Here is a 115343-nt window from a genome sequence, read left to right on the forward strand (position 1 = left end):
GCTCCCGGCGGCGGGGGCGCGTTGTGGTTTATATGTTCAGCCTTGCCCGGCCACCATGTAGTGCCGCGGGGGCCCCCCGGGGGCTGGGCCGGGGGGCGCGTTCCTTGATGCTTTCGCTCAGGCCGCGAGCCGGGCGATGCGCTGCAATCGCCGCAGCGTGGTGTCGTCCTGCAGCGCCTGCTGGAAAAGCGAAATCTCCTGATCGATGCGGTCGCAGAGGGCCTCGGTGTTCCCCTTCAGCAAGCCGCGCGTCTGCAGCAAGGCGGCGACCGGCTTCTTGACGAGTTGTCTTGCCCGGCCAAGGGCTGCCTCCTCGACGGTGCCCCCCGGCACGATCTCCGCGACCAGGCCGAGCGCCCTGGCATCTTCGGCGCGAAGCGTGTCGCCGAGGCAGAAGAAGCGGAAGGCACCGGCATAGCCGAGCTTCTGCGGTGCCAGGATGCTGGTCGCCGCGTCCGGCACCAGGCCGAAATCGACGAACGGCACCCTGAACGTGCTCTCATCGGACGCGATCACCATATCGCAATGGAACAGGATGGTGCAGCCGACACCGACGGCATCGCCATCGACGCAGGCAAGGATGGGCTTGGGAAACGTCGCCAGCGTGCGGAACAGGTCGGTGACGGCGGCAATCAGTTTCTGGTGCTTGGTGGCGTCGAGGAATTCGGAGAAGTCGCCGCCCAGGCAGAAACAGCCTGCCAGGCCGCGCAGCACGACGACGCGAACCTCCTCATTATCGGCGGCTTCATGGAAGGTCCTTGCCAGGCTTTCATAGGCCCTCCTGTCCAGCACCGGCCGGCCGTCACTCGACGACACGGTGACGACCAGCGTGTGGTTGCGAAGTTCAGGTTGCGGATGTGTGCTCATGGCTGTCTCCGATCTCATGACGCACGCCTTTGCCCGAGCATGTCAGGATATCCCCTGGCCAGCACGGGAGCAAAATGATTGCGGCGCGACCGCACCACATCGAGGGTGTGTTCGTTGAAGGTCAGCAAAGTGGCGACGACCTGCTGGTTGCCATAGGTGCGCTGATAGCCCAGCGGGGTCGCCAGGAAATGCAGTTGCAAGGCGCGCAGCACCCACATCGGCTCGAACTCGATGATCACCTTGTCAACGCCGCGCTTCAGCCCCCACTCGACGAAACCGGCAATCAGTTCGGTGCCAACGGTCGAAACGCCGCGACGGCCGTCACGAAAACCGGGAGCCACCGCGTAGCGGGTCAATTCCCAGATGTTTGGACCCGATGGCGGCGTTCCTTCGGAAAGATCGGTCAAGACCTCGGTCAGCAGATGTGGCCGCGTCGTCGGCAACATCCTCTGATAACCTGCCACTTCACCGCCCCTGATGACGATCTGATGGACCGCCTCGTCGTGATCGAACTGGTCGAGTTCGAGCCCGTCGGGGCGCCTGAGGTCATCCCACCCCATCTCTTCGACGAATATCTTGTAGCGCAACCGATGGACGGCCTCCCAAAGGTCGGGACGTTCCATCAATTCATGGGTTGTAAGGGAAAAAAGCATTCCGCCGTCTCCTGCGTTCAGAGGAAGATACGGCCGTGCTTTGATGAGAAAATTGCGTGATCGCGTAGGCAAAAATTCCAGGTCGGCACGGCCGACCTAACTAATGTAGCCGCGCCGTATCGCTTCCGCGACGGCCTGCACCCTGTTGACGGCACCTAGTTTGCTTTTGGCGTTAAGAAGATGTTTCTCCGAGGTGTGTTCGGAAATGCCGAGGATTTGCGAAATCTCCCATTCGGACTTGCCGACGGCGGCCCATTGCAGGCATTCGCGCTCGCGCGGCGTCAGCACGATATGATCGATGGTGTTGTTCGCCATGGTGTGGAGTTGCATGGCGCGGCCAACCGCGTAGGTCGAGACCAGCGACACCTGGCCGAATTCAGCGACGGACAATTCCACGGCCTCGCCGCCGAGCGACACCATGACGATCTGGCCGTCGAGCGTGATCAACGGAAAGGCCAATCCATCACGCAGTTTGAAGGCGCCGGCATCGCCCATCACTTCGCCGCTGCTCTTGTCGATGCGAATGCCTTGCGACGCCTCGTGCCATTGGAAGGGCGCCTGCAACTGTTTCATATGGCTGACGACGGGGTCATGATCGACATAGTTGCGCGCGACATAGCGTTCCAGCCACTCTCCCGGCCAATCGCAGAGAAGCACATGCTGCTTTTGCTGGCCAGCCGGCGTGCCTGGCTGCGGTACGGTTCCCGCCATCAACGCGGTGAGCCCGAAATCCGATGTTATGCCCAGCAGCCTTTCACAGACCGCCGCCGCCGTTGCGGCGTGCTGCAGTTGGTCTATGTATTCCAGCGTGCGATCGAACTGACCCATCGCAACATCAACCCCATGTTGCCTCGTGCATTGCGGCCAATGATGCGTGCCTGATTTACACTTCGCCACCGACCACGGATTGCAAATCGCATACTTATTTTGTGGCTTCCCTCACCGAGGCGGCCGGAGCTGATTTGCAAACCGGCTGAATCATATCCTGAAATCGGCGGGTTGAAATCAAAAACCATTGTGCCTGTACCATTTTCGTACCAAAACCGGTGCGAGCATGACTGTGGCGGAGTTTTATCTTGGCGTTCCGGTGGAGATCCTTCGCCTTTGCGATGCTGATCGGTTTGCTGTCGTTCCCCGACGGCGCGCGCGCCGCGGCGCCTCAGGTTCCGATGCTGTGGGATGCCAAGGAGCGGCTGCCCAAACCAGACCTTTCGACGCTGCCCCGGCTGAGGTTCCTGACCACCACGGACTTCCCGCCCTTCAACTTCCTCGACGGTGCGGGAAAGCTGTCCGGCTTCCATATCGATCTGGCACGTGCCATCTGCGCCGAGCTTGGCATCGTCGAAAAATGCCAGATCCAGGCCCTGCCCTGGGCCGAGTTGGAAGGCGCACTGCGGAAAGACGAAGGCGAGGCGATCATCGCCGGCATCGCCGCAACACCGCAATCGCGCACGACCTACGCCTTCTCGCGCTCCTATCTGCAGTTTCCGGCGCGCTTCATCATGCCGAAGAGCAAGGCACTGACCGAGCCCGTCTTTGACAAATTGCACGGCAAGCGTGTCGGCGTGATATCAGGCTCGGCGCATGAGCGCATGCTGCGCGACTATTTCAGCACGGTTCAGGTCATCCCTTTCGACAGGCCGGAAGACCTCTATGCCGATCTCAAGGCCGGCAAGGTCGACGCCACCTTCGGCGACGGCATGCGCCTGGCTTTCTGGCTGGGCGGCTCGGACGCGGCGGGCTGCTGCCGCTTTGCCGGCGGGCCCTATCTGGCGCCCGAATATTTGGGCACCGGCATGGCCATCGCCACCAAAGCGGACAATCCGGCGCTGGCCGCCGCGATCGATTACGCGCTGCAGGAAATTTCGATGAAAGGCACGTTCGCCGAATTTTATCTGCGCTATTTTCCGGTGAGCTTTTTCTGAACCGGTTCCGGTCAGCTTTGCCGGCCTGAGCCGAATCTCAACAACGCCCGGCCAAGGACTTTCAGGTCAGCGTGCGCAGCCGCGCCTTGGCCGCGCGGCCGATGGCAGCAACCGTCAGCGTGTCGAGGTCGAGCTGCCGCCGGATCAGCTGCAGCACCCGCACCTCTTCCATGCGCATTTCGAGGTCGACGGCGGCAACCTCGAAGGCGGCGGCATAGGCGGTGTCGCGCAGCCGCTCAGGCAAGACCTCGGCGACTTCAGCCAGCACGCCCTCCAGCCCATGCTTTTCGTGCAGGCGCTTCTGGCAGTCCTGGGCGACGCCGACAAGCCTGTCGTGGTTGAAGTCCTCGAACACCGGCCAGGAGCGGACGACCTCGCCGATCCGCGCCAGTTCGACATCGGTCATGTCGCGGTCGGAGGCCGAGGTGATGACCATCAGATAGATCAGGGCTTCATGAGGTGTCGGCAATTTTTTCTCCTTGAACCGGGCCTCGAAGTTAGGAACGCCCGTTCTGCACCGCAAGGAAAAAGCGCCGCACGCGTTGACGCTCCGGCGCTGCACGCCTAGAGACCGGATGAAAAACCCTTGCTGCGGCCCGCCTTCGGGCCGGCAAATGATTTGGAAAATTGTGACATGGCGGGATCAAACATCATCGATCTCAACCCCGAGCTGCTGGCGGCCGCGACCGAAAGCAAGGCATGGCCGTTCGAAGAAGCCAAAAAGATCATCGAGCGCTACAAAGGCGCCGACTTCCCGCAAACAGTCCTGTTCGAGACCGGCTACGGGCCGTCCGGCCTGCCGCATATCGGCACGTTCGGCGAGGTGGCGCGCACCTCGATGGTGCGCCATGCCTTCCGCGTCCTGACGCAGGACAAGGTCGCGACCAAGCTGCTGTGCTTTTCCGACGATATGGACGGCATGCGCAAGATACCCGACAGCGTGCCGGATCGCGCCGCACTCGAGCCGCATCTGCACAAGCCGCTGTCGTCGGTCCCCAACCCCTTCGGCGGCGACTATGCGAGCTTCGCCGACCACAACAACGCGATGCTTTGCCGCTTCCTCGACACGTTCGGCTTCGACTACGAGTTCGCCAGCGCGACGCAATACTACAAGGCCGGCCGTTTCGACGCGATGCTGCTGCGCGCCGCCGAACGCTATGAGCAGATCATGGCGGTGATGCTGCCGACGCTCGGGCCCGAGCGGCAGGCGACCTACAGCCCGTTCCTGCCGATCTCGCCTAAGAGCGGCCGCGTGCTTTACGTGCCGATGAAGCATGTCGACGCCGAGGCCGGCACCATCACCTTCGACGACGAGGGCACCGAGACCACGCTTTCGATCACCGGCGGCCGCGTGAAGCTGCAGTGGAAGCCGGATTTCGGCATGCGCTGGGCAGCGCTTGGCGTCGATTTCGAAATGTTCGGCAAGGACCACCAGACCAATGCGGTGGTCTACGACCGCATCTGCAACATTCTGGGCGGACGGGCGCCGGAGCATTTCGTCTACGAACTGTTCCTCGACGAGAACGGCCAGAAGATCTCGAAGTCGAAAGGCAACGGGCTGACCATCGACGAGTGGCTGACCTATGCGCCGACCGAAAGCCTCGGGCTCTACATGTACCAGCGGCCGCGGCAGGCCAAGAAGCTGTATTTCGACGTCATCCCGCGGGCCGTGGACGAATACTATACGTTCCTCGCCGCCTATCCCCGGCAGGACTGGAAGGAACGGCTGGGCAATCCGGTCTGGCATATGCATGACGGCAACCCGCCCGCGATCGACATGCCGGTGCCGTTCTCGCTGCTGCTCAATCTGGTCAGCGCCTCCAACGCGCAGAACAAGGATGTGCTGTGGGGGTTCATCTTGCGCCATACGGTGGGGGTGACACCGAAGACGCATCCCGAGCTCGACCGGCTGGTCGGCCATGCGATCCGCTATTTCGACGATTTCGTGAAGCCTACGAAAACCTTCCGGCCCGCCGACGAGGTCGAGCGCGAGGCGCTGGCAGCCCTCGACGAAGCGCTTGGGGCGCTGCCGGCCGACGCCGGCGGCGAAGCGATCCAGAACGCCTCGCTCAATGTCGCACGCAGGATCGAGCGCTATCAGGATCATTCCAAGCAGAGCCCGGAAGGCGGCCCCGGCGTATCGGGCGCCTTCTTCCAGATGATCTACCAGGTGCTGATCGGCCAGGAGCGCGGCCCGCGCTTCGGCTCGTTCGCAGCACTCTATGGCGTTGCCGAGACACGTGCGCTCATTGAGCGGGCGCTGGCTGGTCAGCTGGCTTGAGCACGCCATCGACCTCTTCGAGGATCGAACCCGGCGCCTGAGGCGCCGGGCCGGGCGCGGCCGGCATCGCCGGCATGCCGGACAGATCGGGCGCCGATCCGAAAATGCCCTTCTTCGCCGTGCGCGCCTTGTCGCCGGCCTCGATATAGGGGCCGCCCTTGGCGGCGCGCGCCCAGCCATTTTCGACCAGCCACTGACCGACATCCTGCTTGCCGATCCGGCACTCGGCTGCGATCAGGTCGCGGCCACCTTGTGGCGGCACCGTGCAGACCACCGCGCGGCCGCGCAAGAAGGCGCGGAACGCCGTCCGCGCCCGGACGCCGCACGGCCAGGACTTGCCGTCCTCGCTGCAGGTCTCGTCCTGCCTCACGATGTCGATACCGGAAACCGCGACCGAATAGCCCTTCGCTTCGATCAGGCCGGCGGCCGGCGCAACCGGCTGGAACAGCTTTGTGCCGTTCCAATCGTCGGGCATTTTCGGCTTGGGCGGCACAGCCAGCGCGAGCTTGCTCAACGGCTCGCGCGGCTCGACCCGTTCAAGCCCGTCGGCGGGCAGTTCCGGCGGCGCGACGATTTCGGGATCGATTGCCCTTGAATGCGGCCCCGGCTTCGGCGGCTGTGGAGCTGCCATGGCTGAGGTGGCCGGCTCCCGCGGCACCGTCCCGGCAGCCTGCTGCGCCATCGTATCGGCGCCCGGATCAAGCTGGTCCACCGTGACGACGCTGTCGCTTCCTTTCAGCGTGCGACCGCCAGCGACGACCATGGCCGCCATCACAGGGAGCAACAGAACCGCCAGCGCATGATGGAGAAGCCGCACCAGCCTGACCTATTGGCTTGCCCAGACAATCCGTGCCACCCACTCGACATCGCGCATGGGAATGTCGCGGTCGGGATGATCGGGATTGAGCGAGACCAGCGCAATCGACTTGACGCTCTGGCGCTCGAGCACCTTGGCCATCACCTCACCTGATGTGGTCTTGACAACGACGCGATCGCCCTTGCGGGTGACGGCGCCCGGTTCGACGATGAGGACGTCGCCATTGCGGTAGAGCGGCAGCATGGAATCGCCCTGCACCTGCAGCGCGTAGGAGCTCTCGGTCGATTGCGCCGGCAGTTCGACCAGATCCCAACCCTGCCCGACTGGAAAGCCGGCATCGTCGAAGAAGCCGCCTGCGCCGGCTTGGGCAAAGCCGAGCAACGGCACGGAGCTTCTGCGGGCGACCGAAGCGGCATTGCTGGTCGAAGCACCATTGCTGATCCCGGGCCGGCCTTCGATCAGACTGGTGAATTCGTCGAGTGAGGCGCCCGTCGCCTCGATGATCTTGGCCAGTGATTCGGTCGAGGGCCAGCGCGGCCGGCCATCCGACGACAAACGCTTCGACTTGTTGAAGGCAGTGGAATCGAGCCCCGCACGCTTGGCCAAACCCGAGGCCGAAAGCGAATAGCGCTTGGCAAGAGCATCGATGGCAGCCCAGACTCGGTCGTGCGAGAGCATGCTCGCTCTCCTTCGGTGCAGGAAAAAATACCTTTCCCTTCTAGTCTTGGAATGTCGTTTTGTCCACCGGTCGTGGAGTGGTTGCAAACGTTCCCGTCGATCGCGGAAAGTCCGATTACCGGGATCGATCGACGCCCTTGGCCAAGCTGCGCAGACCCTGGTGCGATGTCATGAAAATCCGCTCCGTTTGCGTCGGTGGCCGCGGGTTCACGGCACGACCAAGTGCCGAAACCACCTCGTCAATCTCAAGAAAGTTGCGAGCCTTGCGATCGTAGACGCCGGCTGTCGTCAGGATCAACGCGGCCGTCTCGCTATTGTCGAGGACGAAGCGGTGCTTGCCGACAACCTGGGTGCCTTCCCAGGTCTCGATCGAGGACACCACTTCGAAGCGGCGCCAAAGCCTGATCTCGCGTGCATAGACCGCCTGCAGTCCGCCCATCATCGGCGCCCAGCCATTCTTCCTTGCCAGCGTGATGAGGCCTGCACGAACAAACAGGTCGATGCGGCCGAGATCGGCCAGCATCATGTATCGCGCATTGTTGAGATGGATGTTGAAATCGATGTCGGTCGGCAGGCAGCGGAAAGCCAGCCGGCCTTCGCCGCCCATCACGTAGGGGCCACGGCTGCGTGCCGTGGCCATCATGCGCACCATGCGCGCCCAGACATACATTACAGCGCCCCGTGTCCTCTTGGACGCGCAAAGGTCGCTGCAAGACGCTTGATTTTGCTCATGCGTCAGGCTGCCTGCTTCACGTCGCCTTTCGCATAGGGATCGAAACGCTGGTAGAAGCTCTCGCCCTTCTCGGCCATGTCGAGCAGCAGCTTGGGCGCCTTGAACTCGGCGCCGTATTTCTTCTGCAAGCCCTTGGCGATCTTGACGAATGCCTTGGCGCCGATGCCGTCGATGTAGGACAGCGCACCGCCGGTGTAGGGAGCGAAGCCGAAAGCGAGGATCGAGCCGACATCGGCCTCGCGCGGGTCGGTGACGATGCCTTCTTCCATCACCCGCGCCGCTTCCAGCGCGATGGTGACCAGCAGCCGCTGCTGCAGTTCCCCATAATCGACCTTCTCGGGTGCAAGCTGCGGATAGAGATCCCTAAGGCCCGGCCACAGCTTCTTCTTGGCGGGCTTCGCCGGGTAATCGTAAAAACCCTTGCCGTTCTTGCGGCCGAAGCGGCCGTGATCGTCGACCATGGTGTTGATCAGCGCCATCTGCTTGGGATCGACCGCCTTGTCGCCCAAATCCCTGATGGTCTGCTTCATGATCTTCTGGGCAAGGTCGATGGCCGTCTCGTCGGTCAGCGCCAGGGGGCCGACCGGCATGCCGGCTGCCTTCGCCGCGTTCTCGATCATCGGCGCGGGAACGCCCTCGATCAGCATCTTGTAGGCTTCCGACATGTAGCGCAGCACGCAGCGATTGACGTAGAAGCCGCGCGTGTCGTTGACGACGATCGGCGTCTTCTTGATGGCGCGAACGAAGTCGATCGCGGTGGCCAGCGCCTTGTCGCCGGTCTTCTTGCCCAAAATAATCTCGACCAGCATCATCTTGTCGACCGGCGAGAAGAAATGGATGCCGATGAAATTCTTCGGCCGCGCAGAATTCTTCGCCAGGCCGGTGATCGGAATGGTCGAGGTGTTCGACGCGAAGATCGCCGATGGCTTCAGCACGGCTTCCGCCTGTTCGGTGGCGCTCTTCTTCACGCTCGAATCCTCGAAAACGGCCTCGACCACCAGATCGCAGCCGGCAAGGTCGGCATAGTCCGCCGTCGGCGTGATCAGCGACAGCAGTTTGTCCTTGTCCTCCGGCTTGGCGCGGCCCTTCTTAACCTGATCCGAGATCAGGCCGTCGGAATGCGCCTTGCCCTTGGTCGCCGACTCCAGATCACGGTCGAGCAGCACCACCGGGATGCCGGCCTTGGCGGTGACATAGGCGATGCCCGCGCCCATGAAGCCGGCCCCGAGAATGCCGATCTTCTTGAATTTGGTTTCCGGCACGCCGGCCGGGCGGCGGGCGCCCTTGTTCAGTTCCTGCAGCGACACGAACAGCGAGCGGATCATCGCCGCCGCTTCCCTGGTCTGCATGATCTCGGTGAAATAGCGCTGCTCGATGCGCAAGGCGGTGTCGAACGGCACCAGCAGGCCTTCATAGACGCATTTGAGGATCGCGGCGGCGGCCGGATAATTGCCGTAGGTCTCGCGACGCAGGATGGCGATGGCCGGTGGCCACAGATTGGCGCCCGCCACCGAGTAGATCGGGCCGCCGGGCAGCTTGAAACCTTTCTCGTCCCATGGCGCCACCGGCTTCAGGCCATTCCTGATCATCGCCTTGGCGGTCTCGACCAGTCTGACCGGCTCGGCGATCTCATGGATCAGGCCCATAGACTTGGCTTTCTGCGGCGACAGGGTCTGGCCGGAGGTCAGCATCTGCAGCGCCTGCTGCTGATCGGTCAGCCGCGGTACGCGCTGGGTGCCGCCGGCGCCGGGGAAGATGCCGATCTTCACCTCGGGAAGCGCCATTTTTACCTTGTCGCTGTCGGCGGCGACACGGCCGTGGCAGGCGAGCGACAATTCGAAGGCGCCGCCCATGCAGGTGCCGTTGATCGCCGACACCCACGGCTTTCCGCAAGTTTCCAGCTTGCGGAACAGGCCGGTCATCATGCCGGCATTGTCGAACAGCGCCTTGGTCGCCTTTTCGGCGTCCTTGCCCTTTTCCGCAGCGAAGGTCGTCAGCATCTTCTGCAGCAGGGTGATGTCTGCACCGCCGGAGAAGGTATCCTTGCCGGAAGTGATCACGGCGCCCTTGATGGCGGCATCACCAGCCACCTTGTCGACAATGGCGTTCAATTCCCGCATCGCCTCTTCGGTGAAAACGTTCATCGAGCGGCCAGGCATGTCCCAGGTGACCAGCGCAATGCCGTCGGCGTCGATGTCGAGGGTGAAATTGGTGTAGCTCATCGTTTCTCTCCCCGTCAGACGCGTTCGATGATGGTTGCGGTTCCCATGCCAGCGCCGATGCACAGCGTCACCAGAGCGGTGTTGAGATCGCGGCGCTCGAGTTCGTCCAGCACCGTGCCGAAGATCATCGCGCCGGTGGCGCCGAGCGGATGACCCATAGCGATAGCACCGCCATTGACGTTGATCTTGTCGTGATCGATGTCGAACGCCTGCATGTAGCGCAGCACCACCGAAGCGAAGGCTTCGTTGAGCTCGAACAGGTCGATGTCCGAGAGCTTCATCTTGGCGCGCTTCAACAGCTTCTCGGTGACGTCGACCGGGCCGGTCAGCATCAGCACCGGCTCGGAGCCGATGTTGGCGAAGGTGCGGATGCGGGCGCGCGGCTTCAGCCCCATCGCCTTGCCCGCCTTCTTCGAACCGAGCAGCACGGCGGCGGCGCCATCGACGATGCCGGAGGAATTGCCGGCATGATGGACGTGATTGACCTCTTCCACCTCGGGATGCTTCTGCACGGCGACGGCATCGAAGCCGCCCATTTCGCCTGGCATGACGAAGGACGGGTTGAGCGAGGCCAGCGACTGCATGTCGGTGGACGGGCGCATATGTTCGTCATGGTCGAGGATGGTCAGGCCGTTCTGGTCCTTGATCGGGACGACGGAATTCTTGAAGCGGCCATCGGCCCAGGATTTGGCGGCGCGCTTCTGGCTCTCGACCGCATAGGCGTCGACGTCGTCTCTGCTGAAGCCGTATTTGGTGGCGATCAGGTCGGCCGAGATGCCTTGCGGCACGAACCAGCCGGGCAGGCCGACCGAAGGATCCATGAACCAGGCGCCGCCCGAGGCGCCCATGCCGACACGCGACATCGATTCGACGCCGCCGGCAATGACGATCTCATCGGCGCCCTGCGCGATCTTGGCGGCGCCGAAATTGATGGCGTCGAGCCCGGAAGCGCAGAAGCGTGAGATCTGCATGCCGGGCGCCTTGGTGTCGTAGCCGGCCTCGAAGGCGGCGGCGCGCGGAATGACCGAGCCGGCTTCGCCGACCGGATCGACGCAGCCGAAGATGATGTCATCGACATTGCCGGTGTCGAGCCCATTGCGGTCGCGCAGCGCCTCGAGCGTCTTGGCGGCAAGCCGCACCGCCGGCACCTCGTGCAGCGATCCGTCCTTCTTGCCCTTGCCGCGCGGTGTGCGCACAGCGTCATAGACATAAGCTTCAGCCATTTGCTTGCTCCTTGGGTTTGCCGGTCGTCGCCCTCAGAGAGAGCGGCCGATCAGCAATTTCATGATCTCATTGGTGCCGCCGTAGATGCGCTGGACGCGAGCGTCGCGGAACATGCGGGCGATCGGATATTCATTCATGTAGCCATAGCCGCCATGCAGTTGAAGGCATTCGTCGACGACTTTTCCCTGCAGGTCGCTGAGCCAGTACTTGGCCATCGACGCGGTCACAGGATCGAGGCCGCCGGCGATGTGGCGGGTGACGCAATCATTGTAGAAGACGCGGCCGATGGTGGCCTCGGTCTTGAGTTCGGCCAGCTTGAACTGGGTGTTCTGGAAATCGATGATCGCCTTGCCGAACGCCTTGCGCTCCTTGACGTAACGAATAGTCAGCGCCAGCGCCCGCTCGATCATCGCAATGGCGCCGGTGCCGATCTGCAGTCGCTCCTGCGGCAGTTGCTGCATCAACTGGACGAAGCCCTGCCCTTCCTCGTGGCCGAGCAGGTTGGAGGTCGGCACGCGCAAGTCGTTGAAGAACAGCTCCGACGTGTCGTTGGCCTTGAGCCCGATCTTGTCGAGGTTACGGCCGCGCTGAAAACCTTCGACCTCGTCGGTCTCGACGACGATCAGCGAGGTGCCCTTGGCGCCCTTCTCCGGATCGGTCTTGGTGACGACGATGATGAAGTTCGCAAGCTGCCCATTGGTGATGAAGGTCTTGGAACCGTTGATCTTGTATTGATTGCCATCCTTCTGCGCCCGCGTCTTGACGCCCTGCAGGTCGGAGCCGGCGCCGGGCTCGGTCATGGCGATGGCGCCGATCAGCTCGCCGGTCGCCAGTTTCGGCAGCCATTTCTTTTTCTGCTCCTCGGAGCCGTAGTGGAGGATATAAGGGGCGACGATCGAATTGTGCAGGCCGATGCCGAACCCGTCGACACCGACATGGCCGATGGCCTCGATGATAGCGCTCTCATGCGCGAATGTGCCGCCGGAACCGCCATATTCCTCCGGCATCGAGGCGCAGAGCAGGCCGGCGGAACCTGCCTTCAGCCAGCTTTCGCGATCGACCATCTCGTTCTTCTCGAACTCGTCGTAGCGCGGCGCGATCTCCTCCGACATGAAGCGATGCGCCATGTCGTAGAGCATGCCGACCTCGTCCGCCGCCCAGGAGGGCTTCGGAAGGCCAAGGATTTCAGCTGGGTTGGTCATGCTGGTATGATACTCCTCCCGAGATGCATCATCGAAACTGAAGCCGGCGCACTGCCGCAACGACCCCTCCCGGCCCTTCGGGCCACCCTCCCCTCGAGAGGGAGGGGGACGCAGGTCATCTTTAGAACGCTTCCGCCGGCAGTGCCATCAATGTGTCGGCGCCGCTCGAAATGCGGGCGAGATGCGCCGACGTCTCCGGCATGATCCGCTCCATGAAGAAGCGCCCCGTCACGACCTTGTTGTCGTAGAAAGCCACGTTGTTTTCATAAGAGGATTGCGCGCCATTGGCGTCAGTCTTGCCAAGTGCCACCTTGGCCATCTGCGCCCACATATAGCCCAGAGCAACCAGGCCGAAGAGATGCATGTAGTCGGTCGAGGCCGCACCGGCATTGTCGGGCTTGGCCATGCCGTTCTGCACCAGCCACATGGTCGCCGCCTGCAAATCGTTGAGACCTTTCTTCAGCGCCTTGGTGAATGGCGCCATCTTCTCGTCGGAGCGGTTCTCCTCGCAGAACTCACCGACCTCCTTGAAGAAGGCCTGCACGGCGCGGCCGCCATTCAGGCCGAGCTTGCGGCCGACGAGGTCGAGCGCCTGGATGCCGTTGGCGCCTTCATAGATCATGGCGATGCGGGCATCGCGCACGAACTGGCTCATGCCATGCTCTTCTATATAGCCGTGACCGCCGAACACCTGCTGCGCCATGACGGCGTGGTCGAACCCTTTGTCCGTGAGCACGCCCTTGACCACCGGTGTCATCAGGCCGGTGTAGTCGTCGGCGGCCTGGCGGTCCTTGTCGTCACCCGAGCGGTGAGCGACATCGGACTTGATCGCCGTCCACAGCGCCAGCGCGCGGCCGGCCTCGTTGAAGGCTTTCATGGTCATCAGGCTGCGGCGGATGTCGGGATGGACGATGATCGGGTCGGCCTTCTTGTCCGGCGCCTTCGGCCCCGACAATGAGCGGCCCTGCAAACGGTCCTTGGCGTAGGACACGGCGTTCTGGTAGGCGATCTCCGACAGCGAAAGCCCCTGCAGGCCGACGCCGAGGCGCGCCTCGTTCATCATCGTGAACATCGCCTTCAGGCCGCCATTGGCCTCGCCGAGCAGCGCGCCCTCAGCCTCGTCATAGTTCATGACGCAGGTCGAATTGCCATGGATGCCCATCTTCTCCTCGATCGAGCCGCAGGAGACGGTGTTCCTGGTGCCCGGATTGCCCGACGGGTCGAGCTTGAGCTTCGGCACGATGAACAGCGAGATGCCCTTGACGCCTTCCGGCGCGCCCTCGATGCGGGCCAGAACCAGATGGACGATGTTGTCCGACATGTCGTGTTCGCCGGCCGAGATGAAGATCTTCTGGCCTGAAATTTTATAGGTGCCATCGCCGTTCGGCACCGCCTTTGTCCGCAACAGGCCGAGATCCGTGCCACAATGCGGCTCTGTCAGGTTCATGGTGCCGGTCCAGGCACCCTCGATCATCCTCGGCAACCATGTCGCCTTCTGCTCGTCGGTGCCGTGGGTGATGATCGCGGCGATCGCACCCTGCGTCAGGCCCGGATACATCATCAAGGACATATTGGCCGAGACCATATATTCGGCGACAGCGGTGTGCACGGCATAGGGCAGGCCCTGGCCGCCGAACTCGACGGGTGCGGCCAATCCCATCCAGCCGCCCTCACGATACTGGTCGAAGGCCTCCTTGAAGCCTTTCGGCGTGGTCACCGAGCCATCGTCGTGACGCACACAGCCTTCCATGTCGCCGACACGGTTCAGCGGATGCATGACGTTTTCGGCGAGCTTGGCGCCTTCGGCGAGGATCGCCTCGAGCACATCGGGCGTGGCATCGGCAAATCCGGGAAGGTTCGAATAACGCTGATAACCCAGAACCTCGTTGAGCACGAACAGCGTATCCTGGACCGGAGCCCTGTATGTCGGCATGCTTTTCTCCACCCTGCAAACCCGGTCCGAATACCCCCAAGACAAGCCAGGGCGGCATGCGGACCCATATTGGGAGCGGATAGCAAAAATTGACGTGTGCGTAAACGTCAATTTTTTCGATGCGACAAGATTCCCCGCCCACTGGAGCAATGAGCGTAGCGGCGCGACGTTGCGCAAGCCAGCGCCGAAAGGCCATAAGAGTGGGCCAGGACAACGGAAAGCCGCGTGGCAGGCCACGCGGCTTTGATCGTCAGACAATTGGCGGAGGACTTAGCTGGCGGCGCTCGCCTGCGGTGCCGAACGCTCGCTCAGCATCTGTCGCACCGCCGACATCGAGCCGCTCAGCTCGTTGATGGCGTCGTCGATCAGCGCCTTTTGCTTCTGCAGGCGGGCAAGCTGCTTTTCCGACTTGTCCAGCGCGAGCTTGAGCTGCTTGGTGTTTGAACCGGTCGGATCGTAGAGATCCATCATCTGCTTGACATCGCGCAGCGAGAATCCAACCTTGCGGCCAAGCAGGATCAGCTTGAGACGGGCCTTGTCGCGGCGCGTGTAGAGACGGGTCGATCCGTCACGCTGCGGGTTGAGCAGGCCTTTGTCTTCGTAGAAACGCAGCGTGCGCAGCGTCACTCCATATTTCTTCGCCATCTCGCCGATGCGGACGAGATCCTCGCCGGCTTCGGCAGACATATTGGTATTGGCCGCGGTCTCGCCGGCCGAGATAAGCTTCATGGTCACTGGCTTCCCCGTCTGGTGGCGTCGCGGTCTCGGACCGTGCGTCGCCTGACTGGAAGCGGGGGCCTGCTTCCAGTCGTGGTTTCAACAAACAAATCGCAAACATGCGCTCAATGCGCCTTTTACGTTTACGTCAATTCTATACCGATTGCCGCATGATGACGCAAGGGCGTTCTGCGCGGCGCCCTTTATGCCGCACCGTCAGGCCGGCAGCCGACATCCTTTCAATTTCTTAAGTTTGGTTAACGCGTTGTTTACCACGTTGGGGGAAATGTGGGCGGGTCGGCTACCCGTGTTTATCCTGTATCGAATTTTTCACGGTTTTTCGGAGCGCGGGCGAGAGCCCGGGAAGCTCGTCTTCCGCCGCGGCATCGCCGCCGGTCGCCTTCGTTCCGATAGGGACCTGGGGGAACTGGCCGCGAGCCAGCCATTCTGAAAGACGGACGCACCGATGAACAGCAAGCGGTCCTATCTCGATACACTCAATGCCGGCAGGCAGCGCAGGCCGCAGACCACGCTCGAGCAGTTGAACCAGTCGCTGGAGACGCTGGAGCAGCGGCTGGAGCGGACGCGCGAGGATCCGATGGCACGTCCCGATCCCCGCCAACCAGATCTGCGCCAAACCGATCCCCGCCAATATGCTGCCGACGCGCGCTATCCCGCCGCCCGGCCCTCTGGCCAGCAGCGCTGGTATGAGGACCCGCAGCCCGCGCCGCGTCCGAAGAGCCCGATGCAGGGAGCCGCCGCTTTCGAGCAGAATTACCAGGCCATTGCCCGCGATATCGATCGCGTGCGCGGCCAGGAGGATGGCGTTGCCATGGTCGGCAAGATCGCCGGCGAATTGCGCGGCATGCGCGAGGAACTGCGCCACCAGATGACCGCAGGTCTGCAGCGGGAATTCGAAGCGCTGCGCAAGGACATCGAGCGGGCTTTCCAGTCAGGCGCAAGGCCCGGTGCTTTGGCCAAGGGCAGTGCTGAACTCGGCCTTGAGTTCGAGCGGCTTTCGGGCGCCATCCAGACCCTGGCCGAGAAGAGCGACGACAGAAGCGTCAACATGCTGCGGCTCGAACTCGAACAGGTCAAAGCCGCACTCGACACGCTGGCACGCGAAGAGAGCGTGCAGAAGGTCGACCGCCGCTGGGACGATTTCGATCGCCGCTGGACGGCGTTCGAAGACCGCGTCGACGCCGACCAGCGCAAGCGCTCGGACGACCCGGGCCTGTCTGCTCTGACGGCCCGGCTGGAGCAAATCAGCAATGCCGTCAACAATTTGCCGGAATCGTTGTCGCTGCGCTCGCTGGAGGAGAAGGTGCGCACGCTTGCCGGCGCTGTCGACCATTTCGCCAGCCAGCAGGACAATCGCGGCAGCGACACACTTGGCATGATCGACGAGCGGCTGGACGAGATCTCCCGCGCCATCGTCGCATCCACGGTCGCGGCGCAAGCCAATTCATTCGACCACGAGGCTTTCGAGCGCATCGAGAGGCGGATCGACTCGCTTGCCAGCCAGATCGAGGAAGTGGCGCAGGATCGTCCAGGCAACGCGGTCATGGACCGGCTGAGCACGCTGTCCGGTCGGGTCGACGAGCTCGGCGGTCGCGCCAATCTGCCCGAGCAGGCGATGGAGCGCCTGGCCAAGCAGATCGCACTCATCGCCGACAAGATCGACCAGGCGCCCGCCATGCCTGACGCCGACTACATCTTCCATGGGCTGGAGCAGCGCTTCGACGTGCTGTCGAGCATGATGGAACGCCGCCAGGGTGACGCCATCGAACAGGGCAACATGCTGTTCCGCGATCTCGAGCGCAGACTGGACGAGGTTGCCGACAGGCTCGACCAGCGCATGCCGCAGGTCGACAGCGCCGGCATCATGGAAGCCATCGATGCCCGCTTTACGGCGCTCGCCAAGCGTATGGAAACGCGTGTGCCCGATCCCGCGGGCGAAGCCGCGATCCGCGGCCTGGAGAGCCGGCTCGAAGACATTTCAAGCCGGCTGGACGCGTCGGCCGCACAGGTCGCCGGCATCGATCCGGCGCTGATCCGCAGCCTGGAAGCACAGGTTGCCGGCCTGTCCGCTCATCTTTCCAAGCCCAGCACCCCGCTGCCGGAATTCGAGGACATCAGCCCGCGTCTCAACGAAATTGAAAAGTCGCTCGCAGGAACCCGCGATTCCATCCTTGGCGCGGCGCGCGAAGCGGCCGAGAACGCAGTGCAATCGCTGGCCGGTTCGAGCGCTAATACGACCGCGGTTTCCGGCCTCGCCCAGGATTTGAAGACACTTGAAACGCTGACGCGGCGCTCCGACGAGCGCAATTCGAGAACGTTCGAGGCCATCCACGACACGTTGCTCAAGATCGTCGACCGGCTAGGTTCGCTCGAACCCGGCGAGCCGGTCGAGGCGATGAGCGAATTGCTGGATGCGGCACCGGCCGAGCCGAGCAACTGGCGCGGCGCCCGGCGGCCCAAGATGGCTGTCGACGCGCCGTCGATGGATATCGATCAGCCCCTGCCATTGACCGGGGACATGGCCGATCTCGATGGCCGTGCCGCCGCCATCCTGCGCAACGAGCCGAGTGCGCGTGGCGACCTGGGTACGCGTGGCGACCTGGGTACGCGTGGCGACCTGGGTATTGGTATCGGCACGCGCACGCCGGCCGAGGCTGCGGCGGCGGCTGCCATGGCCGCGCTCGGTTCGGACACGATCGCCGAGAAAGGCGAACAGGCAGGCGGCCGCAAGTCGTTGTTCGGCGGGCTGGCCCGCGCCTTCAAGGGCAAGAAGGAGGCGGACATCCCGCCACTGGCCGGCTCGGCGCCGAGTGCCCCGATCCCGAGCGTCGATCTCGACGAGCCGCTCGATCCGAAAATGGCCAACCGGCCGCTGGAGCCCGGCTCCGGCGCACCTGACCTCAATGCCATCATGAAGCGCGTGCGTGACGAGCGCGGCCAGCCGGCCAAGCCCAGCGACACCGATGCCGCCAAATCGGACTTTATCGCCGCGGCCCGGCGCGCGGCGCAGGCCGCGGCCGCCGAGGCCGATGCGCTGAAGCGCCAGTCGACGGTGACCGGACCGGTGAAGGCGCTGCGGATCGGCGACCTGCTCAAGGCACGGCGCAAGCCGATCCTGATGGGGACAACCGCGATCCTGCTGGCGCTGGGCGCTCTGCAACTGGGCAAGGCCTTCTTCGCCGATCCGGCCCAGGTGGCGAGCAACGATGTCGCGCCGATCGTCGCCTCGCAGCCGGTGCAGACCGCCTCGCTCGATGCCGCGAGCCAGCCAAAGACGGACGCGCAGCCCGCGGCAGTGGAAAGCGCGCCGGACCATGCCGTCAGACAGGCCGAGCCGTCCGCACCGGCAACCAAGGACGACATGGCCGCGCAAAGCATGATTGCCACGCCGTCAGGCGCCGAGCCGTCGATGGGTGCCGCGCCGACCGCCGAGCCGGTTCCGGCGCCCGTCGCCTTGGCCACATCGGCCGATGCGAACCCAGCGGTGTCCGAGACAACAGCCCCGGCTGCGCCGCCCTCGACCGTTCCGGTCGCCCCGGAAGCTGCCGATACCGACACCGGCATCCAGCCTATGGCGGCAGAGCCGACCATCGCCAAGGACACCACGGGCGCGGTTCCGCCGGTGGACGCTTCGCCGGCGACGACGGCAAAGTTCGACATTCCCGCTGACGCCGGCCCGCCCGCCTTGCGTGATGCCGCCGCCGGCGGCGACGCCAAGGCGCTGTTCGAAATCGGCTCGCGCTATGCCGAGTCGCGCGGCGTCAAGGAAGACATGGCGGCAGCGGCCAAATGGTACGAGAAATCGGCGGAACTCGGCTTCGCGCCGGCCGAATACCGCATCGGAAATTTCTACGAAAAGGGCATCGGCGTCGCGCGCGACATCAAGAAGGCGAAGACCTGGTACCAGCTTGCCGCAGCACAGGGCAACGCCAGCGGCATGCACAATCTAGCCGTCCTGTTCGCCATGGCGGCAGACGGCGTGACCGACAATGAATCGGCCGCGCACTGGTTCCAGGCGGCGGCCGATGTCGGCGTCAAGGACAGCCAGTTCAACCTCGGCATCCTCGCCGCTAAGGGCGTCGGCATGAAACAGAACCTCGAGGAATCCTACAAATGGTTCGCGCTTGTCGCCAAGACCGGCGACAAGGATGCGGCGGCCAAGCGTGACGAGATCGCCAATGCGCTGCGGCCCGAGCAGCTCGAACGCGCCCGCGCCGCGACTGAGCTGTGGAAGGCCAAGCCGTTGGATGCGGCGGCCAATTCGGCCGACATTCCTGAATCCTGGCAGGACGGCACACCGCAGACGACAGCCAGCATCGACATGAAGAAGGCCGTCCAGAACATCCAGCGCATTCTCAACAAGAACGGCTACGACGCCGGCGGCGCCGACGGCAAGATGGGCCAGAAGACGAAGACCGCGATCATGGCTTTCCAGACCGACAACAAGATGCCGGCGACCGGCGAAGTCGATGAAAAACTGGTCAAGGCGCTGCTGGCGCGCAAATAACGGCGGAGGCGTCGTTTCCACGACGCCTCTGCCACACATTCGCCTGTTAACTGATTGAGATGTTTTTTGTTTCGGCGGCGTAGCGCGGTTTGACTTCGCAGCACCTCCGGCGCAAGAACGAATTGGCTTGTCGGTCCAAGATGCCCGCAACGGTTGCATTCGCCGACAGGCAGAACTGATCGAGACTGACGGGTGGGCATCTATCTCCCGATCGCGGAAATTTCCGTCAATATCTTCGTCCTGCTGGCCATGGGCGCGGCGGTGGGTTTCCTGTCGGGCATGTTCGGTGTCGGCGGCGGCTTCCTCATCACGCCGCTGTTGATCTTCTACAACATACCCCCGGCGATCGCTGTCGCCACCGGCGCCAACCAGGTCATCGCCTCCTCCGTCTCCGGCGTCCTTTCGCACATGAAGCGGGGTACGCTCGATTTCAAGCTCGGCGGGGTGTTGCTGGCCGGCGGCATTGTCGGCTCCACCGGCGGCATCTACGTCTTCGCCTTCCTGCGCCGCCTCGGCCAGCTCGACCTGTTCATCTCGCTGCTCTACGTCGTGCTGCTCGGCACCGTCGGCGGGCTGATGTTGGTCGAAAGCGTCAATGCGCTGCGCGCCACGCGCAGCGGTGCGGCGCCGGTGCTGAAGAAATCCGGCCAGCACAACTGGATCCACCGCTTGCCGCTGAAGATGCGGTTCAGGGCGTCAAAACTGTTCGTCAGCGTCATCCCCGTACTTGGCCTTGGCGCCGGTATCGGCTTCCTGTCGTCGATCATGGGCGTCGGCGGCGGCTTCATCATGGTGCCGGCACTGATCTATCTGCTGAAAGTGCCGACCAACGTCGTCATCGGCACCTCGCTGTTCCAGATCATCTTCACCTCCGCCTATACGACGCTGGTCCACGCCACCACCAACCAGACGGTCGATGTCGTGCTGGCCTTCCTGCTGATGGCGGGCGGCGTCGCCGGTGCGCAGTACGGCGCCAAGGCCGGCCAGAGGCTGCGCGGCGAGCAGCTCAGGGCGTTGCTGGCGCTGCTCGTGCTGGCGGTGGCGATACGATTGGCGATCGATCTGTTCGTCACCCCGCCCAACCTCTATTCGCTGTCTGCCGCGGGCCTCAACTGATGAGGGCTCGCAACACATTCGCAACCGCCATTGTCCTGTCGCTGCTTGCGGCCGCCGTGCCGGCGAAGGCACAGGTCCCGCTGACCGAAGGCATCCAGATCGGGCTCTCCACCGACAACGTCTCGATCACCGCCGGCTTTTCCGGGGCCGACCTGACCATCTTCGGTTCGCTGGAAAACCCGGATCCACTCGTCGCGCGCCAAGGCCGTTACGACGTCATCGTCGTGCTCGAAGGTCCGCCCAAGCCGGTGGTGGTGCGCCGCAAGGACAGGGTGCTCGGCGTCTGGGTCAATCTGGACTCCGAGACCTTCGAAAACGTGCCCGTCTCCTATTCGGTGGCGACGACGCGGCCGCTGCAGGACATCACCGAACCCAACAGCTACAAGCAGCTGTCGCTCGGCGCCTCCAACCTCTATATGCAGCCCGCCGATGCCGGCGACAGCCCGGCGACGATCGAGGAGTTCACGGCGGCACTGCGGGAGCGCAAGTCGGCGACCGGCCTCTACAGCGAGAATGTCGGCGGCGTGCAATTTTTGTCGCAGAACCTTTTCCGCGCCACCGTCAGGCTGGCACCGAATGTGCCAGTTGGAACCCATAAAGCCCGCGCGTTCCTGTTCAAGAGCGGCCTGTTCATCAAGGAAAGCTCGGCCCAGCTCGAAATCCGCAAATCCGGTTTCGAGCAGTCGATCTTCCGTGTCGCGCACAATTATTCGTTCCTCTATGGCGTCTTCGCGATATCGCTGGCCATGCTGACTGGCTGGCTTGGAAGGCTGATCTTCCGGCGGGACTAATGCATGTCGCCCAAAAGTGGCCCCGGTTTTGGGAGAACGACATGCATCGAATCAAGACCTGAAGTGCGTCGCGTGAATCCGCTCAAACGCGACGCACTTCAGAACTTTCCCGAAAAGTGGTTTCCCTTTGCCGAGGCATGCGGTAGACCGCGCTCCCCGGCCAAATGGCACACACAAACAATTCGGTTCGGCAGAGCAGCCCGTCCCCGGACAGCGCGCGATTTCTCATGGCGCCTCTTGGCTCGCCGACGACAAATACAGGAACTTGTCATGCGACCAGCCTTCGGCGGCATCGACTTCGGGACTTCGAACTCCACCGTTGGCGTGGTCCGCAACGGGCAGCCGCGGCTCGTCGTGCTTGAGGACGGCCAGGTGACGCTACCCAGTGCCGTATTCTTCAACTTCGAGGACAACCGCACCTGCTTTGGCCGCCACGCCATCGCCAACTACACCGACAGCGTCGAAGGCCGGCTGATGCGTTCTCTGAAGAGCGTGCTCGGCAGTTCGCTGGCCCATGAAAAGACCCGCATCAAATCGCGGTCGATCGGCTTCATGGAGATCGTCGGCATGTTCCTCGGCCATCTCAAGAAGAGGCTGGAAGCAGATGCCGGCGATACGGTCGAGACCGTCGTGCTTGGCCGGCCGGTGCAATTCGTCGATGACGATGCCGAGGCCGACGCGAAGGCGCAAAGCGAACTCGAGAACGCCGCGTGTGCCCAGGGCTTCAAGCACATCGCTTTCCAGTTCGAGCCGATCGCGGCGGCGCTCGACTACGAGCAGAAGGTGACGCGCGAGGAACTGGCGCTGATCATCGATATGGGCGGCGGCACGTCGGACTTCTCGATCGTGCGCGTTTCACCGCAGCGCTCCCGGTCGCTCGACCGCAAGGACGACATCCTGGCCAGCCGGGGCGTCCACATCGGCGGCACGGATTTCGATCGGCAGCTGAGCATCGCCCATGTGATGCCGCAGCTCGGCTATTTGACGCCAACCAAGGACGGCAAGCGCAATCTGCCGGCAAGCTACTTCATCGATCTGGCGACATGGCAGCGCATCAATCTGGTCTACACCGCCAGGGCGATGACGCATCTGCGCCAGATCCGCTACGAGGCCGAGCGCGCCGACCTGGTCGGCCGTTTCATCCACATCGTCGAACACCGCTATGGACACGCGCTGGCGGCACTCGTCGAGAAGGCCAAGATACAGCTGACCGACAGATCGTCCGCAGATGTCGTGGTGAAGCTGCCGGGTGCGGAGTTCGCCGCCGAAATCACGCGCAACGGGCTGGATGCCACGATCGCCAGGGATATCGAGCGTGTCACAGCAACGGTGGCGCAGACCATCCGTGACGCTGAGGTGAAGCCATCCGACATCACCGCGGTGTTCCTGACTGGCGGATCGACCGCGATCCCGCTGGCCAGACGAGAAATCCTGTCGCTGGTGCCGCAGGCGTCCGTCATCGAAGGCGACATGTTCGGCTCGGTCGGACTTGGGCTGGCGCTAGATGCCCAACGGAAGTTCGGCTGATCAGGGTCCATTGATATTCAGGTGATGCCGGCCTGCAAATGGCTGGTACCTGCGCTTCCGGTGCTCACGTACTTTAAGTACGCTCCGCTCCGGTTCTCGGCGTCAGCCATTTTCGACTCGGCCTGACCTGAATCTCAACGGACCCTATCTTGGCGCGGACCCGTTCATCTCCGTACCCAGATGTGCCTTGAGCGCCATCTGGGCCAGGCTTGCCTGGCGATCGCGATGAGTGATCATGGCGAAGTCGCGTTTCGGCAGTTCGAGCGGCACCGATCTCAGACCGCCTTCGGCCACGGCGCGGGCCACGACAAGCTCCGAAATGATGGTGGCGCCGGCTCCTGCCTCGACCGCCTGGCGGATAGCCTCATTACTCGGCAGCACCAGGAATATCTGGAGGTCGGCGAGCGAAATCCCTTCGTGGCGCGCCAGATCCTCCAGCACCTCGCGCGTACCCGAACCACCCTCGCGGATGATCCAGCGCAGGCCCTTGATGTCAGGGCGGCCGGGCGCGACTTCGGGGATCTCCGGATGCGCGCTGGCAACCACCAGCATCAGCCTGTCGACGTCGACCTTGGCGCGGCGCAATATGTCGGACTCGGTGCGGCCTTCGACCAGGCCGAGATCCGCGGCGCCATCGAGGACATTGGCCTCGACCTGCCTGGTGTTGCCGATGGAGACGCTTAGCCTGACGGCCGGATAGGCTTCGTGGAAGGAAGCCAGCCGGCGCGGCAGCCAATAGCTGGCGATGGTCTGGCTGGCGGCGATCGAGAGGCTGCCGGTGACGGTCTGTGAGACATGCTCCAGCACATTGCGCGCGGCGGCGGCCCGCTCGAGCACGGCCTTGGCCTCCGGCAGGAACCGGTGGCCGGTCTGGGCAAGCTCGATGTTGCGGCCGACGCGGTTGAACAGATGGACGCCGTGCTGTTCTTCAAGCGCCCGGATGGCGGCCGATGCGGCCGACTGCGAAATGCCCAGCAGTTCCGCCGCCTTGGTCATATGGCCGCGCTCTGCGACGGCGACGAAAATCCGCAACTGGTCCAGGGTCATGTCTGCATTAAGAACCAATATCGATCGAATTTACAAGAACAACTGATTAGACGGATCGATAGCTTTATTCTAAGTTTTTGGGTGAAGTTAGAAAAAATTCGCCGAGAGATCGCAGAGAGCAGAATGGTCGGGCGGTTCAGATCCCTGCTTGCGCATTGGACCCGCGGCATAAGACGGCGGCTGGCCGGCGATCGCTACCACCCGGAAGAGCATTACATGCGCGGCCCCGGACCGAAGACGCGGGCCAAATCCATGGGCCGTACAGGCGCCACCGGATCATGATGCAGGGACCGCCGCGCGGCGCGAATTCGGCACCATCGCAACGCCCGCTTGCCGACACGCGAGCGCCTGACGAAGGCGACGGCGTCGACACCTCGCCTGATGTTTCCGACAGCATCGCCAAGACGACCTGCTACATGTGCGCCTGCCGCTGCGGCATCGATGTGCACATCAAGGATGGCAAGGTCCGCTACATCAACGGCAACAAGGACCACCCGGTCAATCGCGGCGTGATCTGCGGCAAGGGCAGCTCCGGCATCATGCAGCACTACAGTCCGGCAAGGCTGAAGAAGCCGCTGCTGCGCACCGGCCTGCGCGGCTCTGGCGAGTTCCGCGAGATCGAATGGGAAGAGGCGTTTTCGATCGCCACCGAACGGCTCTCGGCGATCCGCCGGACCGACCCCAAGAAACTGGCCTTCTTCACCGGCCGCGATCAGTCGCAGTCGCTGACCGGCTGGTGGGCGAGCCAGTTCGGCACGCCGAACTTTGCCGCCCATGGCGGCTTCTGCTCGGTCAACATGGCGGCCGGCGGTCTCTACACGATCGGCGGTTCGTTCTGGGAATTCGGTGAGCCCGACTGGGACAACACCCGGTATTTCATGCTGTTCGGCGTCGCCGAGGATCACGATTCCAACCCGATCAAGATCGGCCTCGGCAAACTCAAGGCGCGCGGCGCCAAGGTCGTCTCGATCAACCCGTGCCGCACCGGCTACAATGCCATCGCAGACGACTGGATCGGCATTCGGCCCGGCACCGATGGGCTGTTCGTATTCGCCCTCATCCACGAATTGCTCAAGGCGGGCCGCGTCGATCTCGATTATCTGCTGCGCTACACCAATGCCCATGTTCTCGTCGTGCAGGAGTCGGGTGCCGCCGATGACGGGCTGTTCGTGCGCGACGCCGACGGAAATCCCCTGGCGTGGGACAGGGTTGCGAAGACGCCTGTCGGCGCCACTGATGCCAGTGCGAAGCCGGCACTGACGGGCAGCTTCACGATCGGCGGGCGCCACTGCGTCCCGGTGTTTCAGCTCATCGCCGACCGCTACCTCGATGAGAGCTATGCGCCGGACGCGGTCGCCGAGCGTTGCGGCATTGCCGCCGATACGATCCGCAGGATCGCCGCCGAACTTGCGCATGTCGCCTTCGAACAGACGATCGAACTGCCGATCGCCTGGACCGACTGGGCCGGGCGCCGGCACGAGACCATCAAAGGGCGGCCTGTCTCGATGCACGCCATGCGCGGCATCTCGGCCCATTCGAACGGCTTTCACACCTGCCGCGCCATCCATCTCCTCCAAGTGTTGCTGGGCACGGTGGATGTTCCCGGCGGTTTCCGTTTCAAGCCGCCCTACCCCCGCTCCGCTCCGCCAGGACCGAAGCCGGCCGGCAAAACCGTCAAGCCGATGACGCCGCTTGACGGCATGCCACTCGGTTTCGTCTGCGGGCCGGACGATTTGCTTGTCGATGAGGCCGGCACACCGCTTCGTATCGACAAGGCTTATTCCTGGGACGCGCCGCTGGCCGCGCACGGCCTGATGCACACCGTCATCCGCAATGCCTGGGCCGGCGACCCGTACCCGATCGATACGCTGATGATGTATATGTCGAACATGGCGTGGAATTCCTCGATGAACACCGTTGAGACCATTGCCATGCTGACCGACAGCGACGAAGCGGGCAACTACAAGATTCCCTTCATCATCTATTCCGATGCCTATTATTCCGAGACCGTGCCGTTCGCCGACCTGGTGCTGCCGGATACCACCTATCTCGAGCGGCATGATTGCATCAGCCTGCTCGACCGGCCCATCAGCCATGCCGACGGACCGGGCGACGCCATCCGCTATCCCGTCGTCGAGCCGGACCGCGACGTCAGGCCGTTCCAGTCGGTGCTGATCGAACTCGGCGCCCGGCTCGGCATGCCCGGTTTCGTCGATGAGGACGGCACGGCCAAATACCGCGACTACGCCGACTACATCGTCAATCATGAGCGCACGCCCGGCATCGGCCCGCTCGCCGGCTGGCGCGGCAAGGATGGGACCTCGACCGGCAGGGGCGAGGCCAACCCGGATCAGTTGCAGCGCTACATCGACAATGGCGGCTTCTGGCATCACGATTTCGCCGACGACCAGCGCTACTATAAGATGGCCAACCGCTCCTATCTCGACTTCGCGGTGCAGATGGGCTTCATCCCCAAGGCGGAGCCAATCGTCTTCCAGCTCTATTGCGAGCCGATGCAGCGCTTCCGCCTCGCCGCGCGTGGGTATGGCCCCGTATTGCCGCCAAAGGGCGATCGCCAGCGCATCGAGACCTACATGGACCCGCTGCCCTTCTGGTACATGCCCTTCGAGGAAGCGGTCGTCGACCTCGAAAAATATCCGCTGCATGCGCTGACGCAGAGGCCCATGCACATGTACCATTCCTGGGGATCGCAGAATGCGTGGCTGCGGCAGATCACCAGCCAGAACCGGCTGTTCGTGCATCACCGGACGGCAGCCGGCCTTGGCCTTGTCGATGACGACTGGGTGTGGATCGAAAGCATCAACGGCAGGGTGAAGGGGCAGATCAAGCTGATCGACGGGGTCAACGAAAGCACGGTCTGGACCTGGAACGCCATCGGCAAGCGGCGCGGCAGCTGGGGGCTGAAGGACGACGCGGCCGAGAGCAACCGTGGCTTCCTGCTCAACCATATCATCGGCGACCAGACCTCGGCCGATGCACAGGGCAAACGCTATTCGAATTCCGATCCGGTCACAGGCCAGGCCGCATGGTTCGACCTGCGCGTGCGCATCGTCAAATGCGCTGTCGAGGAAGCCGGCTTCACCGAGCCGCAATTCGAGCGTTTCCGGCAGCCGCCGCATTTCGAACCCTCACCCGACATCCTTCGCTTCGGTGCCGAATTCCGCAGGGCAAGAGAGGCGACCGAATGACCTGTCTGCCAAGCCAAAGCGGCAAGAAGCTCGGCCTCGTCATCGATCTCGACACCTGCGTCGGCTGCCAGGCCTGCGTCACCGCCTGCAAGGAATGGAACACCGGCGGCCACATGGCACCGCTGACCGACATCGACCCCTATGGCGGCCATGTCGACGGCGTCTGGTTCAACCGCGTGCACGCTTACGAGCACACGACCGAGATGGGCGGGCGCACCGTCAATTTTCCGCGTTCCTGCCTGCATTGCGAGACACCGGCCTGCGTCACCGTCTGCCCGACCGGCGCCTCCTACAAGCGGGCCTCGGACGGCATCGTGCTGATCGACGAGGACAAGTGCATCGGCTGCAAATTGTGCAGCTGGGCCTGTCCCTATGGCGCGCGAGAATTCGATACGGACGTCGGGGTGATGAAGAAGTGCACGCTGTGCGTCGACCGCATCTACAATGACAATCTGGCCGAAGAGGACCGCGTACCGGCCTGCGTCGCCGCCTGCCCGACCAGCGCCCGGCATTTCGGCGATCTCGGCGATCCCCTATCGGCGGTTTCGCAACTGGTGGCGGAGCGTGGCGGCGTCGACCTGATGCCTGAGCTCGGCTATCGCCCGACCAACAAATACCTGCCGCCGCGCGCCCACACCACGCGCGCCGCATCGGTGGCAGCACCCGCACTCGAACCGGTGGGGGCCGAAGGCGGTTTCCTCGGCTGGGTCGACCGCATGCTTTCGAACTGACCCATGCATCCAGCCTTCTCCGTCGTCTTCTTCACCACCGCCACCGGGGCGGGCTACGGCCTGCTCGCGCTGCTGGGCGTGCTCGGAGGATTCCAGATCATCCCACCCGATTTCTGGCTGGGCTTCATCGGCATGGGGCTGGCGCTCGGCCTGATCGTAGCCGGACTGTTGTCCTCGACTGGCCACCTCGGCAGACCCGAACGCGCCTGGCGGGCGTTCTCGCAATGGCGCAGTTCATGGCTGTCGCGCGAAGGCGTCGCCTCGGTCATCACCTTCATTCCGGCGGGACTGTTTGGCATCGGTTGGGTATTTTTTGGCCGCACCAGTGGCTGGGTGGCCATTGCCGGATTGCTGGCGGCCTGCGGCGCGATCGTCACCGTCTGCACCACAGGCATGATCTATGCGTCGCTGAAGCCGATCGCCCAGTGGCACAGCCGCTACACTCTACCGGCCTACCTCATCTTCTCGGCGATGACCGGCAGCGTGCTGCTGAACGCGCTGCTGCAGGGATTTGCTCTCGGCTCGAAGATGCTTCTGGCGGCTTGCTTGCTGCTCACCTTGCTCGGCTGGGGCTGGAAGCTCGCGACCTGGCGCTACAACGACCGATTGGAGATCGCGACCACCGCCAACACCGCGACCGGGTTGGCCGGAGGCACGGTGCGGTCGCTGGAATGGCCGCATACCGAGGAAAACTACCTGCTCAAGGAAATGGGTTTCCGCATCGCGCGCAAGCACAGCGCGCGGCTGCGCCACATCACGCAGCTTCTGGCCTTCGTGTTGCCCTTGGGGCTGCTCGCCATTGTGTTCGCCCTGCCATGGCCGCTGGCAGCGTTGCTGACGGTACTTGCTGCTGCAATCCAGTTCGCCGGCATGCTGGTCGAACGTTGGCTGTTCTTCGCCGAGGCGAAGCACACGGTTACGCTCTACTATGGCAGGTAAGGTTGTTTAGCCCGGCCGCAGCATCGAGCCGGAAATGGCAAAGATGCGTTGGGCGCCCAGCATATAAGCCATCAGCGTGTCCAGCCGGAACAGCCCGGCATAGGCGCGGTCGAGCACGTTGAGCGAGCCGGTATAGGCGCCGAAGGCCGGCATGATCATGCGGCCGCCGTCGCCGGCAAAGCAGCGGCGCCGCACCGAGCGGCCCTGCTGGACTATACGGGCGCAGGGGTGCAGATGGCCCGCTATTTCGCCTTCGACACGCTGCTTCGACGGCTCATGCCGGAACAGCAGCGAGCCTGTAGCAAGTTCACGCACCGTTTCGCCGGGCAGATCGGCTGGCGCTTCCGGGTCGTGATTGCCGGTGACCCAGAACCATTGCCGGCCGGCCATCAGTGCTTCCAGCCGCTCGCGGAAACTTGCGTGCATACGTTGGGCGCCGCCGCCATCGTGAAAGCTGTCGCCCAGGCTGATGACGATCGACGGCTGGTAGTCCGATATCACGGCCTGAAGCCGCAGCAAGGTCGCACCGGTGTCGTAGGGCGGAATCAGCGTGCCGCGGCGTGCCAGCGACGAACCCTTTTCCAGATGCAGATCGGACACGGCCAGAAGCCGCAGATCCGGAAAATAGAGCACGCCGCGCGGGTCGCAGACAGCGCGCTCGCCGGCGATGCCGACGAGATCGGCCTCGGCGATCAGCGATGTGCGCGCCAGCGAAAAATTCATTCCTCAGCCATTCCCGGCCCCATGGCCTCCTCGACCAATGTCGCCGCATCCATCAAAAGCGTTTCATCGGCTTCGCCATGGACCGGCATCTTGCCGATCTCGAGCATGATCGGCACAGCGAGCGGCGATATCTGTTCGAGTGCCTTATGCACGATTCGACCCTGGATGCGCGAGAGCATGTCGGCAAGTCTGCTGACATCGAGCAGGCCGGTCGCTGCGTCGGCGCGTGTTGCCTGCAGCAGAATGTGGTCCGGTTCATGGCTGCGCAGCACATCGTAGATCAGGTCGGTCGAGACCGTGACCTGGCGGCCGCTCTTTTCCTGGCCGGGGTGGCGTTTCTCGATCAATCCCGAAATCAGCGCGCAATTGCGGAAAGTGCGCTTGAGAAGCCAGCTGTCGGCCAGCCAGGCTTCGAGGTCGTCTCCAAGCATGTCCTGGTCGAAAAGCGCGCCAAGCGAAGGCTTCCTGGCTTTGAACATCGCGCCCATGTCGCCCAGTGACCATATCGCCAAGGCATAATCGGTGGCGACGAAGCCGAGCGGCCTGGCTCCTGCCCTGTCGAGACGGCGGGTGAGCAGCATGCCGAGCGTCTGGTGCGCCAGCCTGCCCTCGAACGGGTAAGCCACCAGATAGTGGCGGTTGCCTCGTGGAAAGGTCTCGATCAGCAGGTCGTCGCGTTTGGGAAGCACCGATTTGTCGGCCTGGTATCGCAGCCAGTCGGCGACCTGCTCGGGCAGCTTCTTCCATCGCTGCGGGTCGTCCAGCATGATGCGGACCTGTTCGGCGAGATAGGTCGAAAGCGGGAACTTGCCGCCGCCATAGTAAGGCACCTTGGCATCGCTGCCGGGCGCGTTCGACACGAAGCATTCATTCTCGCGGATGCCTTCGAAGCGCAGAACCTTGCCGGCGAACATGAAGGTGTCGCCATGCGTCAACGTTTCGAGGAAGGCCTCCTCGATCTTGCCGAGAACCCGGCCGCCGCGCGAAGCCGCACCTTTGCCGCCGGCCTTGATATAGCGCACATTCAGCGCCGGAACCTCGATGATGGTGCCGACATTCAGCCTGTATTGCTGGGCGACGCGCGGATTGGACACCCGCCAGAATCCATCCTTGTTCAGGCGTATGCGGGCGTAGCGCTCGTAATTCTTGAGCGCATAGCCGCCGGTGGCGACGAAATCGATGACGCGGTCGAAAGTCGGCCGGTCGAGGCCGGCATAGGGTGCTGCCGTTCGCACTTCCTCGAACAGATCATCGGCACGGAATGGCGCGCCGCAGGCGCAGCCGAGCACATGCTGGGCCAGCACGTCGAGCCCGCCATCGATCAAGGGAGGCGTGTCCTGCGCGCCGAGATAGTTGGCGTCGAGGGCGGCCCGGCATTCCAGCACCTCAAAGCGGTTGGCCGGGATGAGGATCGCCTTGGACGGCTCGTCCATGCGGTGGTTGGCGCGGCCGATGCGTTGCGCCAGCCGGCTCGCCCCCTTCGGCGCACCGACATGCACAACCAGATCGACATCGCCCCAGTCGATGCCGAGGTCGAGCGTCGAGGTGGCGACGATGGCGCGCAGTGCGTTTTCCCCCATCGCCTTTTCGACGCGCCGGCGCTGGGCGACGTCGAGCGAACCGTGATGCAGCGCGATCGGCAACGTATCCTCGTTGACCCGCCACATTTCCTGGAACAGAAGCTCCGCCTGGCTGCGCGTGTTGACGAACAACAGGGTCGTCTTGTGGCGCTTGATCTCGCGATAGATTTCCGGCGTGGCGTAGCGCGCCGAATGTCCCGCCCATGGCACCCGCTCTTCGGAATCGAGGATGGAAATCTCCGGTTTCGCGCCCCCGGTGACGACGATCAGTTCGGCCATGTCATGGCCTGTCGAACCCTTGGGCGGATTCTGGCTGACCAGCCAGCGCCGCAACTCGTCCGGCTCGGCCACCGTCGCCGACAGCCCGATGGTTTGCAGACCAGGGACAAAGCTGCGCAACCGCGCCAGACCGAGCGCCAGCAGATGTCCGCGTTTCGACGTCACCAGCGAGTGCAGTTCGTCGAGCACGACGTAGCGCAGATCTTCGAAGAAACGTTTTGCATCGCCTGCCGCTATCAGCAGCGCCAGTTGCTCGGGCGTGGTCAGCAGGATGTCGGGCGGCACCAGCTTCTGGCGCTGGCGCTTGTGCGCCGGCGTGTCGCCGGTGCGCGTCTCGATGGTGACGGGCAGGCCGATCTCTTCCACCGGCTTGCCGAGATTGCGCTCAATATCGACGGCAAGCGCCTTCAGCGGTGAGATGTAGAGCGTGTGGATACCGCGACGCGCCTGGCCCGGCTTTCTCTTGGGCCGGTTGGCCAGTTCGGTCAGCGAAGGCAGGAACCCGGCCAGCGTCTTGCCGGCACCGGTCGGCGCAATCAGCAGGACTGATTGCCCGGCCTGGGCTTTCGCCAGAAGTTCGATCTGATGGGCGCGCGGCGACCAGCCTTTCTCACCAAACCATCTGATGAATGGTTCGGGCAGGGCCACGGCGGCATTCTGTTCGGCAAGGCGCGGCTGCTCTGTCACCCGCCAGAGGTAGCGCGACGGCGGCTAATCGCCAAGAAGAATCGGAACAAAAGGGGATCGTTCTTCCCTAAGGCCGCCGAAACCCTGTCGGGCTGCCATAGAGATAGCCGATGCGCGCGACGGCGTCTTTCAATCCCTCGTGCGACACCAGCATGGTGTGGCCATTGGCGTGGATCATCGTGTCGGCATCGGTCATGACGGCGACATGGCCCTTCCAGAACACCAGATCGCCGCGTCGCAAGCCTGAGAAATCAGGTCCCGGTTCGAGCGGCTCGCCAAGTGTCGCCGCCTGCATGTCCGAGTCGCGCAGCACGTCGCTGCCGGCCATACGCATCGCCAGTTGCACTAGGCCCGAACAGTCGATGCCGAACCCGGAAGTGCCACCCCAGAGATAGGGCGTGCCGAGAAACGCCTCGGCAACCGCGACATAGTCGGAGCCAGCTTCACTGAGCGGCCGCAGGTGACCTGCGATCAGCGCCTCGCCGGAAGGCAGGACCGCATAATGCGTACCGCGCGTCTCGGCGGCCTCCGTCACTGTCACCGTCGATCCCATCGACAATTGTCCGGCGATCGGAAAGCGCAGATCCGGCCCGGGGTAAAGGAAGGTGCGCGGCACGCAGACGATGTGCGTCGGCGCATGGTCCCGTTTGCCCAGCATCGTGTCGGCGACATAGCCGACATAGCCGTCGCGTTCGGCCTGGACCCAGGCCCAGCCTTCAGCGACATCGAAGACCAGGACATCGTCGCCGAACAGCGCTTGCGTGTTGACGCCGGCATCAGGCCGCGGCGCCTTGCGCATATCGGCCACTGAGGCGGTGACCCGCGCCGGCCGGCCGGCGACGAAGCGCTCGGCGGCGACCTCGCCCTTCAGCCGTGCATCGGCAAGGTCGGAGCGAAAAGCGTGAAGGCGGGCATCCCTGGCAGTCAAATCGAGCACTCTGTTGAAAAGGTAATTCGCTCACATCGGCAGTTGGAGCGCCTTGGCGATGATACCATCGCCGAAGCGCTCGACAAAGAGCGCGCCCTCGACCGTGCGCCTGATCAGAACATTGCGCTTGTCGAGTTCGTCGCGATGGCGCGAGACGAGTTTCAAAGCGCCCATCGTGTCGAGCGCGCGGGTGATCACGGGCTTGGTGACATTGAGGCGCGCGGCGAGCCCGCGCACGGTGTGCGGCGGCGGATCGAGATAGATGGTGAACAGGATTGCCGTCTGGCGCATGGTCAGATCGGGCGCGTCGTCGCGCACCTGCGACAGCATCACCTGCTGCCACAGTCGCAAGGCCTGGCTCGGGCGCATCGCAATCGACATCGCGCCAGCATGACGGCAAATTGTTTCGGTTCCGTTTCAGTCAAAGCGATTGCCGTCTCTCGCCTGCAACCGTCAGCCGTAGCGTTTCGCGATGATCCGCTCCAGCGCGCGGATGCCTTGTGCCTCACCGCCGGCGGGGCCATGCGGACGGTCAGCCGGGTTCCAGGCGAAGATGTCGAAATGCGCCCAGCCCGCGGTTTTTTCGACGAAGCGCTTGAGGAACAGCGCCGCGGTGATCGAGCCGGCGAAACCATCCGGGGTGACATTGTTGATGTCGGCGATCTTCGACGACAGTTTTGCATCGTAGGGCTGCCACAGCGGCATGCGCCACAGCGGATCCTCGACCGCGACGGAAGCCGCCGCAAGATCGGATGCCAGCGCTTCCTCACTTGTGTAGAACGGCGGCAGATCGGGGCCGAGCGCGACACGGGCAGCCCCGGTCAGCGTCGCCATGTCGATCAGAAGCTGCGGCTCCTCCTCGTCGGCCAGCGCCAGCGCGTCGGCCAGCACCAGCCGCCCCTCGGCATCCGTGTTGCCGATCTCGACAGTGATGCCCTTGCGGCTCGCAAGCACGTCCCCGGGCCGGAAGGCGTTGCCGGCAATCGAATTCTCAACTGCGGGAATGAGCACGCGCAGTCGCACATTCAGCCCGGCAGCCATGATCATCGAGGCGAGGCCAAGCACATTGGCGGCACCGCCCATGTCCTTTTTCATCAGCAGCATGCCGGACGATGGCTTGATGTCGAGACCGCCCGTATCGAAGCAGACGCCCTTGCCGACCAGCGTCACCTTCGGCGCCCCTTGCTGCCCCCACTGCATATCGATCAGGCGCGGCGCGCCGGCCGACGCACGGCCGACAGCATGGATCATCGGGAAATTCCGGTCGAGGAGATCGTCACCCTTGACCACCGAGACTTCGGCCTTGTGCCTGGCGGCCAGGGTCCGCACCGCCTGCTCCAAATCTTCCGGGCCCATATCGCTGGTCGGCGTGTTGACCAGATCGCGTGTCAGGAAGACGCCATCGGCAATGCGGCGAACGCGCCCGGCATCGACGCCTGCCGGCAGGCCGAAGCGCAGCGCCCTGCCTGACTTCTTGCCGTAACGGGTGAAGACATAGCCGCCGAGCAGCAGCGCGGTGGCCGCGAGTTCGGGCTCGACCGGCGTCGAGGCGAAATGCCAGTCGCCTTCCGGCAAGGCTTTCGACAGTGCGCCGAGGGCGAGCGCGCCTTCGCCATCGCCGACGCCGAACAAGGCGCCGCCGAGCGCCCCGTTTTCGCCGGGCACGACCAGCGTCCTGCCTGCCTCGCCGGAAAAGCCGTTGGCCCTGGCCCAGGCGACAGCGGCCGGCGCAAGGCCGGCCGCGTCTAGACCGTCCCTGGCGATCAGATGGACCGGCAGCGCGCCCGGCAATATCTTCCCGACGAGTTCGACAGGCATGCGATGTTCTCCGTGTGAGTCGCCGTTCTTAACCGTCCGTTAGGGTTAACAGAATATTTCTGCGGGAGGGAAGACGGCCACGCAATGGCCGCGCATGAATGGAGGCTTAGGTGGCCATGCCGACCAACCGCAGGATCAACGCCAGGGGAAAACGGCTCATCATCACGGCCCTTGTGTTGGCGCTGGCGGCGGGCGTCGCCGGTTGCGGAACCGACAAGCTCTCCACCGGCTCTATCGCACGCACCAGCGGCAAACCGCTGGAAAGCATGTCGGCCGGGGAACTGCACAATGCCACCGGCGCACTTGGCCAATCCTACGCGAAGAATCCCAACGACAAGCGGATCGCGACGAACTATGCGGCGGCATTGCAGATGGATGGCGACGCCGATCAGTCGCTGGCCGTGATGCGCAAGCTCGCCATCGCTTTGCCCAAGGATCGTGACGTGCTTGCCTCCTATGGCAAGGCGCTGGCCGCCAATGGCCAGTTCGAGGCGGCGCTCGACGCCGTGCGCCGCGCTCAGACACCGGAATATCCCGACTGGAAGCTGGTGTCGGCCGAAGCGGCCATTCTCGACCAGACCGGTCAGAAGGACGATGCGCGCAGGCTTTACCGCAAGGCGCTCGACCTCAAGCCGAACGAGCCTTCCGTGCTCTCCAATCTTGGCATGTCGTATGTGCTGGAAGGTGACCTGCGCACCGCCGAAACCTATATGCGCTCGGCCGCGCAACAGCCGAACGCGGACAGCCGCGTCCGCCAGAATCTGGCACTGGTCGTCGGCCTGCAAGGCCGGTTCGACGAGGCCGAGAAGATCGCCTCGCAGGAGCTCTCGCCCGAACAGGCGCAGGCAAACGTCGCCTATCTCAGGCAGATGTTGGCCCAGCAGAATGCCTGGAGCCAGCTCAAGGACCAGGACAAGCCGAAATCCGCGACCAACTGAGACCACAATCCCGATGCCCAACGAAGAAGCCGCGCTGCATGCGCGGCTTCTTCGTTTGAGGGAATGCAGGAATTTACCTCGCCGCTACTGGGCGTTTGTTGCCGGCGCCGCATGATCGCCGAAGATACCGCGCTGGCTGACCTGAATGCCGGCGGGACCCAAAATGATGGCGAAGAGCACCGGCAGAAAAAACAGGATCATCGGCACGGTAAGTTTTGGCGGCAGGGCGGCCGCCTTCTTCTCGGCCGCATTCATGCGCATGTCGCGGCTTTCGGCGGCAAGCACGCGCAGTGCATGCGCCACCGGCGTGCCGTAACGCTCGGCCTGGACGAGCGCCTGCGACACCGACTTGACCGAATCCAGGCCGGTGCGGCTTGCCAGGTTCTCGTAGGCCTGCTTACGCTCCGGCAGATAGGAAAGCTCGGCGTTGGTGAGGATGAATTCTTCCGCCAGCGCCACCGATTGCGCACCGATCTCGTCGGCGACCTTGCGCAGTGCCGCTTCCACCGACATGCCCGATTCGACGCAGATCAGCATCAGATCGAGCCCATCCGGCCATGCCATCTGGATCGACTGCTTGCGCTTGGTGGCGCGGTTGTTGACGTAGATGACCGGTGCGTAGAAGCCGCCGTAAGCAACGAGGACGCAGACGAACAGCCTGATGACCAGTGGCTTGTCGGGCAGCCCTCCGAGCACGAAGATGTAGATTGCGGCCAGCGCGAAACCGACAAAAGGAAGCACGAGACGGAAGAAAAGGAACCGCGTCAGCGGATTCTGTCCACGAAAACCGGCCACCTTGAGTTTCTGCAATGTGCTCTCATCGGCGAGCGCGCGTCTCAGATCCAGCCGGTCGACAATGTTGCGCATGCCGATCGACTGTTCCTCGCGCAAGCCCTTGCGACGGCGGTCGGCCTCGACCGCAAGCCGGGCGCGCTGTTGCGCACGCAGTTCGTCGCGTTCCAGCGCAACGGATTTCATGCGTGACTTGAGCTGGTTTCCGCCAAACGCCGGCAGCAAGGTGAGGACGGTCGCAAACACCGCTATCGCGACCAGCATCGCGATCAGGAAGCTCGGATCCGTCAGGGTCTTGATGACTTGCTCGGTCATGCCAGCATCCTAGACTTCGAAGTTCATCATCTTGCGCATCACCAGGATGCCGATCGACATCCAGACCGCAGAGCAACCAAGGATCAGGTTTCCGACGCTGGTGTTGAAGAGCGGCATCAGGTAGGCCGGGCTCGACAGGTAGACGAGAAAGGCGACGATGAAGGGCAGCGCACCGATGATCGCGGCGGACGCCTTCGCTTCCATCGACAGCGCCGCGACCTTGGCTTTCATCTTCTTGCGATCGCGAAGCACGCGCGAAAGATTGCCCAGCGCCTCGGAGAGATTGCCGCCGGCCTGCGATTGAATCTGGATAACGATGCCGAAGAAGCTTGCCTCGGTGCAAGGCATGGTTTCGGGCATGCGCAAGGTCGCGTCGGGGATAGAGAGGCCCATCTGCTGTGAATCGACGATGCGGCGAAACTCGGTCTTCACGGGTTCGGGCGATTCGTTGGCGATCAGGCGCACGGCGTCGTTCAGCGGCAGGCCGGATTTGACCGCACGCACGATGATGTCGAGCGCATTTGGAAATTCGTTGAGGAATGCCTTGACCCGGCGGGCGCGACGAAACGTGACGAACCAGCGCGGCAGGCCCAGCCCCCCGGCCAGCAGCACGCCCGGCAAGGCGATCAGCGGGGCTCCGGCCACAAAGGCGACCATCGTCAAAACGATGCCGCATATTGCGGAATATATATAGAAACGCTCGATGGTGGTCTTGAGGTCGGCCTGACGAAGCTGGGCTTTCAGCGGCGGTTTCTTGACGCGGCTGTCCTTGGTTTTCTGCTTGGCGTCGAGTTCGTTGAGAGAATCCTGAACCGATTTGCGCCGCTTGGTGGCTTCCGCCACGCGGTCGCGCGAGGCCTTGACCACGGAGCGATCCGTCTCGGCGGTCCTGATCGTTTCGAGCCGCTTGCCGACCTGTTTCTCGTTGCTGATCCGGGTGAACAGAAATGCATAAGCGACGGCGCCGGCGCTGAAGCCGGCGAGCACGACAAACGCCAGTACTGTGCCGTCAATTCCAAACATTGGCCCGAACCCTTACACCCCAGCACACGTCAGTCAGCGCGTTTCTCCATCGCCTCGAGCGCAATGGCGAGACGCTGCTCCTCGCCGTAATAGCGTGCACGCTCCCAGAAATGCGGACGGCCGATGCCGGTCGATACGTGCTCACCCAACAGCCGGCCGTTGGCGTCCTCACCCTTGATGTTGTAGAGGACGATATCCTGCGTGATGATGACGTCGCCTTCCATCCCGATCACCTCGGTGATGTGGGTGATGCGGCGCGAGCCGTCGCGCAAGCGCGCCGCCTGGATGATCACGTCGATGGAGCCGACGACGATTTCGCGCACTGTCTTTTGCGGCAGCGAATAACCGCCCATGGCAATCATGGATTCGATACGGTTCAGGCATTCGCGCGGGCTGTTCGAGTGGATCGTGCCCATCGAGCCGTCGTGGCCGGTGTTCATCGCCTGCAGAAGATCGAACACCTCGGGTCCGCGCACTTCGCCGACGATGATGCGCTCGGGCCGCATGCGCAGGCAGTTCTTGACCAGGTCGCGCATCGTCACCTCACCCTCGCCCTCCAAATTGGGCGGGCGGGTTTCGAGGCGTACCACATGCGGCTGCTGCAATTGCAGCTCGGCCGAGTCTTCGCAGGTGATGACGCGCTCCTCGCGGTCGATATAGTTGGTCAGGCAATTGAGCAGCGTGGTCTTGCCCGAACCGGTGCCGCCCGAGATCACGATGTTGCAGCGAACACGACTGATGATCTTGAGAACTTCGGCGCCCTGCGGCGAGATGGCGCCGAACTTGACCAGTTGATCGAGCGTCAGCTTGTCCTTCTTGAATTTACGGATGGTGAGCGTGGCACCGTCGATGGAGAGCGGCGGCGCGATGACGTTGACGCGGGAGCCGTCGGGAAGGCGCGCGTCGCAGATCGGGCTGGATTCGTCGACGCGGCGGCCAACCTGGCTGACGATGCGCTGGCAGATGTTGAGGAGCTGCTGGTTGTCACGAAAGCGGATGCCGGTCTGTTCGACCTTGCCGTTGACTTCGATGTAGACGTTCCTGGAGCCGTTGACCATGATGTCTGCGATGTCGTCGCGGGCGAGCAGCGGCTCGAGCGGCCCATAACCGAGCACGTCGTTGCAGATGTCCTCGAGCAGCTCTTCCTGCTCGGCGATCGTCATTGCGAAGTTCTTGATCGCGATGATGTCGTTGACGATATCGCGGATTTCCTCGCGCGCGCTTTCAGGATCAAGCTTGGAAAGCTGCGACAGATCGATGGTGTCGATGAGCGCGGAGAAGACCTGGCTCTTGGTATCGTAATAAGTTTCGCTCTTTTCGCGCTGTGCCCGCTTCGGCTCAGGCGCCAATGGCGGTGCCTCGACCGCACGGCGCGCCGGCGGCGCGACAGGCGCGCTTGGCGCCGCCGCGGGCCGGGTCAGAACCGCCGTGTCCATGGAACCTGCAGCCGGCGGCGCAACAGGCGCCGGTGCTGGCTGGCGAAATTCCGGCGTGAACCGGTTGCCGTCGTCGCTGCCTCTTTTACCAAACATGATCGACTACCGATTCCACTGCTGAAGCGTCACTTCTTGTTGCGCGAGAGCTTGCCGAGCAGGCTGCCGAGCCCGGCCTTCTTCTTGATCTTGATTTCGCTGCGCCCGGTCAGCACATGCGCCATTTCGTTGATCATCGCGACAACCGGGTTCTTGGCATCCATTTCGCCAAGCATGCGTCCGTTGTTGGCGGCATTGCCGAACAGCAACGGATCAAAAGCAATGACCGACATCGGCGACAGGCCGAGCGGCTCGGCGAAATCGGACGGCGAAATCTCCGGGCGCTTCGGCACGCCTGCCTGGTTGATGATCAGCTTGGGCGGCGGATCATTGGGACGAAGCCGCTTGAGCATATCGACGAGGTTCTTGGTGTTGCGCAGATTGGCAAGTTCCGGTGTCGCAGTGATGACGATCTCGTCGGCCTTGACCAGGGTGTTCTTGGTCCAGCCCGTCCAGGCATGGGGGACGTCTAGCACCAGAAGCGGCACACTGCGCTGGGCGGTGTCGATGAGCTGAACGAAGGCCTCGGGATCGAAATCATAGACCCGTTCGAGCGTCGAAGGTGCTGCCAGCAGCGACAGATGCTCGGCGCACTGGGTCAGCAGCCGGTCGAGATAGACTTCATCGATGCGTTCCGGTGAAAACACTGCCTCGGCGATGCCTTGCGCCGGATCTTGGTCGAAATTCATGTTGGCGGTGCCGAAAGCCAGATCGAGATCGGCGACGACCACTTCGGATTTGAACAGGGAGGACATCGCCCAAGCCACATTGTGTGCGATCGTCGAGGAGCCGACACCGCCCTTGGCGCCGACAAAGGCGATCGAGCGGCCGAGCGGCTCGGCTTCCGGATCGATAAAAATCGACGACACCACGCTGACGATGTCGGCCATCGAGACCGGTGCGATCACATATTCGGAAATGCCGTTGCGGATGAGCTCGCGGTAGAGGCCGACATCATTGTAGTGGCCGATCACCACCACCTTCGACGTCGGATCGCAATATTCCGAAAGCTGGGCGAGTTGTTCCAGCAATTGCTTGGGCTCGCTGCGCGATTCCAGCAGGATCAGGTTGGGCGTCGGCGCCGATTGGTAGAATTCGATGGCGGTGGGGACGCCGCCCATATGCACCTTGAGATGCGCCTTTGTCATACGGCGGTCCTCGCCGGCGCGCTCGACCGGGTTGGCGACACCCTCGGTCTCGCAGAATGCCTGGATCGAGATGCGCGGGATCGGCCGCAACGCCTGCATCGCGGCGATGTCCTGCTGCGAGGTATCGCTGCCGTCCACCGGGGCGTCATAGGCAAGGTTGCTCATCGTCATGCTCTTTCCCGTGGCCTGTTCTATCCGAGACTGGCGGCTTAGTAGTCTACTTCCGAATTGCCCAGGAACTCATCCGAAATGCCTCTTGCACGGTAGACATCGATCACCGCGCCGCGATTTTCAGCATCGATTGTGGACGGCTTGCGCGGGCCGAGCAGATCGGCCGGGTTGGCCATCTGGGCGGCAAGATTGTTCTGATAGGAGCAGCCGAAGTCGGCATAGTGCTTGTTTTCCGACGTATCGACGAGGTCGGCTGGCCAGCGTCCGCATTTGTCGGTCTGCGCCCTCACCGCAACATAAGCGACGCGGACCGGCGAGGATATCTCGCTCGAGGCGGCTTGATAGGAGGTGACGACGATCCGGTTGCGCTTAACACCGGCGGCGATTGCGAGCCGACCGAAATCGCGGGCGGCCGCAGTCGCGGCGACCTCGTTGGCGGATCCGCTCGGGACCTGGATCGTCAGCGTCGGGGCGGCGCTCCTGTCATAGCCGTCCAGGAAGCCAAGAAGCGTATCGCGCTGTGAGCCGGTCATGCCGCGGTCACCGGCGCCGACCGGCAGGTCGATCTTCTGGTTCTTCTCCGCGATCACGATCGGATGGTTGGTGCGATAGTCATCCGGAATGGCGCCAACGGTGATGCTGTCGCGGTGGGCGCAGCCAGCGAGCAGCGCCACCACCGCAACCGCCAGGACCGGAACGGCTCGCCGGCAGACCTGCGAACGGCCAAAGCGCATCGTTGTGGCGATGGTGCTTGCCTTCAATGCTGACTGAGACATGTCCGCTTCCCCGCTCACTTGTAGATGAAGCCGACAACGCCGTGGTAGCGGCCGTTGGGCTTGTCTGTCTGCATGGTGCCGTAGACGCGATTGACGCGGCCAAGGAACATGCCGGCGCCATCGCTGGCGGCGTTGAAATTGTCATCCGGCTTGGCAAGGTCGTTGCGGGCCACCGGCTTCACCAGATAGGGCGTTATGATGATGACGAGCTCGGTCTCGTTGCGCACGAAGTCCCTGCTGCGGAAGAGCGCGCCGAGCACCGGTATCTTTGTCAGTCCGGGCAACCCATTGACGGCTTGCCTGACATCGTCGCGAACCAGGCCGGCGATCATCATGGAGCCGCCTGAGGGCAGTTCCACCGTCGTATCGGCAAGACGCTTGCGCAGCGACAGGGCATTCATTCCGGGACTGGTCACGCCCGAGGAGAGCGATACGGATCCCTCGGTTGTCGGCTCGGAAACCGACGTCCTGACCTTCAGGCTTATGCGGCCGGGAGACAACACCACCGGCTGGAATTCCAGGCCGATGCCGTACTCGATCTTGTCGAGGGTGTAGGTTTTCAGGCCAGTCTGGTTGTCGGAGGATACGTTCTGGGAGACGCTGCTCACCATATTGTATTCACCGCCGACCTTGAAGGTCGCCTTCTCGCCTGATACGGCGGTCAGGGTCGGCTCGGCCAAGGTCTTCATGACCCCGGACTGCTCCATGGCGTTGATATAGGCCTGCAGCCCCGACGCGCCGATCTGGAAGCCCGAATTCGACAGCTGCTTGCCAAGGCCGGTGAAGTTGTCGCTGATCGAGCCGTAGCTGATGCCGTTGCTGCCACCGCTGCCGACCATGTTGACGCCAAGCTGCTTCATCACCGAACGGCTGACTTCGGCGACTGTCACCTTCAGCGTGACCTGGTCGTCGCCGATGATCTGAAGCAGGTTGACGATCTTGCTGGTGCGGCGCTCCTGGTCCGGGTTGTTGATGTCGACACCGCTCTGGGCCGAACCGCCGGCCGCCGTCTGCGAATATTGTCCCGTCGTCGCTTCACCACCCGAAACGAAGATCGTCGCCAGGTCGACCGCGCGTTTTGCGTCCAGCGGCGTGTCGACCGTTCCGGTCAGGACGACGTTGTCGTTGAGCAGTTCCACCTTGATGGTCGACGTCGGCAGGAAGCGCCTGATATAATCCTCAAGGCCGGCAACATCGCGTTCGACAGCCAGGTCCAGGCTGACGATCTGCTCGCCATTCGGGCCGAAGACAAAAATGTTCGTCTCGCCGACCGCCTTGCCGAACAGGTAGATGCGCCTGGCGGTGCGGGTCACCGCATCGGCAACCGCCGGGTTGGCGACGAGAATGTCGTAGGCATCGCTCGGCAGGTCGATGACCACAGACTTGTTGAGGCCGAGCTTGACGCGCTGGGTGGCCGTCGATGCCGTGACCTGCGCGTTCTTTGCCTCGACGACGCTGCCTTGCAAATTCGATCCGACGAGCAGCAGGCCGAACGCCGCGGCTACGATTGCCGGCAGTTTACCGCTTAGCCTCATTTCCTTGCTCCCACTTCGGAAACTTCGCCCGACTTGATCAGCCTCACCGTTCCCCTGCGGCCATTGCCGGAAACGAGATAGTCGGCCTCACCCAGATTCTTTTCCTGCGCGTCCGCGACTGCCCGTAGCGCCAGGGTCAGGCGATCCGCCATCTGTTGGGCGACGGTGATGATCTCCGCCTGCTTGGGCGTCAGTTCCAGCGTGGCGGTCTGACCCACCCTAGTCTTCTTGCCTTCCTCGTCCTCCTGAATGGTCTGATCGATGGCCAGGACGCGGATGTTCTTGAGGATGGTCTCGGTGTTGAAGCCGGCGGCGCCGCTGGCGGCATCGGCCCTGCGGGTCATGATGACGTCGACGAAATCGTTGGGAAGAATGAAGCCGCCGGCCGACGTATCGGCCGAGATGGCCGTGGCGACCGCCCGCATGCCGGAAGGCAGGATCGACGACATGAAGCTCTGCCCCTCGCCGATCAGCTTGGAGCGCCGCAGGGGTTCTCCGGCATACATTGCCACACGGGCAACGGAACTCTTCAGCTTGTCCAGCGCCTCGGGCTCGGCGGTGCGGGTGATGAAATTCGCGTTGACGCCGTCGGCGGGCCAGGATTGCCAGGCGATGTTGTTTTGGATCGGGCTGCCCATCGGAACGTCGCCTGAAAGCACAAGCACATCCTGGAGTGCCACTGCCGGGGCTTGGGGGCCGGAATCGACGACGACCTGGGGCGGCGGTGCCACCATGTTCTTCGCGACATAGCCAGCGCCACCCGCCGCGGCCACCGCCACGCTCAGAATTATCAATCGCGATGCTGGCATCTGTCCGAACCCTTGCCCTGGCAAACCACGTAGCCAAGCCGGACTTTGCAGCGGCAATCGTCAAAACAAGGTTAATGTAATGCTTACGATCGTGATTAATTTAAGGTTTACATAAATTAGCCGGAATGTGGTCTGAACGGCCAAAATGGCCGGGCCGGCCCTGTTGAGAACGGGGTTTCGGCAATGCTGACAGACAATAAAAATAAGATCGTGCTCAAGTCGCCAGCCTGGCAAGCGCCCATACCATCAAAGGCGAATCCGGATAGGTCAGCAACCCGCCAAGGCCGAGGGCGACGCCGTAGGGAACACCTTTTGCCTCGTCGGCGAAATGGCGCAGAAACGGATTTTGGCCGGTAACGGCCGCAAGCAGCGACTTCCGGTAGAGGATGATCGCCAGCGTCAGCAGGCCGCCGATGATTGTCGAGGCGACAAGATACTCCACGAGATTGATATTGAGGCCCATCCACATCGCGGTGGCGGCCAGAAGCTTGGCGTCGCCGCCGCCCATGCCGCCCATTGCAAACAGGCCGAACGTCACGGCCAGGACCAGGGCGCCGGCGGCGAAATGTCCGCCATAGACCGCCCAGTCCATACCCGTCAGCGGCGCGACCAGCGCGAAGACAACGACGAGCAGCACCGGCACGCGATTGGCGATCGTCATCGACAGCATGTCGGAAATCGCGGCAAACAGCATGCAGAACGGAAAGACGACGAAGATCAGGGCTTCAAGCATCGGCGCTGTGCCTATTGTTCAATTCCAATGCGGCCAGTCTAGACATGTTCGATTAACGATTGATGAGGCCCGCTGCTAAAACGTCTTGGTACCCTAAGGTCTCACAAACAAAGCAAGGGCCGCCAGTGAGGCGGCCCTTGCTGCAAGTTGATTGCTTCAGCGATAGCGAATCAGTTGCCAGCGCCGTTCAACGTGGATCCGATGTTGGTGAACTTGGCGTTGAGCGCAGTACCGAGCTGGCCCGCGCCAGTGATGATGGCGAGCGCAATGAGAGCGGCGATCAGACCATATTCGATAGCGGTCGCGCCGGATTCGTCCTTCACAAAACGTGCGATGAGATTAGACATTCGAGAGCTCCTACTCCACGTGTTACAGCACTTCCGTCAACTTCTGTGATGGTTGATCGGATGCTGCCAATCTAGGGAGAAGCTCTTTCGATCGGCTTAAGAAACAGCCTTACCGATTCCTTTCCCGGTTCGAACACATTGCGTGGTTAACCTGGGGCTAATATACCACTGAGCCTTCTCGCCCCGGGTTTGTGGACTTCCGGACAGTGCCCGGCGAGCGTCCTTGTCTGCCATCGCATCATTGGCGACACCGCATGCTTAACCGTTGGTTCACCAATCTCGTTCATGTTCCGTTGATCAGTCCGCCTGCGTGGAGCGCCTCAATGGCCCAGCCGAGATCGTCAATCCTGATTGCCGCGCTTCTTGCCGTCTCGAGCTTCGTCGCGCCCGCCATGGCCGGCGCCGGTATCGAGGTCACGATGAACCAGGCCAAGATCGTCAAACTGTCGCGTCCCGCCGACACCATCGTGGTCGGCAACCCGGCAATCGCCGACGCTTCGGTGCAGGACGCTTCAACGATCGTGCTCACCGGCAAAGGCTTCGGGGTCACCAATCTGGTCGTGCTCGATACGGACGGCAGCCCCATCGTCGACGAGCAGGTTACCGTGGTGCGGCAAGCCGCCTCGTCCGTGCGCATCTATCGGCGCGCCGAAATCCAGACGATGTCGTGCACACCCTATTGCGAAAGCTCGTACAAGAGCGAAGCGGAGAAGTCTTCGGAAGCGGAGATGAGCGTCAGCCGATAGGTGGCGTTGCCGACTGCCGTTCCGGTTATTGTCTGGTTAAGAGGCCTGCGCCGACTTTAACGATCATCCAAACCGGACCTCAATCGGTTTGCGCTAATGCTCCTTCCGAGACCGCATAGAGATCGGCAGGATCGGACATGAGCAAGGAATTCGGTCGCGCAGGCGACCACAAAGTGAGACGCCCAAGGTTTTTCGCCCGCTTCCTTCGTGACCGGCGCGGCGCCACGGCAATCGAATTCGCGATCCTTTCAGTCCCCTTCGCGCTGCTTGTCTTTGCCATTCTGGAAAGCTGCATCTCGTTTGCCGGCCAGGAGGTGATGGCCAACGTCACCGACGATGTCGCGCGCAAGCTGCGCACCGGCCAGTTGAGAGCGGCTGACGTTGCCGGAACCAATTTGCGGGACATGATCTGCACGAAACTGCAGATCATCGTCTCCCAGGATTGTCCCAATCAACTGCTGGTGGATCTTCGCCAATATACGTCGTTCGCCGATGCGGCCACGGCAGGCTTCAAGATCCAGAACGGCGACGTCGTACTGACGAAAGGCACCGCAACCCAATCGTTCTCAGTGACAGCGGGTGCGGCGGAGTCGAGGAACATGCTTCGGGTCTTCTACAAGTGGCCTGTTATGACCGATCTGCTGGCGCAGTCGATGGGCGGCAACAAGACCCTGCATTTCGCATCGGTGACCTGGCAGAACGAGCCGTTCGACAACTGAGCGGAATGCACGAGCAGTATAAGAAAAGGGCAAGGGCATGATGCGTGCGGGGGCACATCTTATGATTACGGGAGTTTGGCGGAAAGCAAGCCGATTCTGGTCCGATCGCCGCGGCATCGCGGCGGTTGAATTCGCGTTGATCATGCCAATTCTGCTGATCATGTATTTCCTGACAATGGAAGCGTCGCAAGCCATCGAGACCAGCAAGAAGGTCAGTCGTATCGGCAGCATGGTGGCCGATCTCGTCACCCAGCAGACAAGCGTCCTCAAAGCGGATGTCGACGCCATCATGCAGATCGGCAGCGTCACCCTTCAGCCCTACAACCGCTCGCCCCCTAGCATCACCATCACGGCGATACAGGTTACGCCCGATGCGACGAGGGCGCTGGTGGTGTGGTCACGCAAATTGGTCGCCGGCGTCGCCAGCCGTGGCGCCGGCGCCACAACCGAGACAACGATCCCGACGTCGCTCAGAGTCGCCAACACGTTTCTCATTCGCGTCGAAAGCAACCTCGGCTATACGCCGGTCATCGCGTGGAGCGCGAGCAGTCAACAGAAGCTTGGACTGACCTCGGCTTTCAGCAACATAACCATGGGCGAAACCTATTATCTGCGCCCCCGCAGAAGCGTGACGATCCCTTGCAGCGACTGTTGAACAGAACCAGCTAGGCCCTGCGCAGGGCCGCTACTGCTGCGGCTCACGGTCCGAAACGAAGCGCACGATAGCAGCGGCCATCTCGTAGTCTTTTGGCGCCACGCGAGCGAAGCCGCCGGAATGTCCCGATTCCAGGAGGGCGTAGATATCGGGCGTCGTCGACTTGAGGTTGGTGAGGAACACGGCAAGTCGACGCTTGGCTTCCGGGTCGAGATCGCTGCGGACCGCGTGCGGGCCGTATCTCAGCAGACCCGACGTCCACACGACACGAAGCGCCGTCACCGAGAGCCCTGCCGCCTCCAACCTGGCCTGCGTGCCCGACGGTTCTCGCGGGCCGTCGGCAGCGGCCGTCACCCAGCCAAACAGGCCATCAGCCTTGCCGTCGACCAGCATCGTCTCGGCCGCCGCGGCCGAATCGGCACGGGCCAGAAACGGTGCATCTTCCGCGATCTTGCGGCCTTCCGCGGCCAACGCCGCCAATGGCAGGAGAGAACCGCCGACGCTGTCCGAAGGCGCCATGGCGATACGATGGCGGTCCATCGCCGCAAGGTCGGGCAGCTTGCCGTCCCGCGTCAGCAGAACGGAGCGGATGCCGATCGCGCCGTCTGAATCGACCGGAGCGACAAGCGGTTCGATACATAAGCAGCGCTGCGAGGCCGTTGCATAGGCGGTGGCCGAATAGATCGCATATTCGATGCGGGAATCGGCCTGCGCCTCGATCAGCGCGGCATAATTGCGGGCAACGACAAACTCGACCTTCATGCCCAATGCTTTGGTGTAGGCGTCGGTCAACACAGCCAGCCCCGGAACGGCGTTGCCGGCACCTGGCTCGGCAACGATGCCTATGCGAAACGTGCCGATATCATCGCGCCAGTCGGCATGCGCCGGGTTGGACCAGAGCCCGACGAGCCCGCCCGGCCCCAGCAACAGAGCGGCATATGTCTTTAACGCAACCCTCATGACAGAACCGCCGTCTGTTTTCCCGGATCGATGCTCAGATCGTCATTCCCAAACCGCTGCGCACTTTTGGGCGATATGCACTGATTGTCACGCCTGCCCGTTGCCGTTTGGTTTCCGAATTGCCAATGAAGTCGCGGAACCCTATGTCTGGTCGGTCAAACTGGCAACAACTTGATGGCGCGCGCTTTCCTCTTCGTCCTGGATTCCTTCGGCATCGGCGGCGCGGCCGACGCCGACCGCTACGGTGACGCCGGCGCCAACACATTCGCGCACATCGCAGAGGCCTGTGCGGAGGGCCGTGCGGATCGCGAAGGGTCTCGTAGTGGACCGCTGTTTGTCCCTCATATGGCCTCACTCGGGCTTGGCAAGGCTGCCGAAACCGCGACGGGACTGGGATTTGCCAACAGCGGGGCGGATATGCTCCCAACTGCCTTTCACGGCGCCGCACAGGAGGTTTCGAGCGGCAAGGATACGCCATCCGGCCATTGGGAAATCGCCGGCCTGCCGGTGCGCCTCGACTGGGGCTATTTCCCGGATACGGTTCCGGCCTTTCCGGCCGAACTGACCGAGGCGATCATCCGTGAAGGCAAGGTGCCGGGCATTCTCGGCAATTGCCATGCGCCGGGCACCGAGATCATCGAGCGCTTCGGTGAGGAGCACATCCGGACCGGCAAGCCGATCTGCTACACGTCGGTCGACTCGGTCCTGCAAATCGCCGCGCATGAAGTCCATTTCGGCCTCGACCGGCTTTATGAATTCTGCCAGGTGGTGCGCAGGCTGGTTGACCCGCTGAGGATTGGACGGGTGATCGCGCGGCCGTTCGTCGGCGAAACCACCGCCACTTTCGAGCGGACATACAACCGTCATGACTACGCCGTGCCTCCGCCGGAACCGACCCTGCTCGACCGGCTGACGGCGCGTGGCAGCCGTGTCATCGCCGTCGGCAAGATCGGCGACATCTTCGCCCATCGCGGAATTTCGCAAGTGCGCAAGGCGGCAGGCAACATGGCGATGTTCGACGAGGCGCTGGGTGCGATCGATGATGCCGGCGACGGTGACCTCGTCTTCGCCAATTTCGTCGACTTCGACACCGAATTCGGTCACCGCCGCGATGTCGCAGGCTATGCTGCCGCGCTCGAGGCCTTCGACCTGCGGCTGCCGGAAGCATTTGCGAGGCTGCGGCAGGGCGATCTTCTCATCCTGACGGCCGACCACGGCAACGACCCGACCTGGGGCGGGACCGATCACACGCGCGAGCGCATTCCGGTGATCGGCACTGGACCGGGTCTCAAGGGCGGCGACATCGGACTGAGAACGACATTCGCCGACATTGGCGAGACCCTGGCCGAGCATTTCGGGCTGGCGCCCGGACGCTACGGCACTTCTTTCTATACGGCGATCGGCGGTCATGCCTGAATTGCCGGAAGTCGAAACCGTCCGGCGCGGACTTCAGCCGGTTCTGGAAGGCGCCACCATCGCCCGCGTCGAGGCGCGCCGACCGGATCTGCGCTTTCCATTTCCCGAGAAATTCGCGCAGCGGCTGACCGGCAAGACGATCACGGCACTCGGCCGCCGGGCCAAGTATCTGACGATGGACCTGGAAGGCGGGCCCGTGCTGATCTGCCATCTCGGCATGTCGGGCTCATTCCGCGTCGAGACGGCCGATGGCAGCGACATGCCCGGCATCTTCCGGCACGACCGCTCGAAAAGCTCCAATCACGACCACGTCGTCTTCCATGTCGAGTCTCCAACCGGTGCCCGGTCCCGCGTGATCTTCAATGATCCGCGCCGCTTCGGCTTCATGTTGTTTGCGGAGGGACTGCCGGACGTTCACCCGATGCTGGCTGGACTTGGCGTCGAGCCTACGGGCAACACATTGGACGGTGCGCTGCTCGCCTCATTGATGAAGGGGCGGCGATCACCACTGAAGGCAGCGCTTCTCGACCAGAGGCTGATCGCCGGGCTCGGCAACATCTATGTGTCGGAGGCGTTGTGGCGTGCCGGCCTGTCGCCGCTGCGCGAGGCGGGCACGATCGCCAGGCCCGGAAAGAAAGCCCAAGCCCAAAGCGAACACCTCGCGCAAGCCATTCGTTCGGTGATATCGGATGCGATCGCAGCCGGCGGCTCCTCACTGCGGGACTATATGCAGACCGATGGGTCGCTGGGCTATTTCCAGCACGCCTTCGCCGTCTACGACCGCGAAGGCGAGGCCTGCTCCAAGCCCGGCTGCGGCGGCCACATCGAACGGATCGTGCAGAGCGGCCGATCGACCTTTTATTGCCGGACATGTCAGCGGTGAGTTTGAGCAATTCCAGGAAAAGTGTGAAACGGTTTTCCGTCGAGAATTGCGTCGAGACAAGGAGATGGGAGCGGTTCTGCGTTTCCGTGAAACGATGAACCGCTCTAGACGAGCGTGAGCAAGGAGAAGCAGCCATGGCCTATGAGACGATCATCACCGAGACGCACGGCAAGGTTGGGCTGATCACGCTGAACAGGCCGCAGGCGCTCAACGCGCTGAATTCGCAGATTCTGACCGAAGTGGTGGCAGCCGTGAACGGGTTCAGCGCCGATCCAGATATCGGCGCCATGGTCATCACGGGTTCCGAAAAGGCTTTCGCCGCCGGCGCCGATATCAAGGAGATGCAGTCCATCTCCTACGCGGACGCCTACGCTCAAGACTTCTTCGTCGGCTGGGAGGAACTGACGCGGGCGCGAAAGCCTATTATCGCGGCGGTGGCGGGCTATGCACTCGGCGGCGGCTGCGAGCTGGCGATGATGTGCGATTTCATTATCGCCGCCGACACGGCCAAATTCGGCCAGCCCGAGATCACCCTCGGCGTCATTCCAGGCATGGGCGGGTCACAAAGGCTGACCCGCTTCGTCGGCAAGTCGAAAGCGATGGACATGTGCCTGACCGGGCGGATGATGGATGCCGCCGAGGCCGAGCGTTCTGGTCTGGTGTCGCGGGTCGTGCCTGCCGGCGAGCTTGTCGAGGAGGCGCTGAAGGCCGCAGCCAAGATCGCCGCTTTCTCACTACCATCGGTGATGATGGCGAAGGAGGCTGTCAACCGCGCCTTCGAGACGACGCTTGCCGAGGGATTGCGGTTCGAGCGCCGGCTGTTTCACTCGCTGTTTGCACTGGACGATCAGAAGGAAGGCATGGCGGCCTTTGCCGAGAAGCGGAAGCCGAATTTCACCAACCGCTGACGCCAATCCCTTGGCCGCGAAGAAGATGGCTGTTGGCCGCCAAAAAGAAGACCGGGCAGCGTTGACGCGCCGGAAAAGCTGAACTATAAGCCGCACCAACCGAGGCGGCCCCGTGGCTGCCCGTTTGTTTTTTGCGCCCTGCGGCATTCCGCATGCGCCGACCAGATCAGAAGAGAGGCATCATGGCCAATACATCCTCGGCCAAAAAGGCAACGCGCAAGATCGTCCGCCGCGCAGCGATCAACAAGAACCGCCGCTCGCGCGTCCGCACCTATATCCGCCAGGTCGAAGAGGCGCTTGCCTCCGGCGACAAGGCTGCCGCACAGGCTGCCTTCAAGATCGCGGAGCCGGAATTGATGCGCGCCGCGACCAAGGGCGTGATTCACAAGAACACGGCGTCCCGCAAGGTGTCGCGACTGGCTCAGCGGGTCAAGGTACTGTCGGCCTGACATTACTTGCCTAGACTGACGTTCTTCGAACCCGGCCGTTTGTGCCGGGTTTTTTCGTTTGCCGGCAAGCACTTAAAAAGAATGTCCGGAAACGGCGTCTTAGGCGGATTTCACAATTGGGAATAGTTTGCCGGCATATGCATGCCTGCTGTTGATCGGCATGCTTGAAAAGGGCCAGCTTAATGATTCTTAACTGTCAGAAATAGCTTATAATTTTCAGACACTTACTGATGGTGATCCACAGCTTGTCCACACCGGGCCGACCCGATCGGGGACAAGTCGCTGTCAAGCGAATTATTTCAGAATATTTCTCTCAGCGTCCGGTTTTTCATATTCGCCGGAAAAGGGTTTGAATCACAATGGCTTTGTTAAAATGTGCCGTCACGGCACGCCACTCGAACCCGCCTCCAGTAACCAGATTCCTTAAAAATCCGTTAGACGTGGCCTTGCCCTATCCACAGCGATTTCGGTAGTGTCGATCTATCGAAAGGGACGGGCTCTGGCTCTTAACCCAAGCCTGAATCGGCCAGCTTAAATTGGCGGGATTTGCAACGCGGATCAAGTCCGCGGACGGGTTTGGTTTGTCTTTTTCGATACGGTAGGGGACTGGCGTAACTAGACATGGCAGGTAGACGGCGCGCCGGCGCTCCTTTCGCCGGACGGTGTTGTATTGCCCTGACATACCCAACGCGGACTGGCTTCCATGGGCCGGCACCGGTTCCCGCAGATAATGGGCGACGTTCATCTGCCGGCGGCGGCAGCGGACATCGTAGCAAAGACTTAGGTCGCCGGAACCGGATGCAGGAGGCGCATCCCCGGTGGAAACAGGTACGGAAGAACAAGGAAAAGATCATGCAGAGCGGCATCGAAAGGGAGCTTACGGGCGACCTCCCATTTCCTGGAACTTTGATCGGAGCAAACGACATGGCGGTGTCCAGCGACGCGGAACAGAAATTCGACCGGGTCAAAGCCCAGTTGAAGGCGCGCCTGGGAACCGAAGTTTATTCGAGCTGGTTTGGCCGCATGAAGGTCGCCGAGGCTTCCAAGGGCATCGTCCGCATCTCGGTGCCTACTGCCTTCCTGCGCTCATGGATCAACGGCCACTATCTCGACCTCATCTCCGAGTTGTGGAAGCAGGAGGATCCCGATCTCCTCAAGATCGACATCGTCGTGCGCACGGCAACCCGTCAGGGACGCAGCCAGGCCGAGCCAGAGGTAACGCCAGCACGCAGCAAGGTGACACGGCAGACGCAGACGGCGCTTGCCGCCGGCACAGTCAGCCCCAGCCGGGTGGAGCGCGCACCGGCTCCGCGTCCGGGCACACCGATCGAGAGCGAATTCCGCCACAACGTTTTGGGATCACCGCTCGATCCGCGCTACACGTTCGGCTCCTTCATCGAGGGACCGTCGAACCGGGTGGCCTTCGCCGCCGCCAAGGCAGTGGCGGAATCGCAATCGAGCGCGGTGCGCTTCAATCCGCTTTTCCTTCACGCAACCGTCGGGCTCGGCAAGACACATTTGCTGCAGGCCATCGCCGCGGAATCGCTGAAGCAGAACCCCAAGTCGCGCGTCGTCTATCTCACGGCCGAGTATTTCATGTGGCGCTTTGCCACCGCGATCCGCGACAACAACGCGCTGACGCTCAAGGAACAGCTGCGCGACATCGACCTGCTCATCATCGACGACATGCAGTTTCTGCAGGGCAAGTCGATCCAGCACGAATTCTGCCACCTCATCAACATGCTGCTCGACAGCGCCAAGCAGGTCGTCGTCGCCGCCGACCGGCCGCCATCGGAACTGGAATCGCTCGAACCGCGGGTCCGTTCGCGCCTCAATGGCGGTGTCGCGCTTGAAATGTCGGCGCCCGATTTCGCCATGCGCCTCGGCATGCTCAAATTGCGCCTTGCCACGGCCAGGAGCGACGACGCGTCGCTCGACATTTCGGAGGAGATCCTCAATCACGTCGCCCGCACCGTGACCGGCAGCGGACGCGAGCTGGAAGGCGCCTTCAATCAGCTTTTGTTCCGTCAATCCTTCGAGCCGCAGATCACCATCGACCGGATCGACGAAATCCTCGGCCACATCTATCGCACCGGCGAGCCGAAGCGTGTCCGTATTGAGGACATCCAGCGCATCGTGGCGCGTCACTACAATGTGTCGAAGACCGAATTGCTGTCCAACCGGCGCACGCGCACCATCGTCAAGCCGCGGCAGGTCGCCATGTACCTGTCGAAGGTGATGACGCCGCGCTCGCTGCCTGAGATCGGACGGCGTTTCGGCGGCCGCGATCACACCACGGTGCTGCATGCCGTGCGCAAGATCGAGGACCTTTCCGGCAACGACAACACGCTGGCGCAGGAACTTGAGCTTCTGAGGCGGTTGATCAACGACCAGGCCTGATCCTCCGGGGATGGCAGAGCCGGAACAATACCGGAATTCAATGGCTTGCCAGTGCGGCGCTGGGCCTGGATCGGGCTCGTGGCGCCGCCTGGGAGCGATCTGGATTTCGGTTTTACGACACTGGCTAGCGGACTTCGGGCGCGTTATCCCCAGAAAGCCCGCCTAGCCGGCCTGAACCGGTGGCGCGGGCTTGCGTTTGCTGGTTTTTTCCTGTCAGTTTACGCAGATTCTGAGCCTGTTCAGACCTTTCGCGGGACGCCGCCCACTGGTGACCCGTCATTCATTCAAGCGAGCCTGTTTCGTCATGCGTGTTATCCTGGAACGGTCAAATCTCCTGAAGTCGCTCAACCACGTCCATCGTGTGGTCGAGCGGCGAAACACCATACCGATCCTGTCCAACGTGCTGCTCAGCGCCGAAGGCGCCAGCCTTGAAATGAAGGCGACCGATCTCGACCTCGAGGTGACCGAAGCGACGCCCGCTAAGGTGGAGCGCGGCGGGGCGACGACAGTCCCGGCACATCTGCTCTACGACATCGTGCGCAAGCTTGCCGATGGCGCCGAGGTGATGCTGAAGACGGACGAGGACGGCAACGCCATGACGGTGACGTCTGGCCGCTCGAGCTTCCGCCTTCAGTGTCTGCCGCAATCCGACTTCCCGGAGCTCTCGGCCGGATCCTTCTCGCATATCTTCCGTCTCGACTCGGTTGCCCTGAAAGGCCTGATCGAGAAGACCCAATTCGCCATCTCCACCGAGGAGACGCGCTATTACCTGAACGGCATCTACCTGCACACGCATGAGGTCGGCGGCAAGCTGAAGCTGCGCTCGGTGGCGACCGACGGCCACCGCCTGGCGCGCGCCGAGATCGATGCGCCAGCGGGTTCCGAAGGCATGCCGGGCATCATCATTCCGCGCAAGACGGTGAGCGAGCTGCAGAAGCTCGTCGACGATCCGGATGTCGCGGTCACCACCGAACTGTCGGACACCAAAATCCGCTTCACCATCGGCAGCGTGGTTTTGACCTCGAAGCTGATCGACGGCACCTTCCCCGACTATCAGCGGGTCATTCCGACCGGCAACGACAAGAAGCTCATCATCGACCGCCAGAGTTTTGCCGCCGCCGTCGATCGCGTCTCGACCATCTCTTCCGAACGCGGCCGCGCGGTGAAGCTGTCGATCAGCGAGGGTCAGGTGACGCTTGCGGTCAACAATCCCGATTCAGGCAGCGCCACCGAAGAGCTGTCCGCCGACTATTCATCCGATCCGATCGAGATCGGCTTCAACGCCAAGTACCTGCTCGACGTTGCCGCGCAACTGACCGGCACGGAAGCCAAGTTCATGCTGGCCGACGCCGGTTCGCCGACGCTGATCCACGACATGGCCGACGAGACCGCACTCTATGTGCTGATGCCGATGCGGGTGTAGCGGCACGGTGTCAGCACTTCGGTCCTGTTGTGGACCGGCGGCAAGCGCGATATTTACGGCAACTCCTAGAGCAATTCCAGGAAAAGTGTGAAGCGGTTTTCCGTACGGAGTTGCGTCAAAACAAAGAGATAGAGCGGTCCTGCGTTTCCGTGAAACGATGGAGCGCTCTATAGGCGGATAGCGGTTGCCGGGACAGAACCATATAAGTAAGCTAACACTTACTAATTTCCGCAACTATGCGGCGCTGACGATCGATCTGGCGCCAGGTGCCGTGGTTTTTTCCGGCGACAACGGCGCCGGCAAGACCAATCTCCTCGAAGCGATCTCCTTTTTGACACCGGGGCGTGGCTTGCGCCGCGCCCCTTACGCGGATGTCGCACGCGAGGGCGGCGACGGCGGCTTTGCATTGCATGCCCGGCTCGACGGACCTGACGGCCAAGTCGAGATCGGAACAGGCATTTCCGGCGGCGACACCGCCGGCGAAGGCGGCAGGCGGGTGCGCATCAACGGAGCTCCGGCGCGTTCGGCCGAGGACATGCTGGAATGGCTGCGCGTGGTGTGGCTGACGCCGGCCATGGACGCGTTGTTCACCGGGCCGGCCGCGGATCGCCGGCGCTTTCTCGACCGGCTGGTGCTGGCGATCGATCCCGGCCACGGGCAACGTGCGATCGATTACGAGAAGGCGATGCGTGGCCGTAACCGCTTGCTTACTGAAGGCTCTCGAGACGACCGCTGGTTCGACGCAATCGAGACGCAGATGGCCGAAACCGGTGTGGCGATCGCCGCCGCGCGAGCCGAGATGGTGCGCCTTCTGACCGCCATGATCGACAGGCTGCCCGACACGGGGCCATTTCCGCAGGCCGATATTGGCCTTTCGGGAGACCTGGAAGCCGAAATTGCGACCGCGCCGGCAGTCGATGTCGAGGAGCGCTTCCGCCGAACCCTTGTCGAGGGTCGTGACCGCGATCGCGCTGCCGGGCGCACGCTCGAGGGCCCGCATCGTTCGGACCTGATGGTTCGGCACCGCCCCAAGGCGATGCCGGCCGAGCTTTGCTCGACAGGCGAGCAAAAGGCGCTGCTGGTCGGCATCGTGCTGTCGCATGCAAGGCTGACCGGCGAAATGTCGGGCATGACGCCGATCCTGCTGCTCGACGAGATCGCCGCGCATCTCGACAGCCGGCGCCGCACGGCGCTGTTTTCCATCCTGGAGGAACTGAACTGCCAGGCGTTCATGACAGGAACCGATGCTGCGCTGTTTTCCAGTCTCCAGGGACGCGCGCAATTCCTGACTGTCGACCATGGGACGGTTGGGCCAACCGAAGACCACTGACAAGGTTTTTCAGTCCCTGTATGATCAGGCAATGACCACTGCCGCCCTGACCGCAGACGAGATCGAACGCTATGCCCGCCACATCGTGCTGCCGGAGATCGGCGGAGCCGGCCAGCAAAGGCTGAAACAGGCCCGGGTGCTGGTCATCGGCGCTGGCGGGCTGGGCGCGCCGGTGCTTGAATATCTCGCCGCCGCCGGCGTCGGCACACTAGGCGTGGTCGATGACGACACCGTTTCGCTGTCCAATCTGCAGCGCCAGGTCATTCACGGTACCGACACTGTCGGCCTGCTGAAAACCGATAGCGCCAAGGCGGCAATCGTTCGCATCAATCCCAACACAATTGTTGAAGCGCACGCAATCCGGCTGACCACGGACAATGCGCCCGCCCTCGTCGCCCGCTATGACATCGTCGTCGACGGTTCCGACAATTTCGAAACGCGCTATGCCGTGGCCGATGCCTGCGCGAGCGAAGGCAAGCCGCTGGTGCATGCCGCCGTCGGACGCTTCGATGGTTCGGTAACGGTGCTGAAGCCATTCGAAGACGGCAAGGACGGCAAACCCAATCCAGGCTATCGCGATCTGTTTCCCGAGGCGCCGCCGCCGGGCCTGGTGCCGTCCTGCGCCGAAGCCGGCGTGCTTGGCGCGCTGACCGGCGTCGTCGGCACGCTGCAGGCCATGGAGGCGATCAAGCTGATCACCGGCGTCGGCGAACCGCTGGTCGGCCGGCTGCTGCTCTATGACGGGCTGGCGGCGCGCTTCGACACCATCCGCTACAAGAGAAGCTGAATTCTTGGACCGGATCGAAGCTGCCTCCATCACGCGGATCCCGACCGATTTCGACCGCTGGGACGATGTGCTCGCATTGATCATGCGCGCTTTCGCCTCGATGGACGGCGTCATCGACCCGCCCTCCTCGGCCCACCTTTTGACCACCGACACTCTGCGGGACAAGGCGCGGTGGGAGACCGGCTTCGTGGCGCTCAAGGGCGATCGGATCGTCGGCTGCGTCTTTGCCCTTGAAAAGGTGACAGAGTTCTATGTCGGCAAGCTCGCGGTCGCGCCGGACTGCCAGGGACAAGGCATTGGCCGGCGGCTGATGCAGGCGGTCGAAGACCTTGCCCGCAGCCGCGGCAAGGCGGCAATCGAGCTTCAGACGCGGATCGAGCTGACCGGGAATCATGCGGCCTTTGCTCGCCTCGGCTTTCGCGAAACTGAACGGACGGCGCACGAGGGCTATGCCAGGCCGACCTCGATCACCATGCGCAAAGCTATCCCGTAAGGTTTATCTTACGGTTTGTGGGCCGCGACAGCGTCAGGTCCTGAGCGGCAGCACGCGGTCTGGTGGGCGGTGGCCGTCAACGAAGGCGCGGATATTGATGATGACCTTTTCACCCATGTCGATGCGGCCCTCGAGCGTCGCCGAGCCCATATGCGGCAAAAGCACGACCTTGTTCTTGGCGGCGAGCTTCAGCAGCTTGCTGTTCAAGGCCGGCTCATGCTCGTAGACATCGAGCCCGGCGCCGGCGATCTTGCCGTCCTGGATCAGCTTGACCAGCGCTTCCTCGTCGATGATGTCGCCACGTGCGGTGTTGACGACATAGGCAGTCGGCTGCAGCAGCGCCAGCCGCCGCGCCGAAAGCAGATGGAAGGTTGCCGGCGTCGAGGGACAGTTGACCGAGATGATATCCATGCGGGCCAGCATCTGGTCGAGGCTTTCCCAATAGGTCGCCTCCAACCCGTCTTCCACGGCCGGCAGCACGCGGTGGCGATTGTGATAATGGATCGACAGTCCGAAGGCCTTGGCCCGCCTGGCGACGGCGGTGCCGATGCGGCCCATGCCGACAATGCCGAGCCGCTTGCCCCAGATGCGCCGGCCCAGCATCCAGGTCGGCGACCAGCCGGCCCATTTCTTGTCACCGGTGAGCACATTGGCGCCTTCCGCCAGCCGCCGCGGCACCGCCAGCATCAGCGCCATGGTCATGTCGGCGGTGTCCTCGGTCAGGACATTCGGCGTGTTGGTGACGGTGATGCCCCTCTTGGCCGCGGCCGCGACATCGATCTTGTCGACGCCATTGCCAAAATTCGCGATCAGTTTGAGGTTGTCGCCGGCCTGGGCGATCAGTGCGGCGTCGATCTGGTCGGTTACCGTCGGCACCAGCACGTCGGCCTCCTTGACCGCCGCGACCAGTTCCGGCTGCGTCATCGGCCGGTCCTCGACATTCAGCCTTGCGTCGAACAACTCGCGCATGCGGGTCTCGACGGGGTCGGGCAGCTTTCGCGTGATGACGACGAGAGGCTTCTTTTTGCCTGCCATTGTTTCCCTCTCGAGTACTTGCCGCAATTCCGAACGCAAAACCGCTTCACACTTTTGCTGGAATTGCTTCTAACCCGATCTCGTTGAGACCTCTTTAACCAAGACCGGCGAAACTGAAAGCCGGTCGCGGTGCCGATTACTCCCTGTAACAAGCGGTGCCGCCGAAGACAAAGAAAAAGGGGCGCCGAGGCCGATGGGCAAGCGCCGAAAGGAATGAAAGTGTCTGGTTTCGCGTCGCTTCGCCTGACCCTCAGCGCAGCATTTCTCGGCGCTCTGCTTTATTCTCCGCTTGCGGGCGCGCAGAGTGCCGCAGCACCTGCCCAGGGCGTCGTCACGCTTGGTCCGAGCGGCCTGCCGCTGCCGCGCTTCGTCAGCCTGAAATCCGGCCGCGTCAACTCGCGCGTCGGTCCCGGGGCCAACTACTCGGTCGACTGGATGTATATGAAGGCCGGCCTGCCGATGGAGATCATCCAGGAATTCGACACATGGCGCCGCGTGCGCGATGCCGATGGTTCGGAAGGCTGGATCAACCAGTCGCTGCTTTCCGGCCGACGCACGGCAATCGTCGCACCATGGCAGCGCGGCAAGGGCGCCCAGATCGACCTTCTCAACAGTCCCGACAAGGACGCAAGAGTGGTCGCGATGATTGAACCTGGCGTCATGGGTACGATCAAATCCTGCGACGGCCAGTGGTGCGAAATGACGTTCGACGGCCACACCGGCTGGCTTGCCCAGTCGGTTGTCTGGGGCGCCTATCCCGGCGAACGGGTCAAGGACTGACAACTTCATCGCGAGGCTCGGAAGAACTCGGGATCAGAAATAGGCCGGCAATCACGGATACGGCAACAAGGTGCTTGCGCCTCCGCTTCATCAAACTCAATTGCAGCATTGTCATTCACGCCGCCGATCGCTCGCGTCCGTTGCGAATGCGGCAGCGATTGCGCCTCTCAGCGGGTTGCTCAACCGTGTCAGGAGCGTAATCCGGCTGGCTGGCAAATCCGGCAATCCATGCGACCGGTTCAGTATCACGCAATCGGCCGGTACCTGGCTCTGCCCGATCGCCGCCACTCCCAAGCCCGCGCTGGCGGCCGATTGCAACGCAGTCACCGAACCGCCGGTGAAGGCGAGGCGCCAGGCGGTATTGCTGCCATCGAGCGCGCGTTCCGCTGCCAGTCGGACGGTGCAGGATCCGGGCAATGCCAACAGCGGCAACGCGGCAGACGACCGCCAGACGTCAGGCGACCTTGCACACCAGACAAGCTGGTCTCGGTAGAGCGGGATGCCCTGGCGCCGGCTGATATCCATGCGCACGACGGCAAAATCGGCCTTGCCTGCGTCGTAGCGGGCCTGCATCTCGGCTGAGAGACCCACCGACACTTCCAGCAGCAATTCCGGAAAGACTTGGCTCAGACGCCCAAACGCCGACTCCAGAAGCGCACCGGCGGCGTGATCGCCGATGGCCGCCCGGAGCGTGGTGGTTTGCGTGCCAGCATCGAATGTAGCCACGGCCCGGTCATGAGCCTCGAGGACCTGCCGCGCCGAAGCAAGGAACCGCGCGCCTTCGGGCGTCAGCGAAACCGCGCGCGGCGTCCGCGCCAGGAGACGCCGCTCCATCGCTTGCTCGAGCTTGCGGACCCGCAGGCTGATCGCCGACTGGGTGGTCCCGAGAAGATCGGCCGCGGTGGTGAAGCTCTCGCAGTCGGCAACAAGCACGAAGCTGCGAAGCTGTTCGATGGCAAGATGCTTCATTTCGTACTCATATCATAGAGACAGCTACTATGACATTTCCAAATGCTCCTCGTCGAGTCATATGGATTCCGACGAAGCACGGCGGTTGCCGGCTGACCCGGAAGGAGAATGATTAGATGTCTCGCCTATCGCCAATAAACGAAGATTCCGACACGGAAGCCGGCAAGCTTCTGGCGGAAACGCGACGCCAGCTCGGACGCGTCCCGAACCTCTATCGCGTCCTGGCCAACTCTCCGGTCGCTCTCAAAGGTTATCTGCAATTTCGCGAGTCGCTGCAGAGCGGCCGTCTCAGTTCGAAATTGCGCGAGCAGATCGCCCTGATAACTGCTGAGGTGAACCGCTGCGAATACTGCGTTTCGGCCCACGCATTTCGCGGATCCAAGATCGGCATCTCCGATACGGAATTGGAGCTAAATCGCAGGGGCGATTCAAGCGATGCCAGAGTGGCGGCCACGCTGGCGTTGGCTGCGGATGTGGCGCGTAGCCGCGGAGCCGTCACCGACCAGGCATTCGGCGCCGCCAGGGCCGCGGGGCTCGACGACGAGGAACTGGCAGAGGTGATCGCGCATGTCGCACTCAACTTCTATTCCAACATCCTCAATCACTTCGCCCAGCCAGAACTCGACTTTCCACGGACAGTGCTTCTCAATGACTGACCTCGTGACCCTCGATCCGAGTTCGATGGCGACCATTCCGCGTCACCAGATCGTCGTTTCCTCCAGCTATGGTTTCGATGAGACACTGCAACGGCTTCGCGACGCCATCGCTGCTGCCGAGCTATGGATCATCCATGAGATCGATCCGCAGGCCCTGCTCAGGAAAGGCGGGATCTCCACCATTCGGCTCCGTCAACTGCTTTGGTTCCACCCGCGATACATGGCGCGCCTGTTGCTGACCGATCCTGGCGCCGTGCCCGAAGCGCCGTTCAAGTTCGTGGTCAGCGAACAAGCAGCCGGCGTGACGGTCTGCGCCTTGAACCCGATTTTGGTGTTCTCGCCATATCCCCGGCTTTTTGGTCTCGCCCATGAACTGTTCGACGCGACGGAGCGAATGCTCGAGACGGTTTCCACGATGCCGGTGTCGGGAGGCGATATCTAGCGGAGCCATGAGCGGTCCGGCCGCCTGCATCAGGCGTGGTCATCTAGTCCCGATGCGGCCGAGATGGTGTCCGGAAAGCCGGTCGACAGCTTCAGGCCATAGCCCAGCGCACGGTCGATGGCGATGTGGGCGATCCAGATCAGCAACCGCCATCGCATTGCCCCACATGTGCCCGGCGAGCAGCAACAGCGCGGGCACGGTCAGGGGGCCTCGCCGGTCATTCGCGGCGTTTGGGGCGCAGCCTCACCACGATGTCGACATTGGCGATCTCCATCCCTTCCGGAGGCTCCGGCAGGTTGGCAACCGTCACCGGACCGCTGTCGATGTCGAATATGCGGTTTTCGCCTTCGATGTAGAAATGGTGGTGGTCGGAGGTATTGGTGTCGAAATAGGTTTTCGCGCCCTCGACGGCGAGGATGCGCAAAAGTCCCGCCTGGGTAAACTGGTGAAGGGCATTGTAGACGGTGGCCAGCGACACCGGCACGCCGGCGGCAACCGCCTCCTCGTGCAGTTCCTCGGCCGACAGATGCCGGTCGCCCTTGGCGAAAAGCAGATCGGCCAGCGCAATGCGCTGACGCGTCGGCCTCAGGCCGGCTTCACGGACCCGCTTGTCCACAGCGACATTTTCCTTCCGGCCGTCCAGGTCCATCTTCTCGTCGAACCCCACAGTTCCGCCCCAAGACACGCCCAGAATGGCAAAAAAATGAACGTCTGCCGAAACCGGACCTCTCAGGACATATATTCTGTCGTCCGAATGCGATCAATAGCGCGCATTGACCCAGGCAGACGAGCAGGCTAAGCGCAAACGCCGGTTTCCGGCCTGAAACAGATTGTGTTAGGAAACCAACTACAAGGGCACCCGATAGCCCGGAACGATATGGGATGAGATTGATGGCGGGTAAATCCAGCTACGAGTACGACGAATTGCTGGCCTGCGCCCGCGGCGAACTGTTCGGACCGGGCAACGCCCAGCTTCCTTATCCGCCGATGCTGATGTTCGACCGCATCACCGAGATCAGCGAGACGGGCGGCGCCTTCGAGAAGGGTTTCATCCGCGCGGAGTTCGACATCAAGCCGGACCTGTGGTTCTTTGCCTGCCATTTCATCGGCAATCCGATCATGCCGGGGTGCCTCGGCCTCGACGCCATGTGGCAATTGACGGGCTTCTATCTTGGCTGGCTGGGCGAACCCGGCAAGGGGATGGCGCTGTCGACCGGTGAAGTGAAATTCAAGGGCATGGTCACGCCCTCGGTGAAGAAGGTCGAATATGGCATCGACTTCAAGCGCGTGATGCGGGGCCGGCTGGTGCTCGGCATCGCCGATGGCTGGCTGAAGGCGGATGGCGAACCCATATACGCGGCAACGGATTTGAAAGTCGGTCTGTCCAAGCAGTCGGCGGTTGGCTGACCGGCATCCCTGGCCAGCTCTCTGGCCAGCATCCTTGGAAGGAGTTGCGAATGAGACGTGTCGTAGTCACAGGCATCGGCGTTGTGTCGTCGATCGGCAACAATGCCAACGAGGTGCAGACCTCTCTGCATGACGCCAAATCCGGCATCAGCTTCTCCGATTCCTTCGCCGAACACGGCTTCCGTTGCCAGGTCTGGGGAGCGCCGACGCTCGATCCATCGGCCATGATCGACCGCCGTGCGATGCGCTTCCTGAGCCAGGGGGCTGCCTGGAACCATGTCGCCATGGATCAGGCGATCGCGGATGCGGGCCTCGGCGAGAGCGACATCACCAATGAGCGCACCGGCATCGTCATGGGATCGGGCGGACCATCCACCCGCACCATCGTCGAAGCTGCCGAAACGACGCTGAAGAATGGCAGTCCCAAGCGCATCGGTCCGTTCGCGGTGCCGAAGGCAATGTCATCAACCGCATCGGCAACGCTTGCCACCTGGTTCAAGATCCACGGCGTCAACTACTCGATCTCGTCGGCCTGTTCGACCTCGGCGCACTGCATCGGCAATGGCTACGAATTGATCCAGTGGGGCAAGCAGGACATCATCTTTGCCGGCGGCCACGAGGATCTCGACTGGACGATGTCGGACCTGTTCGACGCCATGGGCGCGATGTCGTCGAAATTCAACGACAAGGCATCGACCGCTTCCCGCGCCTATGACGCCAATCGCGACGGCTTCGTCATCGCTGGCGGCGCCGGGGTGCTGGTGCTGGAAGAGCTTGAGCATGCCAAGGCGCGCGGCGCCAAGATCTATGCCGAGATCGTCGGCTATGGCGCGACGTCGGATGGCTACGACATGGTTGCTCCTTCAGGCGAGGGCGCGGTCCGCTGCATGCGCCAGGCGCTGGCCACGGTTTCCACACCGGTCGACTACATCAACACCCATGGCACCTCGACGCCGGTGGGAGATTCCAAGGAAATGGGAGCGATCCGCGAGGTGTTCGGCCCAGAGATGCCGTATATCACCTCGACGAAGTCGCTGACCGGCCATTCGCTGGGCGCGGCCGGCGTGCAGGAATCCATCTATTCGATCCTGATGATGCAGGGCGGCTTCATCGGCGAAAGCGCCCATATCGAGACCCTCGACCCCGAATTCGAGGGCATGCCGATCGTGCGAAAGCGCATCGACGACGCCAGGATCGATACTGTCTTGTCCAATTCGTTCGGCTTCGGCGGCACCAACGCCACGCTCGTTTTCCAGCGCTATTCCGCATAAGGATTTGCCGGCCATGGACGGATTGATGAAGGGCAAGCGCGGGCTTGTCATGGGTGTCGCCAACGATCATTCGATCGCTTGGGGAATTGCCCGGAAATTGTCCGAACATGGGGCGGAACTCGCCTTCACCTATCAGGGCGATGCCTTCGGACGCAGGGTCAAGCCGCTGGCCGACAAGCTCGGCGCCTCGCTGGTGGTGCCGTGCGACGTCGAGGACAGCGCTTCGGTCGCCGCCACATTCGAGACCCTGGGCAAGGAATGGGGCGGGCTGGATTTCATCGTCCACGCCATCGGCTTTTCCGACAAGAACGAGTTGAAAGGCCTCTACGCCGACACCAGCCGGGACAATTTCGTCCGTACCATGGTGATCTCTTGCTACTCCTTCACCGAGGTCGCCCGCCATGCAGCCACCTTGATGCAGGACGGCGGATCGATGATCACGCTGACCTATGCGGGCTCCGTCCGCGTCATGCCGAACTACAATGTCATGGGCGTCGCCAAGGCAGGGCTGGAGGCGAGTGTCCGCTACCTCGCCAACGATTACGGTCCGCGCGGCATCAGGGTGAACGGCATATCGGCTGGACCCGTGCGCACGCTCGCCGGCGCCGGTATTTCCGATGCGCGCCATATGTTCTCCTACCAGCAGCGAAACTCGCCGCTGCGCCGCACGGTGACCATCGACGAGGTCGGCGGCTCGGCACTTTATCTGTTGTCGGATCTGTCTTCCGGGGTTACCGGCGAGATCCACTATGTCGATTCCGGCTATCACATCGTTTCCATGCCGACACTCGACGAATTGAAGCAGACCGACGGCGGACGAGACTAACGCCTGTCGCCCAAAGGTGCGCGGCGGTTTTGGAATGGCGACATTGAAGACACGAAGCTTAAAGCGCGCCAACTGAATCCGTTTCAGCGCTAGGCGTATTGATCCGCTCAAGAAATACTTTCGGTCCAGTAAAATTGGATTCATTCGCGGAAACTCATTTTAAGGAGATATCCGCTAGAAAGCCCCGTACTCAGGGGAACTTTCAATGCTCGCCGTCAGCAACCCGAAGCGAACACCGGTGTTCCGACTGCTCACCATAGCGAGTTCGGGTCTCGGCAGTTTCGTCCTCGGGCTCTGGGGCTTGAAGCTCGGCCTCGGCGATGGTTTTGTCGGCATCTCCGCGGACATGATGGTCTCGGTGATGGCCGCTCTTTGCGCACTGGCGGCATCGGTCGCCGCGATGTCCTTCTTCGCCGGCGTCGATGAATCGGCGGATTTCGTCTTCACGGAAACCCATTTCGACAAGCTGACCGGCCTGGTGGCACGCCCGGCGATGGTCGGCAAGATTGCCGAGGCGGCATGCGCGACCAGCCGGACCGGCGAGCCGATGTTCCTCATCGATATCGACATCGACCGGTTCAAGCAGATCAATGACGCCATCGGCTACAGCCAGGGCGACGAGTTGATCCGCGCCTTCACCAAGCGCTTGAAGACGTGCGTGCCGCCGCGCGCGCTGATCGGACGCATCGGCGCCGGTGAATTCGCGATCCTGCTGCCCGACAATCAGGTGTCCGGATCGCTGGAAAGCACCGTCGAGAGGCTCATCGACGAGATGATGGAGCCCTATGATCTCGGTACGCACCTGCAATCGGTCAGCCTGTCGGTCGGCATCGTGGCGATGCCAAAGGACGGCGTCGATCCGGTCCTCATCCTGCGCCGCTCCAATCTGGCGCTGCAGAACGCGCGCGCCAGCGGCGTCGGCAACTGGTCGGTCTTCCATGCCGAAATGGGCAGGGTCGCCGACCATCGCCAATGGATCGAATCCGAACTGCATATAGCCTTCGAGCGTGGTGACTTCGACCTTCATTACCAGCCGCAGCTCGATCTCCCGACCGGCCGCATCGTCGGGTATGAAGCGCTTATCCGCTGGCGGCATCCGGAACGCGGCATGATCCCGCCGATGGAGTTCATTCCGATCGCCGAGGAAACCGGCATGATCGGCCCGATCGGCGAATGGGTGCTGCGCAAAGCCTGCAGCGACGCACAGCATCTGCCCGATGATTGCTTCGTCGCCGTCAACATCTCGCCCGTCCAGTTCATGACCAAGGACTTCGTCGGCATCGTGCGCGACACTATGACGAGCACCGGCATCAAGCCGTCGCGGCTGGAGCTGGAAGTGACCGAGACGGCGATGATGCAGGACCGCGACCGCGCCGCCGCCATCCTGAAGGAGCTTGCGGATATGGGCATCTCGGTCGCCGTCGACGATTTCGGTACCGGCTATTCCAATTTGAGCTACTTGATCGATTTCTCATTCGGCAAGCTGAAGATCGACCGGTCCTTCGTCAGCCGCCTCGACACCGACTCCAGCTCCGGCGCGGTCGTCTCGACGATCGTCGGGCTTTCGCGCGCGCTCGGGGTCAGCATCATTGCCGAAGGCGTCGAGACCGAAAGCCAGGCGACGCTGCTCAGGGCAGCCGGCTGCGAGGTGGTGCAAGGCTATCTTTACGGCAGGCCCGCCCCCCTCAAGATCAGGATCGGCGACGCGCATGTCACCGATGAGGTCCGGCGCGTCGCCAATCTGCATTGAGTGCGACGCGATGTCTGTTTTCGTCTGAGCATGACCTTTTCCGAAAACCGGTATCCACTTTTCGGGATCATGCTTCAACGACGAGCGACAAGCACCTTGAACATGCCGTCGCGAGCGAGTTCGGCATGGCTCGAAAAAGCGGCCGCCAGGATCGGCTCATAGGGAAGCTGGCGGTTGGCGACCATGAACAGCCGCCCACCTGGTTTCAAGGCCTTGGCCGCCGCGCGGATCATGCCGGCGCCGATCTCCGGCTCGGCCGCCCGGCTGCGGTGAAAGGGCGGGTTCATGGCGATCGCGTCGTAACGCTTCTCGACCGGTTCCTTCAGCAGATCGATCCAGAAGAAGTTTCTGGCGATCGACTGGGTGACCCCTGTCAGATTGAGCTTTGCGGCTTCGAGCGAGGCGAAATCGGCCTCATAGAGGTCGAGCGCCTGAACGCCGGGGGAGCAGGCGGCGATCTCGGCAGCCAGATACCCCCAGCCGGCGCAGAAATCGGCAACGCTGCCCCGCAGATCATTGGGCAGGTTCTCGACCAGCAATTTGGAGCCGGTATCGATCCGGTCGAAGGAAAACATGCCGGGCGCGGTGCGGAACCGGTTTTCAACCAGCAGAGCGGGATTGGCGGCGCGCAGTTCTTCCGCGACGGCGAGATCCGCGGGACGGCGTAACCAGAAGGCGATGCCGTGATATTTCGGCAGATGGCCCTCAAGGGGGACAAGTTCGTCAACGCGCTTGCGCAGGCTGGCAATGCCGTCATCCTTGCCGCCGGCAATGACGACCAAGGCGCCAGGCGCCACGCGCTCAAGCGCATCGGCGATGCGCACCTCGTTCAGGCCGCGATGCCGGCCGGCCAGCACAAGTGCCATATCGAAGCCGCCGCCTTCCGGTTGCGCGGTGACGCCGGAGGCCTGCAACGCACGAAAATCCGGCCGGAAGCCTTGCACGAGGTGAAGCGTCGCCTCGAAGCCTTCAGGCAGGCGAAATCCTGGCTCAGCGCCGAGAAACAGCACGCGCTCGCCCTTTACCGGCAAAGCAACAGCCTCGGCCTCAAAGGGATGGAAAAGCGTCTTCAACGGCTCGGCGGACATTGTTCGATCTCGACCTGTCTAGACGATCTGAAAGTGAAAACGGAGCTAAAATGAAAACGGGCGCGACATAAGCCGCGCCCGTTTCGATTCATGGTCTCAGACCAATCAGGCGGCGTTTTCTTCGCCTTCGGTCTTCTTGTCGCGGGCGAGTTCTTTGCCGGTGGCCTGGTCGACGACCTTCATCGACAGGCGGACCTTGCCGCGCTCGTCGAAGCCCATCAGCTTGACCCAGACCTTATCGCCTTCCTTGACCACGTCCGAGGTCTTGGCGACCCGGTCGTTGGCAAGCTGCGAGATGTGGACGAGGCCATCACGCGGACCGAAGAAGTTGACGAAAGCGCCGAAGTCCGCGGTCTTGACGACCGTACCTTCGTAAATCTCGCCGACTTCCGGCTCGGCGACGATGGTGTGGATCCACTTCTTCGCCGCCTCGATCTCCTTGGCGTTGGACGAAGCGATCTTGACCGTGCCGTCGTCCTCGATGTTGATCTTGGCGCCTGTCTTTTCGACGATCTCGCGGATGACCTTGCCGCCCGAGCCGATCACGTCACGGATCTTGTCGGTCGGGATGTGCATCACTTCGATGCGCGGTGCGAACTCACCCAGTTCCGAACGCGCGCCGGTCAGAGCATGCGCCATCTCGCCGAGGATGTGCTGGCGGCCATCCTTGGCCTGGTCCAGCGCGATCTTCATGATCTCCTCGGTGATGCCTTCGATCTTGATATCCATCTGCAGCGAGGTGATGCCGCTGGCGGTGCCGGCGACCTTGAAGTCCATATCGCCGAGGTGATCTTCGTCACCGAGGATGTCGGAGAGAACGGCGAAACGCTCGCCTTCCTTGATCAGGCCCATGGCGATACCGGCGACGGGCTTGGCCAGCGGCACGCCGGCATCCATCAGCGCCAGCGAGGTGCCGCAGACAGTGGCCATCGACGACGAACCGTTGGACTCGGTGATCTCCGAGACGACGCGCAGCGTGTAGGGGAACTGGTCAGCGCTCGGCAGCATCGGGCGAATGGCGCGCCAGGCGAGCTTGCCATGGCCGATTTCGCGACGACCCGGCGAACCCATGCGGCCGGTCTCACCGACGGAATAGGGAGGGAAGTTGTAGTGAAGGAGGAACTTCTCCTTGTACATGCCGGTCAGCGAATCGACATACTGCTCGTCCTCGCCGGTGCCGAGCGTGGCAACGACCAGCGCCTGGGTCTCGCCGCGGGTGAACAGCGCCGAACCATGGGTGCGCGGCAGAACGCCGACTTCGGAGACGATCTTGCGAACCGTGCTCAGGTCACGACCGTCGATGCGCGAACCGGTGTCCAGGATGTTCCAGCGCACGACCTTGGCCTGGAGTTCCTTGAACACGCTGCCGATCTGCTCGGAAGTGTATTTGGCGTCTTCACCTTCGGCCGGGGCAAACGCTGCCTTGACCTTCGCCTTGACGGCGTCGACGGCGGCGTAACGCTTCTGCTTGTCGACGTTCTTGTAGGCATTGCTGAGTTCGTCGCCGACGATCTTCAGCATCTCGGCTTCAAGCGCGGAATAGTCCGGCGCGGTGAAGTCGCGCGGCTCCTTGGCGGCAACTTCGGCCAGCTTGATGATGGCGTCGATAACCGGCTGGAAGCCCTTGTGGCCGAACATGACCGCGCCGAGCATCAGCTCTTCGCCGAGTTCCTTGGCTTCGGACTCGACCATCAGCACGGCATCTGTGGTGCCGGCGACGATCAGATCGAGCTTCGATTCCTGCATCTCGTCGACATGCGGGTTGAGCACATATTCGCCGTTGATATAGCCGACGCGAGCGCCGCCGATCGGGCCCATGAAGGGAACGCCGGAGAGCGTCAGGGCGGCCGAAGTGGCAACGATCGACAGGATGTCCGGATCGTTCTCGAGATCGTGCTGGACGACGGTGACGACGATCTGGGTGTCGTTCTTGTAGCCGGAGGCGAAGAGCGGGCGGATCGGGCGGTCGATGAGGCGGGAAACCAGCGTTTCCTTCTCGCTCGGACGGCCTTCACGCTTGAAATAGCCACCCGGGATCTTGCCGGCGGCGTAGGTCTTTTCCTGGTAGTTGACGGTCAGCGGGAAGAAATCGAGGCCGGGCTTCGGCTCCTTCATCGAAACGACGGTGGCGAGAACCTTGGTCTCGCCGTAGGTGGCGAGCACCGCGCCGTCAGCCTGGCGTGCGATCTTGCCGGTTTCGAGGATGAGCGGACGGCCGCCCCATTCGATTTCCACTTTGTGGTGATTGAACATGTCTTGTCCTTAATATGAGGAAAGGGCCGCGCCGTTTCACGGTGCGCGGATGCCCTTTCCCTGGCTTCCTTTCTCGGGCAGCCACGGGCAAGACAACGGGAAGCTCGGGTGATTTCGGCGCGGTGCGCGCGCGAGCGTCCTGCAATCCTGCCCCATGACCGTCCATGGGCGGTTTCGAGTGCCCTCTGCACGATCGAAACCGGGTCTGGCCAGTCGATGCGACTGGCAGAATGCGCGACCGGCGGGCTCTCCTTCGAAAGCCCGCCGGTCAATTCGTCAACGGCGCAGACCGAGCTTCTCGATCAGCGTCTGGTAGCGCGCGTCGTCCTTGCGCTTGAGATAATCAAGCAGGCTGCGGCGCTGGGAGACGAGAGCAAGCAGACCACGGCGGGAATGGTTATCCTTCTTGTGGTCCTTGAAATGGTCGGTCAGGTTCTTGATGCGCTCGGAAAGGATGGCCACCTGGACTTCCGGAGACCCGGTATCGCCCTTGGCGGTTGCGAATTCACCCATCAATTCCTGTTTGCGCTCGGCAGTAATCGACATCGTGTTTTTCCTTATCTGTTTGAGGAAACGGGTCGCCCTCAGCCGGGATGTCGTCCAGCAGGGGCCGGTGCAAGCAAAACGTCATAGCGCTATGCTGCGGCGCATATAGTGCAATTCCCCGGAAAACACCAGCCCAATTCACAAGCCGGCTTTTCAGCCCGAAATGGCGAGTTTTAGCCTTGTCAAAGCCATTTCTTCCATTTGAAGAAGGCGATCAGCCCGAACGCGACAAGCGCCATGAACAACAGCGACAAGGGATAGCCATAATAGGCCTTCAGTTCCGGCATGTTCCAGGGCGAAGACTCCGGATCGAAATTCATGCCCCAGATGCCGACCAGGAAGGTGAGCGGCATGAAGATGACCGAGACGATGGTGAGATAGCTGATGACGTCGTTGGTGCGCGCCTGGCTCAGCGACAGGTGCATCTCGATCAGGCCGGTCAGCATGTCGCGCTGGGTTTCGACCAGCTCGATCAACCGTAGCGCATGGTCGAGCGTGTCGTTGAGGAAGATCTTGGTCTCGGCCTTCACATAGGGCACATCGTTGCGGATCAGCGTCGCCAGCGCATCGCGCATCGGCCACAGCACGCCTTTCAGCACGTTGGCGTCGCGCCGCAATTCATGCAGCTGCCGCATCTGATGCTTGTGCGGCGAATGCAGCATCTGGTCCTCGATGCTGTCGACCGTATCGCCGGCGGCCTCGATCGGCGGAAAGTAGCTGTCGACGATGGCGTCGATCAGCGCATAGGCGAGGTAATCGGCACCGCGCGCGCGCAACCGGTTGGGCGCTGAGCTTTCGATGCGCTTGCGCACGGGATCGAACGGATCGCCTTCACGCTCCTGGAAGGTGACGACGAAATTATTGCCGAAGAAGACGGCGATCTGCTCATAGCGGTGCGAGGCGACGTCGTCGATCATCCTGACGACGACGAAGGCATGATCCTCGAAAAAGTCGACCTTCGGCCGCTGGCCGGTGTTGACGACGTCCTCCAGCGCCAGCGGATGCAGGCTGAAAATGCGGCCGATCTCCTCGATCAGCGGGATGTTGGCGAGGCCGGTACAATCGAGCCAGATAACCGGCCACTTGTCGCAATGGGTGTTGAGGTCGTCGATGCTGGCATTTTCGATAGTCTTGAATTTTTCGGGCGAGATCAGCGTCAGCCTGAGTTCGCTGCGCCGCGCCGAGGGATCGGCGATCAGCGTGCCGGGCGACGCACCGACCGGCGGCCGCCGCGTTTTCACTGGTGCCCGCGTCTTCACGGTCTCAGCCTTTGCCATATGCCCCTCGTGCGAGTCCTCGCCTCGACATTAGACGACAGGAGTCACCCGGCAAAGACCCGCTTGGGCTTGAACATGCCTTGCTCGATGGCACCGATGGCGACCAGCTTGCCGCGCGCCGTGGCGCAGGCTTCCTCGGCTACCACCGGTGCATCACGGCCGCGGATGATGACTGGATTGCCGAGGCGGACCTTGGTCGCCGCATCGTCGCTGATGGCGATCTGCGGCAGGCAGTCAAGGGCGGCCGATGTATCGACCAGAAGCGCATCGATGGCGTCGAAGTCGATTGGTACTTCCACCTTGTCGACAGCCTCTGTCGTGTCAGCGGCTTCCGTTGCGTCCGTGACGTCCGTCGTGCTGTCTTCGTCCTGGACACCGAAACGGGCGGCTTCCAGTTCGGCAATGGTGACGAAATCCTCCGCCGTGAACGGCTCGACCTCGACCCGGCGCAATTCGGAAATGTGGCCGAAACAGCCCATGTCGCGGCCCATGTCGCGGGCCAGCGCGCGCACATAGGTGCCCTTGCCGCATTCGACCTCGAAAACAGTATGGTCGGCGCCATGCTCGACAACGTCCAGACGGCCGATCTCGATCTCGCGCGCGGGTATGTCGACTGTCGCGCCGTCGCGGGCCAGATCATAGGCACGCTCGCCCGCGATCTTGATGGCCGAGAATTGCGGCGGCGTCTGCATGATGACGCCAGTGTATTTCGGCAGCAGGGCGAGCACTTGGGCTTGCGACGGGCGCAGGTCGGACTCTTTCGTCACCGGACCTTCGAGGTCATCGGTGGAGCGCTCCTGCCCCCAGGCAACGGTGAAGCGATAGATCTTTGCGCCGTCCTGCACGTAGGGAACGGTCTTGGTGGCCTCGCCAAGCGCGATCGGCAGCATACCGGACGCCAGCGGGTCGAGCGTGCCGGCATGGCCGGCCTTTTCGGCCTGGAACAGCCATTTGATCTTGGAGACGGCTTCGGTCGAGCCCATGCCGACCGGCTTGTCCAGGATCAGCCAGCCCGAGATCGGCCGGCCCTTCTTCTTGCCGCGGCGCGCCACTATTCGGTGTCCTTGTTGTCGTCTTTGCCCTGATCCGCGTTTTCCTGGTCCTCAGGACCCAGATCGCGCGCCACTTCAGGTGACTTCAACAGGTCATTGATCCTGGCAAAATTGTCGAAGGAGGTGTCGAGCTTGAAGCGGAACTCCGGCATGAACTTCATCTGCCGCAGCGCGCCGGAGACACGGCCACGGACGAATTTCGCATGCTTGTTCAGCGCCTCGACCACCGCATCGGTATCCTTGGCGCCGAGCGGCGAGACGAAAGCGGTAGCGACCTTCAAATCGGGCGACATGCGCACTTCCGAAACCGACACCACGGTGCTCTCGATCAGCGGATCGATGATCTCGCCGCGCTGCAGGGTTTCGGATAGCGCATGGCGCACCTGTTCGGCGACGCGCAGCATGCGCTGGGATGGGCTGGATGTGGTTGGACGGGGCATTTTCTCTATCCTGAAAGCGTGAGGCGCGGGATGGGACCGTGCCGCATGTCTCATATGGGTCGTTCTCAATAGACCTCGGGCGGCGGCCTCTCGGCCACCGCCCGGTATGGACAAGTCACTCGAACTCAGAGTGTCCGGGTCACCATCTCGACGCGGAAGCACTCGATGACGTCGCCGACGCGCATGTCCTCGTAGTTCTGGAAGGCCATGCCGCACTCCTGGCCGCCGGGGACTTCCGAAACTTCGTCCTTGAAGCGCTTCAGCGTCTTCAGCGTCCCTTCGTGGATGACGACGTTGTCGCGGATCAGGCGCACCCCCGCACCGCGTTCGACCTTGCCTTCGGTGACACGGCAGCCGGCGATCTTGCCGACCTTGGTGATGTCGAAGATCTCGAGGATCTGCGCGTTGCCAATGAAGGTCTCGCGACGCTCCGGCGACAGCAGGCCCGACAGAGCCGCCTTCACGTCATCCACGAGGTTGTAGATGATCGAGTAGTAGCGGATCTCGATGCCAGCCGCCGCTGCGGCGGCACGTGCCTGGACGTTGGCGCGGACGTTGAAGCCGATGATCGCGGCACCCGAAGTCTCCGCCAGCGACACATCGCTTTCGGTGATGGCGCCGGCACCGGCATGGACGATGCGCGCACGCACCTCGTCGGTGCCGAGCTTGTCGAGCGCGGCGTTGATCGCCTCGATCGAGCCCTGCACGTCGCCCTTGATGACCAGCGGGAATTCCTTCAGCCCGCTTGTCTGCAATTGCGACATCATCTGCTCGAGCGAACCGCGCTGGCCGGCATGCTTGGCAACCGCCTTCTCGCGCGCCAGACGCTGGCGGTATTCGGTGATCTCGCGGGCACGGGCCTCGTTGTTGACCACGGCGAAGCGGTCGCCGGCCTGCGGGGTGCCCTGCAAGCCAAGCACTTCCACCGGCATCGCCGGCGGCGCTTCCTTGATCTGCGTGCCACGATCGTTGACCAGCGCACGCACCCGGCCCCATTCGTTGCCGGCAACCAGGATGTCGCCCGGCATCAGCGTGCCGGTCTGCACCAGCACGGTGGCGACGGGGCCACGGCCCTTGTCGAGCTGGGCTTCGATGACGACGCCTTCGGCGGTACGATCCGGATTGGCCTTCAGGTCAAGAATTTCGGCCTGCAGCAGGATCGCCTCGAGCAGTTTGTCGAGATTGGTGCCCTTGGTCGCCGACACTTCGACGTCCAGAACTTCACCCCCCATGGATTCGACGAAAACCTCGTGGCGCAGCAGCTCCGAGCGCACTTTCTGCGGATCGGCATCATGCTTGTCGATCTTGTTGATCGCCACGATGATCGGAACGCCGGCCGCCTTGGCATGGCTGATCGATTCGATCGTCTGCGGCATGACGCTGTCGTCGGCCGCAACCACCAGGATGGCAATGTCGGTCGCCTGGGCGCCACGAGCACGCATCGCTGTGAAGGCGGCGTGGCCGGGCGTGTCGATGAAGGTGATCTTGTGACCGTTCTTCTCGACCTGGTAGGCGCCGATGTGCTGGGTGATGCCGCCGGCTTCGCCGGAGACGACATTGGCGTTGCGGATCGCGTCGAGCAGCGAGGTCTTGCCGTGATCGACGTGACCCATGATCGTCACGACCGGCGGACGCGAAACCAGGTCCTCGGCACTGTCGGCGATGTTGAACAGGCCTTCCTCGATGTCGGACTCGGCGACGCGGCGGACCGTGTGGCCGAATTCGGTGGCAACCAGCTCGGCCGTGTCGGCGTCGATGACGTCGCCCGGCTTCAGGATCTGGCCCTGCTTCATGAAGAACTTGACCAGGTCGACCGCGCGCTCGGACATGCGTTGCGCCAGTTCCTGGATGGTGATGGTCTCTGGCAGGATCACTTCGCGCATGACTTTCTCGCGCGGCTCATTGTGCATCGCGCGCTTGAATTTTTCCTGGCGGCGACGCATCGACGACAGCGACCGGGCTCGCGCGTCTTCGTCGGACAATGCTGAATTCAGCGTCAGCTTGCCGCGGCGGCGGTCTTCCTCGGCCTTGGTCGGCTTGGCCGGACGCGCCACTTCGGGCGTGACCGGACGGCGCACCGGTGCGCCGGCACCAACACGTTTCGGCTTGGCCACTTCCTCGTCATCGACTGTTGCCAGTTCGGCGGCCAATGGCGCGCGTCGACGGGCCTCTTCCTCAGCCCGACGGCGGGATTCTGCCTCGGTCTGCAACCGCGCCTCTTCCTCGGCCTGGCGGCGTGCGGATTCATCGCGTTCGCGCTTGCGGCGCTCTTCGTCCTCGGCGCGACGCTTGGCATCCTCGGCGGCGCGCTGGCGGTCCTCGACCTCGCGAACCTTCGAGCCCTCGAGCGCCCTGCGGCGTGCTTCCATTTCACTGCGCGACAGTTCGTTCAGCACCATACCGCTGCGTTCGACCGGGGCCGGCGGCGGTGGTGGCGCCTTCGGTGCTTCCGGCACGACGACGGGTGCGGCCACGACCGCCGGCTTCGGTGTGAAGACGGGGGCGGCAACAGGCTCCGGCTTGTCGCCGGGCATCGAGAACTTGCGCTTCTTGGTTTCGACGACGACCTGCTTGGTGCGGCCGTGCGAGAAGTTCTGGCGCACAGTGCCCTGTTCCATACCGGGGCGCTTCAGCGTCAAGGTCTTCTTCGGCGTCACACTCAGCGTATTGTCGTCACCCGATTTCGTATCGCTCATTCCATATCCTCTGCGGCATCATCTTCGTCAGCAACAGCCGCAAGCATTGCCAGATCGTCCGGGGAACCGCCCCGATACCGGTCGAGCGCAACCATGCGCTTCTGGACCGCCCTGCCCGCGTCTCCCGCGAGAACGGCAGCATGTATCACATTTGTACCCCCCAATGCCAAGCTCAACTCGGCCTCGGAGAAAAGTTTGTAGGCAAGGATAGCGGGCCCGCCGAGATGGACTGTCGCCCGTCGCGCCTGGCTGATCTTGCGCACGCCGTCGTCGGACGCCTCGGTCGCGTGGAGCACGAAAAGCGCCAATCCACCGCGGACAGCACTTTCGACCTTGGTGGCACCCAGCGAAATTGCGCCTGCCTTGCGGGCAAGACCAAGCATGCCCAGAGCGTGCCTGGAAAGTAGCCCGTCGATCATGCCGCCAAGATCGGGCGGCACGACCACCTGTGCCTTGAAGGCGCGGGCAAAGAGGTTCTTCGCCGCAGCCTTGTCGATATGTAGGCGGTCGGCGCTCACCCAGCAACCGCGGCCGGGCAGATTTCTCTTAATGTCGGGAACGACGGCCGAATCCGGGCCGACGACAAACCGGATCAGATCATCCGGTTCGGCTTGTTTGCGCGTAACGATGCAGGTGCGATCGTTCATCTCGTCCAAGGGCGGGTTCGGTGCGATGCGGTTTCACCTCACGCACCAACGGCTTCGTCAGCCGAGACTTCTTCGGCTGCAAGCTCGTCTTCGGTGATCCAGCCGGCCTTGAGGCGGGCGGCCAGAACCATTTGTTCGGCGTCTGCGCGGGTCACGCCATGATTGGCCAGCACGCCCGGATAGACCTTGGTCTCACCGTCCTTGCGTTCCTTCCAGCCGGTCAGGTCGTCGGCGGCATAGCCGGCGAAATCCTCGATCGTCTTCACGCCGTCCTCGCCAAGCGTCACCATCATGGCGGTGGTGACGCCGGGGATTTCGCGCAATTCGTCCGAAACACCAAGCGCCTTGCGCTTGTCATCGTGCTCGGCCTCGATCTTCTCCAGATATTCGCGAGCGCGGGTCTGGATTTCCGAAGCGGTGTCCTCGTCGAAACCGTCGATCGAGGCGATCTCGCCGGAATCGACATAAGCGACTTCCTCAACGCTGGTGAAACCTTCGGAGGCCAGCACCTGGCCGACCATCTCGTCGACGTCGAGGGCTTCCATGAACAGCGACGAACGCTCGACGAATTCCTTCTGGCGGCGCTCGGATTCTTCGGCCTCGGTGAGGATGTCGATATCCCAACCGGTCAGCTGCGAAGCGAGACGCACGTTCTGGCCGCGGCGGCCGATGGCCAGCGACAGCTGGTCGTCGGGAACCACGACTTCGATGCGTTCGGCATCCTCGTCGAGCACGACCTTGGCGACTTCCGCCGGCTGCAGCGCGTTGACGATGAAGGACGCCGCCGAAGGCGACCACGGAATGATGTCGATCTTCTCGCCCTGCAATTCGCCGACGACGGCCTGGACGCGGCTACCGCGCATGCCGACGCAGGCACCGACCGGATCGATCGAGCTGTCGCGCGAGATGACGGCGATCTTGGCGCGCGAACCTGGGTCGCGGGCGACCGATTTGATCTCGATGATGCCGTCATAGATTTCCGGCACTTCCATGGTGAACAACTTGGCCATGAACTGCGGATGGGTACGCGACAGGAAAATCTGCGGGCCGCGCTGCTCGCGGCGCACATCGTAGACATAGGCGCGGACGCGGTCGCCATATTTGTAGTTCTCGCGCGGGATCAGCTCATCGCGGCGGATGATCGCTTCGCCGCGGCCGAGATCGACGATGACGTTGCCGTATTCGACGCGCTTGACGGTACCGTTGACGATCTCGCCGATGCGGTCCTTGTACTCGTCATACTGGCGGTCGCGTTCGGCCTCGCGGACCTTCTGCACGATGACCTGCTTGGCCGACTGGGCGGCGATGCGGCCGAAATCCATGGGCGGCAGCTGTTCAGCGATGAAGTCGCCGAGCTGAGCGTCGGGATTGCGCTCGCGCGCCGAGGAAATGGCGATCTGCGTGGCGTAGTCATCGACCTTCTCGACGACTTCCATCAGCCGCTGCAGCTTCATCTCACCGGTGTTCGGGTTGATGTCGGCGCGGATGTTGGTCTCCTGACCGTAACGCGAGCGCGCCGCCTTCTGGATCGCATCGGCCATGGCGGCGATGACGATCGACTTGTCGATCGACTTTTCACGCGCGACCGCGTCGGCGATCTGCAGCAATTCAAGTCTGTTGGCGCTTACAACCATCGTTTTTCTCCCGAGCCTGTTTGCCGGACCTTTGCGCCCGGCAGCTCAATCATAGTTCCTGTTCGTGTTCTTCCGTGGCGTCCGCTTCCGCACCCGACTCGTCGTCGTCCGGTTCGCCGCGGCGTTTCTTGGCTTCCTTGCGCGCCCTGTTGTCCTTCGACAGGGCATCGCGGATAAGATCGTCTGTCAGGATCAAGCGCACATCGGCAATCGCATCATAGGGGACGCGCACCGTCGGCTCCTCGCCATAGGCGGCCTTGTCGCGCTCGATCAGCACATCGTCTTCGCCGGCTTCGGCGATCTTGCCCTTGAAGCGCTTGCGGTCGGCAACGACGATCGATGTTTCCATCTTCACCAGATGACCCGTCCAGGTCGTGAAATCCGATTTGCGGACCAGCGGCCGGTCGATGCCGGGCGACGAGACTTCAAGATGATAGGCCTTTTCGATCGGATCGTCGACGTCGAGCGCCGGCGACACCGCGCGGCTGACCTCTTCGCAATCCTCGACGGTCATGGTGCCGTCCTCGCGTTCGGCCATGATCTGCAGCGTCAGCCCGTTCTGGCCCGACAGATGCACCCGCACGAGGCGGAAGCCGATGCCACGCAGGACCGGCTGGACGATCAGCGCGATGCGCGCATCGATGCCGCTTTCGCGGATGATGCGATCGTCGCCCTCGCTTGCCGTTGCAGTCATTGAAGCCCTGTCGTTCTACTAGGTTATCGGCAGGTAATAAAAAAGAGCGGGACCGGGTGGACCCACTCTTCGTCATACCGACCAAGAATTTGAGGCTGATATAAACGATCATGGCCTGTGTTTCAAGCCCGCTATGCTGGTCGGGCAACGCCGCCATCGAGGCGGCCCGCGCCAGCGTTGCATGGGGTGCATGGCGCCTATGCGGCGACCCCCATGGGATTGGCGCCGAAACGCACCTACCTATGTTGCGCTGCACAAATGTGGCCGTGGGTCACACGTGCGCGAAAGGACATGATCATGAGCAATCGCAAGATATTTTCTGCAATAGGCGACTTCTTCACCGTATTCGGCAGCGCCGTGGCCGCTTCACGGGCCGTGGAAGCCGGTCGCAGGCCGCGCGCCGACGACCTGCGCAACCTCGGCGTCGAGCCTGCCGCCTTCGATCGCATCGGCCGCCGCTTCTAGCTTTGACGCAATTCCGGACGGAAAACCGTTTCACACTTTTCCTGGAATTGCTCTAAGACCGCGAGCCTATTTCCGAATGAAGGTAAGATAGGCCGGCCGCCGGCCCTCACGAATGGCCTTGACCTCGTAACGGGTGCCCGGCCAGCCTTCATAGGGCCGGTGCCAGTCCGCCGCCTCGCAAGCCTGCCATGCGAACGCGCCATGCGCGCGGCAATGCAGCAGGGTCCAGTTGACATAGGTGTCGATGTCGGACGCAAAGCGGAATTTTGAACCAGGCTTCAGCACACGCGCGAACCGCTCGAGATTGACCGGGCTGACGAAGCGCCGCTTCCAGTGTTTCTTCTTCGGCCAGGGATCGGGATAGAGCAGATCGATGCCGTCGAGCGAGGCTTGCGGCAGCCAGTCGAGCAGCCTTGTGGCGTCGTCGTCATAAACCCGCAAATTGCCGAGCGGTTTCTCGCGCACCGCCATCATCATCTTGGCCATGCCGTTGACGAAGGGCTCGACGCCGATAAAGCCGATCGCTGGGGCCTCGGTCGCACGATGCAGGAGATGCTCGCCACCGCCGAAGCCAATCTCGAGGCGAACCGCGCGGACATCCGTCTCAAACAAAGCGCTGAGATCAGCCGGCGGCTCGGCCGCCAGATCGAGCCGATATGTGCCGAAGCCGCTTTCCAGCGCGGCCGCCTGCTGCGGGCGCATGGTCTTGCCGCGCCGGCGACCGAAAAAGGCTTCGGTCGCGCGGCTTGGTCTGTCCTTCGGATCCATGGCGGGACTTTGCGGTGCCGCTGTCAGGCGGCGACCGCGTCCTTGAGTGCCTTGGCGAGATCGGTCTTTTCCCAGGAGAAAGACCCATCACGGCCGGCCTTGCGGCCGAAATGGCCGTAGGACGACGTCTTGGCGTAGATCGGTTTGTTGAGATCGAGGTGACGGCGGATGCCCGACGGCGACAGATCCATCACCGTGCGCAACGCGTCCTCGAGCTTTGCCTCGTCGACCTTGCCGGTACCGTGCAAGTCGACATAGACCGACAGCGGCTGAGCAACGCCGATGGCGTAGGAAAGCTGGATGGTGCAGCGGTCGGCGAGTTTCGCCGCCACGACGTTCTTGGCCAGGTAGCGCGCCGCATAGGCCGCCGAACGATCCACCTTGGTGGTGTCCTTGCCGGAGAAGGCGCCGCCGCCATGGGGTGCGGCACCACCATAGGTGTCGACGATGATCTTGCGGCCGGTCAGTCCGGCATCGCCGTCCGGCCCGCCAATGACGAACTTGCCGGTCGGATTGATGTACCACATGCAATCGTCGGCGATCTTGAGGTCGCCCAGCGCCTCTCGGATATAGGGTTCGACGACCTTGCGGACCTTCTTCGAATCCCAGCTCGCATCGAGATGCTGTGTGGACAGCACGATCTGCGTCGCCTCGGCGGCCTTGCCGTCGACATAGCGAACGGTGACTTGGCTCTTGGCATCCGGCCCGAGCTTGCCGGCTTCACCGCTGCCTTCGTGACGGGCGGCAGCCAGCAGTTCGAGGATCTTGTGGCTGTAGTAGATCGGCGCCGGCATCAGATCCGGCGTCTCGCGACAGGCGTAACCGAACATGATGCCCTGGTCGCCGGCACCCTCTTCGCCCTGACGGTCGGAGGCATTGTCGACGCCCTGGCCGATGTCAGGCGACTGGCCGTGCAGCAGAACCTCGATCTTCGCCGTTTTCCAATGAAAGCCGGCCTGCTCGTAGCCGATTTCGCGGATCGCCTTGCGGGCGACCGATTTGAACTTGGCCGGATTGACGACCGAATGCCCGGCGGCATCCTTGAGAATATTGCCGGCCTTGTCCCGCTTGAGCAACGTGTCGGGAACACGCACTTCGCCGGCGATCACGACACGGTTGGTGGTGGCCAGCGTCTCGCAGGCGACACGGACTTTCCACGGGTCCATGCCGGTCTTCTTGGCTTCGCGATACACCAGATCGACGATCTCGTCGGAAATCCGGTCACAGACTTTGTCGGGATGGCCCTCGGCAACGGATTCCGAGGTAAAGAAGTAGTTCTGCCGCGTCACGGGTGTCCCCTCTTGAAAAACGATCGGCAGGCTGCCGATTTTGGCGCGCCACGTGTTAGCGGGGCGAAGCGCCGCTCGTCAAGCGGTGCTTCGGTTCTGGCATGATGTCGATGCAGTTATCTTGTGCCACCGGCGGCAAGACGCCGCCAGTCCTGGCGTGATTGCCGATCAGTCGGGATCGTCGGTGGAGAGGGACTTGACCAGGTCTATGATCCTGCGGCGCACCTTGGCGTCCGCGATCTTGACAAAGGCCCGGTTGAGCTGGAGTCCTTCGGGACTGCCGCAGAATTCGACGGCGAAAGCCATCGACGCGTCCTCGGCAAATCCGCGGCCCGCCACGGGCTCCTGGCCGGGCGCATCCTCGAAAAAGAAGGCGACAGGCACGCCGAGTATGGACGCTATCGCCTGCAATCGGCTGGCGCCGACGCGGTTGGTGCCTTTTTCATATTTCTGAATCTGTTGAAATGTGATGCCGAGGTTTTCTCCCAGCTTTTCCTGGCTCATTCCCAGCATGTTGCGGCGAAGCCGGATGCGACTGCCAACATGGATGTCGATCGGATTCGGTTTCTTCTTGTTGTCTTCTGTCATTTTTTCCTCGCCGAATTTTTTCGGCTTTCTCTATTTTTTTCCTGCCCAAACAAAGCCGGAGGCAACTGCCCCAACAGAACGATCCACCGGCTTCGAGAAATTTTCAGGCACTTACAGTATGAGTTTCTAATGTGTGGGCTGTCAATTCACCCGTAGCCTTTGCCTTACGTTCAACAGCGCTGCCCCAACGGCAAACAGCAACATGATCAGCATTCCGTTAATGCGCCGTTGGCCGGGAGATATGAGCGCCTGTCCGGAAATCGGTATGTGGGCGTCGATGGCGCCGCGTGCGTCGATCGCAAGCGCATCGACGATGCGCCCACGCGGATCGACGACGGCCGAGATGCCGTTGTTGGCAGCACGCACCAATGGCAATCCATTTTCCACCGCACGGATCTGGGCCTGCCTGAAATGCTGATACGGACCCGGCGTGTCGCCGAACCACGCATCGTTGGTAACGTTCACAATAAGCTGCGCTGACGCAGCGTCAACTGCCACAAGATCGGGAAAGATCACCTCATAACAGATAAATGGCAGCGCACGGATGCCATCGGGCAGCGTGATGGCGTGGCGCTCATTGCCGGCCGCGAAACTCATCGGCCCGGCAACCAGTTGCTCGATGCCGAAACGCTGGAGCAGATCGGCGAAAGGCAGGTATTCGCCGAACGGCACCAGGTGAACCTTGTCGACGGCGTCAGCGATTTCACCCTTGTCGTCGATCGCCACCACGGAGTTGTAGTAACGGCTGTCGGCATTCGCGGCCGAACCGCCTTCCTCGCGAACGACGCCGGCAATCAGCATCTGGCCGGGTCCGAGCATGTCCCCCAGCGCCGTCAATGCGTCCGGACGCTCGGTGAAGAGGAACGGCACCGAGGTTTCGGGCCACAAGATCAGTTGCGGCTTTTGATGGCCTGGGTCCGGCGCCTTGGCCGAGAGCCCCATCAGGACCGCGAAGATGCGGTCGCGCACCGAGGCATCCCATTTTTCCGACAGGTCAACGGCCGGCTGGACGATGCGGACATCCAGGCTGCGTGAAGCTGGCGGTTCGGGAGCGGCAAGCCTGACATAGCCGAAGCCGACATGGGCGGCGGCGAGCACGACAAACAGTGCCGCGCCGAGGCGCAGATGCCGACGTGCCGCCAGCAGTGCCGGCAATGCGAAGACGAACACCGCGAGCGCGTTCATGCCGATCATGCCCGTCACCGAGACGCTCTGCATCAGCAGCGGCACGGGCATGGCCGCGTAGCCGACGGCATTCCAGGGAAAACCGGTGAACAGGAAATCGCGCAGCCATTCCGCCAGGCCGAAGCCGAAGGCAAGGGCGGCGATGCGGCCAATGTCGTTGCTCCACAGCAGCCGGGCAACGATTGCCGCAAAGCCGTAGAAAAAGGCGAGCATGAAAGGAATGCCGACCACCGCGAAGGGAAGCGCCCAGGCAAAACTGTCGGCCTCGACCAGCAGCGCCGAGCCGATCCACCAGAGGCCGGCGAGGAAATAGCCGAAACCGAACCACCAACCGACGGCGAAAGCCGGCCGCAGGCGCTGGAACAGGCTGCCGGAAGCTTCGCCGGTGGCGCCGTCGAGCAGCCAGACCAGCAGCGGAAACGAGACGAAACAGGCGGCGAAGAAATCGTAAGGCGCCTGCCCAAGCACGGCAAAAGCGCCTGCGAGAAACGCCACGAGCGCACGCCGCCAACCCCAAAGCAGAATTATCCGGCCGGTGAGGCGCTCCATGCATACTTCCGAGTCGCGAATCAGGACACAAGATTTAACAGGCTGCGCTCCGCGCTCCAAACGGCGGATGGGCTGGCTGAGATGCACAGCTTCGGCCCTGCCCTACCGGTGCCAACCCTCGATTTGGACGCCGCCCAGCCGCTCGGCCTCCTCGCGCGGAACCGAACGGATGGTCTGCGTGAAGGTCCAGACATGGCCTTCGGGGTCGCGTGCACGATACTGGCGCTCGCCGTAGAACTGATCCGCCGGCTCCTGGATTATATCAGCGTCGACCGCCCGCGCCTGCTCGCAATGCGCATCCAGGCCGCGCTTCAGCCTGACATAGATCGACTGCGTGTTCTTGCCCAAGACCGAAGCCGGGCTGGCAACATAATCGCTCCATTCGGAATCTACGATGATGTAGCTGTCGCCGAATCGCATCTCTGCATGGACGAGTTTCCCTCGGCATCGCTGACCACCATGCTGCGCGCGAAGCCTAAGGCTGCTTCCAGCCAGTCCAGCGCGGCACGAGGGTCCTTATAGAAAACACCGGACCCCAGACTTGGATGCTTGAAGGGGTCCTCGACCGCCATCCCTAAGCGCCTGGATTCTGGTTTTGCCGCATGATGTTCATTCGAAAAGTCTGCAACTTTTCGGCATCATGCTTAAGCCCTGGTTTTGCCGCATGATGTTCATCCAAAAAGTCTGCAACTTTTCGGCATCATGCTTACGCCTGTTCGGTGCGCGCGGTGGCGCGCCGGCGGCGCTCACCCTTCTGGCTCTGCACGATGCGCACGCGCTTGACGCGGCGCGGATCGGCGTCGAGGACGTGGAACTCGAAGCCGGGTATGGCCTGCACCACCTCGCCGCGGGCCGGAACACGGCCAAGCGTGTTGAAAATCATGCCGCCGATCGTGTCGACATATTCGCCATGTTCACCGGCGGCGAAATCCCCGCCGATCATCTTGGCGACGTCGTCGATCTCGGCCTTGCCGTCGACGATGAACACGCCGTCGCCGCTCTGGGTGATCATCGGCTCGTCGTCGTCATGCTCGTCCTCGATGTCGCCGACCACCATCTCGACGATGTCTTCCAGCGAGGCGAGGCCGTCGGTGCCGCCATATTCGTCGATGACCAGCGCCATCTGGGTGCGCGTCGTCTGCATGCGGCCCATCAGGTCGGAGGCAAGCATCGACGGCGGCACGAACAGCACCGGGCGGATCAGATTGAGGTCGCCAATGGTGCGTGCGAGGTCGACCTGGGCAAGATCGAGAACCGTGGCAGCGGGGGTTTTCCTGGTCGTGCGGCCCTTCTTGACGCGCGCGATCTTGGTGATGTGGGCCAGCACGTCACGGATATGGACCATGCCGCGCGGATCATCGAGCGTCTCGGAATAGACCGGCATGCGCGAATGGCCGGATTGTTCGAAAGTGCCCAGGAGATCGCCGAGCGTCGTCGTGATTTCGACCCCCTGAATGTCGGCGCGCGGTACCATGACGTCCTCGACGCGCACTTCGCGCAGCCGCAGGATGTTGTTGAGCATGGCGCGTTCGCCGGGCGAGAAGGCGCCGGCATCGCTCGTCGTCTCGGCTAGCGCGCCGGCAATTTCCTCACGCAGGCTGGTTCCGTTGCGTTGCCTGAACAGGCCCAGAACGCGGTCGAACAGTGAGGGACCGGCAGGCAACGTCTCGCTGGCAGCGCTGCCAGCACCGGCAGCAGCAGAGGTACTGCTAGCGCCAGACGTAACGGTACTCGGACTTGATCCCTCTTCCGACGTGTCGGAAGCCTTGTTCGCACTGCCGGCGTCGGGGCGGGCGGCAGTCTCTGGTTTGTCGTTCATCGTCGTCCGGTCAATTGATCAGATGTAGTTACGCGTAGGGGTCGGGAATGGCAAGCCTTGCAAGCGCCGCGCGTTCGACGGCTTCCATCGCCTCGGCCTCGGCCTCGGTCTCGTGATCGTAGCCCAGCAAATGCAGCAGGCCGTGGATGACGAGATGGGTGATATGGTTCTCGACCGGCTTGTCTTCCAGTGCCGCTTCATGGGCGACCGTTTCGGCGGCCAGCACGATGTCGCCCAGCATCGGCGGCAACGGACCGCCTTGCGCAAACGGAAAAGCCGGGAAAGACAAGACGTTGGTCGGCTTGTCCTTGCCGCGCCAGCCGGCATTGAGGAGCTGGACATGGGCGTCGTCGGTAAAAACGAGGCTGAGTTCGGAACGGCCCGCCACGCCGGTTTCGGCAAAAGCCGCCTTGACCGCGCCATCGACCAGCCGCGTCAGGCTTACCTCGTCGGGCCAGTTGCCCGCCTCAACCGATATGTCGATGTCGACGGGAACATTCCCGTCGCCGGATATTATGTCCTCAGGCATGAAGCCGCATCGTCAACATCAATTCTCGGCGCCGAGGCCGCGCGCCAGCTTGGCGTCCCGGTCGTAGGCCCTGACGATTTCCGCCACCAGTGGATGGCGGACCACATCGCCGTCGTTGAAGCGCACGGTGACCGCGCCCGCCACACCGTCCAGCACGCGCAAGGCTTCGACCAGGCCCGATTTGGTGTTGGAGGGAAGGTCGATCTGGGTCGGGTCGCCGGTGACGATCATGCGCGAATTTTCGCCCAGACGCGTCAGGAACATCTTCATCTGCATCGGAGTGGTGTTCTGCGCCTCGTCGAGGATGACGGCGGCATGCGCCAGCGTGCGGCCGCGCATGAAGGCGAGCGGCGCGATCTCGATCACTTCGGCGGCAATGGCGCGCTCAACCTTGTCGGCGGGCATCATGTCGTAGAGCGCATCATAGAGCGGCCGCAGATAGGGATCGACCTTCTCCTTCATGTCGCCGGGCAGGAAGCCCAGCCGTTCGCCGGCCTCGACCGCAGGCCGCGAGAGAATGATGCGCTCGACCATGCCGCGCTCGAGCAGCATCGCCGCATGCGCCACCGCCAGATAGGTCTTGCCGGTGCCGGCCGGGCCGATGCCGAACACCAGTTCCGACCGTTCCAGCGCCCGCATATAGGCGTCCTGGTTGAGTGAACGGGCATAGATCGTCTTCTTGCGGGTGGCGATCTGGGCGGCGGAAACCTTGCCCTTACGCTCCAGCGTCGGCAGGGTCAGCTGATCGTCGGCGGCAATCGCCATGCGCACGGCGCCATCGACGTCGGACTGGCCGATATCGACGCCCTTCTGGAGAATGCCGTAGAGATTGTCGAGCGCGCGGCGCGCCTGCTCGGCGGCCGACGCCGAACCCTTGATGGTCAGCTGGTTGCCGCGTGAGCGGATGTCGACGCCAAGCTTCTGCTCCAGCCTGGCGAGGTTTTCGTCGAACTGACCATAAAGGGCGCTGGCAAGCTTGTTGTTGTCGAAAGTCAGAACGATGTGCGCCATGTCAGAAGCCCCAGATGCCGGTACCGGGGGCAGGTTCTTCAGCTCTGCTGCGCTCAACCGTCTCTCCTCATCTGCCGAGACCCTCAGGCCAATTCGGCGAACAGGCTATTGTAGCCCGTCTTCGTGATTCGCACCTGGATAATGTCACCGATTTCGCCGGCCTTTTCATCAACAATAACCGGCTGCAGCCAAGGTGAGCGGCCAACCTTCTGGCCGGCCTGACGGCCGGGCTTCTCGATCAGCGTGTCGATGGTGCTTCCAACGAGGCTCAAGCCGAAATCCTGCTGCTGCTTCACAAGCAGAGCCTGCAGCCGCTGCAAGCGCTCGTCCTTGACCGTTTCGGGCACATGATCGGACATTTCGGCGCCCGGCGTGCCGGGGCGCGGCGAATATTTGAACGAGAAGGCCGAGGCGTAATTCACCTGACGCACCAACTCCATCGTCGCCTCGAAATCCGCTTCTGTCTCGCCGGGGAAGCCAACGATGAAGTCGCCGGAGAGCGCGATGTCAGGCCGCGCGGCACGGATACGGTCGAGCAGCGCCAGATAATCCCTCGCCGTGTGCCGGCGATTCATCGCCTTGAGGATGCGGTCGGAGCCGGATTGCACCGGAAGATGCAGATAGGGCATCAACGCCGGCAGATCGCGATGGGCCGCTATCAGTTCGTCATCCATGTCGCGCGGGTGGCTGGTGGTGTAGCGCAGACGCGCCAGCCCGGGGATTTCGGCCAGCCTGAAGAGCAGGCGGCCAAGGCCCCACTCCTCGGTCTTGCCCCCTTTGGCCTCGCCCCGGCCATGCCAGGCATTGACGTTCTGGCCAAGCAGCGTCACTTCGCGCACGCCGGCTTCGGCCAGGCGCTCAGCCTCCGCGACAATCTGCGCCACCGGCCGGGAGACTTCGGAGCCCCTTGTGTAGGGCACAACGCAGAAGGTGCAGAACTTGTCGCAGCCTTCCTGCACGGTGAGGAAGGCGGTGACGCCGCGCTTGATGACCTCGGCGCGCTTGGGCTGCGGCAGATGCTCGAACTTGTCCTCGATGGCGTAGTCGGTCTCGACGATCTTTTCGCCGCCGCGCACCCGCGCCAGCACGTCCGGGAGCCGGTGATAGGTCTGCGGACCGATGACCAGGTCGACGGCAGGCGAACGGCGGATGATCTCGGCGCCTTCGGCCTGCGCCACGCAGCCGGCGACGCCGACCAGCATCTCACGGCCGGCCAGGGCACGCTCGGCTTTCATGTCGCGGATACGGCCGAGCTCGGAATAGACCTTTTCGGCCGCCTTCTCCCTGATATGACAGGTGTTCAGCAACACCAGGTCGGCCTCGCCAATGGCATCGGTCGCGGAATAGCCGTCGGCAGCCAGCGCATCGGCCATACGCTGTGAATCATAGACATTCATCTGGCAGCCATAGGTCTTGATGAAGACTTTTCTCGCTGCCGCGGGAAGCACCGCCGGCTGTCCAGCCGTAGTGCCGATGTCGTCGCTTTCTATCGTGTTCAAGTCCATAAGGCGGCTTCTAACGCCTTTCCGTGACAAAAAACAGACGATTCTCGGCGCGCCAGCAAGGGCATGCCGGAGCTACCGGCTCGGCCGCGGGTCGGCAAGCGCCGCCTGCATCATCTCACGCACCTGGCTTTCCATCAGTTTCGACGTCTCCTTGCGGTTCGAACCCTTGGAAAAGTCGATTGCCTCGCCGAAATGCACCTCGACGTCGAGCGCGCCCTCAGCGAGCAATACCTTGAGATGCGGCATCAGATCCTCATCGCCGATCCAGGCGGCAAGCGGGCGATGCCGGCGGCCGAGCGGCACGCCGTGCAGACGCGTATAGGCGATCGCCACCGGCTGGATGAACACCTGTTCCGCCGCGCCTTCGGAAATCGCCATCGAGGCGGCGCCGAACAGCGTGCTCTTGAACGGCAGGACCATATTGCCGTCGCCGGTCGAGCCCTCGGCAAACAGCACCATCGCATCGCCCTTGGCCATGCGGCTGGCAATCTCGCTTGCCTGGTCGCCCGACGATCGCTTGCGCTCGCGCTCGATGAACACGGTGCGCTGCAGCTTCGACAGCATGCCGATCAGCGGCCAGCCTTCCATATCCGCCCTGGCGATGAACTTTACGTCGGCAAAAGAGCCGAGCACCATGATGTCGGTCCAGGAGATGTGATTGGACGCAACCAGCAGCGGGCGCTTGTCGGACAGCGTTCCCTTGACATGGATGCGCATGCCGAGCGCCCTGACGATCAGCCTGTGCCAGATCTTGAGGATGAAGGTTTCCGGCCACCAGCCGGTCTTCATCGACAGGATCTGTAACGGCACGAGGACCAGCGAACCGGCGACAACGAGGCCCAGCGCCAGGAAAATCCTGATTTTCTTGATCATCGCCTCATCCCGGCCGTGTCGCTAGCGAAGATCGCGGCGCATGACAAGCGCGCCGGTCGGTCCGTGTTCGGCCGATCTGTAGTAATTCGGCCGCTTGCCGACCTCATGGAAGCCCAGCCGACGATAAAGCGCGATCGCCGCGACATTGGTCTCATCGACCTCGAGGAACAGCGCTTCGGCGCGCTGCGCGTGCAGTTCGCGCAACACCGCGTCCATCAATTGCCAGCCCAACCCCTGGCGACGATGCGATCGCGCCACCGCGACGGTCAGGATCTCGCCCTCGCCTGCCGCAAGCCTCGCCAGCACGAAGCCGACGGGCGGCTTGGAGCCCTGCCCGGTTTCGCGCGCGGCATAGCCGAACACGGTGTCCTGTTCGAGCAGGGCGGCGAATTCGCCATCGGTCCAGGGGCGGACAAAGTCCTCGCGATGCAGCAGCGAGACCGCCGGACTGTCGGCGATCCTCAGCGGCTCGAGCGCGTAGTCCCGGCGGCGTGGTTGGAGAAAAGGTATGCGCATTTATCTTTCTTGCCTTGATAGAATAAAGCCAGCCTGCGGCTTGGCGTCGGCGCCGCGCATATAGAGTGGTTTCGGCCGTTCGCCTGCGCCCTTGGCGGCAGCCAGGCGGGCGTAGGTGACAATGTCGGCGGTGGCTGTCCGAGGGCCGACATCAAATTCGCGCCCGGCCGATGCGCTGATGAGCGCTGCCGCGGTGCCGGCAAGCACCGGAGACGTTTCCATCGCCATGGCCACCACGTCAGCCAGCGTGGCCACGGCCGGACCGTAAGCCAAGGCTGACGTTTCGTCGTAAAAGGCGGCGTGGATCTCCTCACGGCCGGCATCGAGCGCCGCCAGCACGGCGCGACCGGGAAATGCGGCTGCTGCTTCGGCGGCCAGCGCCTCCAGGGTCGTCACCCCGATCGCCGGTATCTTCAGCGCCAGCGCCAGGCCACGCGCGGTCGAGACGCCGACCCGCAGACCGGTGAAGGAACCGGGGCCGACAGAGACGGCAATGGCGCCAAGACCGGCATAGTCGGTTGCGCTTGCCTCCAGCGCTTCGGCTGTGACCGCCATCAGGTGCTCGGCATGGCCCTTGCCGAGATCGAGCACCGAGCGGCCAAGCTCCCGCTTCGCCACAGCATCATAGACGCAAGCGGCGCAAAGGTTGGCGGCACAGTCGATGGCAAGCAATTTCATGAGGCAACCGGTTCGAAAAACAATTCCCTGTGCCCGCCACGGCCCGCCACCGCAAGGGGATAGTGCATAATTCGTTAAACGGCTTCGCTGGTAGACTATGCGGCCTGTTCGATGCGCAGCATGTGGTTGTCCCAGACATAGTCCGGTTCGGAGCGTGTCGCGCCGCTGCCCTCGACGATCTCGCCGGCGCCGGTGGTGGCCATGAAGCCGGTTCCATCGGGGGCCACGCCGCAGACCTCGACCAACGCGCTGTTCGCAACGACCCGGCCGCTGGCCGCATCGATCACGACAAGCGAGTTGCCTTCCGGCGAGGAAACGGCGACGGTTCCGGCAGCCGGATTGGCGGCGACCGAGCCTATGTAGTTGCGGAAGCCGGACAAAACGTCCTGCGGCATGTCGAGCAACTGCAGATCCTTGCCGCGCGCGGCGCGACCGACCAGCAATGGACGATCGCTGCCCGGTCCCCGGTACTGGCAGCCGAACCAGACGGTTCCGGCCGGATCGGTGTCCATGTGGCGGATCGACAGCTGATGCAGTGCGGCCGGCAATTCGTGTTTCTCGATGACATAGCCGGTGACGCGGTCGATCAGCACATAGGACGGCTTCATGGTGGCGATGTTGAGCTCGGCGCGGCCGTAGTCCGGATGAGTCTCGATGCCGCCATTTGCAACCGCAATCGTCCTGCCGTCGCCCAGGAGCAGAAGCTCGTGCGGACCCATGCCATAGGTCGGGAACTCACTGATGCGGCTGAATTTCGCCCGCGCATCATAGACGCCGACGACGCCGGCGGCGTTGTCGAAGTCGTTTTCGGTGGCATAGAGCAGCGCACCGTCGGCCGAAAACACGCCATGGCCGAAGAAATGCCGGCCGGCGATGCTGGCGATCGTCAGCGGCGCGTCACGGCCCGAGTGATCGAAAACCACGGCGAAGGTGCCGGGCTGACGCGCGAAGACCACCGAGCGTTTCGATATGGGATCGAAGGTGACATCGTGGCCGCGATCGGGCAGGTCGATCGCATGCAGGACCTTGCCGGCCTCGGACAGGACGGCAGCGCCAAAGCTGCCGTCGCGTTTGACGAAAGCCGTGGCGAAGACGGCGTCGGCCGCAAGCGTCTTTGCCCAGGCCGACGGCGCCATCGCCGCGGCAAAGCCGATCCCCGCAGCCCTCAGGAAATCGCGGCGATCGATGAGGGAGGTTTTCAAGAGACTATCCTCCCCTGCACTGGCTCGCTCCAGGACACGGTGATTATTACGGATCGGAGCTGACGCTTGGCACCTACCGATTCTTGGAATGATCCATCGCAGACATTGGAAGTTAGCCGAAGCCTCCGGAACTTCGTCATCCACGGGCGGAGCAGGAGCGAAGCTCCGTCGCGGAGACCCGAGGATCCATGCCGTGACCTTGACCGTCGGGTGCAACGGAGCAAAATTCTGGACCGCGGCAGCGCTTTGAAGTCGCGGCATGGATCCCGGGGTCTGCGCTGCGTCGCTTCGCTCCTTGCTTCGCCCCAGGATGACGAAGCTATGGGCGTTTCGGCCAATCTCAAGGTCATGCTCAGTCCCCATCCAGCGACGAGAAGCCTGCGGTCAGGCCGAATTCGGCGGTCAACCTGGTGCCGATCAAGGTCGACAGGCTGGAGGTGATCAGCGCGAAATGATCGAGCTTGTCGCGCAGCGCCGGATCGGCAAGCGTCTTGTCGATTGGACCACTGACCGCCTTGGCGGTGGCGACACCGTTGACCAGCTGGATATGGATCGATTCGGCCATCCAGCGCGCATCGGCCGGCAGAGCGTCACCAAGTTTCGAGGCCTGGAACAGCGTATCGATGCCGGAGAGATTGCCGGCCAGTGACGCGGTGGTGTTTTGCGAGCGCCAGTAGATTGCCTGTTTCGGCTTGTCCGCATCCGGCTTGCCACCGAAAAACCCTTTCAGGCGCACGTCGCGGACCATTTCCAGCTCATTGATGAAGACGCCGACCAGTTCGGTCACCGCTTCATTGCCGTCGCGGTAGAGCGGGTTCTGCGGCCCCGGATTGGCCCAAAGGGCGGCAAAGCCGCCCGGCTTGTTCCAGGCGGCGCTGACCTCGCCGGCCATGGTTTCGATGTTGCCGGCAACAGCAGTGCCATAAGCGCAGCGGTAGGGATCATCCTTGCCGGCAAGTGCATCGGCGCCGTCGCCGTAAAGAACGAATTCGAGCGCGCCCAGCCCCTGCATGGCAACGCTCTTGCCGGCCAGTTGTGCCGGATCGGTCGCGGTCGGATCCTTGGCGGACAGCGCCGCCTGTACCTGTTTCAGGCCGATGCTCTTGCGATCCGGCCAGAACAGCATGCGTTCCAGCCGGTTGTTCTCCTTGATCGGTCCGAAGCCGATGATTTCGGCTGACGACCAGGCATAGACGGTGGCGGAGAATTCGGCGCGTGCGGCATCGAGTTCTCCTTGCGAGGGCGCTTCGCAGAGCTTGTGCATCGCTTTCGTCAAGGCTTCCGCATGCTGATGCAGGCCGGCATAGGCCGGGCGGACGAAGCCATCGATCGCGCGCTGGATGATATCGGAGGCTTTGACCGCCGCCGACGCAGGGACAACGCCCAGCAGAGCCAGCGGAAGAACGAGAAACAATGCAGAACGCTTGAACATCACAGTGACTCCAGGAATTTGAGCAGCGCATTGCGGTCGGCCGCATTGGCTGCGGCAAAGCGGTCGCGCGCTTTCTGTGCCTCGCCGCCATGCCACAGGATCGCCTCGGTCAGGCTGCGCGCGCGCCCGTCATGCAGGAAGAAGGAATTGCCGTTGACCGTCTCGGTCAGGCCGATGCCCCACAGTGGCGGCGTGCGCCATTCATTGCCCGTCGCATCTCCCACGGCCTGGCCATCGGCCAGATCTGGCCCCATGTCGTGCAGCAGGAAGTCGGAATAGGGCCAGATCAGCTGGAAGGCCTGCGCTTTGTTGGGCGTGTCGCGGCGCGTGACAAATTTCGATGTGTGGCAGGCAATGCAGCCCATCTCATAGAAGACCTTCTTGCCTTTGAGAACTTGTGGGGCGTCGAGATCCCGGCGCGCCGGCACGGCCAGGTTCTGCGAATAGAAGGTGACGAGATCCATCACCGGCGGCGGCGCCTCGACCGGGCCAAGACGCTGCTGCACGCCGTTCGGCATGGCGAGGCATTTTGCCTCCGCAGCAGTGCAATCGCCCCAATGCTTCGGCTCTTCGGGCGTCGAGATGCCGATGTCGCCGGCAAAGGCATCCGCTGCCTGCTGGCGGATCGACGCGGTCTGCGCCTTCCAGCCGAAGCGGCCGAGCGTCAGTTCCCCGCTCAAGCCATCGCGCACGATGTTCGGCCTGCCGGAAATGCCGTCGCCGTCCCTGTCGTCCGGATCGGCGTGGGCGAGAATATCAGCCGGCGCGATCTGTTCGATCAGGCCCAGGCCGATCATCGGCGGCGTCAGGCGCGGCGACAGCGTGGTGCGTGGGTCAAGCGGCCCGTAGCCAAGGCCGTCAACCGAATAGCTCGGTTTGCGCAAGGAGATCACTGTGCCGTCCGTCAGCTCCACCTTACGTTCCTGATAGTCGATGTGCATCCTGCCTTCACCGGGCAGGCCGGGCACGGCGAGCTCCTGCAATTGCCTGCCATAGACCGGGTCGGGGAAGTTAGGCACCTCGTGGTCGGCAAGCGCCTCCCTCTCTTGCGCGCTGCTGGCGTCGCGGGCCAGCCGAAGGAACATCGACGTGGTGCCGGCGTCGCCTTGCGGCGGGCGGCCGCGGCCATCCTTCAGATGGCAGTTCTGGCAGGCGCGTTCGTTGAACAGCGGGCCGAGCCCGTCCGAAGCCTGCGTCGAGGATGGCGACGAGACCCAATTCTTGCGGAAAAGGGCATTGCCGAGCTTGAAGTCGCCCTCTTCCTCGAAGGTGATGTTGGCCGAGGATTGCGAGAAGGAATCGCGGCTGACGTCCTTTCGGGACGTGCCGGCGCCACCTTGCATCAGTTCGAACTGCTCTGGCCTGGAAAAATCCATGGTCGGCCTGGTGACGGCGATGACGCGCGCCTGATCCTTCGCATTGAGGTCGGTGCGCGTGGTGGCGAGCCCGGCCGGCTGAAGATCACCGGCCATCGCCGAAGAGGCAAGCGCAAACACGAGCACGACACAGCGCCGACGCGCCAATCCGGCCGGCGTCTTCTCAGGGAGCGGCGAGCCGTCGGCCCGCCGCGAGCGGCGCACGAATTCTAGCAGGCGCCGCATTCCCGCATGCCCTTACTCCGCCTCGTCCGCCGATGCGGCGTTGAGCTGGCCGTATTTCTCCTCGCCGATCGAGGCAAGCAGGTCGAGCTGCGTCTCGAGAAAGTCGATGTGACCCTCCTCATCGGCCAGCAATTCCTCGAACAGCTTCATCGTCACGTAGTCGCCGGCGTCGTTGCAGATTTCGCGCGAGCGCTTGTAGGCGGTACGTGCGTCATATTCGCCGGCAAGGTCGGATTCGAGCACTTCCTTGACGTTCTGCCCGATGCGCAGCGGCGCCACGGACTGCAGGTTCGGATGGCCTTCGAGGAAGATGATGCGGGCGACGAGCTTGTCGGCATGGTGCATCTCCTCGATCGATTCCGCCCGCTCCTTCCTTGCCAGCTTGGCGTATCCCCAGTCCTCGAGCAGGCGGAAATGCACCCAGTACTGATTGACAGCCCCAAGTTCCAGAAAAAGGGCCTCGTTAAGCCGCTCGATGATCTGCGGATCGCCTTTCATGAATTCTGCTCCCGTATTGGACGCGCAGGCCTCTGACGCGATCCAGGTGTGAAACGACATCCACGCCGCTCGCCTCCGAGCGGGCGTGGTAATTTTCGGTGACCCGAATGATCGTTTCCACCACATTTGGGAAGCAGCCGCAACAGCGACCGCGCTTTTGCATGGCATGATAGATCTTCGCCGGCACGATCAGCTGCCAGGGATCCTGGTCCAGCAGCCCGACGATCGTCTGCTCGATCTCCTTCTCGGTGATGATATTGCAATGACAAATCAGCATTGGCTTGCTCGGCTGGCTGACGGCGTCTCCCGCGCCGTGTGGCTTGATTTTCTAGCGGAGGCCGTTCCAGAGCCGGTTTTCCGGCTCCCGGATCAGTCACCTGTCTTTCGACCCTTACTTGAACACCTTGTCCGGCGCGTCGAGGCTATCGGACCCTTCGAAGGCGATGGTGCTGAGCTTCAAGGAGCCGACGGCGCGCTCAATCGACTTGGTCTGATCGATCAGCGCATCGATCGCCGCCTGCACGGTGGCGTTGCCCTCAATGTTGCCCTCGGCGATCTGCTGGTCATAGGCCTCGCCGGCCAGTGCACGCGCCTTGATCGCCTCCATCTTGGCGACCGAAACATCGAGCTTGTCAGACAGTTCCTTGTCGATCGCCGGATCGGCCGCCTTCACCATATCGGCCACCGAGGGACCCGAAACGACGGTGCCGTCGAGACGCGTGTAGCTCGCATGATAGGCCGCGCGAATGCCGATGGCGTCGTAGAGATGCGAATTGTACGTGTTGTCGGAGAAGCAATCGTGCTCCTCTTCCGGATCATGCAGCAGCAGGCCGAGCTTCATGCGCTCGCCGGCCAGTTCGCCGTAGGACAGCGAGCCCATGCCGGTGAAGATGGTCGAGATCGCCGTGTTCGGCTCGCCATCGACGAGAGCCTTGCGGGCGGCGCCGTCTTCCTTCCAGTTGCCGACCATCTCCTGAAGATCCGAAACCAGAAGGTCGCTGGCCGATTTCAGATACTCGGCGCGGCGATCGCAATTGCCGCCGGTGCAGTTCTGGAGGTCGTAGTTGGTATAGGGGCGCTCGCCGGCACCCGGCCCGGTGCCATGCAGGTCCTGGCCCCAGAGCAGGAATTCGATGGCGTGGTAGCCGGTGGCGACATTGGCCTCGATGCCGCCGGCTCCCTGCAGCGTGCCGGAGAGGAATTCCGGCGAAAGCTTCGATGCATCGACCTTCTTGCCGTTGATCTCGATCTCCTTGTTGGCGATCACATTGGCCGTGTAGAGCGCATTCGCGTCCGATTCGGTGCCGTAGCTCTTGGCGACGTAGTCGATCAAACCTTCATCCAGCGGCCAGGAATTCACCTTGCCTTCCCAGTCGTCGACGATCTTGTTGCCGAAGCGGTAGACCTCGGTCTGCTGGTAGGGAACGCGCGATGCCTTCCAGGCGTCACGGGCAGCGTTGAGGGTTTCCGCCGATGGCGTGGCGAGCAGCGCGTCGACCGCCTTGTCGAGCGCCTGCGCGGTGGTCAGCGAATCCTCATATTTGGCGAGCGCGATGTCGGAATAGGTCTTGATGACGGCCTTTGCATCGGTTTCCGCCTTTGCCGGCAACACGAATACCGCCGCCGTCAGCAGGGCAGTGGCGCCGATCGCCGCAAGCCTGCTGCCATATCGTGCTGTCATAATCACTCTCCAGTTTCTCGGAAATTCTGTAAACGGCGCGCACAGCAACCGGCGCCAGGCCATCTGCGGGCCATTGGGCGCAAGAGATGCCGCGCTAGCGCGCGGTTCGCGGAAGAAAGACACCAAAATGCCTCCAATCGAAAGGGTTCAAGGCCCAGACATTAAAGGGATGCGCTGACGCGCGAGCTTCCATAAAGCTGCGACATCGTCGGATGTCAATGACAATCCGTAGGAAAAGTCAATTGAAACAACAGTTTAGAATTATTCTAAACTACGACTGTCAACTTATGCGTCTTTCTGCACCGGTCTTGCCGTTGAACTGTACGATTGACAGCTGCCATTCCGGGTGCGACCCGCAAAAGCTCTCTTGCGGCGGCACCAGACAATTGCCACTTGGCGAGACATCCTAGGATAGAAGCGGGATTGGAATGCGATGAAGAACGGTGTGGTCATTGTCGGCGCGGGTCATGCGGGCGTGCAAGCGGCCGCCAGTCTGCGCGAAGACGGCTATGACGGGCCGGTGATCCTCGTCGGGGATGAGGACGAACTTCCCTATCACAAGCCGCCGCTGTCGAAGACTTTCATCAAGGATGCCGAGGCCAAGCCGCAACCCTTGCGCGGCGAGGCCTTTTACACCGGCAGCGCCATCGATTACCGGCCTGGCGTCAGGATCGATCGCATCGATGCCGAGCGCCGCAGCCTGGAGATATCAGGCGGTGGCGCGCTTGCTTTTGATCACCTGATCCTGGCGACCGGCTCGCGCCCGCGCACCCTGCCGTTGCCCGGCTCGGACCTGTCCGGCGTGCTGTCGCTGCGCTCGCTGGCCGATGCGCGGCTGATCCGCGACCTCAGCGCGCAAAGCGACGAAATCGTCATCCTCGGCGGCGGTTTCATCGGGCTGGAGATAGCAGCCACACTGCGGGCCACCGGCCGCACGGTGACAGTGGTGGAGGCCGTGGACCGGCTACTCGGCCGCGCCGTGGCGCCGGTGGTGGCGAGCCACGTCCGGCAACGGCTGGAAGCGACAGGCGTGCGCATTCTCACCGGCACCTCGATCGCCAGGCTCGATGGCGAAAACGGTCATGTCACGGCCGCCATCACCTCGTCAGGCGAAAGGCTGCCGGCGCGCATGGTCATCGTCGGCATTGGTGCCATGCCGAATGTCGAACTGGCGCAGTCTGCAGGCCTCGGCATCGCCAACGGCATCCGCGTCGATCATCAGATGCGCACGTCGATGCCGGAGATTCTTGCCATTGGCGATGCTGCCTCCTACCGTCACTGGTTCACCGGCGGCGACGTGCGGCTGGAATCGGTGCAGAACGCCACCGATCAGGCGCGGCTTGCCGCGCGCACGATATCAGGCCACACCGACGCCTATTCGGCGGTGCCATGGTTCTGGTCGGACATCGGCGACATGAAATTGCAGATGGTCGGCCTGACCGCCGGCGGCGACAGCCATGTCGTGCTGGGCGACCTGCCCGAAAACAAATTCTCGATCTACCACTATGCCGGCGACCGGCTGCTCGGCATCGAATCGGTCAACCGCCCCGGCGACCACATGCTTGGCCGCAAGATGCTCGGCGCCGGCTTTTCGCCGACGCCGGAAACGGTTGCTGAGGGACCTGACGGTTTGAAGGCGGCGCTGGCCGCGTTTCAGCAGGATGAGCCTGCCAGGGCTGCGGGCTAGCCCCCGCTTACCCTCCCTTGTGGGGAGGGTCGCTGTGAAGCAGCGGGGTGGGGTCTGCGCGAGGCGCCCCACCCGGACCTTCGGTCCGACCTCCCCACAAGGGGGAGGTAGAAGTTCAGGCGGCGCAGACTTCGCGGATCGAGCTTTCCAGGATGTCGAGTGCTTCGTTCATGACTTCGTCCTGGATGGTGATCGGCGCCAGGAAGCGGATGACGTTGCCGTAGACACCGCAGGTCAGCAGGATCAGGCCCTTGTCGAGCGCCTTCAACCGGATCGCATTGGCGATCTCGGCCGACGGCAGGCCCTTCTTGACGTCGTTGAACTCGACCGCGTTCATGAAGCCGAGGCCTCTGATGTCGACGATCTCGGGCACGTCGTCGCGGATCGACTGCAACCGCTGCTTCAGCCTTGCGCCCAGCGTGTTGGCGCGGTCGCACAGGTTTTCGTCCTCGATCACGTCGAGCACGGCGTGCGCGGCGGCAACGCCGATCGGGCTGCCGCCATAGGTGCCGCCTAGCCCGCCGGGGCCGGGCGCATCCATGATTTCGGCGCGGCCGGTGACCGCCGCCAGCGGAAAACCGCCGGCCAGGCTCTTGGCCATGGTGGTGATGTCGGCCGCCACCTCATGGTGATCCATCGCAAACATCTTGCCGGTGCGGGCAAAGCCGGTCTGCACTTCGTCGGCAATCAGCAGCATGCCGTGCTGGTCGCAAAGCTTGCGCAGCGCAACCAGGAAGTCACGCGGCGCCTCGTAGAAGCCGCCCTCGCCCTGAACCGGCTCGATGATGATGGCGGCGACGCGGGCCGGATCGACATCGGCCTTGAACAGCCGGTCGAGCGCCGCCAGCGAGTCGGCGACCGAGACACCGTGCAGCGGCACCGGGAACGGCGCATGATAGACATCGCCCGGCATGGCGCCGAAGCCGACCTTGTAGGGCACGACCTTGCCGGTCAGTGCCATGCCCATGAAGGTGCGGCCATGGAAACCGCCGGCGAAGGCGATGACCGCCTGACGGCCGGTGGCATTGCGGGCGATCTTGATGGCGTTCTCTACCGCCTCCGCCCCGGTGGTGACGAAGATCGTCTTCTTCTCGAACTTGCCGGGCAGCATGCCGTTCAGCCGTTCGGCCAGGCGCACATAGCTCTCATAGGGCACCACCTGGTGGCAGGTGTGGGTGAAGCGGTCGAGTTGTGCCTTGACCGCTTCGATCACCCTGGGATGGCGATGCCCGGTGTTGACGACGGCGATGCCCGACGAGAAATCGATATAGCGACGCCCCTCGACATCCCAGATTTCCGAATTTTCAGCCCGGTCGGCATAGATCTGCGTGGTCATGCCGACACCGCGGGAAATCGATTGGTTCTTGCGTTCGGAAATGGCTGAATTCTTCATCGTATCCCTCACCGGGCCGGCGCCCGTCCTGTTTGATGCCGTTGAGACATCTTCTGACCTTATTTCACGTTTTCCTCAAGTCGGCACCACCGGCAGGCGATTGGGCCTGCGGTGGGCAGATCCCGGCGCTTAACCAGTCAGGCGATACACGTACGAGACCGGTTTCCTTTTCCCGGGGATCGACTATCCTCTGGATGTCCACGAGGCATCGCGACCAGCGAGCCGCCGCGGCCGGGGGAGCCCATGAGCAGGAACGTGACTTCGCCCGTCTCGCAGCCGTCGGTCCAAGCTCCCGGTCTTTTGTCTTTTCCAGCCGCCCCGGCGCTTTTCGCCTGCACGGCTGCGCTGCTTTTGGTCGGCTGCCAGAAGCAGGAAGCGGTGGACAAGAAACTGCAGATCATGGTGCGCACCGAAACGGTGGCGATGGCCGACTATGCGCCAAGGACCTCGCTGACCGGGGTGATCGCGGCGCGTACGCTGAACAATCTGTCGTTCCGGGTCGGCGGTCGCGTCGCCGAACGGTTTGTCGATGTCGGCCAGCATGTCGATCAAGGCACGGTGCTTGCCCGGATCGATCCGCAGGAGCAGGAATCCGATTTGCGCTCGGCGCAGGCCGATCTCGACGCGGCACAGGCGCAATTGACCCAGTCCGCCGCCGCCTTCGAACGGCAGAAGACGCTGCTCGCCCAGGGTTTCACCACCAGGCGCGATTATGACGCCGCGGACCAGGCCCTGAAGGTGGCACAAGGCAGCGTCGATGCCGCGCAGAGCGCTTTCTCCAACGCCCAGCAAAACCTGTCCTTCACCGAGCTCAAGGCCGGTGCCGCCGGCGTGATTACCGCCCGCCAAGTCGAAGCCGGCCAAGTGGTGCAAGCCGCGCAAACCGTCTTCACCGTCGCCGAGGACGGTGACCGCGACGCGGTATTCAACGTGCAGGAGACGCTGATCGCCAAGACACCGGCATCGCCTGCGGTGACGATCACGCTGTTGTCCGATCCGCAGGTCAGGGCGACGGGCAAGGTCCGCGAAATCTCGCCCGCGGTCGACCCGGCTTCGGGCTCGATCCGGGTCAAGGTCGCCATTCCCGACACGCCCGCCGACATGCCGCTGGGGGCAGCCGTCATCGGCTCGGTAAGCGCCAAGCCGGCGAAGGCGATCCTGCTGCCTTGGCAGGCGCTGACGTCCAGCGGCGGCAAGCCGGCGGTCTGGATCGTCGATCCCTCGACCAAGGCGGTGACGATGGCGCCGGTCGAAGTGCTGGCGTTCAATTCGGGCACGGTCGTGATCACCAAGGGGCTGGACGCGGGCCAGAGCGTCGTCACCGCTGGAGGACAGCTGCTCAGCCCTGGACAGACGATCGAGATATCGGGAGCGGGCCAATGAGCCGGACGCCACGCATCCTGCTCGGCGTGCTCATGCTCGGCGCGCTGGCATCCTGCTCCAAGTCGGAGGAAAAGCCGCCCGAGATCATCCGACCGGTGCTGTCGATGGTGATCGAGCCGCGCACCACGCAAATCTTCGGTTTTGCCGGATCCGTCGAACCGCAGGTCAGCGCCGACCTGGCCTTCCGCCTGCTTGGCCGGGTCGTCTCGCGCGACGTCCAGGTCGGCGACATCGTCAGCAAGGGCACGACGATAGCGGCACTCGATCCGACCGCGCTGGAGTTGGGCCTCCAGGCGGCCAAGGCGGAACTGTCCAATGCCGAGGCGCAGCTCGCCAACTCCGCCGCCAGCGAGGAACGGCAGCGCCAGTTGCTCGCCTCGGCCAACGCCACACAAGCTGTCTTCGATGCCGCGCAGCAGGCGCGCAAAGCTGCGGAGGCAGGTGTCGAGCGGGCCAAGGCTTCGCTTGCCAAATCGCAGGAGCAGCTCGGCTACGCCAGGCTGTTCTCTGATTTCGACGGTGTCGTCACCGCGGTCGGCGCCGAAGTTGGCCAGACGGTCTCGCCCGGCCAGACCGTCGTCACCGTGGCGCGTTCGGACCTGCGCGAGGCGGTGGTCGACATTCCCGATCAATTGACCGGTGATCTTGAGGCCGGCACGCCCTTCCAGGTGATCCTGCAGTCGCTGCCGACGATCCAGACCGGGGCCAAGCTGCGCGAGATCGCACCGCAATCCGAGGGCTCGACCCGCACGCGGCGCGTCAAGCTGACGCTCACGGATCCGCCACAGGCCTTCCGGCTCGGCTCGACGGTAACGGCGACCCGCGTGACCAAGGTGGCACCGACGATCGAACTGCCGATGTCGGCGCTGTTCGAAAAGAACGGTTCCGCGAAAGTGTGGATCGTCGACCCGCAGACATCCAGCGTGAACGCACGCGACATCAAGATCGCGTCGAAGAATGGCGTTATCTTCACCGTGGCCGAAGGGCTTGACGCGGGCATGCGTGTCGTCACGGCGGGCGTCCACAGCCTGAGCGAAGGCCAGAAGGTGAAAGTGCTCGAGGGAGGCGCCTCATGAAAGGCTTCAATCTCTCCGACTGGGCGCTCAACCACCGCTCCATGGTCTGGTATTTCATGCTGGTCTTCGTCGTGGCTGGCGTGTTCTCCTACCTCAATCTCGGCCGTGAAGAAGACCCCAACTTCACCATCAAGACGATGATCATCCAGGCCAACTGGCCGGGCGCCTCGGTCAAGGAAACCGTGCAGCAGGTGACCGACCGTATCGAGAAGAAACTCGAGGAACTCGACAGCCTCGACTACACCAAGTCCGTCACCACGGCCGGCCAGACCGTCATCTTCGTCAACCTGAAGGACACCACCAAGGCACGCGATGTCGTGCCGAACTGGATTCAGGTGCGCAACATGGTCAACGACATCGGGGCGCAGTTTCCGCAGGGGGTGCAGGGACCGTTCTTCAACGACCGCTTCGGCGACGTCTATGGCAACATCTACGCCTTCACATCGGACGGGCTGACGCCGCGCCAGTTGCGCGACTATGTCGAGGACGCCAGAACAAAAATCCTGACCGTGCCCAACGCCGGCAAGGTCGACCTAGTCGGCGCCCAGGACGAGGCGATCTATCTCGAATTCTCGACCCGCCAGATCGCCGCCCTCGGCCTCAACCAGCAAGCGATCGTGGCGAGCCTGCAGGCGCAGAACGCGATCACGCCGTCCGGCGTCATTCAGTCCGGGCCGGAGCGCATCAGCGTGCGTGTCGGCGGGCAGTTCACCTCCGAGGACAGCCTGCGCGCCATCAATCTGCGCGTCAATGACCGCTTCTTCCGCCTCAGCGACGTGGCGACGATCACGCGCGGCTATGTCGATCCGCCTACGGCGCTATTCCGCTTCAACGGCCAGGACGCGATCGGGCTCGCCATCGGCATGAAACCCAACGCCAACCTGCTCGAATTCGGCGAGGCGCTGCACAAGGAGATGGACAAGGTGCTGGCCGACCTGCCGGTCGGTGTCGGCGTGCATCTGGTGGCCGACCAGCCGGTCATTGTCGAGGAGGCCGTCTCGGGCTTTACGCGCGCGCTGTTCGAGGCGGTCGCCATCGTGCTCGCGGTGTCGTTCATCAGCCTCGGCATGCGCGCCGGCTTCGTCGTGGCGCTGTCGATCCCGCTGGTGCTGGCCATCACCTTCACGGTCATGGCCTATCTCGGCATTTCGCTGCAGCGGATTTCCCTGGGTGCGCTGATCATCGCGCTCGGGCTTCTGGTCGACGACGCGATGATCGCGGTCGAGATGATGGTGGCGCGGCTGGAGGTCGGCGACAATCTGCGCAAGGCGGCGACCTATGTCTACACATCGACCGCCTTTCCGATGCTGACCGGTACGCTGGTGACGGTCGCCGGCTTCATCCCGATCGGCCTCAACAACAGCGCCGCCGGCGAATATACCTTCACCCTGTTCGTGGTCATCGCCGTTTCGCTGCTGGTGTCATGGGTCGTGGCGGTGCTGTTTGCGCCACTGCTCGGCGTCACCATCCTGCCGGCGACGATGAAAACCAAGCATCACGACCAGCCCGGCCGCTTCACCTCGCTTTTCCGGCGCGTGCTTGTCGGCTCGGTGCGCCATCACTGGCTGACCATCATCGTCACCGTGCTTTTGTTTGCCGGCTCGATCGCCGGCTTCGGGCTGGTGCAGCAGCAGTTCTTTCCGCCATCGGACCGGCCGGAGCTGATCGTCGACTGGAACCTGCCGCAGAATGCCTCGATCGCCGATACGCGCGACCAGATGGAGCGGTTCGAGCAGCGGGCGCTGGTCGGCAATCCCGACATCGACCATTTTTCGTCCTATATCGGCCAGGGCGCGGTGCGTTTCGTGCTCGCCTATGACGTGCAGCCGGCCAACCCCTATTTCGGCCAGACCGTCATCGTCACCAAGAGCATCGCGGCCCGCAACCGGGTCAAGCCGGCGCTTGAAAAACTGCTGCGCGAGGAGTTCGTCGGCACCGACGCCTTCGTCAAGCCGCTCGAACTCGGGCCCCCGGTCGGCCGCCCGGTGCAGTATCGCGTCGGCGGTCCCGACATCCAGACGGTGCGCGGGCTGGCGCAGCAATTCGCCGGTATCATTTCCGCCAACCCCAAGCTTGCCGCGCCGACCTTCGACTGGAACGAGCCGCAACGCGTGCTGAGGGTCGACGTGCTGCAGGACAAGGCACGCCAGCTTGGCATCACCTCTTCCGACATCGCCAGCGCGCTCAACAGCACCGTCGGCGGCGCTACCATCACGCAGGTGCGTGACGCCACCTACCTGATCAATGTCGTGGCGCGCTCGCGTGGGTCCGAACGCGGCTCGATCGAAACCTTGCAGAACATGCAGCTGCCGACCAGTACCGGCGAGGCGATCCCGCTCGCGGCCGTCGCCAACTTCCGCTACGATCTGGAGCAGCCAACGGTGTGGCGACGCGACCGCATCCCGACCATCACCGTGCGCGCCGGACTGGTCGGCGACGTGCTGCCGGCCACCGTCGTCAACGAATTGAAGCCTTCGGTCGATGCCTTCACCGCCAAGCTGCCGCCGGGCTATTCGATCGCCACCGCCGGCTCGGTCGAGGAGAGTGCCAAAAGCCAAGGACCGATCGCCGCCGTCGTGCCGTTGATGCTGTTCGTCATGGCGACGATCCTGATGGTGCAATTGCAGAGTTTCCAGCGCCTGTTCCTGGTGGTGGCGGTGGCGCCGCTCGGCCTGATCGGCGTTGTGGCGGCCCTTGTGCCGAGCGGCGCGCCGCTCGGCTTCGTCGCCATCCTCGGCGTGCTGGCGCTGATCGGCATCCTGATCCGCAACTCGGTCATCCTGATCGTGCAGATCGAGGATCTCGTCCGGGAAGGCAAGGACCGCTGGGCGGCCGTCATCGAGGCGACGGAACACCGCATGCGGCCAATCGCGCTGACGGCGGCGGCCGCAAGTCTCGCCCTGATCCCGATCGCGCGCGAAGTGTTCTGGGGCCCGATGGCCTATGCCATGATGGGCGGCATCATCGCCGGCACGGCGATCACGCTGCTGTTCCTGCCAGCGCTTTATGTGACGTGGTTCAGGATCAAGGAGCCGAAAGCCCAGGAAGAGCTACCCGTGGAGAGCGGCGAACCGGTGCAAGCTCAGACTTAAGGCTTTGCCGGGTCATTCGTTGTCGTTGGAGGGTACGGGGCGTGACTTGGCGCGTTGCCACGGCGACGATTTTGAGGTGCGCCAGGCATGCCAACCTTTCGGCAAATCGGCCAACTCCACGATGGTTTCATCCAGTTGAACCACCTCTTGCAGGCCTACGAGCATTACCTCGCGTTCATCCCAATCTCGAGTGTCGCTGCTGTAGAATTGCCAACTGCCACCTTCGTCGTTGTAGCTGTCGTCGTCGTCATCTTCATGCACAACGTATGCGATCCAGTCGCCACGTTTAAATAGGCTCTTGTCCGACAACACCGCGAGGTTGGGCGGATCCGCAAACTTCCATTCCTCCATCGGAATCCCTGAAGACGGTTGGTTCTGCACACAGGAAGACGAATTCAGGCGGTTCTCACAAACCCGTCGCTCGCTCTCAGCAGGTTGCGAGTATAGTCCTTCGTCACGCGACGTTCGACGAGATCCGCCGCCGCCAGGTTCTCAACCGCCTCGCCGCTTTGCATCACCATCAGCCGCTCGCACATATGGGTGATGATGGCGAGGTCGTGGCTGACCATCAGGAAGGTCAGCTTGCGCCGCTTGCGTACCTCTTCCAACAGGTTGAGCACTTCCGCCTGCACCGAGGCATCGAGCGCCGAGGTCGGCTCGTCGAGCAGCAGGATCGAAGGTTCGAGGATCAGGGCACGGGCAATCGCCACGCGCTGGCGCTGGCCGCCCGATAGTTGGTGCGAATAGCGGAAGCGAAAGCCGTTTCCCAGCCCGACCTCGTCGAGCGCCCGCTGGATGCGCTTTTCGCCATCGGCGAAGCCGTGGATGGCAAGCGGCTCCTGCAGCAGGCGGTCGACGGTCTGGCGCGGGTGCAGCGAGCCGTACGGATCCTGAAAGACCATCTGCACTTCGCGGTAGAAGGCCTTGTCGCGGCGTGGCCCGAGCGTCTTGCCGTTGACGGCGATGCTGCCCGATGCGACCGGCGCAAGGCCGGCGATGGCCCGAAGCAGCGTCGATTTGCCGGAGCCGGATTCACCGACCAGGCCAAAGGATTCACCCGGCTGCACGTCGAGGCTGACGCCCTTCAGTGCGCGAAAACGGTCGAAGATCACTTCCAGCCTGTCGACGGCAATCGCAGAAGTCATGCCGCCCACTCCGGCTTGCGGTCGAGCACCGGCAGCGGGTGGCGGTCGGCACCGATCTTGGGCATGCAATTGAGCAAGCCGCGCGTGTAGGGATGCTGGGCATGGCCGAGTTCGGACGCCTTGAGCTGCTCGACCACCTTGCCGGCATACATGACGATGACGCGGTCGCAGAAGGATGAGACCAGGCGCAGATCGTGCGAGATGAAGATCAGCCCCATGCCGCGCTCACTGACCAGCCGGTCGAGAATGCCGAGCACATCAAGCTGCACGGTGACGTCGAGCGCCGAGGTCGGCTCGTCGGCGATCATCATTTCCGGACCGGCGATCAGCATCATGGCGATCATGGCGCGCTGGCCCATGCCGCCGGACACTTCATGCGGATGCAGGTTGAAGACGCGAGAGGGATCACGGATCTGCACCGCCTCCAGCATGGCCAATGCGCGGTCGCGCGCCTCGGCCTTGCCGACCTTTTCATGCGTGCGCAGCGTTTCGACGATCTGGCGGCCGATGCTCATCACCGGGTCGAGCGAGTATTTCGGATCCTGCAGGATCATGGCGATGCGCTTGCCGCGCAGCGCCCGGCGTTCGCGCGGCGAGACGCTGAGCAGGTCGATGCCGTCGAAGGCGAGCTTGTTGGCCGATATCCGCGCCTGCGGCGGCGTCAGGCCCATGATGGCGCGGCCGGTCTGCGATTTGCCGGAGCCGGATTCTCCGACGATGCCGAGCCGTTCGCGGCCGAGCGAGAAGGAGACGCCGCGAACCGCCTCGATCAGCCCGGTGCGGGTCGGGAAGGTGACGCGCAAATCGTCGACCTCGAGCAGCGTCTTCGTTTCCCTGCTCATTGGTCACCACTGCGGGGATCGAGCGCGTCGCGCAGGCCGTCGCCGAGCAGGTTGAAGCCGAGGCTGACGATGAGGATGGCGAAGCCCGGCGCACCGGCCACCCACCACTGGTCGAGCACGAAGCGGCGCCCCGACGCGATCATCGTGCCCCATTCCGGCAGCGGCGGTTGCGCGCCGAGGCCGAGGAAACCGAGCCCGGCGGCGGTCAGGATGATGCCGGCCATGTCGAGCGTCACCCTGACGATCAGGGACGAAATGCAAAGCGGCATGATATGGCGCAGCACGATGCGGAAGGGCGAGGCGCCCATCAGCTGCACCGCCTTGATGTAATCGGAATTGCGCACCGTCAGCGTCTCTGCCCGCGCGATGCGGGCGTAGGGCGGCCATGAGGTGATGGCGATGGCCAGCACCGCATTCTCGATGCCGGGGCCAAGTGCTGCAACAAACGCCAGCGCCAGGATCAGCTTGGGAAAGGCGAGAAAGATGTCGGTGATGCGCATCAGGATGGCATCGGTCCAGCCGCCGGCATAGCCGGCCACCGTGCCGACCAGAAGGCCGATCGGTGCCGCGATGATGGCGACCAGGATGACCACATAAAGGGTCCAGCGCGAGCCGTAGAGGATGCGCGACAGGATATCGCGGCCGAGATCGTCGGTGCCAAACCAGTGCTCGGTGCTCGGCGCCAGCAGGCGCGCGTTCTTCAGGTCGCCGAACGTCGGAGAATAAGGCGCCAGCACACCGGCAAGGGCGGCAACGATCAGCAAGGCAATGATAATGAGCAGGCCGAGAAAGGCCAGCCGGTTGGCGGAAAAGCGCCGCCACGCCACATAGGCGCGGCCGAGCCTCGCCTGGGTGCGCGAGGCCGGCCGCTCGCTGAGCAGCCAGTCGCGACGAGAGAGAGGACGGGCGTCGGAGGCGGTCATGATGATGCCTCTTGGAGCTGTCGACCCCCACTCCGGCCTGCTTCGCAGACCACCTCTCCCCCGCACGACGGGGGAGAGGAAAGGCGCGAAGCGTGCGACCGGCTTTTCCTCTCCCCCGGGCAGGGGGAGAGGTGACCCGAAGGGCCGGAGTGGGGGTGATTGGCCGCAGCTGGAGCAATTCCAGGAAAAGTGTGAAACGGTTTTCCGTCCGGAATTGCGTAAAAACAAGGAGTTAGAGCGGGTAGCCGTTTCCGTGAAACGGTGAACTGCTCTAGGCCCGAAAGTGGAATACCTCTGCTCATTGAACCTTCGTCCTCGGATCGAGGACCCGATACAGAAGGTCGGACAGAAGGTTGATGGCGATGAAGACCGAACCGATGACGATGGTGCCGCCGAGCACCGCATTCATGTCGGCGTTCTGCAGCGAGTTGGTGATGTAGAGGCCGATGCCCGGCCATGAGAAGACGGTCTCGGTCAGCACCGAACCTTCGAGCAGCCCGGCATAGGAGAGCGCGATCACCGTCACCATCGGCACCGCCGCATTGCGCAGCGCGTGGCCCCAGATGATGCGGGTTTCCGACAGGCCCTTGGCGCGCGCCGCGACGATATATTCCTGCGACAATTCGTTGAGCATGAACGAGCGCGTCATGCGGCTGATATAGGCGAGCGAGAAATAGCCGAGCAGCGAGGCCGGCAGGATGATGTGGCGGAAGGCGTCGTAAAAAACGTCCCACTGCCCCTGCATCGCAGAGTCGAGGAGATAGAAGCCAGTGATCGGCGTAAAGGTGTATTCGTAGACGATGTCGAGCCGCGCGGGGAAGGCAACCCATTGCAGCTTGGCGTAAAACAGCACCAGCGCCAGCAGTCCCAGCCAGAAGATCGGCACGGAATAGCCGATCAGGCCGATGATACGCACGATCTGATCGATGAAACTGCCGCGCCTGACCGCGGCCAGCACGCCAAGCGGTACGCCGAACAGCGCGCCGATCAGCGTCCCCAGCGTCGCCAGTTCCGTCGTGGCCGGAAGCGCCCGGCGAATGTCGGTCATGACAGGATTGGTGGTCAGCACAGAGACACCGAAATTGCCGTTCAGGGCATTTTTCACATAGATGTAGAACTGCTCGACCAGCGGCAAATCGAGGCCCATCTCGCGGCGCGTGCGCTCGACGACATTGGCCGGCGCCCGGTCGCCGAGCACCGCCAGCACCGGGTCGATCGGGATGACGCGACCGATGAAGAAGGTGACCGCGAGCAGACCAAGATAGGTCGTGATCGCGATGACCAGGAAACGGCCAAGCGATGATGCAATAGCGACGGCACGGGCGCTGCCGCGCCCCGCCGCCACTTCCTTTTCAACCGTGCTCATGCGGCGTGTCCGCGAGCACTATTCCTTGGACACCGGCCCGACGAAATTGCTGTCGAAGCTCGGGCCGAGGGCAAAGCCCTTGAGGTTCTTGCGCAGGCCGGCCACTTCCAGCTGCTGGTGGATGACGACGAAGGGGCTGGTGTCCAGGATCTTCTTCTCGAGATCCTTGTACATGTCAGCGCGCTTGCCGGCGTCCTTCTCGAGCAGCGCTGCTTCCGTCTCCTTGGTCAGGTCCGGAATGTCCCAGGCGTTGCGCCAGGCCAGCGTCTTGGACTTACCCGCATCCGAGTTGTCCGGATTCGAGGCAAAGGTCTGGGCGTTGGAATTCGGGTCGAAATAATCCTGGCCCCACTGGCCGATATAGATGTCGTGGTTGCGGGCGCGGTACTTGGTCAGCGTCTGCTTGCCGTCGCCCGGGATGATCTCGAGCTTGATGCCGGCCTGTCCGAGCGTCTGCTGGATCGATTCCGCCATGCCGGTCGTCGGCTGACCGGTGCGTACGTCCATGGTTACGCTGAAGCCGTCGGGCAGACCGGCCTTGGCCAGCAATTCCTTGGCCTTGGCGACATCGAACTTGAACGGATTCTCATCCAATTCGCCGAGCACACCCTTCGGCAGGAAGGTCTGGTGGATTTCGCCGATGCCCTTGAGGATCGTCGAGCTCAGCGCATCGTAGTCGACCAGGTATTTGAAGGCTTGGCGGACCTCGGGCTTGGCGAGGTTGGCATTCTTCTGGTTGAGGCTGATGTAATAGACCGTGCCCTTCGGCGCGCTGGTCGAGATGAGATCGGCGTTCTTGGCGATGGCGTCGAGGTCGTTCGGCTCGAGATTGCGGGCAACGTCGATGTCGCCGGCCTCGAGCGCCAGGCGCTGGCCCGAGCTTTCCTTCATGTTGCGGTAGATGACGCGGGCAAGCTTGGCCTTCTCGCCGTAGTAATTATCGTTGCGCTCGAGAACGACCACCTCATTGGCCCGCCATTCGCGCAGCTTGAAGACGCCGGAGCCGGCATAGCCGGTCTTCAGCCAGGCATTGCCGAAATCATTGTCCCATTTGTAGTCGGCGCTCGGCGTCACCGCAGCGACATGTTCCTTGACCAGCTTGGCGTCGACCACCGATGCAACCGTTGCCGACAGGCAGTTCAGCACGAAGCTCGGCGCATAGGCCTTGTCGACGGTGAACTGGAAGGTGGTCTCGTCGACCGCCTTGGCCTTCTCGGCGACGTTGTCGCCGCTGATGCCGAATTGGCCGATGATGAAGGCCGGGCTCTTGTCGAGCTTGACGGCGCGTTCGAACGACCAGGCGACGTCGGCCGCGGTGATCGGATTGCCGGAAGCGAATTTCAGGCCGGGCTTGAGCTTGAATGTGTAGGTCAGGCCGTCATCGGAGACGGTCCAGCTTTCGGCAAGGTCTCCCTTGACCTTGGAGGTGTCGCTGAGGTCGAGACGGACAAGCAGATCATACGTGTTGCCGGTGACCTCGGCGGTCGACAGCTCGAACGCCTCGCCCGGATCCATGGAGATGATGTCGTCGATCGCGAAACCTTCGACCAGCGTGTCGGCGGGCGTGACCGCACCGGCGGGCGCGCCGGCCAGAAGCAGCGCGGACATGGCTGCACCCGCCAGCAGGAAGCGAGAGCGTAGAGCAAACTTTTCCATCATCATCGTGATTGTTCCCTGTTTTGTTGTTTGTTGACCTGAGTTCCCGGCTCAGGATTGTGCAATTCTTTTCGGGCCTGGAGAAGGCCCCAGTGATCTCTTACCGTTGCGGTTTTTGTCCAGTTGGTCAACACCATATCCGGCAGCCTCGTGGCGGGCAACGAGCATTTATACGATGGCTCAATGGGCCCGAAAGGCCGGTGGGATGTCGACGCATCGGCCAGCCAATCGAGGCTGCCGATCGAGGATAATCTGGCGAATGTCGCGGCTATCTCAGCGCCGCGACCAGGCTGGTGTCAGGGAAGCAGGTGGCGGCGCGGCCGTTCTTGGCTTGCCAAATGCCGATCGAACGGCGGGTCTTGAAGCCGGGCAGGCCATCGGCGCTGCCGACGTCATAGCCCTTGGCTTCCAGCGCGCGTTGCAGAGCGGCTATGTCCGAACGGTGGAGCCCGCCGACCGCGCCCCAGCTGCCGGCAAAATTCGAATCGCCATGGGCGATGCGATCGGCGCCATGGCCGATGAACAGCGCGTAGAGGTCGCTGGTGTTGTACTGCTTCAGCACGTAGAAATTGGGCGTGGCGATAAAGGCCGGACCGCTGCGCCCTGCCGGCATCAGCAGGAAGCCTTCGGCCTTCATCTCACTCGCTGGAAACGGCTTGCCGCCGACGCGCCTAACGCCCATTGCCGCCCATTCGGAGATTTTCTTGCCCTGGTCCGGGCCTTCCAACGAACAGGAAACGCTTTCCGGCACCATCACCTCGAAACCCCAGCCACGGCCCTTTACCCAGCCATAGTGGACGAGATAATTGGCGATCGAGGCCAGCACGTCCGGCGTCGAGTTCCAGATGTCGGCGCGGCCGTCGCCGTCGAAATCGACGGCATGTTTCAGGAACGAGGTCGGCATGAATTGCGGCTGGCCGAGCGCTCCGGCCCAGGACGATTTCATCGCGCCGACCGGAGCCAGCCCGCGCTCGACGATCTCGAGTGCAGCAAGCAGTTCGGTGCGGAAGAAGTCCTTCCTGGTCGACATGAACGCTTTGGTGCCCAGCACTTCGAAGGCGTCGTAGGGCATCTTCGCCGCGCCGAATCCGGTCTCGCGGCCCCAGATCGCCAGCAGCACTTCGCCCGGCACGCCGTAGCGCTTTTCGATAGATGCAAGTGTCCTGGCATTGGTGGCTTCGCGCGCCCGGCCGCCCGCCGTCACCGCGCGAACCGTCTTCTCGGCGAAATAGGCGCCGGGTGAGCCGAATTCGGCCTGGTGCTGCTTCTGCGGCGTGGTCGCCTTATCGCCCGGCTTGACCAGGTCGGGCAGCTTCAGATTGGGATTGATGCCGTCGAAGGCGGCATCGAGGGTGGCTTTGGAAATGCCTTTCGCCCTGGCTTGCGGCCAAAGGTCGTTCTGCAGCCAGGCGCGAAACTGGTCGTCGATCTTTGCGGCGGAGGCGGGGGTGGAAAGGAGGACCGCGAGAAGAACTGCAAAAAAGGAAAACAGAGCCAATCTGAGAGGTTTGCGTTCCTTCACACCCCCCTCTGTCCTGCCGGACATCTCCCCCGCAAGGGGGGAGATTGGCCGCTTCATCGGCGGCGCTCTTGTTGCAATGTCGGCGATTTGCGAAAACAAAGATGACATCCGATCTCCCCCCTTGCGGGGGAGATGTCCGGCAGGACAGAGGGGGGTGCTTGGCACCAGCCTCGACGGATGCGCAACAATCATGATCCGCATCCTCTGCCGCAACTTTGTCAAAACGCCGTCCGCGAGCGCAGCGCCGCGGCCAGCGTGCCCTCGTCGAGATAGTCGAGTTCGCCGCCGACAGGCACGCCATGCGCCAGTCGTGTCACCTTGATATCGAAGCCGGACAGCTGATCGGTGAGGTAATGCGCGGTCGTCTGGCCCTCCACCGTAGCATTGACGGCGAGGATGATCTCCTTGACCTCGCCACCGGCGACGCGGTCGATCAGCGAGCGCATGTTGAGCTGCTCGGGGCCGATGCCGTCGAGCGGGGACAGCGTGCCGCCGAGAACGTGGTAACGCACATTCATCGCCGCCGCGCGCTCCAGCGCCCACAGGTCGGAGACGTCCTCGACGACAATGATGGTGCCGGCATCTCGGCGCGGATCGGTGCAGATCATGCAAGGGTCCGATGTATCGACATTGCCGCAGGTCGAGCAGATGCGCACCTTGTCGGCCGCCTCGGCCATGGCGGCGGCCAGCGGCGACAGAAGCTGCTCCTTCTTCTTGATCAGATGAAGGGCGGCACGCCTGGCCGAACGGGGACCCAGCCCCGGCACCTTGGCCAGGAGCTGGATCAGACGTTCGATCTCGGGACCGGCGATTCGCTTCGACATCGCTCTGATCTAGGATTTTTCAGAGCGCTTTGGAACATCCGCATACGCATGACCGCCATATTGGCCTTGGCGGACCAAAATGGGCGGGGCCCATGGGATCATGGAGAGCAGATCAGTTGGTTTCGAGCGGCCGGCCCTGGCTGACGATCATCGCGCCGACAGCGTCGGTGTTCTCAGGCGTCGACTGGAAACCCATAGACGCCTCTTGCGGCGCTTCCTCGACCGAGGAGATGACCCTCGTCCTTGTGTTCAAGGTTCCGCCAAAACGGGCGGCATCCGGTTCCTCCATCGGCTCCTGCATCGCCACCACCGTCGGCTCCGCCGAGACACGCGCAGATT

Annotated in this window: 104 protein-coding genes (1 of these 104 running past the window's edge); 34 read left to right on the forward strand and 70 right to left on the reverse strand. The window is 63.0% G+C overall.

Annotation, left to right across the window (positions count from 1 at the left end):
- Positions 1–117: 117 nt before the first annotated feature.
- From NKI99_RS09880 to NKI99_RS09890, 3 genes are all read right to left on the reverse strand, one after another.
- On the reverse strand, positions 118–867 hold the full coding sequence (locus NKI99_RS09880) for an enoyl-CoA hydratase-related protein (RefSeq protein WP_013533649.1): 750 nt from the start codon (positions 865–867) through the stop codon (positions 118–120).
- 14 nt (positions 868–881) lie between these two features.
- Positions 882–1520, reverse strand: coding sequence for an acyl-homoserine-lactone synthase (locus NKI99_RS09885; RefSeq protein WP_128304362.1), 639 nt, complete (start codon positions 1518–1520; stop codon positions 882–884).
- A 96-nt stretch (positions 1521–1616) separates the two neighbouring features.
- Positions 1617–2348, reverse strand: coding sequence for a helix-turn-helix transcriptional regulator (locus tag NKI99_RS09890; protein ID WP_128304361.1), 732 nt, complete (start codon positions 2346–2348; stop codon positions 1617–1619).
- A gap of 248 nt (positions 2349–2596) precedes the next feature.
- Between NKI99_RS09890 and NKI99_RS09895 the strand changes: the two genes are divergently transcribed.
- Complete coding sequence (locus NKI99_RS09895) at positions 2597–3445, forward strand: ABC transporter substrate-binding protein (RefSeq protein ID WP_352610725.1); 849 nt, start codon at positions 2597–2599, stop codon at positions 3443–3445.
- A gap of 61 nt (positions 3446–3506) precedes the next feature.
- On the opposite strand, the gene NKI99_RS09900 is transcribed toward NKI99_RS09895, so the two are convergent.
- The gene (locus tag NKI99_RS09900; RefSeq protein ID WP_281040482.1) at positions 3507–3914 is read right to left on the reverse strand and encodes a tellurite resistance TerB family protein; all 408 of its coding nucleotides are present in this window, start codon (positions 3912–3914) and stop codon (positions 3507–3509) included.
- A gap of 165 nt (positions 3915–4079) precedes the next feature.
- On the opposite strand from NKI99_RS09900, the gene NKI99_RS09905 reads away from it, so the two are divergent.
- Complete coding sequence (locus NKI99_RS09905; RefSeq protein ID WP_352610727.1) at positions 4080–5726, forward strand: lysine--tRNA ligase; 1647 nt, start codon at positions 4080–4082, stop codon at positions 5724–5726.
- Here NKI99_RS09905 and NKI99_RS09910 read toward each other — a convergent pair.
- From NKI99_RS09910 to NKI99_RS09945, 8 genes are all read right to left on the reverse strand, one after another.
- On the reverse strand, positions 5692–6543 hold the full coding sequence (locus NKI99_RS09910; RefSeq protein ID WP_352439628.1) for a thermonuclease family protein: 852 nt from the start codon (positions 6541–6543) through the stop codon (positions 5692–5694). The two genes, NKI99_RS09905 and NKI99_RS09910, sit on opposite strands and share 35 nt — an antisense overlap.
- Before the next feature lie 9 nt (positions 6544–6552).
- Complete coding sequence (locus tag NKI99_RS09915) at positions 6553–7221, reverse strand: S24 family peptidase (RefSeq protein WP_352439629.1); 669 nt, start codon at positions 7219–7221, stop codon at positions 6553–6555.
- A 115-nt stretch (positions 7222–7336) separates the two neighbouring features.
- Positions 7337–7891, reverse strand: a complete 555-nt coding sequence (locus NKI99_RS09920; RefSeq protein ID WP_352610729.1) for a thioesterase family protein — start codon at positions 7889–7891, stop codon at positions 7337–7339.
- Between the two features lie 65 nt (positions 7892–7956).
- Positions 7957–10176 (reverse strand): 3-hydroxyacyl-CoA dehydrogenase NAD-binding domain-containing protein, encoded by a 2220-nt coding sequence (locus tag NKI99_RS09925; RefSeq protein ID WP_352610731.1) that lies wholly within the window; start codon positions 10174–10176, stop codon positions 7957–7959.
- A 14-nt stretch (positions 10177–10190) separates the two neighbouring features.
- Positions 10191–11399, reverse strand: coding sequence for an acetyl-CoA C-acetyltransferase (locus tag NKI99_RS09930; RefSeq protein WP_127295300.1), 1209 nt, complete (start codon positions 11397–11399; stop codon positions 10191–10193).
- A gap of 33 nt (positions 11400–11432) precedes the next feature.
- On the reverse strand, positions 11433–12602 hold the full coding sequence (locus NKI99_RS09935; RefSeq protein ID WP_352610733.1) for an acyl-CoA dehydrogenase family protein: 1170 nt from the start codon (positions 12600–12602) through the stop codon (positions 11433–11435).
- Positions 12603–12723: 121 nt separating this feature from the next.
- On the reverse strand, positions 12724–14535 hold the full coding sequence (locus NKI99_RS09940) for an acyl-CoA dehydrogenase (protein ID WP_352610735.1): 1812 nt from the start codon (positions 14533–14535) through the stop codon (positions 12724–12726).
- Between the two features lie 270 nt (positions 14536–14805).
- Complete coding sequence (locus NKI99_RS09945) at positions 14806–15264, reverse strand: MerR family transcriptional regulator (RefSeq protein WP_128304373.1); 459 nt, start codon at positions 15262–15264, stop codon at positions 14806–14808.
- A gap of 454 nt (positions 15265–15718) precedes the next feature.
- On the opposite strand from NKI99_RS09945, the gene NKI99_RS09950 reads away from it, so the two are divergent.
- The 4 genes from NKI99_RS09950 to NKI99_RS09965 all read left to right on the forward strand — a co-directional run bounded on the left by NKI99_RS09950 (position 15719) and on the right by NKI99_RS09965 (position 23214).
- The gene (locus NKI99_RS09950) at positions 15719–19780 is read left to right on the forward strand and encodes a peptidoglycan-binding protein (protein ID WP_352610737.1); all 4062 of its coding nucleotides are present in this window, start codon (positions 15719–15721) and stop codon (positions 19778–19780) included.
- Positions 19781–19972: 192 nt separating this feature from the next.
- Positions 19973–20896, forward strand: coding sequence for a sulfite exporter TauE/SafE family protein (locus tag NKI99_RS09955; RefSeq protein ID WP_023811359.1), 924 nt, complete (start codon positions 19973–19975; stop codon positions 20894–20896).
- Complete coding sequence (locus NKI99_RS09960; protein WP_027161734.1) at positions 20896–21687, forward strand: TIGR02186 family protein; 792 nt, start codon at positions 20896–20898, stop codon at positions 21685–21687. The genes NKI99_RS09955 and NKI99_RS09960 overlap by 1 nt, the downstream gene beginning before the upstream one ends.
- Before the next feature lie 270 nt (positions 21688–21957).
- Positions 21958–23214, forward strand: coding sequence for an Hsp70 family protein (locus tag NKI99_RS09965; protein ID WP_352610738.1), 1257 nt, complete (start codon positions 21958–21960; stop codon positions 23212–23214).
- Between the two features lie 144 nt (positions 23215–23358).
- Here NKI99_RS09965 and NKI99_RS09970 read toward each other — a convergent pair whose 3' ends face one another.
- Complete coding sequence (locus NKI99_RS09970; protein WP_128304351.1) at positions 23359–24261, reverse strand: LysR substrate-binding domain-containing protein; 903 nt, start codon at positions 24259–24261, stop codon at positions 23359–23361.
- A gap of 278 nt (positions 24262–24539) precedes the next feature.
- Between NKI99_RS09970 and NKI99_RS09975 the strand changes: the two genes are divergently transcribed.
- Genes NKI99_RS09975 through NKI99_RS09985 form a run of 3 tightly spaced genes read left to right on the forward strand, consistent with a single transcriptional unit; the run spans position 24540 to position 29140 of the window.
- Positions 24540–27470 carry a molybdopterin oxidoreductase family protein gene (locus NKI99_RS09975; protein ID WP_164892953.1) on the forward strand — a complete coding sequence of 977 codons (2931 nt, stop codon included), beginning with the start codon at positions 24540–24542 and terminating at the stop codon, positions 27468–27470.
- Positions 27467–28201 (forward strand): 4Fe-4S dicluster domain-containing protein, encoded by a 735-nt coding sequence (locus tag NKI99_RS09980; protein WP_352610739.1) that lies wholly within the window; start codon positions 27467–27469, stop codon positions 28199–28201. The genes NKI99_RS09975 and NKI99_RS09980 overlap by 4 nt, the downstream gene beginning before the upstream one ends.
- A 3-nt stretch (positions 28202–28204) precedes the next feature.
- Positions 28205–29140, forward strand: a complete 936-nt coding sequence (locus tag NKI99_RS09985; RefSeq protein WP_128304350.1) for a dimethyl sulfoxide reductase anchor subunit family protein — start codon at positions 28205–28207, stop codon at positions 29138–29140.
- 6 nt (positions 29141–29146) lie between these two features.
- Here the strand turns inward: NKI99_RS09985 and pdeM are convergent, their stop codons facing one another.
- From pdeM to NKI99_RS10010, 5 genes are all read right to left on the reverse strand, one after another.
- The gene (gene pdeM, locus NKI99_RS09990) at positions 29147–29863 is read right to left on the reverse strand and encodes a ligase-associated DNA damage response endonuclease PdeM (protein ID WP_128304349.1); all 717 of its coding nucleotides are present in this window, start codon (positions 29861–29863) and stop codon (positions 29147–29149) included.
- Entirely contained in the window at positions 29860–32409 is a 2550-nt protein-coding gene (locus NKI99_RS09995; RefSeq protein WP_352610740.1) for a ligase-associated DNA damage response DEXH box helicase, read from the reverse strand. The genes pdeM and NKI99_RS09995 overlap by 4 nt, the downstream gene beginning before the upstream one ends.
- A gap of 67 nt (positions 32410–32476) precedes the next feature.
- A complete protein-coding gene (locus NKI99_RS10000) occupies positions 32477–33337 on the reverse strand; it encodes a C40 family peptidase (protein ID WP_352610741.1) in 861 nt (286 codons plus the stop codon).
- Between the two features lie 30 nt (positions 33338–33367).
- Complete coding sequence (locus tag NKI99_RS10005) at positions 33368–33718, reverse strand: MarR family winged helix-turn-helix transcriptional regulator (RefSeq protein WP_352610742.1); 351 nt, start codon at positions 33716–33718, stop codon at positions 33368–33370.
- Positions 33719–33790: 72 nt separating this feature from the next.
- The gene (locus NKI99_RS10010; RefSeq protein ID WP_352610743.1) at positions 33791–35155 is read right to left on the reverse strand and encodes a leucyl aminopeptidase family protein; all 1365 of its coding nucleotides are present in this window, start codon (positions 35153–35155) and stop codon (positions 33791–33793) included.
- Positions 35156–35271: 116 nt separating this feature from the next.
- Here NKI99_RS10010 and NKI99_RS10015 point away from each other — a divergent pair, with 116 nt between their 5' ends.
- Positions 35272–36093 (forward strand): tetratricopeptide repeat protein, encoded by an 822-nt coding sequence (locus NKI99_RS10015; protein ID WP_352610821.1) that lies wholly within the window; start codon positions 35272–35274, stop codon positions 36091–36093.
- Between the two features lie 84 nt (positions 36094–36177).
- Here the strand turns inward: NKI99_RS10015 and NKI99_RS10020 are convergent, their stop codons facing one another.
- The 9 genes from NKI99_RS10020 to NKI99_RS10060 form a co-directional block, all read right to left on the reverse strand.
- Positions 36178–37200, reverse strand: a complete 1023-nt coding sequence (locus tag NKI99_RS10020; protein WP_023811371.1) for a type II secretion system F family protein — start codon at positions 37198–37200, stop codon at positions 36178–36180.
- A 9-nt stretch (positions 37201–37209) separates the two neighbouring features.
- Positions 37210–38223 (reverse strand): type II secretion system F family protein, encoded by a 1014-nt coding sequence (locus tag NKI99_RS10025; RefSeq protein ID WP_128304345.1) that lies wholly within the window; start codon positions 38221–38223, stop codon positions 37210–37212.
- 29 nt (positions 38224–38252) lie between these two features.
- Positions 38253–39755: a TadA family conjugal transfer-associated ATPase gene (locus NKI99_RS10030; protein ID WP_352439645.1), complete on the reverse strand. Its 1503-nt coding sequence runs from the start codon at positions 39753–39755 to the stop codon at positions 38253–38255.
- A 29-nt stretch (positions 39756–39784) separates the two neighbouring features.
- Positions 39785–41074 carry a CpaE/TadZ family protein gene (locus tag NKI99_RS10035; RefSeq protein ID WP_032909185.1) on the reverse strand — a complete coding sequence of 430 codons (1290 nt, stop codon included), beginning with the start codon at positions 41072–41074 and terminating at the stop codon, positions 39785–39787.
- A 38-nt stretch (positions 41075–41112) separates the two neighbouring features.
- Positions 41113–41850 carry a CpaD family pilus assembly protein gene (locus NKI99_RS10040; RefSeq protein WP_352610744.1) on the reverse strand — a complete coding sequence of 246 codons (738 nt, stop codon included), beginning with the start codon at positions 41848–41850 and terminating at the stop codon, positions 41113–41115.
- 14 nt (positions 41851–41864) lie between these two features.
- Positions 41865–43385: a type II and III secretion system protein family protein gene (locus tag NKI99_RS10045; protein ID WP_023811376.1), complete on the reverse strand. Its 1521-nt coding sequence runs from the start codon at positions 43383–43385 to the stop codon at positions 41865–41867.
- Positions 43382–44194 carry a Flp pilus assembly protein CpaB gene (gene cpaB / locus NKI99_RS10050; protein ID WP_352610745.1) on the reverse strand — a complete coding sequence of 271 codons (813 nt, stop codon included), beginning with the start codon at positions 44192–44194 and terminating at the stop codon, positions 43382–43384. Before cpaB ends, NKI99_RS10045 begins: the two co-directional genes overlap by 4 nt.
- A 214-nt stretch (positions 44195–44408) precedes the next feature.
- Positions 44409–44927, reverse strand: a complete 519-nt coding sequence (locus NKI99_RS10055) for an A24 family peptidase (RefSeq protein ID WP_127327694.1) — start codon at positions 44925–44927, stop codon at positions 44409–44411.
- A 170-nt stretch (positions 44928–45097) separates the two neighbouring features.
- A complete protein-coding gene (locus tag NKI99_RS10060) occupies positions 45098–45274 on the reverse strand; it encodes a Flp family type IVb pilin (RefSeq protein WP_127327695.1) in 177 nt (58 codons plus the stop codon).
- Positions 45275–45597: 323 nt separating this feature from the next.
- Between NKI99_RS10060 and NKI99_RS10065 the strand changes: the two genes are divergently transcribed.
- The 3 genes from NKI99_RS10065 to NKI99_RS10075 all read left to right on the forward strand — a co-directional run bounded on the left by NKI99_RS10065 (position 45598) and on the right by NKI99_RS10075 (position 47394).
- The gene (locus tag NKI99_RS10065; protein WP_013533687.1) at positions 45598–46020 is read left to right on the forward strand and encodes a pilus assembly protein N-terminal domain-containing protein; all 423 of its coding nucleotides are present in this window, start codon (positions 45598–45600) and stop codon (positions 46018–46020) included.
- A 137-nt stretch (positions 46021–46157) separates the two neighbouring features.
- Entirely contained in the window at positions 46158–46739 is a 582-nt protein-coding gene (locus NKI99_RS10070; RefSeq protein WP_352610746.1) for a TadE/TadG family type IV pilus assembly protein, read from the forward strand.
- 37 nt (positions 46740–46776) lie between these two features.
- A complete protein-coding gene (locus tag NKI99_RS10075) occupies positions 46777–47394 on the forward strand; it encodes a TadE/TadG family type IV pilus assembly protein (protein WP_127295248.1) in 618 nt (205 codons plus the stop codon).
- A 30-nt stretch (positions 47395–47424) separates the two neighbouring features.
- Here the strand turns inward: NKI99_RS10075 and NKI99_RS10080 are convergent, their stop codons facing one another.
- Positions 47425–48354, reverse strand: a complete 930-nt coding sequence (locus tag NKI99_RS10080; protein ID WP_352610747.1) for a phosphate/phosphite/phosphonate ABC transporter substrate-binding protein — start codon at positions 48352–48354, stop codon at positions 47425–47427.
- 174 nt (positions 48355–48528) lie between these two features.
- Here NKI99_RS10080 and NKI99_RS10085 point away from each other — a divergent pair, with 174 nt between their 5' ends.
- The 9 genes from NKI99_RS10085 (at position 48529) to NKI99_RS10125 (ending at position 58443) form a co-directional block, all read left to right on the forward strand.
- A complete protein-coding gene (locus NKI99_RS10085; protein ID WP_352610749.1) occupies positions 48529–49770 on the forward strand; it encodes a phosphopentomutase in 1242 nt (413 codons plus the stop codon).
- Complete coding sequence (gene mutM / locus NKI99_RS10090) at positions 49763–50653, forward strand: bifunctional DNA-formamidopyrimidine glycosylase/DNA-(apurinic or apyrimidinic site) lyase (protein WP_023811384.1); 891 nt, start codon at positions 49763–49765, stop codon at positions 50651–50653. The genes NKI99_RS10085 and mutM overlap by 8 nt, the downstream gene beginning before the upstream one ends.
- A gap of 134 nt (positions 50654–50787) precedes the next feature.
- Entirely contained in the window at positions 50788–51561 is a 774-nt protein-coding gene (locus NKI99_RS10095; protein ID WP_023811385.1) for an enoyl-CoA hydratase, read from the forward strand.
- A gap of 182 nt (positions 51562–51743) precedes the next feature.
- Positions 51744–52010, forward strand: coding sequence for a 30S ribosomal protein S20 (gene rpsT / locus NKI99_RS10100; RefSeq protein ID WP_013533694.1), 267 nt, complete (start codon positions 51744–51746; stop codon positions 52008–52010).
- Positions 52011–52934: 924 nt separating this feature from the next.
- Positions 52935–54410, forward strand: a complete 1476-nt coding sequence (gene dnaA / locus NKI99_RS10105) for a chromosomal replication initiator protein DnaA (RefSeq protein ID WP_023811386.1) — start codon at positions 52935–52937, stop codon at positions 54408–54410.
- A 304-nt stretch (positions 54411–54714) separates the two neighbouring features.
- Complete coding sequence (gene dnaN / locus NKI99_RS10110; protein ID WP_023811387.1) at positions 54715–55833, forward strand: DNA polymerase III subunit beta; 1119 nt, start codon at positions 54715–54717, stop codon at positions 55831–55833.
- Positions 55834–56017: 184 nt separating this feature from the next.
- Complete coding sequence (gene recF, locus NKI99_RS10115) at positions 56018–57163, forward strand: DNA replication/repair protein RecF (RefSeq protein ID WP_023811388.1); 1146 nt, start codon at positions 56018–56020, stop codon at positions 57161–57163.
- A gap of 31 nt (positions 57164–57194) precedes the next feature.
- Positions 57195–57950 carry a molybdopterin-synthase adenylyltransferase MoeB gene (locus NKI99_RS10120; protein WP_023811389.1) on the forward strand — a complete coding sequence of 252 codons (756 nt, stop codon included), beginning with the start codon at positions 57195–57197 and terminating at the stop codon, positions 57948–57950.
- Between the two features lie 4 nt (positions 57951–57954).
- Positions 57955–58443, forward strand: coding sequence for a GNAT family N-acetyltransferase (locus NKI99_RS10125; protein WP_023811390.1), 489 nt, complete (start codon positions 57955–57957; stop codon positions 58441–58443).
- 33 nt (positions 58444–58476) lie between these two features.
- On the opposite strand, the gene NKI99_RS10130 is transcribed toward NKI99_RS10125, so the two are convergent.
- Positions 58477–59478 carry a 2-hydroxyacid dehydrogenase gene (locus tag NKI99_RS10130; protein ID WP_023811391.1) on the reverse strand — a complete coding sequence of 334 codons (1002 nt, stop codon included), beginning with the start codon at positions 59476–59478 and terminating at the stop codon, positions 58477–58479.
- Positions 59479–59697: 219 nt separating this feature from the next.
- Here NKI99_RS10130 and NKI99_RS10135 point away from each other — a divergent pair, with 219 nt between their 5' ends.
- On the forward strand, positions 59698–60258 hold the full coding sequence (locus NKI99_RS10135) for an SH3 domain-containing protein (protein ID WP_023811392.1): 561 nt from the start codon (positions 59698–59700) through the stop codon (positions 60256–60258).
- A 111-nt stretch (positions 60259–60369) separates the two neighbouring features.
- Here NKI99_RS10135 and NKI99_RS10140 read toward each other — a convergent pair whose 3' ends face one another.
- Positions 60370–61227, reverse strand: coding sequence for a LysR family transcriptional regulator (locus NKI99_RS10140; RefSeq protein WP_023811393.1), 858 nt, complete (start codon positions 61225–61227; stop codon positions 60370–60372).
- Between the two features lie 116 nt (positions 61228–61343).
- Here NKI99_RS10140 and NKI99_RS10145 point away from each other — a divergent pair, with 116 nt between their 5' ends.
- Positions 61344–61883 carry a carboxymuconolactone decarboxylase family protein gene (locus NKI99_RS10145; RefSeq protein ID WP_023811394.1) on the forward strand — a complete coding sequence of 180 codons (540 nt, stop codon included), beginning with the start codon at positions 61344–61346 and terminating at the stop codon, positions 61881–61883.
- Between the two features lie 25 nt (positions 61884–61908).
- Positions 61909–62325 carry a DUF302 domain-containing protein gene (locus NKI99_RS10150; protein ID WP_164892952.1) on the forward strand — a complete coding sequence of 139 codons (417 nt, stop codon included), beginning with the start codon at positions 61909–61911 and terminating at the stop codon, positions 62323–62325.
- Between the two features lie 29 nt (positions 62326–62354).
- Here the strand turns inward: NKI99_RS10150 and NKI99_RS10155 are convergent, their stop codons facing one another.
- Positions 62355–62471, reverse strand: coding sequence for a DUF4260 family protein (locus NKI99_RS10155; RefSeq protein ID WP_023811396.1), 117 nt, complete (start codon positions 62469–62471; stop codon positions 62355–62357).
- 71 nt (positions 62472–62542) lie between these two features.
- Complete coding sequence (gene irrA / locus NKI99_RS10160; protein WP_024503471.1) at positions 62543–62974, reverse strand: iron response transcriptional regulator IrrA; 432 nt, start codon at positions 62972–62974, stop codon at positions 62543–62545.
- 242 nt (positions 62975–63216) lie between these two features.
- Here irrA and fabA point away from each other — a divergent pair, with 242 nt between their 5' ends.
- From fabA to NKI99_RS10180, 4 genes are all read left to right on the forward strand, one after another.
- The gene (gene fabA, locus NKI99_RS10165) at positions 63217–63732 is read left to right on the forward strand and encodes a 3-hydroxyacyl-[acyl-carrier-protein] dehydratase FabA (RefSeq protein ID WP_013527885.1); all 516 of its coding nucleotides are present in this window, start codon (positions 63217–63219) and stop codon (positions 63730–63732) included.
- A gap of 50 nt (positions 63733–63782) precedes the next feature.
- Entirely contained in the window at positions 63783–65003 is a 1221-nt protein-coding gene (gene fabB, locus NKI99_RS10170; protein WP_023811398.1) for a beta-ketoacyl-ACP synthase I, read from the forward strand.
- 13 nt (positions 65004–65016) lie between these two features.
- Entirely contained in the window at positions 65017–65829 is an 813-nt protein-coding gene (fabI, locus tag NKI99_RS10175; protein WP_023811399.1) for an enoyl-ACP reductase FabI, read from the forward strand.
- A 205-nt stretch (positions 65830–66034) separates the two neighbouring features.
- Positions 66035–67579, forward strand: coding sequence for a putative bifunctional diguanylate cyclase/phosphodiesterase (locus tag NKI99_RS10180; RefSeq protein ID WP_352610750.1), 1545 nt, complete (start codon positions 66035–66037; stop codon positions 67577–67579).
- A 74-nt stretch (positions 67580–67653) separates the two neighbouring features.
- Here NKI99_RS10180 and NKI99_RS10185 read toward each other — a convergent pair whose 3' ends face one another.
- The 10 genes from NKI99_RS10185 to rimP form a co-directional block, all read right to left on the reverse strand.
- Positions 67654–68667 carry a class I SAM-dependent methyltransferase gene (locus NKI99_RS10185; RefSeq protein ID WP_352610751.1) on the reverse strand — a complete coding sequence of 338 codons (1014 nt, stop codon included), beginning with the start codon at positions 68665–68667 and terminating at the stop codon, positions 67654–67656.
- Positions 68668–68772: 105 nt separating this feature from the next.
- Positions 68773–70920 carry a polyribonucleotide nucleotidyltransferase gene (gene pnp / locus NKI99_RS10190; RefSeq protein WP_023811402.1) on the reverse strand — a complete coding sequence of 716 codons (2148 nt, stop codon included), beginning with the start codon at positions 70918–70920 and terminating at the stop codon, positions 68773–68775.
- A gap of 276 nt (positions 70921–71196) precedes the next feature.
- Complete coding sequence (gene rpsO, locus NKI99_RS10195; RefSeq protein ID WP_269470859.1) at positions 71197–71508, reverse strand: 30S ribosomal protein S15; 312 nt, start codon at positions 71506–71508, stop codon at positions 71197–71199.
- 140 nt (positions 71509–71648) lie between these two features.
- The gene (gene corA, locus NKI99_RS10200; protein WP_023811403.1) at positions 71649–72743 is read right to left on the reverse strand and encodes a magnesium/cobalt transporter CorA; all 1095 of its coding nucleotides are present in this window, start codon (positions 72741–72743) and stop codon (positions 71649–71651) included.
- A gap of 44 nt (positions 72744–72787) precedes the next feature.
- Positions 72788–73795, reverse strand: a complete 1008-nt coding sequence (gene truB / locus NKI99_RS10205) for a tRNA pseudouridine(55) synthase TruB (RefSeq protein WP_023811404.1) — start codon at positions 73793–73795, stop codon at positions 72788–72790.
- Complete coding sequence (gene rbfA / locus NKI99_RS10210) at positions 73795–74235, reverse strand: 30S ribosome-binding factor RbfA (protein ID WP_023811405.1); 441 nt, start codon at positions 74233–74235, stop codon at positions 73795–73797. The genes truB and rbfA overlap by 1 nt, the downstream gene beginning before the upstream one ends.
- 125 nt (positions 74236–74360) lie before the next feature.
- Positions 74361–76931, reverse strand: coding sequence for a translation initiation factor IF-2 (infB, locus tag NKI99_RS10215; protein WP_352610752.1), 2571 nt, complete (start codon positions 76929–76931; stop codon positions 74361–74363).
- Positions 76928–77578 (reverse strand): RNA-binding protein, encoded by a 651-nt coding sequence (locus NKI99_RS10220; protein WP_023811407.1) that lies wholly within the window; start codon positions 77576–77578, stop codon positions 76928–76930. The genes infB and NKI99_RS10220 overlap by 4 nt, the downstream gene beginning before the upstream one ends.
- Positions 77579–77616: 38 nt before the next feature.
- The gene (nusA, locus tag NKI99_RS10225; RefSeq protein ID WP_013527896.1) at positions 77617–79212 is read right to left on the reverse strand and encodes a transcription termination factor NusA; all 1596 of its coding nucleotides are present in this window, start codon (positions 79210–79212) and stop codon (positions 77617–77619) included.
- Positions 79213–79261: 49 nt separating this feature from the next.
- A complete protein-coding gene (gene rimP, locus NKI99_RS10230) occupies positions 79262–79906 on the reverse strand; it encodes a ribosome maturation factor RimP (RefSeq protein ID WP_013527897.1) in 645 nt (214 codons plus the stop codon).
- 297 nt (positions 79907–80203) lie between these two features.
- Between rimP and NKI99_RS10235 the strand changes: the two genes are divergently transcribed.
- Complete coding sequence (locus NKI99_RS10235; protein WP_013527898.1) at positions 80204–80371, forward strand: hypothetical protein; 168 nt, start codon at positions 80204–80206, stop codon at positions 80369–80371.
- A gap of 66 nt (positions 80372–80437) precedes the next feature.
- On the opposite strand, the gene trmB is transcribed toward NKI99_RS10235, so the two are convergent.
- The 18 genes from trmB to NKI99_RS10325 all read right to left on the reverse strand — a co-directional run bounded on the left by trmB (position 80438) and on the right by NKI99_RS10325 (position 98095).
- Entirely contained in the window at positions 80438–81139 is a 702-nt protein-coding gene (gene trmB, locus NKI99_RS10240) for a tRNA (guanine(46)-N(7))-methyltransferase TrmB (RefSeq protein WP_023811408.1), read from the reverse strand.
- A 23-nt stretch (positions 81140–81162) separates the two neighbouring features.
- Positions 81163–82428 carry a methionine adenosyltransferase gene (gene metK / locus NKI99_RS10245; RefSeq protein WP_023811409.1) on the reverse strand — a complete coding sequence of 422 codons (1266 nt, stop codon included), beginning with the start codon at positions 82426–82428 and terminating at the stop codon, positions 81163–81165.
- A gap of 168 nt (positions 82429–82596) precedes the next feature.
- Complete coding sequence (locus tag NKI99_RS10250; protein ID WP_023811410.1) at positions 82597–83016, reverse strand: helix-turn-helix domain-containing protein; 420 nt, start codon at positions 83014–83016, stop codon at positions 82597–82599.
- A gap of 141 nt (positions 83017–83157) precedes the next feature.
- A complete protein-coding gene (gene lnt / locus NKI99_RS10255; RefSeq protein ID WP_128304329.1) occupies positions 83158–84750 on the reverse strand; it encodes an apolipoprotein N-acyltransferase in 1593 nt (530 codons plus the stop codon).
- A gap of 102 nt (positions 84751–84852) precedes the next feature.
- The gene (locus NKI99_RS10260) at positions 84853–85170 is read right to left on the reverse strand and encodes a VOC family protein (protein ID WP_245273216.1); all 318 of its coding nucleotides are present in this window, start codon (positions 85168–85170) and stop codon (positions 84853–84855) included.
- Positions 85171–85456: 286 nt separating this feature from the next.
- On the reverse strand, positions 85457–86569 hold the full coding sequence (locus NKI99_RS10265; RefSeq protein ID WP_023811412.1) for a hemolysin family protein: 1113 nt from the start codon (positions 86567–86569) through the stop codon (positions 85457–85459).
- Positions 86570–86597: 28 nt separating this feature from the next.
- Positions 86598–87098: an rRNA maturation RNase YbeY gene (gene ybeY / locus NKI99_RS10270; RefSeq protein ID WP_023811413.1), complete on the reverse strand. Its 501-nt coding sequence runs from the start codon at positions 87096–87098 to the stop codon at positions 86598–86600.
- Between the two features lie 18 nt (positions 87099–87116).
- Positions 87117–88109 (reverse strand): PhoH family protein, encoded by a 993-nt coding sequence (locus NKI99_RS10275; protein WP_023758127.1) that lies wholly within the window; start codon positions 88107–88109, stop codon positions 87117–87119.
- Between the two features lie 83 nt (positions 88110–88192).
- A complete protein-coding gene (miaB, locus tag NKI99_RS10280; protein ID WP_023811414.1) occupies positions 88193–89614 on the reverse strand; it encodes a tRNA (N6-isopentenyl adenosine(37)-C2)-methylthiotransferase MiaB in 1422 nt (473 codons plus the stop codon).
- Positions 89615–89686: 72 nt separating this feature from the next.
- Positions 89687–90487 carry a lyso-ornithine lipid O-acyltransferase gene (olsA, locus tag NKI99_RS10285; RefSeq protein ID WP_352610753.1) on the reverse strand — a complete coding sequence of 267 codons (801 nt, stop codon included), beginning with the start codon at positions 90485–90487 and terminating at the stop codon, positions 89687–89689.
- Positions 90488–90508: 21 nt separating this feature from the next.
- Positions 90509–91003, reverse strand: coding sequence for a ribosomal protein S18-alanine N-acetyltransferase (gene rimI, locus NKI99_RS10290; RefSeq protein ID WP_023811416.1), 495 nt, complete (start codon positions 91001–91003; stop codon positions 90509–90511).
- Positions 91004–91681 (reverse strand): tRNA (adenosine(37)-N6)-threonylcarbamoyltransferase complex dimerization subunit type 1 TsaB, encoded by a 678-nt coding sequence (tsaB, locus tag NKI99_RS10295; protein ID WP_023811417.1) that lies wholly within the window; start codon positions 91679–91681, stop codon positions 91004–91006.
- 95 nt (positions 91682–91776) lie between these two features.
- Positions 91777–92883: a DUF1513 domain-containing protein gene (locus NKI99_RS10300; RefSeq protein ID WP_352610754.1), complete on the reverse strand. Its 1107-nt coding sequence runs from the start codon at positions 92881–92883 to the stop codon at positions 91777–91779.
- Between the two features lie 352 nt (positions 92884–93235).
- Positions 93236–94315, reverse strand: coding sequence for an imelysin family protein (locus NKI99_RS10305; protein WP_352610755.1), 1080 nt, complete (start codon positions 94313–94315; stop codon positions 93236–93238).
- Positions 94315–95916: a di-heme oxidoreductase family protein gene (locus NKI99_RS10310; protein WP_352610756.1), complete on the reverse strand. Its 1602-nt coding sequence runs from the start codon at positions 95914–95916 to the stop codon at positions 94315–94317. Before NKI99_RS10310 ends, NKI99_RS10305 begins: the two co-directional genes overlap by 1 nt.
- Positions 95917–95928: 12 nt before the next feature.
- Positions 95929–96414: a bacterioferritin gene (gene bfr / locus NKI99_RS10315; RefSeq protein ID WP_352610757.1), complete on the reverse strand. Its 486-nt coding sequence runs from the start codon at positions 96412–96414 to the stop codon at positions 95929–95931.
- Complete coding sequence (locus NKI99_RS10320) at positions 96380–96691, reverse strand: (2Fe-2S)-binding protein (RefSeq protein ID WP_023811421.1); 312 nt, start codon at positions 96689–96691, stop codon at positions 96380–96382. The genes bfr and NKI99_RS10320 overlap by 35 nt, the downstream gene beginning before the upstream one ends.
- 114 nt (positions 96692–96805) lie before the next feature.
- Positions 96806–98095, reverse strand: coding sequence for an imelysin family protein (locus NKI99_RS10325; protein ID WP_352610758.1), 1290 nt, complete (start codon positions 98093–98095; stop codon positions 96806–96808).
- A gap of 433 nt (positions 98096–98528) precedes the next feature.
- Between NKI99_RS10325 and NKI99_RS10330 the strand changes: the two genes are divergently transcribed.
- The gene (locus tag NKI99_RS10330) at positions 98529–99782 is read left to right on the forward strand and encodes an NAD(P)/FAD-dependent oxidoreductase (RefSeq protein WP_352610759.1); all 1254 of its coding nucleotides are present in this window, start codon (positions 98529–98531) and stop codon (positions 99780–99782) included.
- A gap of 115 nt (positions 99783–99897) precedes the next feature.
- On the opposite strand, the gene NKI99_RS10335 is transcribed toward NKI99_RS10330, so the two are convergent.
- Positions 99898–101175 carry a 4-aminobutyrate--2-oxoglutarate transaminase gene (locus NKI99_RS10335; RefSeq protein ID WP_352610760.1) on the reverse strand — a complete coding sequence of 426 codons (1278 nt, stop codon included), beginning with the start codon at positions 101173–101175 and terminating at the stop codon, positions 99898–99900.
- Between the two features lie 243 nt (positions 101176–101418).
- Between NKI99_RS10335 and NKI99_RS10340 the strand changes: the two genes are divergently transcribed.
- The 3 genes from NKI99_RS10340 to NKI99_RS10350 are packed head-to-tail and all read left to right on the forward strand — an operon-like array spanning position 101419 to position 106726.
- On the forward strand, positions 101419–102558 hold the full coding sequence (locus NKI99_RS10340) for an efflux RND transporter periplasmic adaptor subunit (protein WP_352610761.1): 1140 nt from the start codon (positions 101419–101421) through the stop codon (positions 102556–102558).
- Positions 102555–103634, forward strand: coding sequence for an efflux RND transporter periplasmic adaptor subunit (locus tag NKI99_RS10345; RefSeq protein WP_352610763.1), 1080 nt, complete (start codon positions 102555–102557; stop codon positions 103632–103634). The genes NKI99_RS10340 and NKI99_RS10345 overlap by 4 nt, the downstream gene beginning before the upstream one ends.
- Positions 103631–106726 carry an efflux RND transporter permease subunit gene (locus NKI99_RS10350; protein WP_128304326.1) on the forward strand — a complete coding sequence of 1032 codons (3096 nt, stop codon included), beginning with the start codon at positions 103631–103633 and terminating at the stop codon, positions 106724–106726. Before NKI99_RS10345 ends, NKI99_RS10350 begins: the two co-directional genes overlap by 4 nt.
- 12 nt (positions 106727–106738) lie before the next feature.
- On the opposite strand, the gene NKI99_RS10355 is transcribed toward NKI99_RS10350, so the two are convergent.
- From NKI99_RS10355 to NKI99_RS10395, 9 genes are all read right to left on the reverse strand, one after another.
- Positions 106739–107077 (reverse strand): hypothetical protein, encoded by a 339-nt coding sequence (locus NKI99_RS10355; protein ID WP_128304325.1) that lies wholly within the window; start codon positions 107075–107077, stop codon positions 106739–106741.
- A gap of 44 nt (positions 107078–107121) precedes the next feature.
- Positions 107122–107871, reverse strand: a complete 750-nt coding sequence (locus NKI99_RS10360; protein ID WP_352554666.1) for an ABC transporter ATP-binding protein — start codon at positions 107869–107871, stop codon at positions 107122–107124.
- Entirely contained in the window at positions 107868–108713 is an 846-nt protein-coding gene (locus NKI99_RS10365; RefSeq protein ID WP_031213315.1) for an ABC transporter ATP-binding protein, read from the reverse strand. Before NKI99_RS10365 ends, NKI99_RS10360 begins: the two co-directional genes overlap by 4 nt.
- Positions 108710–109636, reverse strand: a complete 927-nt coding sequence (gene nikC, locus NKI99_RS10370; RefSeq protein ID WP_023811431.1) for a nickel transporter permease — start codon at positions 109634–109636, stop codon at positions 108710–108712. Before nikC ends, NKI99_RS10365 begins: the two co-directional genes overlap by 4 nt.
- Before the next feature lie 298 nt (positions 109637–109934).
- Positions 109935–111002 carry an ABC transporter permease gene (locus NKI99_RS10375; RefSeq protein WP_128304323.1) on the reverse strand — a complete coding sequence of 356 codons (1068 nt, stop codon included), beginning with the start codon at positions 111000–111002 and terminating at the stop codon, positions 109935–109937.
- Positions 111003–111020: 18 nt separating this feature from the next.
- Positions 111021–112664, reverse strand: a complete 1644-nt coding sequence (locus tag NKI99_RS10380; RefSeq protein ID WP_128304322.1) for an ABC transporter substrate-binding protein — start codon at positions 112662–112664, stop codon at positions 111021–111023.
- 262 nt (positions 112665–112926) lie between these two features.
- On the reverse strand, positions 112927–114204 hold the full coding sequence (locus NKI99_RS10385; protein WP_128304321.1) for a lytic murein transglycosylase: 1278 nt from the start codon (positions 114202–114204) through the stop codon (positions 112927–112929).
- Between the two features lie 194 nt (positions 114205–114398).
- On the reverse strand, positions 114399–115004 hold the full coding sequence (recR, locus tag NKI99_RS10390; protein ID WP_128305643.1) for a recombination mediator RecR: 606 nt from the start codon (positions 115002–115004) through the stop codon (positions 114399–114401).
- A gap of 112 nt (positions 115005–115116) precedes the next feature.
- Positions 115117–115343: the 3' end of a cell wall hydrolase gene (locus tag NKI99_RS10395; protein WP_128305644.1), read on the reverse strand. Its footprint extends 706 nt past the window's final position; 227 of the gene's 933 nt are visible here — the last part of the coding sequence; its start codon lies off the right edge, out of view; the stop codon is at positions 115117–115119.

This window comes from Mesorhizobium sp. M0239, assembly GCF_040321815.1.
In the GTDB taxonomy this organism is placed as follows: Bacteria; Pseudomonadota; Alphaproteobacteria; order Rhizobiales; family Rhizobiaceae; genus Mesorhizobium.

Coding starts and splice junctions, on each gene's coding strand:
- NKI99_RS09880 (WP_013533649.1), bottom strand. CDS start 867: ATGAGCACACATCCGCAACCTGAACTTCGCAACCACACGCTGGTCGTC.
- NKI99_RS09885 (WP_128304362.1), bottom strand. CDS start 1,520: ATGCTTTTTTCCCTTACAACCCATGAATTGATGGAACGTCCCGACCTT.
- NKI99_RS09890 (WP_128304361.1), bottom strand. CDS start 2,348: ATGGGTCAGTTCGATCGCACGCTGGAATACATAGACCAACTGCAGCAC.
- NKI99_RS09905 (WP_352610727.1), top strand. CDS start 4,080: ATGGCGGGATCAAACATCATCGATCTCAACCCCGAGCTGCTGGCGGCC.
- NKI99_RS09915 (WP_352439629.1), bottom strand. CDS start 7,221: ATGCTCTCGCACGACCGAGTCTGGGCTGCCATCGATGCTCTTGCCAAG.
- NKI99_RS09920 (WP_352610729.1), bottom strand. CDS start 7,891: ATGTATGTCTGGGCGCGCATGGTGCGCATGATGGCCACGGCACGCAGC.
- NKI99_RS09925 (WP_352610731.1), bottom strand. CDS start 10,176: ATGAGCTACACCAATTTCACCCTCGACATCGACGCCGACGGCATTGCG.
- NKI99_RS09930 (WP_127295300.1), bottom strand. CDS start 11,399: ATGGCTGAAGCTTATGTCTATGACGCTGTGCGCACACCGCGCGGCAAG.
- NKI99_RS09935 (WP_352610733.1), bottom strand. CDS start 12,602: ATGACCAACCCAGCTGAAATCCTTGGCCTTCCGAAGCCCTCCTGGGCG.
- NKI99_RS09940 (WP_352610735.1), bottom strand. CDS start 14,535: ATGCCGACATACAGGGCTCCGGTCCAGGATACGCTGTTCGTGCTCAAC.
- NKI99_RS09945 (WP_128304373.1), bottom strand. CDS start 15,264: ATGAAGCTTATCTCGGCCGGCGAGACCGCGGCCAATACCAATATGTCT.
- NKI99_RS09950 (WP_352610737.1), top strand. CDS start 15,719: ATGAACAGCAAGCGGTCCTATCTCGATACACTCAATGCCGGCAGGCAG.
- NKI99_RS09960 (WP_027161734.1), top strand. CDS start 20,896: ATGAGGGCTCGCAACACATTCGCAACCGCCATTGTCCTGTCGCTGCTT.
- NKI99_RS09965 (WP_352610738.1), top strand. CDS start 21,958: ATGCGACCAGCCTTCGGCGGCATCGACTTCGGGACTTCGAACTCCACC.
- NKI99_RS09970 (WP_128304351.1), bottom strand. CDS start 24,261: ATGACCCTGGACCAGTTGCGGATTTTCGTCGCCGTCGCAGAGCGCGGC.
- NKI99_RS09975 (WP_164892953.1), top strand. CDS start 24,540: ATGATGCAGGGACCGCCGCGCGGCGCGAATTCGGCACCATCGCAACGC.
- NKI99_RS09980 (WP_352610739.1), top strand. CDS start 27,467: ATGACCTGTCTGCCAAGCCAAAGCGGCAAGAAGCTCGGCCTCGTCATC.
- NKI99_RS09985 (WP_128304350.1), top strand. CDS start 28,205: ATGCATCCAGCCTTCTCCGTCGTCTTCTTCACCACCGCCACCGGGGCG.
- pdeM (WP_128304349.1), bottom strand. CDS start 29,863: ATGAATTTTTCGCTGGCGCGCACATCGCTGATCGCCGAGGCCGATCTC.
- NKI99_RS10005 (WP_352610742.1), bottom strand. CDS start 33,718: ATGTCGATTGCGATGCGCCCGAGCCAGGCCTTGCGACTGTGGCAGCAG.
- NKI99_RS10010 (WP_352610743.1), bottom strand. CDS start 35,155: ATGCCTGTCGAACTCGTCGGGAAGATATTGCCGGGCGCGCTGCCGGTC.
- NKI99_RS10015 (WP_352610821.1), top strand. CDS start 35,272: ATGCCGACCAACCGCAGGATCAACGCCAGGGGAAAACGGCTCATCATC.
- NKI99_RS10020 (WP_023811371.1), bottom strand. CDS start 37,200: ATGACCGAGCAAGTCATCAAGACCCTGACGGATCCGAGCTTCCTGATC.
- NKI99_RS10025 (WP_128304345.1), bottom strand. CDS start 38,223: ATGTTTGGAATTGACGGCACAGTACTGGCGTTTGTCGTGCTCGCCGGC.
- NKI99_RS10030 (WP_352439645.1), bottom strand. CDS start 39,755: ATGTTTGGTAAAAGAGGCAGCGACGACGGCAACCGGTTCACGCCGGAA.
- NKI99_RS10035 (WP_032909185.1), bottom strand. CDS start 41,074: ATGACGATGAGCAACCTTGCCTATGACGCCCCGGTGGACGGCAGCGAT.
- NKI99_RS10040 (WP_352610744.1), bottom strand. CDS start 41,850: ATGTCTCAGTCAGCATTGAAGGCAAGCACCATCGCCACAACGATGCGC.
- NKI99_RS10045 (WP_023811376.1), bottom strand. CDS start 43,385: ATGAGGCTAAGCGGTAAACTGCCGGCAATCGTAGCCGCGGCGTTCGGC.
- cpaB (WP_352610745.1), bottom strand. CDS start 44,194: ATGCCAGCATCGCGATTGATAATTCTGAGCGTGGCGGTGGCCGCGGCG.
- NKI99_RS10055 (WP_127327694.1), bottom strand. CDS start 44,927: ATGCTTGAAGCCCTGATCTTCGTCGTCTTTCCGTTCTGCATGCTGTTT.
- NKI99_RS10060 (WP_127327695.1), bottom strand. CDS start 45,274: ATGTCTAATCTCATCGCACGTTTTGTGAAGGACGAATCCGGCGCGACC.
- NKI99_RS10065 (WP_013533687.1), top strand. CDS start 45,598: ATGGCCCAGCCGAGATCGTCAATCCTGATTGCCGCGCTTCTTGCCGTC.
- NKI99_RS10070 (WP_352610746.1), top strand. CDS start 46,158: ATGAGCAAGGAATTCGGTCGCGCAGGCGACCACAAAGTGAGACGCCCA.
- NKI99_RS10075 (WP_127295248.1), top strand. CDS start 46,777: ATGATGCGTGCGGGGGCACATCTTATGATTACGGGAGTTTGGCGGAAA.
- NKI99_RS10080 (WP_352610747.1), bottom strand. CDS start 48,354: ATGAGGGTTGCGTTAAAGACATATGCCGCTCTGTTGCTGGGGCCGGGC.
- NKI99_RS10085 (WP_352610749.1), top strand. CDS start 48,529: ATGGCGCGCGCTTTCCTCTTCGTCCTGGATTCCTTCGGCATCGGCGGC.
- mutM (WP_023811384.1), top strand. CDS start 49,763: ATGCCTGAATTGCCGGAAGTCGAAACCGTCCGGCGCGGACTTCAGCCG.
- NKI99_RS10095 (WP_023811385.1), top strand. CDS start 50,788: ATGGCCTATGAGACGATCATCACCGAGACGCACGGCAAGGTTGGGCTG.
- rpsT (WP_013533694.1), top strand. CDS start 51,744: ATGGCCAATACATCCTCGGCCAAAAAGGCAACGCGCAAGATCGTCCGC.
- dnaA (WP_023811386.1), top strand. CDS start 52,935: ATGGCGGTGTCCAGCGACGCGGAACAGAAATTCGACCGGGTCAAAGCC.
- dnaN (WP_023811387.1), top strand. CDS start 54,715: ATGCGTGTTATCCTGGAACGGTCAAATCTCCTGAAGTCGCTCAACCAC.
- NKI99_RS10120 (WP_023811389.1), top strand. CDS start 57,195: ATGACCACTGCCGCCCTGACCGCAGACGAGATCGAACGCTATGCCCGC.
- NKI99_RS10130 (WP_023811391.1), bottom strand. CDS start 59,478: ATGGCAGGCAAAAAGAAGCCTCTCGTCGTCATCACGCGAAAGCTGCCC.
- NKI99_RS10140 (WP_023811393.1), bottom strand. CDS start 61,227: ATGAAGCATCTTGCCATCGAACAGCTTCGCAGCTTCGTGCTTGTTGCC.
- NKI99_RS10145 (WP_023811394.1), top strand. CDS start 61,344: ATGTCTCGCCTATCGCCAATAAACGAAGATTCCGACACGGAAGCCGGC.
- NKI99_RS10150 (WP_164892952.1), top strand. CDS start 61,909: ATGGCGACCATTCCGCGTCACCAGATCGTCGTTTCCTCCAGCTATGGT.
- irrA (WP_024503471.1), bottom strand. CDS start 62,974: ATGGACCTGGACGGCCGGAAGGAAAATGTCGCTGTGGACAAGCGGGTC.
- fabA (WP_013527885.1), top strand. CDS start 63,217: ATGGCGGGTAAATCCAGCTACGAGTACGACGAATTGCTGGCCTGCGCC.
- fabB (WP_023811398.1), top strand. CDS start 63,783: ATGAGACGTGTCGTAGTCACAGGCATCGGCGTTGTGTCGTCGATCGGC.
- fabI (WP_023811399.1), top strand. CDS start 65,017: ATGGACGGATTGATGAAGGGCAAGCGCGGGCTTGTCATGGGTGTCGCC.
- NKI99_RS10180 (WP_352610750.1), top strand. CDS start 66,035: ATGCTCGCCGTCAGCAACCCGAAGCGAACACCGGTGTTCCGACTGCTC.
- NKI99_RS10185 (WP_352610751.1), bottom strand. CDS start 68,667: ATGTCCGCCGAGCCGTTGAAGACGCTTTTCCATCCCTTTGAGGCCGAG.
- pnp (WP_023811402.1), bottom strand. CDS start 70,920: ATGTTCAATCACCACAAAGTGGAAATCGAATGGGGCGGCCGTCCGCTC.
- corA (WP_023811403.1), bottom strand. CDS start 72,743: ATGGCAAAGGCTGAGACCGTGAAGACGCGGGCACCAGTGAAAACGCGG.
- rbfA (WP_023811405.1), bottom strand. CDS start 74,235: ATGCCCCGTCCAACCACATCCAGCCCATCCCAGCGCATGCTGCGCGTC.
- infB (WP_352610752.1), bottom strand. CDS start 76,931: ATGAGCGATACGAAATCGGGTGACGACAATACGCTGAGTGTGACGCCG.
- NKI99_RS10220 (WP_023811407.1), bottom strand. CDS start 77,578: ATGAACGATCGCACCTGCATCGTTACGCGCAAACAAGCCGAACCGGAT.
- nusA (WP_013527896.1), bottom strand. CDS start 79,212: ATGGTTGTAAGCGCCAACAGACTTGAATTGCTGCAGATCGCCGACGCG.
- rimP (WP_013527897.1), bottom strand. CDS start 79,906: ATGACTGCAACGGCAAGCGAGGGCGACGATCGCATCATCCGCGAAAGC.
- NKI99_RS10235 (WP_013527898.1), top strand. CDS start 80,204: ATGAGCAATCGCAAGATATTTTCTGCAATAGGCGACTTCTTCACCGTA.
- trmB (WP_023811408.1), bottom strand. CDS start 81,139: ATGGATCCGAAGGACAGACCAAGCCGCGCGACCGAAGCCTTTTTCGGT.
- NKI99_RS10250 (WP_023811410.1), bottom strand. CDS start 83,016: ATGACAGAAGACAACAAGAAGAAACCGAATCCGATCGACATCCATGTT.
- lnt (WP_128304329.1), bottom strand. CDS start 84,750: ATGGAGCGCCTCACCGGCCGGATAATTCTGCTTTGGGGTTGGCGGCGT.
- NKI99_RS10260 (WP_245273216.1), bottom strand. CDS start 85,170: ATGCGATTCGGCGACAGCTACATCATCGTAGATTCCGAATGGAGCGAT.
- NKI99_RS10265 (WP_023811412.1), bottom strand. CDS start 86,569: ATGAACGACAAACCAGAGACTGCCGCCCGCCCCGACGCCGGCAGTGCG.
- ybeY (WP_023811413.1), bottom strand. CDS start 87,098: ATGCCTGAGGACATAATATCCGGCGACGGGAATGTTCCCGTCGACATC.
- NKI99_RS10275 (WP_023758127.1), bottom strand. CDS start 88,109: ATGGCGCACATCGTTCTGACTTTCGACAACAACAAGCTTGCCAGCGCC.
- miaB (WP_023811414.1), bottom strand. CDS start 89,614: ATGGACTTGAACACGATAGAAAGCGACGACATCGGCACTACGGCTGGA.
- olsA (WP_352610753.1), bottom strand. CDS start 90,487: ATGATCAAGAAAATCAGGATTTTCCTGGCGCTGGGCCTCGTTGTCGCC.
- rimI (WP_023811416.1), bottom strand. CDS start 91,003: ATGCGCATACCTTTTCTCCAACCACGCCGCCGGGACTACGCGCTCGAG.
- tsaB (WP_023811417.1), bottom strand. CDS start 91,681: ATGAAATTGCTTGCCATCGACTGTGCCGCCAACCTTTGCGCCGCTTGC.
- NKI99_RS10305 (WP_352610755.1), bottom strand. CDS start 94,315: ATGTTCAAGCGTTCTGCATTGTTTCTCGTTCTTCCGCTGGCTCTGCTG.
- NKI99_RS10310 (WP_352610756.1), bottom strand. CDS start 95,916: ATGCGGCGCCTGCTAGAATTCGTGCGCCGCTCGCGGCGGGCCGACGGC.
- bfr (WP_352610757.1), bottom strand. CDS start 96,414: ATGAAAGGCGATCCGCAGATCATCGAGCGGCTTAACGAGGCCCTTTTT.
- NKI99_RS10320 (WP_023811421.1), bottom strand. CDS start 96,691: ATGCTGATTTGTCATTGCAATATCATCACCGAGAAGGAGATCGAGCAG.
- NKI99_RS10325 (WP_352610758.1), bottom strand. CDS start 98,095: ATGACAGCACGATATGGCAGCAGGCTTGCGGCGATCGGCGCCACTGCC.
- NKI99_RS10330 (WP_352610759.1), top strand. CDS start 98,529: ATGAAGAACGGTGTGGTCATTGTCGGCGCGGGTCATGCGGGCGTGCAA.
- NKI99_RS10335 (WP_352610760.1), bottom strand. CDS start 101,175: ATGAAGAATTCAGCCATTTCCGAACGCAAGAACCAATCGATTTCCCGC.
- NKI99_RS10340 (WP_352610761.1), top strand. CDS start 101,419: ATGAGCAGGAACGTGACTTCGCCCGTCTCGCAGCCGTCGGTCCAAGCT.
- NKI99_RS10345 (WP_352610763.1), top strand. CDS start 102,555: ATGAGCCGGACGCCACGCATCCTGCTCGGCGTGCTCATGCTCGGCGCG.
- NKI99_RS10350 (WP_128304326.1), top strand. CDS start 103,631: ATGAAAGGCTTCAATCTCTCCGACTGGGCGCTCAACCACCGCTCCATG.
- NKI99_RS10355 (WP_128304325.1), bottom strand. CDS start 107,077: ATGGAGGAATGGAAGTTTGCGGATCCGCCCAACCTCGCGGTGTTGTCG.
- NKI99_RS10360 (WP_352554666.1), bottom strand. CDS start 107,871: ATGACTTCTGCGATTGCCGTCGACAGGCTGGAAGTGATCTTCGACCGT.
- NKI99_RS10365 (WP_031213315.1), bottom strand. CDS start 108,713: ATGAGCAGGGAAACGAAGACGCTGCTCGAGGTCGACGATTTGCGCGTC.
- nikC (WP_023811431.1), bottom strand. CDS start 109,636: ATGACCGCCTCCGACGCCCGTCCTCTCTCTCGTCGCGACTGGCTGCTC.
- NKI99_RS10375 (WP_128304323.1), bottom strand. CDS start 111,002: ATGAGCACGGTTGAAAAGGAAGTGGCGGCGGGGCGCGGCAGCGCCCGT.
- NKI99_RS10380 (WP_128304322.1), bottom strand. CDS start 112,664: ATGATGATGGAAAAGTTTGCTCTACGCTCTCGCTTCCTGCTGGCGGGT.
- NKI99_RS10385 (WP_128304321.1), bottom strand. CDS start 114,204: ATGTCCGGCAGGACAGAGGGGGGTGTGAAGGAACGCAAACCTCTCAGA.
- recR (WP_128305643.1), bottom strand. CDS start 115,004: ATGTCGAAGCGAATCGCCGGTCCCGAGATCGAACGTCTGATCCAGCTC.